The sequence below is a fragment of the Mycolicibacterium grossiae genome (assembly GCF_008329645.1).
Taxonomy (GTDB): Bacteria; Actinomycetota; Actinomycetes; order Mycobacteriales; family Mycobacteriaceae; genus Mycobacterium; species Mycobacterium grossiae.
In genome coordinates, this window is the sequence record NZ_CP043474.1 from 5432071 (window position 1) to 5545045 (window position 112975).

A 112975-nucleotide genomic window follows, 5' to 3' on the forward strand; every position below is an offset into this window, starting at 1 on the left:
TCCAGCAGTAGGCCGGGCAGACGAGGGGCGATGTCGAGGAGCCCGACGTTGCTACGCGTTCCCGAGTTCTGGTCGCTCATGGCCGTCCACCCTATCTGCGCGGGTGGGCGGCATCACGTACCCGGTGCGCACGAGGCGAGGGCCGCATCGACGTCGGTGACGACGACGAGGCGGTCCAAGGCGCCCGGACCCACGTAACCGCTGTCGGCCAGCCCGCGCAACCAGGCCAACAGACCGTCGTAGTGACCGAACGGGTCGAGCATCACCAACGGCTTGTCGTGCATACCCAGGTAGCCCGCCGTCCACGCTTCGAAGAACTCCTCCAGCGTGCCGATGCCGCCGGGCAACACGATGAACGCGTCGGCGCGGTCCTCCATCACCTGCTTGCGTTGCCGCATCGTGTCGGTGACGACGAGTTCGTCGGCGTTCACGTCGGCCACCTCGCGGTGCACCAGCGCCTTGGGGATCACCCCGACCGTGCGCGCTCCCCCGGCCCGCGCCGCGTCCGCGACCGCGCCCATCGCCGAGACGTTGCCGCCGCCGGACACCAGTGTCCAGCCGCGCGCGGCGAGGCCGGCGCCGACGTTCGTCGCCAGCGCGAGCAGTTCGGGGTGCCGCGGACCTGAGGCGCAGTAGACGCACACCGCGAACTCGTCGTGCGTCGCGTCGTCTTCGTCCTCGCGTTCGGCCACGGGAAAAACGTACCGGGCGCCGCGGGCCGGCCCTACACTGCGGCCGTGGTCGAAGCAGTCGCCGCGGCGACGGACGCGCTGGGCCGGGGTGACCTCGAGACCGCCGAACGCCTGAGCCGGGAGGCGCTGAATGCCGCCGGATCCGACGGGAGCCTGGACGCCCGGCTGGTGCTCGCCCAGGCGCTCGCCTGGCAGGGCCGCGGCCGCGATGCCGACGAGGTGCTCGGCGCCGTCGACCCGGCCGCGCTGAGCCAGCAGGACCTGGTGGCGTGGGCGCTGCCGACGGCGGCCAACCAGTTCTGGATGCTCGACGAACCGGAGCGCGCCACCGCGTTCCTGCGCGCCACCCGGGGACGCCTCGCGCCGGGGCCGGCGGTCGCGACCGTCGACGCCCTGCTGGGAACGTTCGCGATGAACGCCGGCAGCCCGGCGCGGGCGCGCGAACTCGCCGGCCAGGTGCTGGCGGACGCCGACGCCGACGCCCAGGCCGTCGGTTGGGCCGCGGCCGCCGCCGCGCTGTGCGGCGCGCGGATGGGTGCCGCCTCCGACGTCGACGACCTCGCGCGCCGAGCGGTCGACGCGGGACATCCGGGCCTGCTCCGCTTCACCAGCGCCTTCGGCCAGACGACGACGCTGGTGCTCGGCGGTCATATCGACCGGGCGCATGCACTGGCCGCGGGACTGCTCGACGCGCCCGGCACCGGGCATCCGGCGCGCGCCGTCGCGCAGCTCCTGGTCGCCGACGTCGCGCTGTGGCGCGGCGACTTGGACGCGGCGGCTCGGCTGCTCGAGGTCGCGGCGGCCGCGCTCGCGCCGACCGGGTACTCCTGGGGCCCGCTGGCGTGGATGCTGTTGGCGCAGACCCTCGGTCAGCAGGGCCGGGTGGCCGACGCCGGCCGGGTGCTGAGCCGGGCCGAGGCGCGGCACGGTCTCAAGTCGATGCTGTTCGCGCCCGAGCTGGCGCTGGCCCGGGCCTGGACGCTACACGCGCGCCGTGACGTCCCCGGCGCGATCGCGGCAGCCCGGGAGGCCGCCCGCGCCGCCGAACGGGGCGGGCAGTCGGCGGTGGCGGTGCGGGCGCTGCTCGACGCGGTGCGCCTCGGCGACGTGCGAGCCGCCGACGGCCTGCGCCGGCTCGACGTCGACTGCCCGGTGGCGCGGCTGGCGGTGGACTACGCGGGGTCGCTGACGGCGCGCGACGCCGCCGGGTTGGCCGCCGCGGCGGAGGCATTCGCCGGCATCGGCATGGCGGGGGTGGCGGCCGACGCGGCGCGGCAGGCCTCCGACGTGCGTGGCTAGTACGGCTGGAACAGCCGGGCGGCGGGCGGCCGAACTGCCGTCGTCCCGGCCTGGCGAGCGGCCATAGAATCGACGCACCAGATCGTGGGCGGGGAGGAATGCATGTCCGACTTCTACCTCGGGGACACCGGGCTGTCCCCGCTGTCGGACGTCCACTCCCGGGTGTCGGAGGGCCTCGGCGCGCTGAGCGGTGCGGGAGCACCGCAGGCGGCCGACGTCGCGCGGTCCTTCGGCACGATCGCCTTCGGCGTCAACACCGCGCTGGACACCGCGGCGCAGAGCCGTCTCGGGACGCTCGACGCGACGAAGACATCCAGCCGGACGATCGCCGATCTGCTCACCAAGGCCCAGGAGATGTACGCCAAGGGCGACATGGCCGGCGCCGACCGGCTGAAGGCCGCCGCCGCGGCGCTCGAGGGCGAGAGCGGCGGCGCGTCCGGTTCCGGCGGCGCGTCGGGTTCTGGCGGCGCCGGTTCTGGCGCGGCGGCGGGCGGCCGGGCATCCGGCGCCGGGAGCAGCGGGTCCGCCGGCGGCGGGGACGTCATGGGGCAGATGGTCGGCCAGATCGGTCAGCAGGTCGGCCAGGCGGCCCAGTCCGTGGGGCAGGCCGCGACCGGGCTCGCCCAGGGTCTGTCGCAGTTCCCGCAGCAGGTGATGCAGGGCGTGGCGCAGATCGTGCAGACCGCGACCGGGGGGCTCGGCAGCGCGGTTGGCGGATCGGCCGCCGGGGCCGCCGACCTCACGGATCGCGGCGAGCGGGCCGAGCGGGCAGGCGAGCACGAGCGCTCCGGCGAGCGCGAGGCGCGTGACGAGGAACGCGCGACCGGGCGCGCGCAGGCGGCCGCCGGCACCGAGCGGCCGACGTCCCCACCTCCCGCGGGTGCCGCGCCGGGCGGCGAGAGCCCCGGCCGCGCGCCGGTCGAGCGGCCGGCGCAGACCCGGCCGCAGCAGTCACCGCTCTGAGTCGAGCCGCCCCTGCGTCAACCGCAGGCGACGGTCGATGCCGATGGCATCGAGGAACGCGTCGTCGTGGCTGACGACGATCAGCGCTCCCCGGTAGGCGTGTAGCGCCGCCTCGAGTTGCTCGACGCTCACCAGGTCGAGGTTGTTGGTCGGCTCGTCGAGCAACAGCAGCTGCGGCGCGGGCTCGGCGTACAGGACGCACAGCAGCGTCGCCCGGAGCCGTTCCCCGCCGGACAGCGCGCCGACGGGAAGGTGGATGCGGTCGCCGCGAAACAGGAACTGGGCCAGCAGGTGCCGGTGGCGGCTGCGCTCGAGGGTCGGCGCGGCCGTCGCGAGGCTCTGCGCCACCGTGGCCGTCTCGTCGAGGACGTCGAGCCGCTGCGAGAGGTACGCGATGCGGCCGCCGGCGCCGGTGACGGTGCCGCGCGAGGGCCGCAGCGTTCCGCTCAGCACGCGGAGCAGCGTCGACTTGCCCGCTCCGTTGGCGCCGGTCAGCGCGATCCGTTCGGGTCCGCGGACGTCGAGGTCGATCCCGTTGTCGGCGAACAGCTCTCGGTCGCCGAGCCGAACGCCCACGTTGCGCGCGGTGAGCACCGTGCGCCCGGCGGGGACCTCGGTGTCGGGCAGGTCGAGGGCGATGACGTCGTCGTCGCGGACCGCGCGTTCGGCGTCGTCGAGTCGCGCACGGGCGGCGTCGACCCGCTTGGCGTGGACGTCGTCGGCACGCCCCGCAGCCTCCTGCGCGCTGCGCTTCCGCGCACCCGCGACGATCTTCGGCAGCCCGGCGTCGGAGACGGTGCGGGCGGCCGTCCCCGCGCGTCGCGCCGCCCGTTCGCGCGCCTCCTGCTTCTCGCGCTTCTCCCGGCGCAGCCGCTGCTCGGCGTTGCGCACGTCGGCGGCCGCCGACGCCCGAGCGGCCTCCACGGCCGCGGCGTACGACGTGTAATCGCCGCCGTGGAAGGCGATCTCGCCGTCGCGCAGCTCGGCGATGCGGTCCATCCGGTCGAGCAGCACGCGGTCGTGGCTGACCACCACGAGCGTGCCGGTGAACTCGTCGAGCGCGTCGTGCAGCCGGGCGCGGGCGTCGCGGTCGAGGTTGTTGGTGGGTTCGTCGAGCAGCAGCACGTCGGGCCGCGCCAGCAGTCGCGACGCGAGCCCGACGCTGATCACCTCGCCGCCGCTCAGCGATCCGAGGCGGCGGTCGAGCGTGACGTGGCCGAGGCCGAGCCGGCCCAGCCGCGCGCGGCAACGCTCCTCGACGTCCCACTCGTCGCCGATCGCGGCGAACACCTCTTCCGAGCCGTCCCCGGCGGCCAGCGCATCGAGGGCGGCGACGACCGGCGCGACGCCCAGCACGTCGGCGACCGTCGCGTCGGCCTCGAAGGGCAGCGTCTGCGGCAGGTAGGCGAGCGTGCCAAGCACGTCGACGGAACCAGAGTCGGGCGTCAGTTCACCGGCGAGCAACCGCAGCAGCGTGCTCTTGCCGGCCCCGTTCGGGGCGACGAGGCCGGTACGGCCGGCGGGCACCGCGACGCTGAGGTCGGTGAACACCGGAGTGTCGTCGGGCCAGGAGAAGGACAGGTGCGACGCGACGAGGGACGCCGACGACGGACGTGCGGACGGAGACATGCGTGAGGTCTTTCGTGCCGGGACCCCGAGGATGGGGCCCTGAATGGGTGGGGACGCCGAAACTCCGGATCACCCGGAGACGTCTTCTCCCAGCACCGTTGCGGCCCACCTCACCTCGATGACACGTACCCGTCCAGGGTAGCGGCGTCACGCAAGCAGATATCGGCGCAGCATCTCCGTGGCGGCCGTGACCTGGCCGACCTCCACGTGTTCGTCGGAGCGGTGGGCCAGGTTCGGGTCACCCGGGCCGTAGTTCACCGCGGGAATGCCGAGCGCCGCGAAACGCGCGACGTCGGTCCAGCCGTACTTGGCGCGCACCCGTCCTCCCGCCGCGGTGACCAACGCCGCGGCGGCCGGTGCCCCGAGCCCGGGCAGCGCGCCGGGTGCGGAGTCGGTCAGTTCGAGGTCGACGGGGAGACCGGCGAACACGCCCGCCACGTGCGCCACGGCGTCGTCGACGCTGCGGTCCGGGGCGAACCGGAAGTTCACCGTCACCGACGCCGCGTCCGGGATGACGTTGCCCGCGATGCCGCCCTCGATGCGGACCGCGGACAGTCCCTCGCGGTAGGTGCAGCCGTCGATGTCGACCGACCGGGCCTCGTACGCCGACAGTCGGGCCAGGACGTCACCCAGATCGTGAATGGCATTGTGGCCCAACCACGATCGCGCCGAGTGCGCCCGGGTGCCCGTCGCGCGGAGGACGACGCGGATGGTGCCCTGGCAGCCGGCCTCGATGACGCCACCGGACGGCTCGCCGAGAATCGCCACGTCGGCACGCAGCCATTCGGGCAGTTCGCGTTCGATGCGCCCGAGGCCGTTCGCGGACGACTCGATCTCCTCGCAGTCGTACATCACCAGCGTGACGTCGTGCGCGGGCTCGTCGAGTGTGGCGGCTAGGTGCAGGAAGACCGCATCGCCCGACTTCATGTCCGAGGTGCCGCAGCCGTACAGCACGTCGCCCTCCCGCCGGCTGGGCACGTTGTCGGCGGCGGGCACCGTGTCGGTGTGCCCGGCGAGCAGGACCCGGGTGGGGCGGCCGAGGTGCGTCCTGGCGAGCACCGCGTCACCTTTGCGAATCACCTCGAAGTGCGGCGCCTGGGCGCGCAGCGCGGCCTCGATCTCGTCGGCGATGCGCTGCTCGTGGCGGGACTCGCTGGGGATGTCCACCAGCGCGGCGGTCAGCGCGACGGGATCGGCTCGCAGATCTAGGCCCACACCCGCTCACGCTAGTCCAGTAGCCTCAACCGACGTGACTAGCGCATCAGGCGTCGGCGTCGCGACCATCGCCGCCGACGGAACGGTTCTCGACACCTGGTTCCCCGAGCCCGAGCTGTCCGGTGACGGCGAGGCCGGCACGGTTCGGCTGTCCACGGCCGAGGTGGGCCCGGAACTGGCCGAACTCGAGGCCCGCGACGACGCCCGCGACGTCGACGTCGTCCTGGTGCGCACCACCATCGCGTCGCTCGACGACGAGCCCGTCGACGCCTATGACGCGTACTTGCGGCTGCACCTGCTGTCGCACCGCCTCATCGTCCCGCACGGCGCCAACCTCACGGGCATCTTCGGCCTGCTGGCCAACGTCGTGTGGACCAGCGCGGGCCCGTGCGCCGTGGACGGCTTCGAGACCACCCGCGCCCGGCTGCGCCGCCGGGGACCGGTGGCCGTGTACGGCGTCGACAAGTTCCCGCGCATGGTCGACTACGTCCTGCCCCGGGGCGTGCGGATCGCCGACGCCGACCGCGTCCGCCTGGGCGCTCACCTCGCCGAGGGCACGACGGTGATGCACGAGGGCTTCGTGAACTTCAATGCCGGCACGCTCGGCACCTCCATGGTCGAGGGCCGCATCTCGGCGGGCGTCGTGGTGGACGACGGCTCCGACGTCGGGGGCGGCGCGTCGATCATGGGCACGTTGTCCGGCGGCGGCAAGGAGGTCATCCGGGTCGGGAAGCGCTGCCTGCTGGGCGCCAACTCCGGGCTGGGCATCTCGCTCGGCGACGACTGCGTCGTCGAAGCCGGCCTCTACGTCACGGGCGGCACCAAGGTGAGCACGGCCGACGGCCAGACCGTCAAGGCCGTCGACCTGTCCGGCTCGAACAACCTGCTGTTCCGACGCAATTCACTGTCCGGGGCGGTCGAGGTGGTCAAGCGCGACGGCACCGGCATCACGCTCAACGAGGCGCTGCACGCCAACTGAGACCGGCGCTTCCATCGGCGGTCGACGATGACGGCAAACGGTTTGCCGACTCGGACGTCTTCTCGGCTCGACGGCGGCGAACACCGTAGCGTGCGCGTTCGAGTTTTCATACCGATGGCACGGATTGCCGTCGCAAAGAACCAGGTCACGAGCCGTACGACGCCGCGTCGTCCGCCGGTCACCGGGAGCAGCGCCTCCAACGCTGAACGACCAAGTGATTGCGTGGGAAACATCTCGATTTTTGCCTGCGCGTGAATTGACCATCACGTAAGTTCTTCTGCATCGCGGAGCCCGTCCGGCCGCGCCGTTGGACCGCACCGTCGGAAAGGCACGTCCGCCATGCACGCAGCGAGGCACCGCAGAATCACCCCCTCGGGCAGACACCGGGCCGACGCGTCGTGCCGACCGGCACTACCTCCGGTCGCGGGGTCGTCGGGCATCGTCGGCCCGGCGCGCTACGTGGGCCGGATCGGTGCGCTGGCCGTGGCGCTCGGTGTGGGCGCCGCCCTCGCCGTTACCCCCGTCGCGTGGGCCGACGACGGCTCCGATGCGTCCTCCGGTCCAGCGGGATCCTCCTCGGCGAGTTCGCCGTCGGGTTCGCCGTCGGGGAGTTCGTCGGCCGGCACGTCGACGGACGCGTCGAGCACCGGGTCTGCGTCGAGCACCGGGTCTGCATCGAGCGCCGGGTCTGCATCGAGCGCGGGGGCCGACCCCACGTCGTCCGCCTCGCCGACGAGCACCGCGCCGACGGCGACCGCCGGCCCGTCGACCACGTCCGCGGGCACGGGATCGCCGCGGCCGCCGGTGATGAACGTCGACAGCAGCGGCGGAGCCATCACCTCCGAACACCGGACCTCCGACGACACGTCCGCCCCGACGACCGTGTCGCAGCCCGCCCCGACGACCGACTCGCAGTCCGTCTCGCCGGCCGTGTCCCCAGCCGTGTCGCAGCCTCAGGACGCGCCCGCCGCACCGGCCTCTGCGCCCGCGAAGAACGACGACCCGGCACCCGCGCCGACCGCCCGCCCCGCGGCGCCCGGCGCGGTCGTGCACGCCGACACGGTGTCCGTCGGGTCGACCGACGCCACCGCAGTCGCCCCTCCCCCGGCAGCGGCCGTCGTCTCCGTGCCGGCCGCATCGCTCGACGCGACGGCCGGCAGCGTGGCTTCGGAGCCGGAATCTGCTGCACTGCAGCAGGAGTCGACCGTGGTGTCGGTCCTCGCGGCGGCCGTCGCGCCCTTCGTCCTGCCCGGTCCGGCGACGCCGGCCGCATCGCCCCTGCTGTGGGCGGTACTCGCCTGGACGCGGCGTGAAGCCGAGGTCGACGGCTCGAGTGAGACGCTGCGGACCACCGCCGCCGCGGCGCCGGCGGACTTCGAGGTCGAGGAGGACCAGCCGCTCTTCGGGAACGTGCTGGACCTCCATCCCGACGTCACGCCGGGCACCGTCACCGTCGGCGACGGCACCGCGCCGGCGCATGGCACGCTCACCCTCGACGGCAGCGGGAACTTCGTCTACACCCCCGACCAGGACTTCTCCGGCGATGACCAATTCGGCTACACGCTGACCGATTTCGACGGCGTCGTCGTCACCGCGACGGCACGCATCACCGTCACCCCGGCACCCGATGTCCCGGTCGGCTCCGACGCCGACGTACGCACCGACGAGGACACTCCGATCACCTCGACGCTTCCCGCCGCCGGCGACGTCGATGGTGACGAACTCGTCTACGCCGTCGCGCAATCGCCGCAGTCCGGCACCGTCGTGGTCGCGGCCGACGGCGCGTACACCTACACCCCCGCGCCCAACTTCTACGGAGTCGACTCCTTCGGCTACACCGTCAGCGACGGCACGTTCACCGTGGGCTACGTCGTCACGGTGACGGTCGCACCGGTCGACGACGCCCCCGTCGCCCTCGACGACAGCGTCTCCGGCCCCGAGGATTCCGAATTCACGGGGGTCGTCCCGGTCACCGAGGTCGACGGCGACGTCCTGACCTACGGCATCGATCGCGGTCCGCAGCACGGCACCGTGACCCTCGGCGCCGACGGCCGTTACGTCTACACGCCGGCCGCCGACTTCCACGGGGCGGACTCCTTCACCTACACCGTCACCGACGGCACGACGGCCCCGAGCACCGGCACCATCGCCTTCACCGTGACACCGGTGAACGACCCGCCGCGCAGCGAGCACCTCGACGTCAGCACCGCCGAGGACACCCCGTACGACGGCGTCCTGCCCACCAGCGACCCCGACGGCGACCCGCTCACCTACGACCTCTTCGGCACACCGGTGCACGGCACCGTGATCATCCGGCCGGACGGGTCCTTCACCTACCGCCCCGACGCGAACTACAACGGGGCCGACGAGTTCACCTACCACGTCATGGACGGCACGACCTACGGGCAGTACGTCGTCAGGATCACGGTGACCGCCGTCAACGACGTCCCCGTGACCACGCCCGCGGCGTTCACCACCGGACCCGGCGTCGCCGTGACCGACACGGTCGCCTGGCACGCCTCCGACGTCGACGTCGCCGACGAACTCACCTTCACCGCCGCAGCACCGACAGCGGGCACGGTGACGATGGGTGCGGACGGCCAGTTCACCTACACCCCACGTCCCGGCTTCTCCGGCACGGACACCTTCGTCTTCACGGTCACCGACACCGCGGGCGCCACCGCGACGGGCGTCGTGTCCGTGACGGTCGCCAACCAGCAGCCGGTCGCCTACGACGACGGGTACCAGGTGACGCCAGGTGCCACGTTGACCGTCGACGCCGCCCACGGACTGCTCGCCAACGACGTCGATCCCGGCGACCCGCTCACCGTGACGTCGGTGACCCAGCCGACCCACGGCACCGTGACCGTCGCCGGCGACGGTTCCTTCACCTACACGCCTACAGCGGGTTTCAGCGGCGACGACTGGTTCAGCTACACGATCACCGATTCGGCCGGCGCCACCGCAACGGCGACCGTCTTCTTCGGTGTCGCCCCGGCGTCGAATCTCCCGCCGATCGCCCCGGACTGGACGTTGACCACCGAAGCCGACGTCGACGTCACCTTCGATCCGCTCGCCGGCGTCACCGATCCCAATGGCGACGTCCTGTGGGTCCGCGACGGGGAGCAACCCGCCCACGGCTTCGTCCAGCAGTACACCAACGGCACCATCGCCTACGTTCCGGACGGCACGTTCGTGGGCACCGACGGCTTCACCTACGAAGTGCACGACGGCACCAACGTCGTCACCGTCAGGGTCACCGTCATCACGAGCCCGTCCACCGCGCCGGTCGCCACCGGCGACGAGGTGAGCATGCCCGAGGGCGGCACGGTGACGATCGACCCGCTGGCCAACGACACCTTCATCGGGACGCCCACCGTCGAGCTGATCAGCACGGCCCAGTACGGGACGGTGACCGTCGACGCGGCGACCGGGAAGCTCACCTACGTCGCGACCGCCGGCACCAACGCCCTGGGCGACTCCTTCGCCTACCAGATCACCGACGAACGCGGCCGCTGGAGCGTCGCGTCGGTCGACATCACCTTCACCGCGGGGAACCGCCCGCCGGTAGCGACCGACGACGTCGCCGCCACGCCGATCGGCACGCCGGTGTCCATCGACGTGCTCGCCAACGACTACGACCGCGACGGCACGACGCTGACCGTCTCGGTGGTGTCGCAGCCGGAGTTCGGCGGAACGGCGATCGCGCGCAAGGACGGCACGATCGACTTCACCCCGACCAAGGGGTACGTCGGCATGGCGTCCTTCAGCTACGAGGTGACCGACGAATCGGGCGCCGTCGCGCGGGCCACCGTCACCGTGACCGTCTACGACCCGACCCCGCCGGACGCGCCGGTCAAGTCGTACACCGTAGGCAAGGGCCGGACGCTGACCGTCTCGCTCGGCGACGGCGTGCTGGCGGGCTCGGGATACCAGGGGTGGCTCACCGGACTCGAGACCGGGCCGGCACACGGCGTGCTGCGCCTCGCCGAGGACGGCTCGTTCACCTACACCCCGCGGGAGGGCTTCGTGGGCACCGACTCGTTCGTCTTCTACGTCCACACCAGAGAACAGGGCGACGGGCCGTTCACCGCGACCATCACCGTGACCGAGGACGGCCCCGGGACACCGCCGAACGACGCAGTCGCCGTGGCTCTTTCGTCGTCGGACACCGCCTACGGCACCTGCGGCGGCGACTGGTTCGCCGGGCGGGACGACCCGGCGAGCACGTGGCCGACGTGCCTGTTCCTCGGTCGGCCCGAGGACGTCTAACCCTTCGCCGCCAGCACGCAGAACTCGTTTCCCTCGGGATCGGCGAGCACCACCCAGGTCTCGTCGCCCTGCCCGACGTCGGCGTGCCGGGCGCCGAGGGCGAGGAGCCGGTCGACCTCGGCCTGCTGGTCGTCCGGCCGGAAGTCCAGGTGCAGTCGGTTCTTCACCGTCTTCTCCTCCGGCACGCCCAGGAACAGCCAGTCCGGACCGGCCGGTGCACGCAGCAGGACGTCGCCGTCGTCATCGGTCTCCAGGGGCCAGCCCAGCGCGGTGGACCACCACTGCGCCAGACCGCGGACGTCGCGGGCGTCGATGCACAGCGCGGTGAACGTCAGACCCATCCCAGCAACTCCTTCTTCATCACCTTGCCCATCGCGTTGCGCGGCAGGGCATCGACGACGCGCACCTCGCGCGGCCGCTTGTGCGCCGAGAGCCGTTCGGCGACATACGGAATGAGCGCATCCGGATCGGCGTCGCCGACGACGAACGCGACGATGCGCTGCCCGAGGTCGGCGTCGGGGGCGCCGATGACGGCCGCCTCCGTCACGCCGGTGTGGCCGAGCAGCACCGTCTCGACCTCGCCGGCACCCACCCGGTACCCACCGGACTTGATCAGGTCGACCGACTCGCGGCCCACGATGCGGTGCATGCCCGCACCGTCGATCACCGCGACGTCGCCGGTGCGGTACCAGCCGTCGGCGGTCAGCACCTCCGCGGTGGCGTCCGGGCGGTTCAGATAGCCGACGAAGAGCGTCGGCCCGCGGACCTCGAGCCGCCCGATGGTCTCGCCGTCGTGGGCGACCTCGGCGCCGTCGTCGTCGACGAGGCGGCTCGAGATCCCGGCGAGCGGGGTGCCCACCCAGCCCGCGCGGCGCTCGCCGTCGGCACGGGTGCTCAGCGTGATCAAGGATTCGGTGGAGCCGTACCGCTCGACCGGCGCGTGCCCGGTGAGGCGGACCAACTCGTCGAACACCGGCACCGGCAGCGGCGCGCTGCCCGAGACCAGCAGCCGCGCCGAGGACAACGCGCGGGCGGCGTCGGGGTCGGCGGCGATCCGCGACCACACGGTGGGAACGCCGAAGTACAGCGACCCGCCCGCGGCGGCGTACGCCTCCGGCGTCGGCTTGCCGGTGTGCACGAAGCGGTTGCCGATCCGCAGCGAGCCGAGCAGGCCGAGCACCAGGCCGTGCACGTGGAACAGCGGCAGACCGTGCACCAGGACGTCGGCGGCGGTCCACTGCCACGCCTCGGCGAGAGCGTCGACGTCGGTGGCGATGGCCCGCCTGCTGATGAGCACGCCCTTCGGGGCGCCGGTGGTTCCGGAGGTGTACATCACCATCGCCGGTGCGTCGGCGGGCGGTTCGGCGTAGCGGTGCCACGACCGGGCGTGTAGCCGAACGGGAATGTGCGGCAATCCTTCCGGCTCGCCGGGCAGCTCCCCCAGCCAGGCGCGGGCACCGGAGTCGGCCAGGATGTGCCTGCGCTCCACGGAGCCGACGTCGTCGGGCACGGGGACGAACGGGACGCCCGCGATGAGGCAGCCCGTCACCGCGAACACCGTCGCCGGGGTGGGAGTCGCCAGGATCGCGACGCGGTGTGCGGCGCCGATCTGCTGGCCGACGCGCTCGGCCACCGAGGTGGCGCCGCCGACGAGGTCACTGCGGCTGAGAACGGTGCCGGCGATCCGGACGGCGTCGGCGACGTCGTCTCCGGCGGCGACGGCTGCGGGGTTCAGCGAGGTGAGCAGCACACGGGCAGGTTACCGCCGGCCCGCAGGACGGATCGACCCCCGGACGCGATACTGATCGGCGTGGATCCCATCGAGCGCGTCGCGTCCCGCGAGGTCTATCGCAATCCGTGGATGGTGCTGCGCGAGGACGACGTGCGCCGCCTCGACGGCTCGCTCGGCATCTACGGCGTGGTGCAGAAGCCGACGTACGCGCTGGTGATCGCCACCGACGGCGAGCGCTACCGGCTCGTCGAGCAGTTCCGCTACCCGATCGGCCTGCGGCGCTGGGAGTTCCCGCAGGGCACCGCGCCGGGGTCGCTCGACGGTGCCGAGCCGCCCGCCGCCGAACTCGCCGCCCAGGAGTTGCGCGAGGAGACCGGGCTGCGCGCCGGCTCGATGCGGCGGCTCGGCCAGCTCGACGTCGCGCCCGGGATGAGCAGCCAGCGCGGGTGGGTGTGGCTGGCCACCGATCTCACCGAGGGCGCGCACGAGCGCGAACACGAGGAGCAGGACATGCGCAGCGCCTGGTTCACCGCCGAACGGATCGAGGAGATGATGCGCTCGGGCGAAATCACCGACGCGCAGACGCTCGCGGCGTGGACGCTGCTCCGGCTCGCGGGTCCCGACGCGGCCCGGTGAACCGGGCGGCCCGTCCTCCGGCGGCGCTGCTGGCGGCGGCGCTGCTGGCGGCGTCGGCCGTCGCAGGTTGCGCCGCTGAACCGGGCCCCGACACCGGCCGCGACGGCACCGTGCGGTTGCCGCCGGAGCGCGGCGCCTTCGACTACCAACTGGGCGGACCGGACGACGTCCCCGGGCTGGCCGTGGTGGTCCGCGACGCCACCGCGTCACCGCTGCCGGGCGCCTACAACGTGTGCTACGTCAACGGCTTTCAGACCCAGCCCGGGTCCGGCGGGAGCTGGCTCGCCGAGCGGCCCTCGGCGGTGCTGCACGACCGCGCCGGCCGGCCCGTCGTCGACCCGGACTGGCCCGACGAGTACGTCCTGGACCCCTCGACCGCCGCGCAGCGCACCCTCATCCTCGACGCGATGACACCCGTCGTGACGGCCTGCGCGGACGCCGGCTACGACGCGGTCGAATACGACAACCTGGACACCTTCACCCGGTTCACCGGGGCGGACGACGGGCGGATCGATCCGGCGGGGGCGATGGACCTCGCCCGCGCCTACGTCACGCTGGCGCACCGACTCAGGCTCGCCGCGGGACAGAAGAACGCGGCGGAGGTCGCGGGCGACGGTCGTGACGCCGGCTTCGACTTCGCCGTCGCCGAGGAGTGCGCGGCGTTCGACGAGTGCGGCGCCTACGCCGACCACTACGGGCCGCACGTGCTGCGCATCGAGTACGTCGACGCGCTGCCGCGACCGTTCGCGGACGTGTGCGCGGACGCCGGACGCGCGCCGCTGGTGATCCTGCGCGACCGCGGGCTGGTCCCGCGCGGCACGGCCGGGCACGTGTACCGGCAGTGCCCCTGAACGCTCGTCAGTCGACGAGCGCGCGGAGGAAGAACGTCAGGTTGGCAGGCCGTTCGGCGAGCCGACGGACGAAGTAGCCGTACCACTGACTGCCGAACGGCACGTACACCCGCACGTGGTGGCCGGCGTCGGCGAGGCGACGCTGCTCGGCGTCGCGGATCCCGTAGAGCATCTGGTACTCGAACTCGTCGCGGCCGCGCCCGTGACTCAGCGCCGGCACCGCGTCGATGACCTCCGGATCGTGCGAGGCGACCATCGGATAGCCGTTGCCCGCCATTAGGATTCGCAGGCACCGCAAATAGGAGTCGGTGACCGCGGCGCAATCCCGGTAGGCGACGGACGCCGGTTCGTCGTAGGCGCCCTTGCACAGCCGGATGCGCGCGCCACTCGCGGCGAACTCCCGGCAGTCACCCTCGGTGCGCCGCAGGTACGCCTGCAGCACGGTGCCGAGGGAGTCGAAGTCGGCGCGCAGGTCCCGGACGATCGACAGCGTCGAGTCGGTCGTCGTGTGGTCCTCCGCGTCGACGGTGACCCAGGCGCCGACGTCGCGCGCCTTCTGGCAGATGAGGTGCGCGTTCTCGTAGGCGATCTTCGCGCCGTCCCGCGGCAGAGCCTGGCCCAGCGCCGACAGCTTCACCGACACCTCGAGTGGTCGCGGACCCTCGACGGTCTCGGTCCGCTCGCCGAAGGCGGTCAGCAGCGCGAGGTAGGCGCGGACGGTGTCGTCGGCCGCCTCGGCGTCGGTCACGTCCTCGCCGAGGTAGTCGACGGAGACGAAGCGCCGTGTCGCCCGCAGACCATCGACGGACGCCAGGGCGTCGGCCGTCGTCTCGCCGGGGACGAACCGGTGTACGACGTCGCGGGTGACGGGCAGCGCCTCCGCCGCGTTCCGCAGGCGGGTCGACCTGCCGGCGGCCAGGATCGCCGGCCGTGCCACGCGCGTGAAGACGCTCACCGGTCGGCCTCCATGTGCGGGTACCGGTGGTCGGTGGCCGGCACGAAGGTCTCCTTGATCGAGCGCGCCGAGGTCCACCGCAGCAGGTTCAGCGCAGAGCCGGCCTTGTCGTTGGTGCCCGAGGCACGCGACCCGCCGAACGGCTGCTGACCCACCACGGCACCGGTCGGCTTGTCGTTGACGTAGAAGTTGCCCGCGGCGTGCCGCAACCGGTGCTGCGCGGTCAGGATGGCGGCGCGGTCGTCGGCGATCACCGCACCGGTCAGGCCGTAGGCCGCGCCGGCGTCGACGAGGTCGAGGACGTCGGGGAAGGCGTCGTCGTCGAAGACGTGCACGGCGAGGATCGGCCCGAAGTACTCGGTGGTGAACGCCTCGTCGGTGGGGTCGTCGGACAGCAGCACCGTGGGCCGGACGAAATACCCCTGCGCGTCGTCGTAGGACCCGCCGACCGCGACCGTCACATGGGCGCTCTTGGCCCGCTCGATGGCGGCGACGCAGCGGTCGTAGGCGCGGCGGTCGATCACCGCGCCGCCATAGTTCGTCAGGTCGGCCACGTCCCCGTACGCGAGAGCGTCGGTGGCGCCGAGGAAGTCGTCGCCCATGCGCGCCCACACCGAGCGCGGAATGAAGGCCCGCGAGGCGGCCGAGCACTTCTGCCCCTGGTAGTCGAAGGCACCACGGATCAGCGCCGTCCGCAGCACGTCCGGGTGCGCGCTGGCGTGCGCCAGCACGAAGTCCTTGCCGCCGGTCTCCCCCACCAGCCGCGGGTAGGTGCGGTAGCGGTCGATGCGGCTGCCGACCTCGCGCCAGAAGTGCTGGAAGGTCCGCGTGGAGCCGGTGAAGTGGATCCCGGCGAGGCGCGGGTCGGCGAGCACCACGTCCGACACCGCGTGTCCGTCGCCCGCGACGAGGTTGATCACGCCGGGCGGTAGGCCCGCGGCCTCGAGCAGCTGCATGGTGAGGTACGCCGAGAGCGTCTGCGTCGGTGAGGGTTTCCACACCACGGTGTTGCCCATCAACGCGGGCGCGGTGGGCAGGTTTCCGGCGATGGCGGTGAAGTTGAACGGGGTCACGGCGTAGACGAAGCCCTCGAGCGGGCGGTAGTCGGTGCGATTCCACACCCCCGGTGCACTCACCGGCTGCTGGGCGAGGATGCGGCGCGCGAAGGCGACGTTGAACCGCCAGAAGTCGACCAGCTCGCACGGCGCGTCGATCTCGGCCTGGTAGGCCGACTTCGACTGCCCGAGCATGGTGGCGGCGGCGATCCGCTCCCGCCAGGGTCCGGCGAGCAGGTCCGCAGCCCGCAGGAAGACCGCGGCGCGCTCGTCGAACGGCGTGTCCTCCCACGCGGCCTTCGCGGCGATGGCGGCGTCCACCGCCGCCGTGGCCTCCTCGGTGCCCGCGTTGGTGAGCGTGCCCAGCACGGCGGCGTGCCGGTGCGGCTGCACGACGTCGATGCGTGCGCCGCCGCCCATGACGTGCCGCCCGCCGATGACGTGCGGCAAATCGAGGCGGTCGCCGGACAGCGCCGTCAGCGCCGCGGTGAGCCTGGCCCGCTCGGGGCTGCCGGGAACATGGTCATTCACCGGCTCGTTGGCCGGTAGCGGTACGTCGGTGATCGCGTCCATGCCGATCAGGATCGCGCGACGGACCCGGCGGCGCCTTTGGCGTTTCGGCCAACGTCGCTGTCGTCGACAGTAGGATCGGCCAACATGACGACGTCCGGGGTGAGCCTGGGCCGACTCCTGCTCGCGCTCGACGCCACGATGGTGACGCTGGTCCAGGCGCCGCGCGGGCTGGACCTGTCGGTGTCGTCGGCCGCGCTGATCGATCCCGACGACGTCCGGCTCGGGCTCGCCGCCGCCTCGGTCTCGGCCGACGTCTTCCTGCTCCTGGGCGTCGGCGACCGGGAGGCGCATCAGCTCGACGTCCTGTCCTGGTTGCTACGGCAGACCGCGCCACGCACGCCGGCGGCGATCCTGGTGAAGGACCCCTCCGATGCGGTCGTCGCGCGCGCCGTCGCCTGCGGCACGGCCGTGGTCGCCGTGGAACCCCGCGCGCGGTGGGAGCGCCTGTACCGCCTCGTCGACCACGTCTTCGACCACCACCGGGCCGCCCCGGTGCACGACTCCGGCACCGACCTGTTCGGGCTCGCGCAGTCGATCGCCGACCGCACGCACGGCATGGTCAGCATCGAGGATGCGCAGTCGCACGTGTTGGCCTATTCGGCGTCCGCCGACGAGGCCGACGAGCTGCGCCGCTCGTCCATCCTGGGCCGCGCCGGTCCGCCGGAGCACCTGGCCTGGATCGCGCAGTGGGGCATCTTCGACGCCGTCCGCGCGGGTGACGTCGTGCGGGTCGACGCCCGGCCCGAACTCGGACTGCGACCGCGCCGCGCCGTCGGCATTCACCAGGCGCCAGTGGCGGCGCGTCGCCCGCCCACGTTCGCCGGGACGATCTGGGTGCAGCAGGGCAAACAGCCGCTCGCCGACGACACCGACGAGATCCTGCGCGGCGCAGCGGTTCTCGCGGCACGCATCCTCACCCGGCTGGCCGCGGCGCCGTCGGCGCACGCCGTGCTCGTCGGTGAACTGCTGGGGTTGCGCGACGGTGACCGGGAGGTGACGGAGCTGGCGCGCGACCTCGGCATCACCGCCGACGGCCGCCCCACGGTGATCGGCTTCGACGGCGGCGGCACCACCCCGGCACGGCTGTCCGACGTCCTGGCGTTGAGCGCCAGCGCATTTCGTCCCGACGCCCAGGTGGCCGCCCGTGGCGACCGGGTGTACGTGCTGCTCCCGGACACCGGGCGCGCGTCGGTGCCGTCGTGGATCCGCGGCACGATCGGCGCGCTGCACGCCGAACTCGGTGTCGCGTTGCACGCCGTGGTCGCTGCTCCCCCGGACGGCCTGTCCGGCGCGGCGACCGCGCGCGCGGAGGTGGACCGCGTCCTCGACTCCGCCGCACGGCATCCCGGTTCGCTCGGTCCGGTGACGTCGCTCGCGGAAGCGCGCACCACGGTCCTGCTCGACGAGATCGTCGCGCTCATCGCCGCCGACGACCGGCTGACCGATCCGCGCATCCGTACGCTGCGCGACCACGAGCCCGTCCTGGCCGACACGCTGCGCGCCTACCTCGACGCGTTCGGGGACGTCGGCGACGCCGCTGACCGGCTGCACGTGCACCCGAACACGGTGCGCTACCGGATCCGCCGCATCGAGGACCGGCTCGGCACGTCGCTCGCCGATCCCGACGCGCGACTGGTGCTGGCCCTGACGTTGCGGGCGACCGGATGACCTAGGCGGCCAGGCGTGCCACGGCGGCGTCGATGCGCTCATCGGTCGCCGTCAGGGCGACGCGGACGTGGTAGTCGCCGCGCGGGCCGTAGAACTCGCCGGGCGCGACGAGGATGCCGCGTTGAGCGAACCATGCGAGGGTGTCGCGGCACGGTTCGCCGCGCGTGGCCCACAGGTAGAGGCCGGCCTCGGAGTGATCGACGGTGAGACCGGCGTCGCGCAATGCGCGCAGCAGCACGTCGCGGCGGCGGGCGTAGCGCGCGCGCTGCTCGGCCTCGTGGGCGTCGTCGTCGAGTGCGGCGACCATCGCGGCCTGCACCGGGGTGGGCACCATCATCCCGGCGTGCTTGCGCACCGCCAGCAGCTCGGCGACCACCGCCGGATCACCGGCGACGAAGCCGGCGCGGTAGCCGGCGAGCGACGACGTCTTGGACAGCGAGTGGACCGCGAGCAGTCCGGTGTGGTCGCCGTCGCTGACCGAGGGGTGCAGCACGGAGACGGGTTCGGCCTCCCAGCTCAGCCCGAGGTAACACTCGTCGGAGGCGACCAGCGCGCCGCGTTCGCGCGCCCAGTCGACGACCTTGCGCAGGTGGTCGACGCCCAGCACCGCGCCGGTCGGGTTGCTCGGCGAGTTCAGGAACACCAGCCGCGGGTTGCGCGGACCGAGTTGGGTGAGCGAGTCCGCCCGCACGACCTGCGCCCCGGCCAGCCGGGCGCCGACGTCGTAGGTCGGGTAGGCCAGCTCGGGGACGACGACGGTGTCATCGGCGCCGAGTGCCAGCAGCGTCGGCAGCCAGGCGATGAGTTCCTTGGTGCCGATCACCGGGAGCACGGCGTCCGGCCCGAGACCGGTGATCCCGTAGCGGCGGTCCAACGCGGCCACCATGGACTCGCGCAGGCGCGCGGTGCCGGCGGTGGTCGGGTACCCGGGGGCCGAGCTGGCGGCGCTCAGGGCCTCGCGAATCACCGGCGCGACCGGATCGACCGGCGTCCCCACCGAGAGGTCGACGATGCCGTCGGGGTGGGCGCGCGCCGTGGCGGTGACGTCGGCCAGGGTGTCCCAGGGGAAGACCGGAAGGGACGCCGAGAGCGGACGCGTCAACGAGAACGGCAGCGTCAGCCTTCGCCCTGCGGTGCCAGTTCCTTGACCGCCGGCGGGTCGTTGTCGGTCTGGCCGACCTTCGAGGCTCCGCCCGGCGAGCCGAGTTCGGTGAAGAAGTCGGCGTTGCTCTGGGTGTAGCCGCTCCACTGGTCGGGGACGTCATCCTCGTAGTAGATGGCCTCGACGGGGCAGACCGGCTCGCAGGCACCACAGTCCACGCACTCGTCGGGGTGGATGTACAGCATGCGTCCGCCCTCGTAGATGCAGTCGACGGGGCACTCCTCGATGCACGCCTTGTCCTTGACGTCGACGCAGGGTTCGGCAATGACGTACGTCACTGATGTCTCTCCTGTCCAGTGGGCTGCTGGTCCGGTTCGTTCTGCTGGGATTCACCAGAAGTCGTCCAAGTATGCGTGGCCGATACTTGGACGTTCGTCTCAGTGTGTCCTAACTTTCACGCGCCGCCCCGGCAGGGACGACGCGCGGTTACTGATACTAGACGTTGCAGATAAAACAGGGCAAGGAATCAGCGAGCGTGTCGCCCGCCTGGCGATTCGTGCACGACGATCCGCGGCTGGCGCGGCCCGTCGTGCACGAATCGCACGGGCGGCGGGGTTCAGGCCTGCTTGAGCGCCTCGATCTCGAGGGTGATGGTCACCTTGTCGCCGACGACCGCGCCGCCGGTCTCGAGCGGCATGTCGATGTCGACGCCGAAGTCCTTGCGGTTGAGCACGACCGACGCCTCGAAGCCGGCGACCTGGCCGTGTCCCATGCCCGGGTTGACGCCACCGAACTCCAGCTTGAGCGCGACGGGCTTCGTGACGCCCTTGAGGGTGAACTCGCCGTCGAGGACGTAGTCGTCGCCGTCGGGGCGGACGCCGGTGGAGACGAAGGTCGCGGTCGGGAAGCGCTCCACGTCGAAGAAGTCGGGGGCCTTGAGGTGGGCGTCGCGCTGCTCGTTGCCGGTGTCGACGGAGCCGACGGCGATCTCGGCGCGCACCGACGGCGTGCCGTCCTCGGCGACGACGATCGCGCCGGAGAAGTCGCGGAAGGCGCCACGCACCTTGCTGACGACGAGGTGGCGCACGGTGAACGCAATGGTGGAGTGGACGGGGTCGATGGCCCACGTGCCGGCGGTCAGGTCGGTGGCTACTGCAGCGGTCATGTCGGATCTCCTCAACGGGGGCGCCGGCCTGCCCGGTGCCCGTAGAAGATCAAAACGGACCGCAGTCCGAAACTATTCCGGACCGCGGTCCGCAGGAGCGGGTCAGACCCGCGCGCTGATCTCCACGAAGGTCCGCTCGACGTGGTTCAGCGCGCGAACGGCGGCACGGACCGGTCCGGGCGGGATGCCGGGGCCACCGACGAAGTCGAGCACCACCGAGCCCGCGGGCTCGTCACCCGGGTCCGTGACCTCTCCGGCCATCATGCGGCGGATGCCGTCCACCATCGCCTTTGCGCAGTCGGCGGCCTGCCGGACCGTCTCGGCCGTCGCGTCCGGCGGCGCCGCAGCGGCGTCCGTCCGGGACGCGGCCACCCCTGCCCGTGCCAGCGCATGCGCCGAGCGGTTGCCGACCTGCAGGCCGCGCAGCAGCCGTCGGACCCCACGCCGGGTGTCGGCGATCGGACCCAGCTGCAGCGGCTTGCCCGCGGTCAGAGCCGCTTGCAGGGCGACGTCCAGCTTGCGGGTGTCGGCGACCAGCTCGGTGTCCGCCCGGGCGTGCACGACGGCGTCCACAGCGGTGTCGATCACGGCGTCCAGCTGGTCGAGATAGTCGGAGACCTTCTCCGCGAAGGTGGCACGCGTCTTGGTCGAGAAGACGAAGTACGCCGAGGCGATGCCGACCAGCGCGCCGACCGCGGTCTCGGCGATCCGCACCTCGAGGACCTGCAGGCTGAACGTTCCCAGCAGGCCGTAGAGCATCGCCAGCAGCACGGTCATGAAGAACGTCAGCCAGACGTAGGACACCACGGCGACGTAGAACGCGACGAACACGCACACCAGCAGCACCGCGATCTGCAGCGGTGGTCGCTGACCGATCAGCGCGGCCAGCACCACGCCGGCGACGACACCGGCGATGGTGCCGACGATCCGGTAGCCGGCGCGCGAGAGGATCTCCCCGCGGGTGGTGACGCCGGTGAACACCAGGAACGCGGTGAGCACGGCCCAGTACCACCGGTTCGGGGAGACGAGTTCGCCCAGCACCGTCGCCGCGCTCGTCGCGATCGTCACCTGGATCGCGGCCTTCGTGCTGGCGTGCAAACCCGTCGAGGCGTCTTCGTCCTGCGCGTCGTCCTCGACCGCGTCCTCCGACTCCGCCGTGTCGTCCTCGGGCGCGCCGAGGGCGTTGGTGGTGATGTGGTGGATCGCCAGGTGTGCCTGCACGGATCGTGCCGCCGCGACGGTCGCGAGGCCCTCGACGGTCGTCAGGTCGGCCCGCTCGAGCACCACGGTGGCCGTGCACCGTGCGGCGCGCAGGTCGTCATCCGACGGGCCGTTGACCAGGCAGCTGCGCAGCGCCGCGAGCACACCGTCGAGGTCGGCGGGCCGCGGTTGGTCGCGCTCGAGCACCCAGAGCAGTCCGGCCAGCTGCTCGAGCATGATCTGCGCCTCGAACACCTGCAGCGCGAGGTCCCTGCTGGTCACGCTCAGCGACTCCGCCGCCTCATGGCGGTCCAGCCAGTCGTCGATCAGGAGCGCCGTCTCCCCCAGCCGCGCCAGCCGTTGCCGCAGGACGTCGATGCCGTCATCGTCCCGGGCGAGCGAGGGGTCGAGCGCGGTGTCGAGCACCGTGCCCGACACCATGCGCAACGCGGACAGTAGGCGACGCGCCTCCGCGCGGGGGCGCTCCGGGAAGACGACGAGATGCACGACGAGCGACGCCGCGACGCCGACCACGACGGCCACCGCGAGCGCCGGGATCTGCTCGAGGGTGGCGTGCAGGAACAGCGAGAAGAAGTACGCGATGAACGCGACCATGCCGAGGGCGTTGCCCCGCGGCCCGTACCGGCGCACCCAGACCGCTGCGAACAGCACGGCGATGAAGCCGACGTCGGCGATCACGCCGTGCGGCGACAACGCGGCGGCCAACGTCGCTGCGCCGATCGCGGGCGCGGCGAGCAGGACGGTGGTGATGACGCGAGCGCGCTGGTCGCGATCCTTGACCGCAGCCGAGGCCTGCATCGCCACCACACCGCCGAGCATCGCCACCGAGACCGCTTCGCCGGTCACGCGCGTGACGCCGAGCATGACGACCAGACCGAGGATCAGCGAGGCCGTGGTGGCCGCCGCCGAACGGAGTCGGACGAGGCCCGGATCCACGACGACGAGGGACCGGCCGACCCGTCGCATCGCCGCCTCCCGCACGGCACGATTGTGCGTCACGATCCTGGACGCCCCGCGCAGAGCCGCTCGAGCGTCAGCCGGGCGTCACCGACGCGCGGTCAAGCGGCGAGCGGGGTGTAGTCCGTGGTGCGCTGGCGCGCCGGCCGACCGATGCCCTCGGCGATCGCGACGAGTTCGGCGACGGTCTTGGCCGAGCCGTTCTCCGAGCCCGCCATCCGCGAGATGGTCTCCTCCATCAGCGTGCCGCCCAGGTCGTTGGCGCCGCCGTTGAGCATCACCTGGGTGCGCTCGGTGCCGAGCTTCACCCAGCTGGTCTGGATGCTCGGGATGCGACCGTGCAGCATGATCCGCGCCAGCGCGTGCACGGCGCGGTTGTCCCGGTGCGTCGGCCCGGGCCGGGCGCCGCCGGCCAGGTAGAGCGGCGAGGACTGGTGCACGAACGGCAGCGGCACGAACTCGGTGAAGCCGCCGGTGCGGTCCTGGATGTCGCGCAGCACGTTGAGGTGCCCGACCCAGTGCCGCGGGGTGTCGACGTGGCCGTACATCATCGTCGAACTCGACCGCAGGCCCACCTCGTGCGCGGTGGTGACGACCTCGATCCACAGCGACGTCGGCAGCTTGCCCTTGGTGAGGACCCAGCGCACCTCGTCGTCGAGGATCTCCGCTGCCGTGCCCGGGATGGTGTCTAGACCGGCCTCGCGCAGCGCCGTCAGCCATTCCCGGATGCTGGTGCCGCTGCGGGTGACGCCGTTGGCGATCTCCATCGGCGAGAACGCGTGCACGTGCATCGACGGGACGCGTGCCTTCACCGCGCGCACCAGATCGGCGTAGCCGGTGACCGGCAGCTCCGGGTCGATGCCGCCCTGCATGCATACCTCGGTGGCGCCGGCGACGTGCGCCTCCCAGGCGCGGTCGGCGACCTCGTCGGTGGACAGCGAGTAGGCGTCGGCGTCGCCCTTGCGCTGCGCGAAGGCGCAGAACCGGCAGCCGGTGTAGCAGATGTTGGTGAAGTTGATGTTCCGGTTGACGACGAACGTGACGTCGTCGCCGACGACGTCGCGGCGCAGCGCGTCGGCGAGCGCCGTCACCGCGTCCAGCGCCGGGCCGTCGGCGGTCGCCAGCGCCAGGTACTCGTCGTCGGAGCAGCCGGCCGGGTCGCGTTCGGCGGACCGCAGGGCGGCGAGCACGTCGGTGTCGACGCGCTCCGGCGCACGGGCGGCGAGTTCGTGCACCTTGGCGCGGATCGACTCCCAGTCGCCGAAGGCGCTGCCCAGGTCGGAGCGGGTCTCGGTGCGCCGGCCCTCGGTGTCGATCGCGGCGTGCAGGTCGGTGCGGCCGAGCGACTCGGTGGCCTCGTCGGGCTCCTGCCAGGGGCGGCCCTCCGGGTTGACGTCGCGGGCCAGTCCGGTCTCCGGGTCGGCGAGCGCGGTGACGTGCCCCATCACCCGCGGGTCGATCCAGGCGGCGCCCGCCTGCACGTACTGCGGTTGCGCGGTGAGGCGCTGCACCAGGTCGTAGCCGGCCTCGGCGGTGACCGCGGCCAGTTCGTCGAGTGCGGGCCACGGCCGCTCCGGGTTGACGTGGTCCGGCGTGAGCGGCGAGACGCCGCCCCAGTCGTCGACGCCGGCGCCGATCAGCGCCAGGCACTCCGACCGCGACACCAGGTTCGGCGGCGCCTGGATGCGCACCTTGGGGCCCATCACCAGCCGCGTCACCGCGATGGTCGCGAGGAAGTCCTCCAGGCCGGCGTCCGGCGTCGCCGCCATCGCGGTGTGGTCCTTGGCCCGGAAGTTCTGCACGATTACTTCCTGGACGTGACCGAACTCCTTGTGCGACTTGCGGATCGCATGCACGGTCTCGGCGCGCTCGGTGAGCGTCTCCCCGATGCCCACCAGCAGGCCGGTGGTGAAGGGGATCGACAGCCGGCCGGCGTCGTCGAGGGTGCGCAGCCGGACCGCGGGGTCCTTGTCGGGGCTGCCGTAGTGCGCCTCGCCCTTGGTCTCGAAGAGACGCCGTGACGTGGTCTCCAGCATCATTCCCATCGACGGCGCCACTGGCTTGAGCCGCGAGAGTTCCGACCAGCTCATCACCCCGGGATTGAGGTGCGGCAGCAACCCGGTCTCCTCGAGGACCCGGATCGCCATCGCGCGCACGTAGTCGAGCGTCGAGTCGTAGCCACGCTCGTCGAGCCACTGCTTGGCCTCGTCCCAGCGGGCCTCCGGCCGGTCGCCGAGGGTGAACAGCGCTTCCTTACAGCCCATCTCGGCACCGCGGCGGGCGACGTCGAGGATCTCGTCGGGCTCCATGAACATGCCCTTGCCCTGGGCGCGCAGCTTGCCGGGGACCGTGACGAACGTGCAGTAGTGGCAGGTGTCGCGGCACAGGTGCGTGACGGGGATGAAGACCTTGCGCGAGTAGCTGACCGGCAGTTTGCCGGTGGCGCCGCGACGCCCGGCGGCCTCCAGTCCGGCGTCGCGCACGCGGGCGGCGCTGGCGCACAGATCGGCGAGATCGTCCCCGCGGGCCGTCATCGCGATGGCGGCTTCGTCGACGTTGAGGGCCACCCCGTCACGCGCGCGGCGCAGCACGCGCCGCAGGGCAGCCGGGCTGGGAGCGTCGTCGAACGTCTTGGGTGGGACCACTGGACTGGGCAGAGCGGTACCGCGCTGGGGGTTCAGAGCCACTCCCGAGTAACCCCGCGATCGTCTGATTTCATCCGCATCTCGCCATTTGGCGTGCATCGCGCGTGCCTTGCCCCGGACATATGGCCACAGTAGTCCGCGCTGCCGGACGGGGGTGGGCGCCATTCTGCTGAGAACCGCCTGTGCGCGTTGACCACGACGTAAGTTGCTTCTCGTCCGCCCAGCGAGAGGTGCGTCCCATGACAGCGTCCGTCCCCCGTCCCCTCGCGGCAGGCGCCGCAGCGCTGCTCGCCTCGGCCGTGGTGCTGACGTCGAGTCCGACCGATCTGGTGCAGGTGGACACCGCGCGCACCGAACGGGTCGACCTTGCCGCGGCGGTCCGGCCACTGGTCACCGAGCCCCCGGTGGTCGAGCCGTTGACCCCTGCGCGGGTCGCCGACGCCCGGGCGCTCATCGCCCGGGTCGATCCCGACGCCGACGTCCCCGCCGCGCTCGCGGTGGCGGCACCGTTGAACGCCGCATCGGATTGGTTCACCGCGGGCTACGAGTGGCTGCAGGGCTGGGTCGACTACGGCGTGGACCTCGCCGACTACGTCCTGCAGTTCGTCCCCTACGGCTACCTGCTCGGCGACCAGATCAGCCTCGTCTACTACACGACCGTCGTTCCGATCGCCGACAGCATCGTCTACGGCCTCATCGATCCGGCGCTCGACGATCCGTTGAACCTCGCCACGTGGGTCAACGGGTTCGCCGTGGTGGCAACGACCACCGTGGCGTCGCTGATCAACCTCGGCATCGCGGAGTTCAACTACTTCTTCGGCTGGCTCATCCCGCCGATCCCGCCGATCGGTCCGCTCGCGGCTCCCGAGGTGCTGGCGGTACCCGAGGCCGCGCTCGTACCGGCGGCGCGCCTGGCGGCTTCCGAGACCGCCGTGGTCGAGGAGGATCTCGGGGACGCCGTCGCTCCGGCAGCAGACGAGGTGACCGCGGGGCCGGTGAACGAGGTGACCAGCGTGCCGGTGGCCGACGAGCCCGAAGCCAGTGCCGTCGAACCGGTTGCGGTGGAGATCGCGGCAGCAGACGTCACGGCGCCGGAGGTGGAGCCCGCGGCCTCGGAGGCGACGGTCGACGCGCCGCGGGAACCGACCACCACGTCCTCTGGCGGCGTGCAGGCGCAGGGCGAGGTACGCGGCAGCGTGACGGCGCCCGATGATACGACGACTGGCGCGGCGGCGGGCGGTACGACGCCTGCTGGTACGACGTCGAGCACCGGCGGTGGGTCTCTGGTCGAGCCGTCGACCACGACTACCGGGTCGTCGAGCACTACCGGTTCGTTCGACACCGCCAGTCCGTTGGGCACTGCCAGTCCCGCGGAGGCGGCGACGCCTCCTGCGAGAGCGACGGACGGCGCGGCGGAGTCCACCGACTGACGCGAAGCCACCGGCTCCGGGCGGTCGAGATTCGCCTCACGGGAGAGTCCGCCCGATCGACGCGGGTTGTTTGTTCGAATTCATCCCCTGGCACCGCCCGGGGCGTAACTTCCGGCTCGACACATCACGCTCAGCTACTGGGAGGGTGCCATGAGCGGTCACTGCGGGAGTTTGCTCACATCGGGTATTGCGCTCGTCGGCGCGATTGCCATCGCCGCGCCGTCCGCGGCGCCGCCGGCGGCCGTGACCCCATCACCCACGGTCACGTTGGTGGCCGACGCCCAGGCGTTGGCCCCACCCGGTGACTACTTCTCGAACCTGGTCGAGTGGTGGCAGCCGATCTTCCTGCCGAGCGCCAGTCGGCCCGTTCCGACCCCACCGAGCGGGATCGGACCGACCCCGCAATCGCTTCCGGACACCCTGGAGTGGGCCTACCACGCGGCCGAACCGTGGGTGCGGTACGGCTTCGAACTGGCCACGTACGCCGCCGGGTGGGTGCCCTACGTCGGCTGGCTGTCCGGCCAGATCATGATCGGCTACAACTTCGGCGAGCGGATCGTGCACGCCGTCGCGCACAACACGCTCGACTGGCTCAACGGCAACGGCAGCTTGCTGCAGAACGTGGCGGATGGCGCCTGGTGGACCGTCGACGCGTTCATCCAGTTGGCGATCGACGAATGGAACTTCTTCCTGCCTCCGCTGCCGCCCTTGCCGCCCCTGCCCTTCGTCGCCGAGGCCGGCGCGGCTCTGGACGCGCTGCGCGCGGCGGTACTCACCGGTGTGGTCGGGTTCCTCGAGTCGGTCGCAGCGAACCTGCCGTCGCGTCCCGACGAATCGCCGGCGGTGGCGATGGTCGCGGACACGAATGCGGCCATGACCGAGGCGACCGATGGAGACGGCGCGCCGCAGCTCGCCATGTCCGTCACGGAGTCGACCACTGACGCCCACACCGTCCCGGCCGGCGCCGAAAGGCTCGGCGATGGTCTGGGCCGTGCCGGAAGCACCGGTAGCGTGCCGGATCCGGCGGCTCCGGAGTTCGACGCGGAGGTTCCGGAGGGCTCCCCGGCGGCCTACTCCGCCGGCGCCACAGCGACGTCGTCCGTCGACGAGGCCGAGCCGACCACCACGTCCTCGGGCGGCGTGCAGGCGCAGGGCGAGGTGCGCGGCAGCGTGACGGCGCCCGCGGTGACGACGCCCGGCGACGCCGGCGACGCCGGCGACGCGAAGGTCGGCGATGCGACGGCGGCTGACGCCACGCCCGTCGGGCACGAGGTCACCACGCCGAGTGGTACCGGATCGGCGGGCGCTGTCGGTTCGGCGGGCGGCGCGGCATCGGCGGGCGCCGCGGCGTCGGACGGCGGCGCGGACTCCAACGACTGACCTCAGGCCAGCCACGCGAGGGCGGCATCGGGCGGTTCGGGTCCGCCTTGGCGGCCGTCATCTCGGTTGTCCGGCGGTGGTTCGGCGGCGGTGTCGGTCGAGGGTGCCGGGTCATCGTCTGGCGGTGGTTCGGCGGCGGTGTCGAACAGCGTTGCCGGGTCCTCGTCTGGTGGGCGGAGGAGGTGTTCGGGGTGGTGGTAGGTGTTGGTGCGGGGTTGGCCGGTGTCGAGTGCTGGGGGTGGGGTCCAGTGGGGTTGGCCGTTGATCATGGTGGTGGTCCAGCGGTGGGGTGCGACCATGCGGTTGTCGGGTCCGCAGGCCAGGGCGAGGTCGTCGACGTTGGTGTTGCCGCCGTGGAACCAGTCGGCGGTGGCGTGGTGGGCTTGGCAGTCGTAGGCGGGGGCGGTGCAGCCGGGTTTGGTGCAGCCGCCGTCGCGGGCGATGAGCATCAGTCGTTGGGCGGGTGAGGCGGTGCGGCGGCTGCGGAACAGGTTGAGTGCGGCGCCGGTGGTGTGGTCGAAGACTGCGAGGTAGTGGTGGGCGTGGCTGGCCAGGCGCAGGACGTCGGCGATGGGCAGGGTGGATCCGCCGGCGGTGACGGCGATCCCGGCGGCGTGGCGCAGGTCTTGCAGGGTGGTGCGCACGATGATGGTGGCGGGTAGCCCGTTGTGCTGCCCGAGTTCGCCGCTGGTCAGGACGGCGCGGCCGATGGCGTGGAGGGCGTCGTGGCGGCGTTGGGAGACGGTGCGGGTGTCGGTGTCGAGGTGGGCTTGGCTGGGGGTGCCGCTGGTGCACGGGTCGGGGTGATCGGGGTGGCACATGCCTGGGGCGGCCCAGCGGGCGAAGACGGCTTCCAGGGTGGCCCAGGCGGTGGGGGTGAGGCAGGCGGTGAGGTCGACCATGCCGTCGGGGCGTTGGCGGTAGGACAGGCGGCGTTGGCGGTGGCGGTCGGTGTCGTCGGGGGCGGCGCCGTCGGGGTCGAGCAGAGCGAGTAGGCGGGCGGCGACGTGGTCGAGTTCGTCGGGGGCGATGCCGGCGGCGATGCGGACCAGGTCGGTTTCGGCGGCGGTGCGGGTGGGGGCGTCGACCGCGGCGGGTAGGCGGGTCATGGTCTTGCGGATGACCTCGACGTGCTCGGGGTTGAGCACACCGTCGGCTTGGGCGGCGGCGGTGCGGGCTAGGACGGGTTCGAGGGGGTCGCCGGTGAGGGCGCGCCGCGGGCCGAGCAGGGCGGCGTCGCGTAGGCGTCGGCCGGCCTCGGGGCGGCTGATCCGCAGCCGAGTGGCCAGCACGTCGCGCCAGGACTTCGCGCCCAGATCGGTCGCGGTGGCCTGGGATTGCAGGGCGGTCAGCAGGCGGTGCTGCTGGGCGGGCAGCCGGCGGGTCAGGTCCTCGAGGTCGTCGAGGACGGTGAGCACTTCGGTCGCGGTCAGCTCCGAGGGGTCGCACGCGGCCAGCGCGGCGTGCGCGGTGCGCAACGCCGTGAGCGCGTCGGTGACGTCCCCCATCCCCATGAGTCGAACATACGTTCGCATCTTAAGGGTTTGGCGACGCCGATCATGAGACGTCTCTGAGAAGTCGAGCGACAATCAGAACGGTTGCGCGACAACGACAACCGCACACGAGAACCACATCCGCATACGACGAAGGGCGCCCGCCGACCGGCGAGCGCCCTTCCGTCGAACTGCGTCAGCGGCCGTTGCCCACGGTCGAGGTGACCGAACCGACGGACGCCTGCTGGTGGATGTCCTGCACCCAATTGTGGTGTGCCACATCCGCATTGGCGGTACCCGCGAGCCCCAGGACGGCGGCGGCGAAACCGGCGGCGATGACGCTGGTGATGGTGGTCTTCTTCATGATCTCTGCCCTCTCCTCGAACCGCTGCTGCGGTGGTCTGCACGGTAGAACCGGCAGGTCAAGGGAAACATTTCCGTTGGCAGTGATTGACCGACGAGTGGCAGGAATCGATCGTCAGGCGCGCTGGGACGTCCTGCGGAGCAGTAGCGCGAGGGGCGGCGCCGCGCCGAGCACCATCAGGACGATCGGCCCGAGCTGCATGACGCCGGGCCCGCCGAACACGATGTCGTCACCCGGTCCACCGACGGTCAGCACCACCACGGTCGCGAGCCACGTCCACAACGGCAGCGCAGCCATCCGGTTCGACGACGCCCACTGCGACGCCGCCCAGACCAGCGCGGCATTCACCAGACCGCTGAGCAACCCGCTGACGGGCAGCGGGATCGACCCGACGTAGAGCGGAAGGAAGAAGGCACCCGCCACTGCGGAGAGCACACCGTCGATCGCGAGCAGGCCGAGGAGGACCGGCCGCTGCCGGCCCGAAGTCGCGGCGGTCAGGTCGGGATGCTGTCGAGCAGCGCGACGAGCGAGCCGGCCACCCACTGGAAGTTGTCCAGACGGTCCTGCCAGTGCTGCAGGTTGGGATCCAGGTCTGGGTCCATCGTCGCCCCTTCCGCGTGCGCGTCGTCCGCAGCTTACCCCCGACGGCTGCGGCTATCCCAGATTCACCCCGGACAGCAGATCGCCTTCCCACCCCCGGTCGTCCCGCTCCCCCGGTGTCCCCGCGGCCAGGACGAAGTGCTCGGTGTGCAGGACGGGCTGTGCGAGGTCGTTGGACAGCGCAAAGGCAGTGCCGTCGGCCGTCACGGTGACCTGCGTGGCGTGCGCGCGCAGCGCGGCGACCTTCGCCGCGCGGGCGTCGGGCGCGTCCACCACTGCGTCGATGTCGGCGTCGTCGTAGGCGAACGGGAAGTCATCCAGCGGGAAGGCCGTCCAGTGCGGCGGCAGGCCGGTCAGGCCGCGCAGGCCCTCGGCCATCGCGGTTCGCGACATCACCGCCCAGTACACCTTCGGCACCTGCCATTGCGGAGCTGCGGCCGCGAGCGCTGCGACCGTCACCTCGTGCGCGCGGATGTGGTCGGGGTGGCCGTACCCGCCGTCGCGGTCGTAGGTGACGACGACGTGCGGCCGCAGCCGGGTGATCTCCTCGGCGAGCGCGGCCGCGGGCTCGGCGACGTCCACGTCGGTGAAGCGCTGCCGTCCCCGCGACGGCGTGCCGGCCATCCCGGAATCGCGCCACCGCCCGGCACCGCCGAGGAACGACGGCTCGGCGACGCCGAGACAGGCTAGCGCCGAGGATAATTCGCCGATCCGGTAGCCGCCGAGCTGATCGGCCGCGTCGACCGCGAGGCCGGCCCAGCGCTCGCCGATGACCTCGCCCTCCTCCCCCAGCGTGCACGTCACCACGCGCACCTCGGCGCCCCGGGCTGCGACGTAGTGCGCGATGGTCGCGCCGGTGGTCAGGGTCTCGTCGTCGGGATGGGCGTGGACGAACAGCAACCTCGGTACGGCCATGGGACACAAGATAGATTCACCCCGTGTCGCGGCGCACCGTCGAGTACCCGTGCGCGGTCGTCCTCGTCGGACTGCTCGCCGGGCTGGCGGGCGCGGCCACCACGTGGCTGCTGCACCTCGTCGAGCACCTGACGTACGCCTACTCGTTCGGCACGCTGCTGACCGGGGTCGGGGACAGTTCGCCCGTGCGCCGGGCGCTGGGACCGATGCTCGGCGGCGCGCTGGCCGGCGCGTGCTGGTGGGCGCTGCGCCGGACCGCCGACGTCCCGAGCCTGTCGACGACCATCACCGAGCACCGGCCGCTGCCCCGGCTCCGCATGTCGCTCGACGCGCTGATCCAGGTCCTGCTGGTGGGGTCGGGTGCCTCCCTCGGCCGCGAGGGCGCCCCGCGGCAGTTGGCGGCGTCCTTCGGCGACCTCGGCATCGCCCGTCTGTCCCTCACGGCGCGCGACCGCGAGATCCTGCTGGCCAGTGCGGCGGGCGCCGGCCTCGGAGCGGTGTACAGCGTCCCACTCGGCGGTGCGTTGTTCGCCACCCAGATCCTGTTGCGCACCTGGCATCCGCGCGCGCTGGGTACCGCGCTGCTCACGTCGGCACTCGCGGTCGCGGTCGCGGCCCCGGTCACCCACCTGGAGCATTCGCTGACCTGGCCCGAGGCGCGGCTGTCGTACCTGTTCGGGGTTCTCGCCGTGGCGATCGCCCCCATTGCCGTCGCGATCGGACTCGGCTTCGACAGGCTGATGGCGTGGGCACGACCGGTGCCGCAGTTCCGTTCCTGGACGCTGGTTCCCGCGATTGGCTGCGCCGGGCTGGTGATGGGCGTCTGCTCCATCTGGTGGCCGGAACTGCCGGGCAACGGACGCAGCATCCTGACCGTCAGCGTCGACGCCGGCCTCACCGTTGGCGGGGCGGCCGCGCTCCTGCTGCTCAAACCGCTCCTGACCGCACTGTTCCTGCGCGCGGGCGCCGTCGGCGGACTCCTCACCCCGGCGCTGGCGACCGGCGCGGCCGCGGGATCGGTTCTCGCGCTGGCCCTCAACGCGTGGGCCGGTACGTACCTGTCGGTGGCGGCGCTGTCACTGACGTGCGCCGCGGGCGTCCTCGCCGTGACGCAACGCGCGCCGCTATGGGCGGCGCTGTTCGTGTGGGAGCTGGCCCGGCCGCCGGTCTCGCTGCTGGTCGTCTTCGCGCTCGCCGCGCTCGCCGCACACGGACTGCGGGTGGCGCACGAGCGCCACACCGCTAGCGCGGCAGCTTGAGCCAGCGGCCCGCGTCGCCGACGATGCCGACGGGCACGGCCCCGGTCAGGCTGACGTTGCGGACGCTGGGGCCGGCCGCCACGATCGTCGTGTCCTGCAGGATCGGCAGCACCGTGGACATGTTCCACAGCCGAGGCTCCACGGCGGTGAGGACGTCGGCGATGTTCTGCGTCCCGTCGAGCGCCGCGGCGATCGACGGCTGGATGCTGCGGTCGCAGATCCCGGTGAGATTCGACGGCGCCTGCACCAGCTGATCGGGCCGCGGCGCGGGCGACGGGCTCGTGGCCGTCGTGATCGTCCCGGTCGACGGCGCCGTGGTGGTGTTCGTCGGGGGGCGTGCGGGCGTCGACGACCTACCCGACGTCGGCGGGGCGGTGGGCGTCGTGCTGCCCGGCGTCGTCTGCGGCGGGACCGGACCCGGCGGCGTGGTCGGCACTGCGGTCGCCTCCAGCGCGGGGCAGCCGTACCGCGATGCGAGCGCCGTCGCGAGATCACCGCCGGCCTGGTGCCAGCCGACGATGGCGTCGACGCGGTCGTCGGCCAGGGCGTCGCCGTAGAGCGTGGGCGGGTCCAGGGACAGCACCGACGCGGCGATCCCGACGCTGCGCAACTGGTCGGCCGCGGTGTTGGCCACCGCCACCGAGGTCGGATCGTTGGCGGCCACGCCGAGGACCAGCGCCAGCGGCTGGCCGTCGCGGGTGATCTGGCCGCGGTCCTCGTCCGGCGCCGGCGTACCCGGCGTCGCGGGGGGCGACGTCGGCACCGGCTCGACGCGGAAGCCTGCCTGCCCCAACAGGTTCAGCGCCTCCTCCCGCGACATCGCCGGCGGCGCCGTCGGCACGTACCCGGGATCCGACGGCGAACGGACCTGCGCCTGGGCGAGCGTCACGGTGTTGTCGCTGCCCGCGCCGACGGCGGCGAGCAGATCGACGTCGAGGAGTCCGAGGATCGCCTTGCGCACCGCGACGTCGGCCAGCATCGGCCGCTGCGCCCGCAGCGTCAGCTGCATGACGCGCGGCGTGACGATGCGCGCGGTCCGGACGTCGGGAATGGCGGACAGCTGCGCGAACGCCGCCTGGCCGCCGTGCACCTGGGCCACCTGGGTGTCGCCGTTGCGGATCGAGTCGGCCAGCGCCGCGGGCGCCCCGCCGCGCCGGAACAGGATGAGGTCGGGCGTGGCGGGTTGGGCCCAGTAGCGGTCGTTGCGCGCCAGCAGGATCTCGTCGCGCTGCGGGTCGATGCTCTCCACGCGGAACTGCCCGCCGGTGACCGGCATCGCGCGGGCCAGGCCCGCGGCGAACCCGCCCGGCACGTCCTTGACGATGTGCGCGGGCAGGATGTCGTTGAACAGCTCGCGCCAGGCCGGGTACGGCTGCGAGAACGTGACGACGGCCGTCTTGCCGCCCTCCACCGACTGCACTCCGGTGATCAGGTCGTAGCCGGCGGGATCCACCACGCCGGGCTCGCTGACCATCTGCCGCCAGAGGTACCAGTAGTCGTCGGCGGCGATGGGCGCGTTGTCGGTCCAGGAGGCCTCCGGGCGGATCCGGTAGGTGACGGTGAACGGGTCCTGGCCGGTGACCTCCGCCGACTCGAGCAGTGAGGTGTCCACCTCCCAGCGCGAGCCGGTCGGCGACGCCGGGTCGGCGATCGGCCGGAACGAACTCGGCAGCACCAGCGACGAGATGGCGGCGTTGACCGGCGACTGGTCGCTCATCAGGTGGGGATTGAACCCGGCCCCGATCGAGTCGATCGCCATGATGATCTGCGTCGCCTTCATCGGTGGCGGCGGCGTCGACTGCGTGGTGTCGGTGCTCTGCGGCGCAGGCGGCGGGCTGACGGTGCACGCCGCGACGAGCAGTCCGCACGCCGCGACCTTGACCGCTCCGACGAGCCGAGCGCTCACGCGGAGGGCGAGGCGTCGGGCAGTCGTCGGCACGCCGTTCAATCTAGCCAAGGGCGCACCACGCGCCCCACACGCGTCAGCCGCGCCTCACGATCATCCTCAGCCGCGCGCCTTGGCCCGCGCCTTCGCCCGCGCCCGCAGGCTCGCCGTCAGCTCGACCTTGCGCACGCGGACCACCTCGGGGGTCACCTCGACGCACTCGTCCTCGGCGCAGAACTCCATCGCCTGCTCCAGGTCGAGCGTCAGCGGACGGGCCAGCGTCTCCATGACGTCGGCCGTCGAGCTGCGCATGTTCGTCAGCTTCTTCTCCCGCGTCACGTTGACGTCGAGGTCCTCGGCGCGCGGATTGATGCCGACCACCTGGCCCTCGTAGGTGTCCTCGCCGGGCTCGACGAAGAACTGGCCGCGGTCGGCGAGCTGGATCATCGCGAACGGCGTGATGCTGCCGGTGCGGTCGCTCACCAGCGAGCCGGTGTGGCGGGCACGGATCTCGCCCGCCCACGGACGGTAGCCGTCGAACACCGCGTTGGCGATGCCGGTGCCGCGGGTCAGCGTGAGGAAGTCGGTGCGGAAGCCGATGAGGCCGCGGCTGGGCACGATGAAGTCCATCCGGACCCAGCCCGCCGCGTGGTTGGCCATCTCCTCCATGCGGCCCTTGCGCGCCGCCATCAGCTGCGTGATGGCGCCGACGAACTCCTCCGGGCAGTCGATGGTGATGGCCTCGAACGGCTCGTGCAGCTTGCCGTCGATGGTCCGGGTGACCACCTGCGGCTTGCCGACGGTCAGCTCGAAGCCCTCGCGACGCATCTGCTCGACGAGCACGGCGAGCGCCAGCTCGCCGCGGCCCTGCACCTCCCAGGAGTCCGGACGGCCGATGTCGACGACGCGGATCGACACGTTGCCGACCAGTTCGCGGTCCAGCCGGTCGCGCACCATGCGGGCGGTCAGCTTGTGGCCGCTGACCTTGCCCGCCAGCGGCGAGGTGTTGGTGCCGATGGTCACCGAGATCGCGGGCTCGTCGACGGTGATGCGCGGTAGTGCGTGCGCGTGGTCCGGGTCGGCGAGCGTGTCGCCGATCATGATCTCCGGCAGGCCCGCCACGGCGACGATGTCGCCGGCGACGGCCTCGTCGGTCGGGTTGCGCTCCACGCCGACGGTCGCGAGCAGCTCGGTGATCTTCGCGTTGGTGACGACGGGTGCGCCGTCGACCTCGCGCATCCACGCCACCTGCTGGCCCTTGCGCAGCTTGCCGTTGTAGATGCGGATCAGGGCGAGACGGCCCAGGAACGCCGACGCATCGAGGTTGGTGACGAGCGCCTGCAGCGGCGCCTCGGGGTCACCGCTCGGCGGCGGAATGTGCTCCATCAGCACGTCGAACAGCGGGTCGAGGTTCTCGCCGTCGGGGTTCTGCCCGTTCTCCGGCTGGGTGGTGCTGGCGATGCCGGCGCGCCCGGAGGCGTACAGCGTCGGCAGGTCCAGCGCCTTCTCCGCGGCGGCCTGGGCTTCCTCGTCCAGATCGGAGGCGACGTCGAGCAGCAGGTCGTGGCTCTCCTCGACCACCTCGGCGATGCGGGCGTCGGGGCGGTCGGTCTTGTTGACCACCAGCAGCACCGGCAGGTGCGCCGCGAGCGCCTTGCGCAGGACGAAGCGGGTCTGCGGCAGCGGCCCCTCGGAGGCGTCGACGAGCAGCACCACGCCGTCGACCATCGACAGGCCGCGCTCGACCTCGCCACCGAAGTCGGCGTGGCCCGGTGTGTCGATCACGTTGATCACCGTCATCGAGCCATCCGGGTGCGTGCGGTGCACCGCGGTGTTCTTGGCGAGGATGGTGATGCCCTTTTCCTTCTCCAGGTCCCCGGAGTCCATCAGGCGCTCGATGGCATCATCACCGCGATGGGTCAGGGCGCCGGACTGCCGCAACATCGCATCGACGAGCGTCGTCTTGCCATGATCGACGTGCGCGACGATGGCTACGTTACGAAAATCCACGTCCAGGATTGTCGCAGCGCAGGCGAGCAATCGCGAAAACGACGGAAGGCAGTCTGAGCGTCACGTGAAGCACCAGAAGTTCGCCACCGCCACGCCGAAGAAGAAGTGTTGCCGCTCGAAGCCGCGGTGCAAGCGCTGCCCGCTGGTGCTGCACAAGGTGCACAAGGCGGAGCTGTCCGGAATCCGGGGCAAGGACCTCGAGAAGGTGTTCCGCCGGGCACGAAAGGCCTGATCACCAGCGGCGACGGGGTGCGCCACGGCGATCGCGGTGCCAGGTCGCAGGGGTCCGCGCGCACCGGCGTCCCGCGGGGGGCGCAGGTCGGTGGCGGCATGTCCGGACGCCGCGATCGTCGCCGCGCCGACGGACGCGGCGTTCGCACGCCGCCACCGTCGTGGTGTGCCGCATGTCACCCCGACGTCGTCAGCGCAGCCCGCAGCGCCGGCACCCAGCCGCGGTCGGCGGGCACCCAGTCGAGGCCGTCGAGATCGTCGCGCGTGACCCAGCGCAGCGCCTGATGGTCGAGCGCGGCGACCTCGCCGGCGCGCAGTGTCACGCGGTAGGCGCGCAGGACGAGGGTGTCGCGCAACGCCACGTCGGCGCCGATCCGCTCCCCCACGTCGACGTGGACGCCGAGTTCCTCCTGCAATTCGCGCGCCAGCGCGACGGCGTCGCTCTCGCCCGGCAGGGCCTTGCCGCCGGGCAGTTCCCACAGGCCGGCCAGTTCGGGTGGGTGGCGGCGCTGCGCGACGAGCAACGCCGCGTCGGCGATGAGCGCGCCGGCGACGACGGTGACGGTGTCCTGGTTGCGCACTTCAGGGTCCTGGTTTTGCACTGCGGGCGACGGTATACCGGAGGGCATGGCCGTACTACCCGACGATCAGGTCGACGCCGCGCTGTCCGATCTCCCCGGCTGGGAACGTGCGGACGGCGCGCTGCGGCGCTCGATCGACTTCCCGGCGTTCCTCGACGGCGTCGAGGCGGTTCGTCGCGTCGCCGAGCAGGCGGAGCAACGTGACCATCACCCCGACATCGACATCCGTTGGCGGACCGTGACGTTCGCACTCGTCACGCACTCCGAGGGCGGCATCACCGAGAAGGACGTCGAGATGGCGCGCGACATCAACCGGATCGTCGCCGGCTGAGCACGATCCACGCCAGCGTCGCCAGGGTGGCGACGACGTAGACCAGTCCGGCCCACGCCAGGTACCACGGCCGGCTGATCTCCCAGATGGTCGGCTGCGCGAAGCTCAGCAGCCACGGCACACCGATCAGCGTCAGCGCCAGCCAGCCCCCGCCGACGATGCGGGCTCCGGGCCGGTTGCGCACCGGCCCGTGCAGCAGCCACAGCATCAGCGGGATGAGCCACACCCAGTGGTGGGTCCACGAGATCGGCGACAGCAGCAGCCCGAACAGCTGCACGATGACGAGGGCGCCGAGCCGGTCGGCTGCCCCGCCGACGGCGCGCCATGCCAGGAACGCCAGCACTGCGGTCGCCGCGACGGCGATCACGACGGCGGGCCCGAAGCCGGCGTCGTGGCCGAGGATGCGCGAGATGCCACCGCGCCAGGACTGGTTGAAGGACGTGCCGACCGGACCGACGCGGTCGGCGTCGCCGAGCAGGTCGGTGAAGTAGAACCGCGCCTGATCGCCGAGCACCAGCAGCGACACGCCGATGGTGGCGAAGAAGACGACGGCCGACCACAGCGCGGTGCCCCAGCGCCGGGCGCCGACGAAGTACAGCCCCGACACGGCGGGGGTGAGCTTGACGCCTGCGGCCAGGCCGACGAGCAGACCCGAGAGCCACCAGCGGCTGCCGTACACCGCCCACAGCACGGCGAGCACCAGGATGACGTTGACCTGGCCGTAGTCGAACGTGCTGCGCAGCGGTTCGGTCCAGATGCCCAGCGCCGTCCACGCCATGGCGAGCCGGCGGTCGTCACGGCCCAGCAGGCGCAGGCTGACCCACACCACGCCGTAGAGCGCGGCGATCACGCCGAGTTGCCATGCGAAGGCCAACACGCCGAAGGGCACCAGGTGCAGCGGTGCGAACACCACCGCGGCGAACGGCGGGTAGGTGAAGGGCAGCGGGAAGTCCGGCGTCTGGTCGGCGTAGACGTAGTCGTAGAGCGCGCCGCCGTTCGCGAGGGTGGCGGCGCCGCCGACGTAGACGTGCAGGTCGACGAAGTTCGCACCGTTGGGCACCAGGTACGTCCACGCCAGCCGCGCGGCGACGCTGAGCGCGAGCAGCCAGGGCGCTGCCGCTCTCAGACGGGCCGCGGCCGCGCTGGGGACCGGCCGGGCCGGTGAGTGAACGTCTATTCGTCCGACTGTAGCGACCGGTCACCGTCTGCAACCGTGTGCGTAACGGTTGCATAAATGCCACTCATGTCACTTGAGTAACTCCCGTAACTCCGTAGCTTCGGTAGCGGACGTGCCGCCAACCGATTGGAAGAACCATGCACTTCGCTCGAAAACTGTTCGCCGCCAGCATGATCGGTGTCGCCGGCACCGTCGGCGCGGCGCTGGCGCTGAGTGCGCCGGCCGCCGCGGAGCCCGCTCCGGCTCCGGCTCCCGCGCCCGCCGCGCCGAGCATCCCCGGCCTGCCGTTCCTGAACCTGGCCAACGCGCCGATGATGCTGCAGGGCCTGGCCTCGACGCTGTCCGGTGCCACCGGGGCCGCCTCCCCGGCCGCCGTGCCCGCGGCGACGCCGACCGCCTCGGCGACGCTGAACCTGCCGCCCGGCCAGGGTCCGCTGGGTCTGGCCCCCGCGGCACCCGCTGCGGCCGCCGCCCCGGCCGCTGCCGCCGCTGCACCGGCGGCCCAGGGCCTGGTGCCGTCGGCCGAGGTGAACCTGCCGCAGGTGCCGGGCACCCCGCTGCCGCAGCAGGTCGACCTGCCCGGTGACCTCTCGTCGCTGATGCCCGCCGGCACGCCGCTGTCCAACCTGCTGCCGAAGCCGGCCGCCCCGGCCGCTCCCGCAGCACCGGGTGCCCCGGCGCCGACCACCGGCGCGCAGAGCTTGCAAAGCCTTGCGCCGCTGGTGTTCCCGGCGTCCGCCCTGCCCTGACCCACGCCGACGACGCAGTAACCGAAACCGATACGGGAGAGTCATGTCATCGATGAGGACACTGGTCGTCGCGCTCGGCGCGTCGGCGGCACTGACCTTCGGCCCGGGCATCGCCCATGCCGAACCGGTGCCGCCGGCGCCCCTACCCATCAGCGACGTGCAGGCGCCCGGCCTGCCCGCCGTGCAGAGCCTCGGCCCCGTCATCCAGCAGGCCGCGGCCGATCCCGGCAACGCCGCGTCCATGCTGATGGCGGCGGCGGCGGCCTTCGCCGGCGACTCCGCCGCGGCACCGGATTCGCGCAACGTCGCGGCGGCGGTCAACAGCTTCGTCACCGATCCGCAGGCCGCCCAGGTGGCGCACGTCCCCGCCGCGGGCGCTGCCCCCGGCGCCGACGCCCACCTGCCGGCCGGTGTGAACCCCGCCCACGCGGTCGGACCGGTCCCCGACGCCGCCCCCGCCGCGGCACCGCAGGCCGCGCCCGCCCCGCAGGCCGCGCCGGCTCCCGCACCCGAGGCGGCCCCGGCCCCCGCACCCGAGGCTGCTCCCGCACCCGCACCCGCTCCTGCACCAGAGGCCCCTCCGGCCCCCGCCCCCGACGCGGTGCCCGCCGCGGCCGCCGCACCCGGGACCGCCCCGGACGCCGTTCCTGCCCCCGCGCCCGATGGCGCCGCGCCCGCCCCCAACGGCGCCAACGCGCCGGGCTTCGGCCCGGACGCGCCGGTCACGCAGGACTTCATGTACCCGTCGATCAGCAACGGGTGCCTCAAGGACGGCGGCAACGTCCTGGCGACCGCGATCTCGGTGGCCGGTCCGGCGAAGATTCCGGCGCCCGGTCCCGCCGCGGGACAGACGGCCTACGTGTTCACCGCGATGGGCACCCCGGGGCCCGCCGCGGAGCAGAAGCTGCCGCTCAACGTCACCTGGGTCAACCTCACCACGGGCAAGTCGGGGTCGGCGACGCTCAAGCCGCAGGCCGACATCAACCCGGCAGGACCCACCACGCTGGTGGCGATCGCCGACACCGGCTCCGGCAGCATCATGTCGACGATCTTCGGTCAGGTGACGACGACCGAGAAGCAGTGCCAGTTCATGCCGACCATCGGCTCGACGGTGGTGCCCTGACCACCACCGTCTCCACCCGCGAGCGTGCGCGTCGACCCCTGACCGCCGGCCTGATTCACCGGCGCGACGCGCACGCTCGCGGCTTCGAGTTCGTGCGGGGTCAGTACGCCATGAAGAGGATCATCTCGCGGTCGTAATCCCGACCGGGATGTGCCTCCGCGAGGTGGGCCTGCGCCTTCTCCACGAGATCGTCCTCGTTGGTGCCGGTGATCGCCTCGCCGCACGGGCAGTTGAGATGTGTCTTCGCCATGTGACCACGATCCCACGAGCGCACCGTGGCGTCGTCACTGCTGCCGAGACTGCGGCCAGAACGCGATGAGGGGGAAAAAGCCGATCTCCCAGCAGGCTCGGCGCACGACGTGACCGCGAAGGTCAGCCCTTCGCCGCGCCGGCGGCCTTCGCGTCCTTCGCCTTCGCCTTGGCGGCCTTCTTGTAGGACCGCACCTTCTCCAGCGAGCCCGCGTCGACGACGTCGGCGATCGACATGTGGGTGCCCGCCGTGCCGTAGTCGCCGGCGGCCTCGCGCCAGCCCTGAGGCGTCACGCCGTACTGCTTGCCCAGCAGCGCGAGGAAGATCTTGGCCTTCTGCTCGCCGAACCCCGGAAGCGCCTTCAGCCGCCGCAGCACCTCGCGGCCGTCGGGGTCGCCCGCGGTCCACAGTGCGGCGGCGTTGCCGTCGTAGTCCTGCACGATGGCCCGCGCGAGGTCCTGGACGCGCTTGCCCATCGAGCCCGGAAAGCGGTGCACCGCGGGGCGTTCCGACACCAGCGCGATGAACGCCTCCGGGTCGTACTCGGCGATGTCGTGGGCGTCGAAGCCGCCCATCCGCTCGGCGATCTTGCGCGGCCCCGCGAACGCGACCTCCATCGGAATCTGCTGGTCGAGCAGCATCCCGACCAGCAGCGCGAACGGGTTCGACTCGAGGAGTTCGTCCGCCGCCGGATCCTGCACGAGCTGCAACTTCGCCATCGGCTCAGTCTATGGTGACCACACCGTGTGAAGATCCCCAACCGGGCACCGGTCGACTGCGAGGTGACATGCCGGGCGAAATCGCGATCGCCCTCGCGGCGGCGCTCATCGTGGCCACCGTCGTCGCCGCCGTGATCGCCGTCCGGACCCGCCGGGTGGTCGCCACACCCACCGAGCGCGCCACGCACGCCGCGCTGCACACCGCCTCGCTCGCCGCGCACGCGCTGCGCAACGGTCTGGGCGCCGAGTCCGCCCGGCAGGCGGCGCCGTTCCTGCGCCGGCTGACCGGGGCCGACGCGGTGGCCCTGTACGACGACACCGGCGAGCGGCTCGCCGAGGACGGCCCCTGGGCGGGCGACGGGCTGACCGACGCCGACGCCGCGACCGCCGCGGCGCTGGCCGGGCAGCGACGCAGCATGGGGCGGCACGCCACCGGCGCACTCGTCGCGCAACCGATGGTCACCGACGGCGGTGACACCCTCGGCGTGCTCGTCGTGGCCACCGCGCGCGACCCCGGCCCCGGCACGCTCGGCGCGATCGGCGAGGTGGCCCGGTACGCCGCCAGCCAGCTCGAACTCGCCGACCTCGACGCGTCGCGCGCCCGGCTCGACCGCGCCGAGGTGCTCGCGCTGCGCGCCCAGATCAGCCCGCACTTCATCTACAACGCGCTCAACACCATCGCGTCGTTCGTGCGCACCGATCCCGACCGCGCGCGCGAGCTGATCCTGGAATTCGCCGACTTCACCCGCTACTCGTTCCGGTCGGCGGGCCAGTTCACGACGCTGGCCGACGAGCTGCGCAACATCGACCGCTACCTGACGCTGGAACGCGCCCGCTTCGGTGACGCCCTGGCCGTGCGGCTGCGGGTGGCGCCGGAGATGCTCGGCGTCGTCGTCCCCTTCCTCGCGCTGCAACCGTTGGTGGAGAACGCCGTTCGGCACGGGCTGGCCGGCCGCGGCGGCGGCATGCTGGAGATCGTCGCCTACGACGACGGCACCGACTGCGTCATCACCGTCGAGGACGACGGCGTCGGCATGGATCCCGACGCGCTGCGCTCGGGTCCCGCCGATGCGCTGGCCGACGGGTCGGCGCCGTCGGCCGGGCACTCCGCCCATGTCGGGCTGACCAATGTCGACCATCGGCTGCGCGCGGCGTTCGGCAACGACTACGGTCTCGTTGTCGAGACGGCGGTCGACGCGGGCACCAAGGTCGTCATGCGGGTGCCCAAGTTCCGGTCCGGCGTCCACGCCGCAGGAGGTTCGCGAGGATGAAGGCGCGAGGATGAAGGCACTGACGGTGCTGGCCGTCGACGACGAGGCGCCCGCCCTCGACGAGCTGGCCTACCTGCTCGGCGAACACCCGTGCATCGGCGAGGTGATCACGGCCGGGGACGCGACCTCGGCGCTGCGCGAACTCAACGCCCGCAGCGTCGACGCGGTGTTCCTCGACATCAACATGCCGGGCCTGTCGGGCCTCGAACTCGCCGCGGTGCTGGCCAACTTCACGTCCCGTCCCGCGGTCGTGTTCGTCACCGCCCACGACGACAAGGCCGTCGAGGCGTTCGACGTCGGCGCCGTCGACTACCTGCTCAAGCCGATCCGTCCCCGCCGCCTCGACGAGGCGGTGCGCCGGGTGCTCGCCACCGACGCCACGAACGCCACCAAGCCGGAGGCCGACGAGGCACCTCGCGAGGAGGCGCGCGACGACCGGCCGACCGACGCTGAGGCCGCGGACCCCGACGCCCGCGCCGACGTCATCCCCGCCGAACTCGGCGGAATCACCCACCTGGTGCCGCGCGACACGATCGGCTGGGTGGAGGCCGAGGGCGACTACGCCCGGCTGCACTCCTCCTCCGGTGCGCACCTGGTCCGCATCCCGCTGAGCACGCTCGAATCCCGTTGGCGCAACCGGGGGTTCCAGCGCATCCACCGGTCCTACCTGGTAGCGCTGCGGCAGGTCACCGGGCTGCGCACCACCGACGGCGCCGTGCTGGTGCGGCTGCGCGCCAACGGCGCCTCCCCCGCCGTCGAGCTGCCCGTGAGCCGGCGGCAGGCGAAGGAACTGCGCGACCGGCTGGTCCGCGACCCGATGCGCCACCTGCGCCCCGCCGCCGATGACTAGGCCGCAGCGCGAACGCGTCGTGCTCTCCCACCGGCGCGGCGCACGCGTGATCCGCACGCGCGTCGAAGTGCAGGAGCAGACACCGGTCGGCGACGCGCTGGTGCGCGGGCTGGTGCGTGCCCAACTCGGGCTGGCGCTGCGCCTGGCCGCGGTGGCCGTCGGCGCGGTGGCCGCGGTCCCGCTGATCATCGTCGCGTTCCCCGACGTGTCCGACGTGCGGGTGCTCGGCATCCGCCTCAACTGGCTCGTCCTCGCCGTGGCGGTCTACCCCGTGCTGTACGGCGTCGGCCGGCTCTACGTGCGGCTCGCCGAGCAGGGCGAGCGCGACTTCGTCCGCGTGGTCGACGGCGAACCGTGACCGCGGCGCCGCTCACCGCCGCCGCGCTGCTGGCCGCCGCCCTGGCGACCGTGGTGATCGGCCTGTACGGAAACCGGTTGTCGCGCACCACCTCCGACTTCCTGGTGGCCTCCCGGAGCATCGGTCCGCAGTGGAACGCCGCCGCCATCTCCGGCGAATACCTCTCGGCTGCCTCGTTTCTCGGCGTGGCCGGGCTCATTGCCAAGTACGGCGCCGACGCGCTGTGGTACCCCGTCGGCTTCACCGCGGGCTACCTCGGGCTGCTGCTCTTCGTCGCCGCCCCGCTGCGCCGGTCGGGCGCCTACACCGTGCCCGACTTCGCCGAGTTCCGGCTCGGTTCGGTACGGCTGCGCAAGGTCGCGATGCTCGTCGTGGTGGTCGTCTGCACGTTCTACCTGGTGCCGCAGTACCAGGGCGCGGGTCTCGCGCTCAAGACGCTGCTCGGCCTGCCGGTGTGGGTGGGCCCGGTGACGGTCGGGGTCATCGTCATCGTCAACGTGGTGGGCGGCGGCATGCGGTCCATCACGTTCGTGCAGGCGTTCCAGTACTGGCTCAAGCTCACCGCGATCGCCGTGCCCGCCTTGGTCCTGCTGGCGCTCGTGCTGCGCGACGGCTCCGACCTCGGCGGCCCGCTGCCGCCGCGCGTCGGGCAGGAGACCACGGTCGCCGTCGAGACCGACGTGGTGGTGGGCGTCGCGGCCCCGGCCGGGATCGTCGTCACCGGCACCGTCGACGGCCGGTCCGTCGCCGACGCCCCGCTGGGCGCACCCGGGGAGTACGCGCTGGCCGCCGGCACCACGTTGCGACTGGCGGCCGGGGCGGTGACGCCGGTGGTCGCCGGGGCGCCGGGCGCGGGCGAGGACCGGCTGGCCTCCGGCGGCGGTCTGGGCGGCGATCACCCGACCTACCAGGTGCTCTCGATCATCATCGCGACGTTCCTCGGCACGATGGGACTGCCGCACGTGCTGGTGCGCTTCTACACCAACCCCGACGGCCGGGCCGCCCGCCGCACGGCGCTCGCGGTCATCGCCCTGCTGTCGCTGTTCTATCTCTTCCCCACGCTGCTCGGCGTCTTCGCCCGGCAATTCGTGCCGCAGTTGCTCATCACCGGCACCGCGGACGCCGCGGTACTCCTGGCGCCCAGCGCGGCGGTCGGTGGTGCCTCCGCCGTCGCCTGGCTCGCCCCGGCACTCGCCGCCCTGGTCGCCGCGGGCGCCATCGCGGCGTTCCTCGCGACGTCGTCCGGGCTGCTGATCAGCATCGCCGGCGCGCTGTCCACCGACGTCCTGGGCGGCCGGGTCCGCGACTTCCGCGTCGCCGCGCTCGTCGGCGGCATCGTCCCCGTTCCGCTTGCCCTGCTCGCGTCGTCGCTGGAACTGTCCCGCAGCGTCGGCCTCGCGTTCGCGGTGGCGGCCTCGACGCTGTGCCCGCTGCTCGTCCTCGGCGTCTGGTGGCGCGGGTTGACGGCGGCCGGTGCGGCCGCCGGCCTGGTGGTCGGCGGCGTCGCGTCCGGGGTGGCGACGACGCTGTCCATCGCCGGCGGCCTGGACGACGATCTGCTCGGCGGTTGGCCCGCCGCAATCGTCGGCTACCCGGCGGCGGTCACCGTGCCGCTCGCGTTCGTCGTGATGGTGGTGGTGAGCAGATGCACCGCAGCGACGCACCCGGCCGACGTGGCGCGCAGCTTCGCCCGGATGCACCTGCCCGAGCACCTGGGCATGGGAGCCGACCGACTCCCGGGTGACTGACCGTTCGTCGCCGCCCGGGGACCGCTCACCGCAGCGGCCCACGAATTCGGCGTCCCACGCCGGGGAAAGCCCCCTGTTGTGACCTGAGTCTCAATAGGCTCGGCCGCAGTCCATCGTCACATGACAGGAGTGCCGCGGTGCCCGAGACCATGCCCACCGATCCCGCCGCCGCGATCAGCGGCGAACGGTACCTGGCAGTACAAGCCAGTCCGGAGTTCCAGGAGTTGCGCCACCGGCTGCGCCGCTTCGTGTTTCCCATGACGGCGTTCTTCCTCGTCTGGTATGGCCTGTACGTCATCCTCGGCGCCTTCGCCCACGACTTCATGGCCACCCCGGTGTGGGGCAACGTCAACGTCGGCCTGCTGATCGGCCTCGGCCAGTTCCTCTCGACCTTCGTGATCACCGGCCTGTACGTCCGGTTCGCCAACCGGGAACTCGACCCCCGCGCCGCCGCGCTGCGCACCGAACTCGAGGCCGAGATCGCGGGCGGTGCCCGGTGACGCACTACCTCGCCGCCGAGACCATCGGCAACCCGGCCGCCAACATCGGCATCTTCTCGCTCTTCGTGGTCGTCACGATGGTCGTGGTGATCCGGGCCAGCAAGCGCAACGCCACGGCCGACGAATTCTTCACCGGCGGCCGCGGCTTCTCTGGACCGCAGAACGGCATCGCCATCGCCGGGGACTACCTGTCTGCCGCCAGCTTCCTCGGCATCGCCGGCGCGATCGCGGTCTACGGCTACGACGGCTTCCTGTACTCGATCGGCTTCCTGGTCGCCTGGCTGGTGGCGCTGCTGCTGGTCGCCGAATTGCTGCGCAACACCGGCCGGTTCACCATGGCCGACGTGCTGAGCTTCCGGCTCAAGCAGCGCCCGGTCCGGTTGGCCGCGGCCACGTCGACCCTCACGGTGTCGCTGTTCTACCTGCTGGCGCAGATGGCCGGCGCCGGTGGCCTCGTCGCGCTGCTGCTCGACGTCACCAGCTCGGCCGGCCAGGCCATCGTCATCGCCGTCGTCGGCGTGCTGATGATCGTCTACGTCCTCGTCGGCGGCATGAAGGGCACCACCTGGGTGCAGATCATCAAGGCCGTGCTGCTGATCGCCGGTGCCGGGTTGATGACGATCATGGTGCTCGCAAAGTTCGGGCTGAACTTCTCCGAGATCCTCGGCGCCGCACAGACGGCCGTGTCCGGCTCGGCGAGCGAGGCCATCGCCAGCCGTGACGTGCTCGCCCCCGGCGCGCAGTACGGCGGGTCGGTCACCTCGCAGATCAACTTCCTCTCGCTGGCGATCGCGCTGGTGCTCGGTACCGCGGGTCTGCCGCACGTGCTGATGCGCTTCTACACGGTGCCGACGGCCAAGGAAGCCCGCCGCTCGGTGGTGTGGGCGATCGCGCTGATCGGCGCCTTCTACCTGTTCACCCTGGCGCTCGGGTACGGCGCAGCGGCCATCGTCGGACCGGACCGCATCATGGCGGCGCCCGGCAAGGTGAACTCGGCGGCGCCGCTGCTGGCCTTCGAACTGGGCGGCGTGGTCCTGCTGGGCATCATCTCCGCGGTCGCCTTCGCGACGATCCTCGCGGTGGTCGCGGGCCTGACCATCACCGCGTCGGCGTCGTTCGCGCACGACATCTACGCATCGGTCCTGAAATCGCACAGGGTGACCGAGGCCGAGCAGGTGCGGGTCTCGCGGATCACCGCGGTGGTGCTCGGCGTGCTGGCGATCGGCCTGGGCATCCTCGCCAACGGGCAGAACGTCGCGTTCCTGGTGGCACTGGCCTTCGCGGTCGCGGCGGCGGCGAACCTGCCGACCATCGTGTACTCGCTGTACTGGCGGCGTTTCAACACCCGCGGCGCGCTGTGGAGCATGTACGGCGGTCTGATCTCGACGATCGTGCTGATCGTGTTCTCACCGGCGGTGTCTGGATCGGCGACCGCGATGATCCCCGGCGCGGACTTCGACTTCTTCCCGCTGGCCAACCCCGGCATCGTGTCGATCCCGCTCGCGTTCATCCTCGGCATCGTCGGCACCCTGACGTCGCCGGACGACGAGGATCGGGCGGTGGCCGCGGAGATGGAGGTCCGATCGCTGACCGGCATCGGCGCGGAGAAGGCCATCTCGCACTAGCAGCCGCGACACCGTCGGCCTCCCGCGCTCACCGGCTCGGGGGGCCGACGGCGTTGCCGGTGCCTCATACGGCGGGAAGTCCGGGTGCCGCCCGTGCGTTGACACCGGGCGTGCTCGACACTCGACCCGTGACACCGAACGAGACGCGCTCGCGCCCGGCGCTCGCCCTGCTGGCCTACGTCTTCGCGGCGGCGATGATGGGCACGACGCTGCCCACGCCCATCTATGCGCTGTACGCCGAGCGCATGCACTTCTCGGTGCTGACGACGACGGTGATCTTCTCGACCTACGCGGTGGGCGTGCTCAGCGCGCTGCTGGTGCTCGGGCGGTGGTCGGACGCGGTGGGCCGCCGACCGATGCTGCTCGCCGCCGTCGCCTTCGCCGCGGCCAGTGCGGCGGTGTTCCTGATCGCCGACAGCGTGCCGGTGCTGCTGCTCGGCCGCCTGCTCTCCGGCTTCTCGGCGGGCATCGCGACGGGCACGGCCACGGCCGCGATCGTCGAGTCGGTCCCCGAGGCCCGCCGCGCCGTGGCCGCCGTGGTGGCGACCATCGCCAACATCGGCGGGCTGAGCCTGGGCCCCATCGTGGCCGGCCTGCTGGTGCAGTACGTGCCGCACCCGCTGCAGGTCCCGTTCGTGCTGCACGTCGGACTGCTGGTGCTCGCGGCCGCCGCGGTGTGGCTGGTGCCGGAGACCTCCGACCGCACGGGCCGAATCGGGTTGCAGCGCCTGTCGATTCCGCCGGAGACCCGTGCCGTCTTCACCACCGCCGCGACCGCCGCCTTCGCCGGCTTCACCGTCACCGGGCTCTTCATGGCCGTCGCGCCGTCGTTCCTGTCGACCGTCATCGGCATCGGAAACCACGCCGTCGCCGGGGCGGTCGCCAGCACGATCTTCATCGCCTCGGCGATCGCCCAGGTCGCCGCCAAGGACATGGACTCCCGGCGCGCGGTCGCCATCGGCTGCGCCATCCTCATCCTCGGCATGGCGACACTGGCGGTGGCGCTGCGGATCTCGTCGCTGCCGACGCTCATCGGTGCGGCCATCGTGGCCGGCATCGGGCAGGGCATCAGCTTTAGCCGCGGCCTGGCGGCCGTGGTGGAGGCGACGCCGACCGCGCGGCGCGCCGAGGTCAGCTCGACCTACTTCGTCGTGGCCTACGTCGCGATCTCGCTGCCGGTCGTCGGCGCGGGCGAGGCGGCCCAGCACTGGGGTCTGCGCACCGCGGGCATCGTGTTCGCGATCGCCGTCGCGGCGCTGTCGGCGGTCTGCCTGGCGGCGATCCTGTGGCAGGAGCGCACGGCGCGATAGGCGTCAGCCGTCCCCGCGTGAGATAGGCGTCAGCCGCTCTTGCGGCGGAACTCCCGGCGGTTCTCCACCGGGCCGTGCGACGTCGGCTGCTTGCGGCCGCCGTCGCGGTGGTCGGCGCCGCGCCCGCCCGCGGCCTTCTTGCGCTCGAGCGCCTCGCGGAACTTGCGCCGGGTGTCGTCGCTCCCGGATGGGGCGTCTGCGGGATTGATGTCTCCGGCGTCCTCGGGCTTCTCGGGCATGCCCGGAAGACTAGCGTGGCGCCGCGGCGGCGTCGCCCCGTTTACCGGGCGTCAGCGGATGCCGGGCGGCAGGCCGTAGAGGTGCGCGATCGGCAGCGTCAGCAGCACCCTGCGGTCGTCGACCATCGCGCGTCGGTAGTCGTCCCAGTCGGGATGCTCGCCGGCGACGTTGCGGTACAGCGCGATCAGCGCCTCCACCGTGTCGTCGTCGGGCGCAGCCGCCGGCGGGGTGAGGACGGCGTCGCCCTCGGCCACCGCGTAGGACCAGCCGTCGTCGGAGCCGACGTGCAGCGACGCGCGCGCATCGCGGCGCAGGTTGCGGGTCTTGGCCCGCGGCTCGGTCACCGACACCTGGATGGCGACCGCACGCGGGTCGAAGTGATACGTGACCGTGGACAGCTGGGGTCTGCCGTCCCGTTTGACGGTGGCGAGCACGCCGAGCGAGTTGCCCTTGATGACGGCCAGCAGCTTGTCGTCGAACACGTGACGGGTCATGGTCGCCAGCCTACGACCGCCACCCCGGACCCGACCCGCAATCGCCCGCGGCTGCCTACCATGACCGGCATGACCCGCTACGCGCTGTTCCTGCGGGGGGTGAACGTCGGCGGCGTCACCCTGAAGATGGCCGACGTCGCCGCGACGCTTGCCGGCGCCGGATTCGGCGCGGTGCGGACCGTCCTCGCGAGCGGCAACGTCCTGGTCGACAGCCCGGACGACGTCGCGGACGTACGGTCCGGAGCCGAAGCGGCGCTGCGGGATTCGTTCGGCTACGAGGCCTGGGTGTTGACGTACCCGGTCGAGGAGGTGCGCGCGGTCTCGCGGGCGTACCCGTTCGAGCGGGAGGTGCAGGGCCACCACTCGTACGTCACCTTCGTCGCCGACGCCGACGTGCTCGACGAACTCGCCGCCCTCGGCGAGGATCCCGGCCCGGGCGAACGCATCGCGCGCGGTGACGGCGTCCTGTACTGGCAGGTGGCCCGCGACCACACGCTGGCGTCGGCGGTCGGCAAGACCATGGGCCGCAAGCGCTACAAGTCCTCGACCACCACCCGCAACCTCCGCACCGTCGACAAGCTGCTGCTATCCGCCGATTCGGTACATTCGCGGTCGTGACGAAGCCCAAGGTCGACGCCCTGCTGACCGGTGTGTCCGAGACCGCGCTGCTGACGCTGCAGGTGCGGGCCAGCGAGGCCCGCAGGCCCGACGCGATCATCGACGACCCGATGGCGATCGAGCTGGTCGACCGGATCGCCTTCGACTTCGCGAAGTTCGGTTACTCCCGCAGGCAGGACATGGCGCTGCGGGCGCTCGCCTTCGACCGTGCCACGCGGGACTACCTGCGCGACCACCCGAAGGCCACCGTCGTGGCCCTCGCCGAGGGGCTGCAGACCAGCTTCCACCGGCTCGCCGCCGGGCCGTACGGCGACCAGTTTCGTTGGCTGACGGTGGATCTCCCGCCGATCGTCGAGCTGCGTTCGACGCTGCTGCCCGCCTCCGACCGCGTCGAGGTGTGCGCGCAGTCGGCCCTGGACTTCAGCTGGATGGACCGCGTCGACCCGGATCACGGCGTGTTCGTCACCGCCGAGGGACTGCTGATGTACCTGCAGCCGACCGAGGCGATGTCGATCATCACCGAATGTGCGCGCCGGTTCCCCGGCGGCCGGATGATGTTCGACCTGCCCCCGTCGTGGTTCGCCGCCTGGGCGCGGCGCGGCATGCGGACGTCGCTGCGCTACCGCGTGCCGCCCATGCCGTTCGCGATGTCGGCGTCCGAGGCCGCGCGCCTGGTGGACGTGGTCCCGGGTGTGCGGGCGGTGCACGACGTGACGCTGCCGGCCGGACGCGGCCGCATCCTCAACACGGTGCTGTGGGCCGCCCAGCGCATCCCGCTGCTGGACCCGGTGCGCCCGGCGTTGACGCTGCTCGAGTTCGGTTAGCCGAACGCGGCTTCGACGTAACCGAGCGCGGCCACCTTGTCGACGCCGAGCGAGCGGGCCGCCGCCGCGTACGCGTGCGCGGCGCTGGCCATCGCCGAGTCGGCCGGATCGGCGCGCGCGACGAAGGTGCCGAACCGTCCCCTGGTCTCCACGATGCCCGCCGCCTCGAGTTCGCGGTAGGCCCGCGCCACGGTGTTCACGGCCATGGACAACTCACCGGACAGTTCGCGGACGGTGGGCAGTCGCGTCCCCGGCGCGAGCCGCCCTTCCCGAATCCCCGCGATGATCTGCATCCGCAATTGATCGAACAGCGGTTTCGCAGCGTGCGGATCGACGCGAACCCATTCCCCCAAATCGGTCACTCGCACAGTATGCCGAAGAAGGTCTACTTTGGTGGGCGTGCAAGTGACCGTGCTCAGCGGAGCCGGTATCTCGGCCGAGAGTGGCGTTCCGACGTTCCGTGACGTCGAGACCGGGCTGTGGGCCAAGGTCGACCCGTACGAGATCTCCAGCAGCGACGGCTGGCGGCGCCACCCGGAGAAGGTGTGGGCCTGGTACCTCTGGCGGCACTACATGATGAAGGCCGTCGAACCGAACGACGGCCACCGTGCGGTCGCGGCCTGGCAGGACTACGCCGAGGTGCACGTCGTCACCCAGAACGTCGACGACCTGCACGAGCGGGCCGGCAGCAACCGCGTCTACCACTTGCACGGCAGCCTGTTCTCGTTCCGGTGCGACCGCTGCGACGCGCCCTTCTCCGGCGACCTGCCCGCGATGCCGGAGCCGGTCGAGACCGTCGAGCCGCCGACCTGCCGCTGCGGCGGCATGGTGCGTCCCGACGTGGTGTGGTTCGGCGAGGCGCTGCCGTCGGACGCGTGGGACCGCGCGGTGGCGGCGGTGAACGCCGCCGACGTCGCGATCGTCGTCGGCACGTCGGCGGTCGTCTACCCGGCGGCGGGCCTGCCCGAGATGGCGGTGGCCCGTGGCATCCCCGTCATCGAGGTGAACCCCGAACCGACGGCCCTCTCGGCCGCCGCGACGCTCAGCCTGCGCGAGACCGCCGCGACGGCGCTGCCGACGCTGCTGCAGCGGTTGCCGGTGCTGCTGGGCTGATCAGGCCGGACGGACCGCGCGCCCGATCGCCGTCTCCGACACCGGCATCGGCAGCCACGTCGGCAGCACCCACTCGTGGCGCGCGCGCAGCACGGCGAACCCGGCGTCGGCGATGGAGCGCTCGGTGTTGCGGTGGGCGTGGCAGTTGCCGAGCAGCCGCGGCCACACCGTCGCATCGGCGAGGCGCTGCAGGCGCCCCCGGGCGCCCTCGCTCGCCACGTGCTCCAGGTAGCGCAGCTCCCCGCCCGGCCGCAGCAATGAGAACAGTTGCCGCAGAACGACATCGGGGTCGTCGACCGAGCACAGCACCAGCGAGCACACCACGGCGTCGAAGCGTCCCGGCGCCGAGGCGGCGAACGCCTCGACGGTGTCGGTCGACACCGTCACCCGCACCGGGACGACCGCGGCGGCGCCCTTGGCCTGGTCGGCGAGCCTCGCTTCGGGTTCGACGGCGACCACCTCGGTGACCGTGGCCGGATAGTGCGCGAAGTTCGTTCCCGTGCCGGCGCCCACCTCGAGGACCCGGCCGGACAGGCCCGCGAGGTTCTCCCGCCGCAGCGCGCGAACCGTCTCGGGCTCGCGCGTCGACATCCGCGACCAGAGGGCGGCGAAGAACGGGTTGTCGACGGTCGGGCCGGCGCCAGGGGTGGTCGGGTCAGCCATCGGTGAGCTCCTTCACGCGGTCGACGATCTGCGCGGGTGACAGGTCGGGGTCCATCGATCCCATCACGATCCTGCCGCAGCACGCGGCCCGCAACACCCGGTCGGCGAAGTCGTCGACGTCGCCGAAGGGCAGGTACGGCCGTGAGATCAGCAGTGCGGCAACGCCGTGCGCGACGGTCAGCAGCTCGAGGCTCATCACGGTGACGTCGCCGGGCGGATAGGTGCCCTCGTCGACGAGCGCCTGCACCGAGTCGCGCAGGTGGGCGAACGCCGAGCTGTTGAGCGTCAGGTCGACGTCGCTGCCGGGGCGGGGCTCCCCCATGGTGGCGATGCGGTACAGCTCCGGGGTCCGCAGCGCGAACTGCACGTAGGCCATGCCCTGGGCCCACAGCCGGTCGACGGTCGCCGTCTGCTCGGCGGCCACCTGCTGCATGACCTCGTCGAGGCGCTCGAAGTACCGGGCGCACACCGCGTCGAGCAGCGCGTCCTTGTCGGCGAAGTGCAGGTAGATCGACGGCGGGGTGACGCCCACGTGGGCGGCCACGGCCCGGATCGAGACGGCCTTGCCGCCTTCGTCAAGTAGCAGCTCGGTGGCGGCGTCCATGATCTCCTCGCGGAGCTGGTCGCCGGAGCCGCGGGCGGCGCGGCGCCGGCGTGCCGGTTCGTCGGCCACCTAGCGGGCCTCGCTGGTCGCCAGCGTCGGCGCGTCGCCGGACGGGTCGACGTCGGATCCGGACTCGCTGATCCCGATGCGTTCGTGCAGCCGGACCAGCGGCGCCGGCGCCCACCAGTTCCAGCCGCCCATGACGTGCATGAACGACGGCACCAGGAGCATCCGAACCAGCGTCGCGTCGACCAGGACGGCGAGCGTCAGCCCGACGCCGAACATCCGCATGAACGAGACCTCGGCGGCGATCAGCGCGGCGAACGAGATCGACATGACGAGCGCCGCCGCGGTGATGACCCGGCCGGTGCGCGCGAGGCCGAGCGCCACCGCCTCGTCGTTGTCCGCGCGTGCCCCCCGGTACCGCGACCCGGCGCCGCGGTCGGCGCGCAGCGTCAGCCAGTTCTCGCGGATGCGGGCGACCAGGAACACCTCGTAGTCCATGGACAGGCCGAAGGCGATGCAGAACAGCAGCACCGGCATGTTGGCGACCAGCGTGCCGGTGGGCGTGGTGCCGAGTGCGCCGAGGTGGCCCTCCTGGAAGATCCACACCAGCGCGCCGAACGCGGCGGTCAGCGACAGCACGTTGAGCACGATGGCCTTCACCGGTAGCACCACCGAACCGGTCAGCAGGAACAGCAGCCCGAACGTGATGACGGCGATCAGCCCGAGGACCAGCGGCAACCGGCTGGTGATGGCGTCGACGCTGTCGCGGTTCACCTGGGCGGTGCCCGCGAACCAGACGGCGCGCCCGTCCGGTCCGGCGACCGCGTGCAGCGCGTCCAGCTGCGCGTCCGAGCGGTCGGAGAACAGCGGCGCGCTGCTGCCGACGGTGAGGAACGCGCGGCCGTCGGTGATCGCCGTCGGCCCGCTCGGCGGACCGACCCGGTCGCCGCCGGCGAACGTGCCCCCGGGCGCCGACACCGAGGTGACGTCGGTGACGCGCGACAGTTCGGCGGCGTAGCGGTCGAACTGGGGCTGGGTCAGTCCGTCGGCGTCGGGGACGACGATGGTGACCGCGGTCGACGAGTCGTCGGCGTAGTCCTCGCGCAGCTGGTCGCCGACCTGGTGCGCCGACGCCGAGGTCGGCAGTACGCGTTCGTCGGGGAAGCCCCACTTCACCGACAGGAACGGCACGCCCAACGCCAGCAGCAGGACGACGACGGCCAGCCCGATGGGCATTGCGCGCCGCGTGACCAGGCGTGTCGAGCGGTACCAGAACAGCTGCTCGACAGGGCGCGCCGCCAGCGGCGGGCGGCGGAACAGCCGCCGCACGGGCGTGCGGACGTCGAGCGCGTCGAGCCGGTCGCCGAGGAGGTAGATGGCGGCCGGAGTGACGAGCACGGCCGCCGCGGCGGCGAAGCCCACCGTCGCGATGCCGGCGTAGGCGAAGGACTTGAGGAAGTACATGGGGAACAGCAGCATCGCGGCCATCGACAGGGCGACGGTGACGGCGGAGAACAGCACGGTGCGCCCGGCGGTGCTCATGGTGCGGACGAGCGCCCGCTCGCGGGGCAGGCCCTCGGCGAGTTCGTCGCGGTAGCGGCTGATGATGAGCAGGGTGTAGTCGATGGCCAGCGCCAGACCCATGGCCGTCGACAGGTTGAGCGCGAAGATCGAGACGTCGGTGCCGAACGTGATGACGCGCAGCACGGCCATCGTGCCGAGGATGGCGAGGCCGCCGATCAGCATGGGCAGGGCGGCGGCGACGAGCCCGCCGAACACCCAGACCAGCACGACGAAGCTGAGCGGGACGGCGATCGACTCCATGAGCAGCAGGTCGCGCTCGGTCTGGGCGTTGATCTGCGCGTACACCATTGCCGCGCCGCCGGCACGGACGGTGACGCCATCGTGGTCGTGCACGACCTCGTCGGCGAGGGCCTTCGCGTACTTCTGAGCGTCGTTCTCGCCGCCGTTCAGCCCGGCGACGATCAGCCCGGAGGTGCGGTCGCGGCTAGTGAGGTCGGCGGCGGCCTGCGGCGGGACGGTCCACGCCGAGGTGAGGCTGGCGACGTGCGGCGACTGGCGGAAGCGGTCGACGATTCCGGTCGCGACCTCGCGTGCGGCGGGGCTGTCGAAGCCCTCCGGCGAGGTGACGGTGACGAGCATCTGCATGTCGCCCTGGTCGAAGGTCTTCACGAGCAATTCGGTCGCCTGGGCGGACTCGCTGGTCGGGTCCTGGAAGCCCCCGGCGGACAAGCTCTTGGTCACCGGGATGCCGAAGACGGCGGTGCCGACCATCACCAGCAGGGCGACGGCGAGGATGCGGCGTGGTGCGGCGATGGCGAGCATGGCGATGCGACGGAGCATGACGGTCCCCTCGTCGTGGGTTATCGTCGGTAACTTATCAACGATAAGTCAGGCGGTCAACGCTTCCCGGCGCGCCGTCGCCGATTGCGTTCCCAGCCGCTGCACAGCGACCTATCGTGTCGGCCATGACGGACACCGACGCGCTGACGGTCGACGTACCCCGCCGCTCGCCCGCCCTGCCCGACCTGGGCCTGCTGCTCCTGCGCCTCGCGGCCGGCGCGACGATGCTGCAGGCCGGGCTGATGAAGGCCGTCGACTTCTCGAACACCGTCGGGTTCATGGAGTCCGGCGGCTGGCGGATGCCCGGCGTCGCCGCGTTCATGGTCACGGCCGCGGAGACCGTGGGGGGCCTCGGGCTCGTCCTGGGCGTGCTGACGCCGCTGGCGGCCTGCGCGGTACTCGCGGCGATGATCGACGCCTGGGCGGTCAACGTGTCGGGTGCCGCGTTCTGGTCCAACCCCTTCAACGTCCCGTTCCTCGTGGCGTTCATGGCGACGGCGCTGCTGTTCATCGGCGCCGGCCGCTTCTCCGTGGACGCGCGCGTCCTCGACCGACCGCGCTGGCCGGCGGCGATCGGCGTCGCGTCGTTCGTGGTCGCCGTCGCGGCGGCGGTCGCCACGTGGGTCCTGCTGAACGGCACCAACCCGCTGCATCTGACCAGCCCGGGTTCCTAACCGACGCGCGACCCTACCCACGGGTAAGAATTGCCACGGTTTTCAGAATCGTGACTCAAAGAACTCTTAGAGGTGATGGTTACTGTTCAGTACATGTGGATCGACGACACCAATGCCGATGTCATCAAGGTCGACTTCGACGCGCTCTACCACGGCGACGTCCTTGTCGAAGGTGACACCTCCGAGCAGTTCCCGGACCTCGCTACCGCCGTCTGATCGCCGGACTCCACGTCCGCGATTCGAGGTAGCTCGGCGCACCCGCGCGCCCGGCCCCGCCGGGTAGCGGTACGCCGCACCACCGTGAGCCACCGACCCGTGGGGGTCGGTGGCTTTCGTGTCGGTGGACTCGGCCGCAGACGTGCGGCGGGGTCGCGATCCGCGAGGGATCACGACCCCGACCACACTCCGTCTGCCGTGTGACCGCCGACCGTGTGTCTAGGCGCTCACCGGCGCGGCGGACACCATGCCGGCCAGCCGCCCGGCGATCAACTCCTCGGCCTCGCCGACGATGCGGGCGATCAGTTCCCCACACGTCGGGATGTCGTGGATCAGGCCCTGCACCGTGCCGACCGTCCAGATGCCCGCCTCCAGGTCACCGTCGTCGAACACCCGGCGGCCACGGACGCCCGCAACGAGGTCCTTGACGTCGGCGAACTCACCGCCGCGGTCGAGGATCTCCACGACTTCCCGTGACACGGTGTTGCTCGCCACCCGCGCGGTGTTGCGCAGCGGCCGGAAGATGAGTTCCGTCCCCCGCTCGTCACCGGCGACGATCGCCTCCTTGACGTTCTGGTGGATGCACGACTCCACCGTGCACATGAAGCGCGTGCCCATGTTGATGCCGTCGGCACCCAACGCCAGCGCGGCCACCAGGCCGCGTGCGTCGCCGAAACCACCCGAGGCGATCATCGGGATCTCGATCTGCCGGGCGGCGGCCGGGATCAGCACCAGGCCGGGCACGTCGTCCTCGCCGGGATGTCCGGCGCACTCGAAGCCGTCGATGCTGATGCCGTCGACGCCCAGGCTCTGCGCCTTCACCGCATGCCGCACCGAGGTGCACTTGTGCAGCACCTTGATGCCGTTGTCGTGGAACATCGGCAGGTGCGGCGCCGGGTTCGAGCCGGCGGTCTCGACGATCTTGACGCCAGAGTCGACGATCACCTGGCGGTACTCGTCGTACGGCGGCGGGTTGATCGACGGCAGGATGGTCAGGTTGACGCCGAAGGGCTTGTCGGTGAGATCGCGGGTCTTGTCGATCTCGCGGGCCAGGTCGGCCGGCGTCGGCTGCGTCAACGCGGTGATGAAGCCGAGACCGCCCGCATTCGCCACGGCGGCAACGAGTTCCGCGCGGCCCACCCACTGCATGCCACCCTGGGCGATCGGCGCCTCGACGCCGAAGACCTCGGTGAACTTCGTCCTGATGGCCATGGCCGCCGCTACCGGGGCGCCATGCGGATCGCGCCGTCGAGGCGGATGACCTCGCCGTTGAGCATCGGGTTCTCCACGATGTGCACGGCCAGCGCGCCGTACTCGTCGGGATCACCCAGCCGTGCCGGGTGCGGCACCTGCTGTCCCAGGGAGCGCTGCGCCTCCTCGGGCAGCGACCCCAGCAGCGGCGTCTTGAACAGACCCGGGGCGATGGTGCAGACGCGGATGAGGCTGCGGGACAGGTCGCGCGCGATCGGAAGCGTCATGCCGACCACGCCGCCCTTGGATGCCGAGTAGGCGGCCTGGCCGATCTGGCCCTCGAACGCCGCGACCGACGCGGTGTTGACGATGACGCCGCGCTCCTCGCCGTTCGGACCGGCGAGCGGTTCGGTCTTCGCGATCCGCTCGGCGGCGAGGCGCAGCACGTTGAACGTGCCGATCAGGTTGACCTCGACCACCTTGCGGAACCCGTCGAGCGGGAACGGCCCGTCCTTGCCGAGCGTCTTGATCGCGTTGCCGATGCCCGCGCAGTTGACGTTTATGCGCACTGGGCCCAGCGACTCGGCGACGTCGAGCGCCGCGGTCACGGCGGCCTCGTCGGTGACGTTCGCCTCGACGAACGTGGCGCGGTCACCGAGTGCCTCGACGGCTTCGGCGCCCTTCAGGTCGATGACCACGACGTTCGCGCCGGCGTCCAGCAGCCGCTTGGTGGTGGCCAGGCCGAGACCCGACGCTCCACCCGTCACGACCGCCACGGCGTCCTTGATCTGCACTGATCGATTCCTCTCTGTCGGTCGGCACCGTTGCCGACCACCGGTTGATTGGGACTACAGCCAGTCGCGCAGGACGGCGTCGGTGTCCGCGCCGGGCACGCCGGGCGGTGTCGGCGTCGCGGGGACGCTGCGCGAGAACCGCGGCGCGGGCGCCGGCTCGAGGTTGTCGCCGTCGCGGAAGAAGGTGTGGCGCTCGGTGATGTGCGGCTCGGTCTCCACCTCGCCGAAGCTGAGCACCGGCGTCACGCACGCATCGGTGCCGTCGAAGACCTTCGCCCAGTGATCGCGGTCCTGAGCGGCGAAGGCCGTGGTGAACACCTCGCGCAGCTCGGGCCACCGGGCGATGTCGTTCTGGTCGGGCAGCGCCGCCGGGTCGAGACCGAGGCCCTGCAGCAGCAACGCGTAGAACTGCGGCTCGATCGCGCCGACCGCCACGTACTTGCCGTCGGAGGTCTCGTAGGTGTCGTAGTACGGCGCACCGGTGTCGAGCATGTTGGTGCCACGGACGTCGCTCCACATCCCGGTGCCGCGGAAGCTCCACATCATCTGCATCAGCACGCTGGACCCGTCGACCATCGCCGCGTCGACCACCTGGCCCACCCCCGAGGTCTGTCGTTCCCACAGCGCCGCGAGGATGCCGACGAGCAGGAACATCGATCCGCCGCCGAAGTCACCGGCGAGGTTGAGCGGTGGCACCGGCTTCTCGTCCTTGCGGCCCACCGCATGCAGCGTGCCGTTGAGCGAGATGTAGTTGATGTCGTGCCCCGCCTGCTGCGCGCGCGGTCCGTCCTGACCCCACCCCGTCATGCGGCCGTAGATCAGGCGCTCGTTGACCTTCGCGCAATCCTCGGGGCCCAGCCCGAGGCGCTCGGTCACGCCGGGCCGGTAACCCTCGATGAGGACGTCGGCCTTGGCGATGAGATCGAGCACCAGCTTTCGGCCGTCCTCGCTCTTGAGATCGGCGGCGACCGAACGGCGGTTGCGCAGCATGGAATCGCGGCTCGGCATCACGCCGGTGCCGGGCTTGCGCGGCCGCTCGATCCGCACCACGTCGGCGCCGAGATCGCCGAGGATCATCGCCGCGTGCGGTCCGGGGCCGATGCCGGCCAGCTCGATGACTCGCAATCCCTGAAGTGGTCCCGCCATGGCCACGCCTCCTCGTCGTAGTTGACCGCCGACAAAGCTTACTTGTATAACCTTCTCGACGGTGTGCGGGCCTCGGCTCGCCCGAGGCGAGGCGAGGCCGATGACCACGACGCAGTCCACTTCCGGCGCCTACCAGGGCATCGACGACCTGATCGTCGAACTCTCCGACGGCGTGCTGGCGGTGACGCTGAACCGGCCCGACAGCCTGAACTCATTGACCGCGCCGATGCTGCACACGATCGGCGACGTGCTCGACCGCGCCGCCGGCGACCCCGCCGTGCGGGTGGTGCGCCTCGGCGGGGCGGGCCGCGGCTTCAGCTCGGGGGCCGGGATCGGCGCCGAGGACCACGCTCCGGGGGCGAGCGGGACGCCGGCCGACGTCCTGGCGGCCGCCAACCGGGCGGTGCGCGCCATCGTCGACCTGCCCAAGCCCGTCGTGTCGGTGGTGCGGGGCCCCGCGGCCGGCGTCGGCGTGTCGCTCGCGATCGCGGCCGACGTCGTCCTCGCCTCCGAGGAGGCCTATTTCCTGTTGGCATTCACGAAGATCGGGCTCATGCCCGACGGCGGCGCGTCGGCCCTCGTCGCCGCGGCGGTCGGTCGCACGCGTGCGATGCGGATGGCACTACTAGCCGAGCGCCTGCCCGCCGGCGAGGCACTGGCCGCCGGGTTGATCAGCGCTGTCTACCCGGCCGCCGACCTCGAGGCCGGGGTCGACGCGGTGCTCGCGACGCTGACGTCCGGTCCCGCGGTGGCGCTACGAAAGACCAAGCAGGCCATCAATGCTGCGACGCTCACCGAGTTGACCGGAGCACTCGACCGGGAGACCGAGGGTCAGCTGGCGCTGCTCGACGCCGATGACTTTCGCGAGGGCACCACGGCGTTCCGGGAGCGGCGCGCCGCCACCTTCACCGACCACTGACCTCGCCAACGGCGGGCAGAAGAGTCAGGCGTGTGCGGCGCTCCAGCCGAAACGGCGGTCGCGCTGATAGCGGTGATACGCGGCGCCGCGCGCGATGCCGATGGCGGCCGCGATCGGTCCCCAGTTGAGCCCGGCGGCGCGCGCACGGTCGACGGCGTGCTGCAACCGCTCCTGCGCGGCCTCGGTCCCGGGCCCGCGCCGTCCGGCCGCGAGGACGTCGGCGTTGGCATCCCGAATCGCTTGCAACATCGTGTCGACCTCGACGTCGTTCATCGCTCGCGTCACCGGTCCTCCTCTGTGCTCGCACTGACCCCGAACCCAAACGCAGTGTGACCAATTCCTCTCGGTGTCAAACAACCCCCGAGGGTCGAACGACTCAGACGCCGAAGATGGGCGGTAGGGCCAGCACCATGACGAGGCCCCAGAAGAAGTGCGTCAGCATCGGCGCCAGGATCCCGCCGGTCATACGGCGTTCGTAGGCGCAGACGTACCCGAGGATGACACCCGCGAAGCCGAGCATCGGGTTGCCGGCGGCCGAGACGGCGATGGCGTAGACGATGGTCGAGATCAGCACCGGGCGGAATCTGCCGAGGGCGCTGAACAGCGCGCCGCGGAAGAACATCTCCTCGGCCAGCCCGTTGATCAGCGTGATGAAGGTGACCAGCGCCAGCGAACCGTAGTCGGTGTACTCGAGCACCTGCACGATGTAGTCGCGGACCGGCGGGATCTCCCGCGCCACCAGGCCGCCGACGATGAAGATGGCCCCCAACCCGATGCCGATCACCGAACCGGTGATCAGCGGGCGGCGGTCGCGCGCACGGAAGCGCACCCGGCCCAGGTGAATCGGGCCCGAGAGCCGCGCACCCAGCGCCCACACCCCGGCGAGCGCCAGCGTCAGCCAGTAGAACGAGGTGTCTCCCGGTGGCCGCGTCAGCGAGTAGCCGAGGAGCACCGCACCGATGACGAGCACCACGACCACCACGGTGCGCCGGTGCCGCACCATGCCTTCGGGCTCCTCGCGCGGCGTCGCGCGCGAGCTGACGATGTTCCCGAACTCGCCGAAGATGCTCATGCGATGAGGCTCTTCGGCACCAGTCCGATCAGATGATCGAGACCTTGACGGACGGCTCCGGCAACGGGTTTCGGCACCACGGCCAGCAGGTCGAGCGCGGGCCGGGCGAAGCTCGGGGTGACCGCCGCGGCGAGGCGCCGGATACGGCGCAGGTCTCCGCCGGCCCACTGCGGGTCGGTGTCGGCGAGGTGATGCACGTCCTCCAGCTCGTTGACCGGACGGGCGCGGCGGGTGGACAGCGAGCGGGCGATCGCGTCCTCGATGCCCACCAGTCCGCCGGGCGGATCGGGCACCAGATCACGCAACCCGTCCTGGGTCGCCCGCATCGGGTAGTCGAGCGATTCGACGAGGTCGCCGGCGAGGCCGCCGGGCACCGGGAGGATCGCACCCGTCAGCCACGACACCACGCGGGTGTCGATGCCGCGCACCGGCAGTGCGGCCCGGCGCTCCCCCGCGATGCGCGCGTAGGCCCGCAGCAGGTCGCCGTAGGTGGTGGTCTCCGGGCCGGTGATGTCGTAGGACCCCGCCGGCACGCGGTCGGCGTCCGCCGCGGCGACGAGGTAGTGCAGGACGTCGGCCACCGAGATCGGATCGAGCGGGTTGTTGGCCCAGGCCGGCATCGGGATCACCAGGAAGCGGTCACCGACGTAGCGCACCATCTCGAACGAGGTGGACCCGGCGCCGATGACGATCGCCGCGCCGAGCCACACCACCTCGGGTCCGTCGTCGATCGTCAGCGCCTCGGCGACCTCCGCGCGGCTGGTGAGGTGTTCGGACAGCTGCCCCTCGGTCGGCACGAAGCCACCCAGGTAGACGATCCGGCGGACGCCCGCCGCGCGTGCGGCGCGGGCGACGTTCGCGGCCGCGGCGTTGTCGGCGTCGCGGAAGCCGGGCTGGCCGATGCCGTGCACCAGGTAGTAGACGACGTCGACGTCACCGGCGACGTGGAACGCACTGTCGACCGACGCCGCGTCGGCGGTGTCGAGGTAGACCGGCGTGACGTCCTCGATCCAGCCGAACCCCCCGAGCTTCTCGAGGTTGCGGCTGCCGACGACGACGTGGTGCCCCTCGTCGAGGAGGGAGCTGACCAACCGCGACCCGATGTACCCGGTGGCGCCGGTGACGAGCACTCGCAAGGGACTCACGCCACGTCCTGTACCCGGCGCCGTCGAATCGGAACCAGGATGTGGCCCGACCCTCAGGCGCCCCGGTGCATGTCGATGAGGTGCTGGTAGAGCAGGGCGTTGTTGCGGTTGTTGGTCACCTCGTCCTCGCTCAGTTCGCGGCGCACCTTGCCCGGTACGCCGGCGACGAGCGAGCCCGGCGGCACCTCGACGCCCTGGGCGACGACGGCGCCCGCGGCGACCAGGGAGCCGCGGCCGATGCGTGCGCCGTTGAGGACGACGGCGCCCATGCCGATGAGGCAGCCGTCCTCGATCGTGCAGCCGTGCAGCACGGCGTTGTGGCCCACGCTGACGTCGGTGCCGATCCGCGCCGGGAAGCCGGGGTCGACGTGGATGGTGACGTTGTCCTGGATGTTGGCGCCGTCGCCGATCTCGATCGGCTCGATCTCGGCGCGCAGCGTGGCGCCGTACCAGACGCTGGCCTTGGCGCCCAGCGAGATGCGGCCGACGAGCGCGGCGTTGGGGGCGACCCAGGCGTCGTCGTGCAGCTGCGGGGTGTGGCCGTTGACGGACAACAGGAGGGGCTCTGCCATGTCGAGCATGGTAGGCACGCCGCCGGTCGCGCGGTCACGCGCCGTGGCCAACGCCTGTGGTGTGGGTCACTGCGATTTTCGCCGGACCTCGCGCGGCACATACGATGCGCGAGGCGACGCGTCGGGGGATGCAACCGTTCGCCCGATGACGCAGAGAAGAGCTGAGGAGCCGATCGTGAAGACCCGTACCAGCAAGACCCTGGGCATGGCCGCGGCCGTCGCGGCGCTCGCGGTGTCGTTGCCCGTGGCGATCACCGCCCAGGCCGAGCCCACGCCGACGACCACCACCGTCAAGCCGCCTGCCGAGCCGCAGGGCAACTGCGACCCGCTGCGCAAGGAGCTGGCCACCGCAGGCACCACGCCCGCCGACCTGGCCCCGCTGCCCGTCGGTCAGGTGCTCGCCAAGATCCCGTCGCTGAGCACCTTCTACTCGGCGATCTCCGGTGGCCTGAACCCGGCCGTCAACGTCGTTCCGGTGCTGGAGAACGGCCCGTACGTCATCTTCGCGCCGAACAACGACGCCTTCGCCAAGCTGGACCCCGCGCAGCTCGAGTCGCTGAAGTCCGACCCGGCCGCGCTGACCAAGCTGGATTACTACCACGTCTTCCTCGGCCTGCTGAACCCCGGCGACGTCGCCGGCCAGCGGCCTACCCAGCAGGGTGAGGAGATCAAGGTGACCGGCAAGGACGGCGACATCAAGGTCAACGACACCGCCAAGGTGATCTGCGGTGGCATCTCGGCCGCCAACGCGCGGGTGTACATCATCGACACCGTGCTCGACCCGGCCGCACCGCCGGAGGCGCTGACCCCGCAGACGTCGTTCAGCAACACCGGCAAGCCGCTCACCCCGACGTCGACGACCAGCTCGTCGCCGTCGCCGGCGCCGACCGCCTGACGCACCACACGCGAAGAAGCGGCTCGGGACCTCGTCGTCCCGAGCCGCTTTTCGTGATTGCGGCGCGCTAGCGTTCGCCTAGCGAACGGCAGCGCGCCGAAATCGCCCTGGAGGGCCGGTCACAGCCCCAGGTCGCGTCCGATGATCTCCTTCATGATCTCGGTCGTGCCGCCGTAGATCGTGGAGATGCGGACGTCGACGTAGTCGCGTGCCACCTTGTACTCATTCATGTAGCCGTAGCCGCCGTGCAGCTGCAGGCACGCGTCGACGACGCGCTTGTGCAGTTCGGTGCACCACCACTTGGCCTTGGAGGCCTGCACGGCGGTCAGCTCGCCGTCGACGACGGCCCGCAGGCAGCGGTCGATGTACTGCTCGCCGATCTCCAGTTCGGTGTCGAGCTCGGCCATGGTGAACCGGCTGTTCTGGAAGCTGCCGATCGGCTGCCCGAAGGCCTTGCGGTCCTTGACGTATTGCAGCGTCTCGTCGAACGTCGCCCGCGCGCCGGCGATCGCGGCGACCGCGATGGACAACCGCTCCGACGGCAGGTTGGTCATGAGGTGGTAGAAGCCCTTGCCCTCCTCGCCGAGCAGATTGGCCCCCGGCACCCGCACGTTGTCGAAGTGCAGCTCGGCGGTGTCGGCGAAGTGCTGACCCATCTTGTCGAGCTTGCGGCCGCGGGTGAAGCCCTCCATCCCGCGCTCGACGACCAGCAGCGAGAAGCCCTTGTGCCCGGCGTCGGGGTTGGTGCGCGCGACGACAACCACCAGGTCGGAGTTGATGCCCGCGGAGATGAACGTTTTGGAGCCGTTGAGGATCCAGTCGTCGCCGTCGCGGACGGCCGAGGTCTTGATGCCCGCGAGGTCGCTGCCCGCGCCCGGCTCGCTCATCGCGACCGCACCGATCAGCTCACCGGTGATGTAGCCCGGCAGCCAGCGCGCCTGCTGCTCCTCGTTGGCGAGGTTCACGAAGTACGGGCCGACGATGTCGTTCTGCAGGCTGACACCCGGGGTGGGGCCGCCGTAGCGGGCGAACTCCTCGACGATCACCGCGTTGAAGCGGAAGTCGTCCACGCCCCCGCCGCCGAACTTCTCCGGCAGGTTGAAGCCGATGAGCCCGTACTTGCCGGCCGCGATGTACGCGTCGCGGTCGACGATCTTCTCGTTGGCCCACTTCTCGGCGTACGGCGCACATTCCTTCTCGAGGAACTGCCGGGCGGTTGCGCGCAGCTGCTCGTGTTCCTCGTCGAAGATGAGTCTCTTCACGTCGTCCTCCTATTCGGCTTTCCAGACCGGCTGGCGCTTCTCGGCGAAGGCCAGCGGTCCCTCCCTGGCGTCCTTCGAACGCAGCACCGCCCCCATCTCGCGGATGGTCCGGTTCCAGCCCGCCTGCTCGTCGGGCACGGTGCCGTCGTCCACGCCGCGGGCCACGCGCTTGCTGGCCCACACCGCCAGCGGCGCGTTGACGGTGATGCGCAAGGCGAGCGCGAGCGCGGCGTCGACCACGGTGCCGTCGGGCACCACCTCGTTGATCAGACCCCAGCGCAGGGCGTCGGCCGCCGACATCGGCTCGCCGGTCAGGACAAGTTCCATCGCGACCTTGCGGGGCAGCTGGTCGACGATGCGGAACACCCCACCGGCGCCGGCGATCAGGCCGCGCTTGACCTCCGGCAGCCCGAACGTGGTGCGCTCCTCGGCGACCACCAGGTCCGACGCCAGCGCGATCTCCGTGCCGCCGCCCAGCGCCGTCCCGTTGACCGCGGCGATGATCGGCTTGTCGATGACGTGCTGCACGTAGCCGGCGAACCCCCATTCGGCGTGGTCGGGGTGAAAGATGTTCTCCCGCCGGGAGATCGCCTTCAGGTCGGCTCCGGCGCAGAACGTCTGTCCCGCTCCGGTGAGCACGACGGCGCGCACCTCGGGATCCTGCTGCGCGGCGTGCAGCGCGTCGCCGAGCGCGGTGCTCACCGCGGCGTTGACGGCGTTGCGCGCCTCCGGGCGGTTGAGCGTGATCAGCAGGACGTTGCCCCGACGCTCGGTCAGAGCGCCCGGGGCCGCGGCATCCTCGCTCACAGCAGCTCGAGGATGGTCGCGTTGGCCTGGCCGCCGCCCTCGCACATGGTCTGCAGGCCGTACTGAATCCCGTTGTCGCGCATGTGGTACAGCATCGTCGTCATGATGCGCGCGCCCGAGCCGCCGAGCGGGTGGCCCAGCGCGATCGCGCCGCCGTTGGGGTTCAGCTTCTTCTCGTCGGCGCCGATGTCGGCGAGCCACGCCATCGGCACGGGCGCGAACGCCTCGTTGACCTCGAAGACGCCGATGTCCTCGAGGCGCAGCCCCGACTTCTTCAGCACTTTCTGGGTCGCCGGGATCGGCGCGGTCAGCATGATGACCGGATCGGAGCCGGCGAGGGTCGCGGTGTGCACCTTGGCGATGGGCTTGAGACCGAGCGACTGCGCCTTCTCCGCGGACATGAACAGCAACGCCGCCGAGCCGTCGGAGATCTGGCTGGAGTTGCCGGCGTGGATCACGCCGTCCTCCTTGAAGGCCGGCTTCAGCTGCGCCAGCTTCTCGATCGGGGTACCGCGGCGGATGCCCTCGTCCTTGAGCACGACGGTCTCGTTGCCGTCGGCGTCGGTGGTCTTGATCCCGACGATCTGGTCGTCGAACGCGCCGGAATCCTGTGCGGCGGCGGCCTTCTCGTGCGAGTCGAGGGAGAACTGGTCGAGCGTGGTGCGGTCCAGGCCCCAGCGCTCGGCAATCATCTCGGCGCCGATGCCCTGGTTGGGCGTCTGGCTGTAGCGGCTGCGGAAGGCCTCCGGGTAGGGGTGGCCGCCGTTGGCCAGCGACGAACCCATGGGGGTGCGCGACATCGACTCGACGCCACCGGCGACGACGACGTCGTAGTGTCCGGCGATGACGCCCGCGGCGGCGAAGTGCACCGACTGCTGGCTCGAGCCGCACTGGCGGTCGACGGTCACGCCCGGCACCGTCTCCGGCCAGCCCGCGGCGAGCACCGCGGTGCGCGCGATGTCGAGGGCCTGCTCCCCGGCCTGCATGACGCAGCCCCAGATGACGTCGTCGACCAGCGCGGGATCGACGCCCGCACGCTCGACGAGTCCGTTGAGGACCTGGGCCGACAGCTCACCGGGGTGGACGCCGGACAGCCCGCCGTTGCGCTTGCCGATCGGCGATCGGACGGCTTCGACGATGACGGCTTCGGCCATGACACTTCTCCTTCGAAGGACGGGCACGCCCCGTGGGCGCGATCACCAACCGAAGGTAGAGGAACTAGGTTTACTAGGTCAACCTACTGGTTGGTAGACGTCGGGCGTCGCGCTCGGGAACGGCCGCGGCCTTCTCGACATGGTTTACTGAGTTGACCAGCTGAGCATGCCCCAGGCCCGGACGAGAGGAGGCGCGATGGTCCGCAACACGCCGCTGGCGCCCATGATCGGGCCGGACAGCGTGACGCCGCTCGGCGGGTCTCCGATCCGCTCGCCGAAGACGGCCGAACTCGTCGCCGGAACGCTACGGCGCATGGTGGTCGACGGCCAACTCTCCGAGGGCGACTTCCTGCCCAACGAGGCGGAGCTGATGGCGCACTTCGGCGTCAGCCGCCCAACGCTGCGCGAGGCCGTGCGGGTGCTCGAGTCCGAGCGCCTGGTCGAGGTGCGGCGCGGGTCGCGCACCGGCGCCCGCGTCCGGGTGCCGGGCCCGGAGATCGTCGCCCGGCCCGCGGGTCTGCTGCTCGAGCTGTCCGGCGCCACGATCGCCGACCTGCTGACCGCCAAGGCGGGCATCGAGCCCCTGGCGGCACGTCTGCTCGCCGAGTCCGGCAGTGCGGAGGCGTTCGACGAACTCGACCGGCTGCTCGCCGAACTCGTCGCCGCCGACCCGCAGTCCAGCCGGCTGGCCGAGAGCACCGGGCTGTTCCACCTGCGGGTGGTGCAGCTGTCGGGCAACGCCACGCTGAGCATCGTGGCCGGCATGCTGCACGAGATCACGGTGCGGCACACGGCGTTCGTGTTCAACGCGCACCGTCCGGTGTCGAAGGCCGACTTCGTCAAGCTGATCCGCTCCTACCGCAAGCTCATGCAGTTCCTGCGCGCCGGCGACGGCGACCGCGCCGAGGCGCATTGGCGCAAGCACCTCGACGTGTCCCGCGAGCTGCTGCTGACCGGCCTGGAGAGCGTGCCGGTCCGCGACGTGATGGGCTGACGGTCTCGCCGAGCCTGCTGCCAGATCGCGTCACTGGGCCGGATCGCGATCTCCCCGCAGTCTCGACGCATCCGACGACGTGACGTGCACCGGCACGGTGTCGTCCCACGGCTGCCGGGTGACCATCTCGGCGACCTCGACGTAGCCGCGCTCGAACTCGCCGGTCGCAGCGTCGACCAGCCGGTACTGCTGCCGCTGCACGTGGATGGGCTGGGCGTCGAGCATCACGATGCGGATCTCGCCCGGCTCGAAGTGGCACCGGGACTGCAGCGCGGCGACCAGCTGCTCGTTGCTCATGTGGCCGTCGCCGAAGTTCCAGCCGATCGCCGTGGAGACGATGCGTTCGCCATCGGTGAGGACGTACTCCGCCTCGTCCTGACCGGTCATCGCCCGGTGCGCGAGGGTGAACAGCGCCCGGCCGTGGGTGTTGAAGGAGCGGAACGCGTATCCCATGTAGAGGTACATCTCGGCGGTCTCGCGGCTGCCGTAGTACCGCTCCATCTGCGCGGCGGGCATGCTGGCGATCGAGACGATGCCCCGCTCGATCTTCTCCGCGGCCGAGGGCTTCACGCACCACAGCGAGGTGTCCCAGTTGCCGGCGTAGTAGCGCATGCCGGGCAGGAACGACACCTTGCGCGGGAACAGGTTGCCCAGCGCGACGGTGCCGGCCACGACGACGAACAGCAGCACCGGCCACGGGCTCTTCAGGTCGGCAAGTCCGACGTTCGCGTGCCCGACGAACAGCGCCACGACGCTTAACATCATGAACACGTTCCACTCCAGCGGCACGCCCATCGGAATGCTCGACAGGATGCCGAAGTGGAAGCACAGCATGACGAAGGCGGCGATCGCGGTGGCCGGGCCGCCGTGGCTGAAGAACAGCACCAGCGGCACCAGCCCTTCGATCACCGTGCTGAAGTGCGCGAGGAACCGGGACGGCCGTCCGGGCCGCAGGTCGTCGGGGAAGTGCTCGAAGAAGCGCCGCTTGATCCACCGCGGCCGGAACACCGGGTTGTTGCTCATCATGGTCGAGATGACGAACGGGAAGTGCTTGTTGAGCTTGCTCGTCGCGGCGCCGAGCCAGATCACCAGGCACACCAGCTTGGCGGCGATGACGATGTCGGCGCCGCTGAACAGGAAGCACGCCGCGAGTGAGGCGTACACCTCGCCGCGCGCCGCCAGGAAGATGACCTTGTCGCGCAGCCCGACGACGGCGAGGACGCCGAGGATCGCGGCGGTCTGCCAGACCGGGAGCACGCCGATCTCCGACCCCAGTTCGGAGATGGGCCCGGTGCCGTCGGTCGCCAACGCGACGACGAGCAGGATCAGCAGCGCGGCGTAGAGCGCGGCATCGAACGGCGTCCGGGCGTCGCCTCTGGTCAGTGGAATGCGGTTCGGCCACGGTGGCAGCCGGATGGTGCCGGGCCGCAGCCAGTACAGGATCGAGCCCATCGGCGGGAAGAACCGGTTGTTCAGCGGGCCGAAGCCGCACCCGAGGCCGACGACCTCGAACAGCATCGTGTAGAGGATGACCTTCTGGTAGACGATCGGCTCGGCGTACCACTGGGCCACGTTGGTGAACCCGTCGACGCCGGCGGTGGTCAGCGCGACGAGCCACGCGCCCAGCACGTACAGCAGGATCTTGACGACGTAGAACAGGTGCAGCACCACCGGCGTGCCGAACCCGACCTCGGCCCAGTGCCGGGCCATCGGTTCGATGCGCTGCGAGCGGGTTCCCTTGCTCCACGTCGCGTAGTCGACGACCGGGGCGTCCTGTTTCAGAAATCCCATGCCGAGAAGACTAGAACGTGTTCTAGTCCGGCGGAATGGGTTCTGCCGACTCCCCGAGCGTCAGCTCGCCTGGTTGGCCGGTGGACGGAAGAAGATCGCCAGCTGGCCGATGCCCCCGGCCAGGCCGAGGACGATCGCGACGGCCAGTCCGCCCCAGCCGTGCACCCAGTCCCACAGGGCGGTGTCGCGCAGCAGCAGGTAGTCCAGGCTGTAACGGCCCGCGCCGACGCCGGCGATCGCCACCGCCGTGACGGCCAGGACGAGGTTGTACTCCCAGCCCTCCTTAACGATGAAGAACCCGTTGCGGCGGTGCACGGTCCACGCCGCGACGAGCATCAGCGCGACGAAGCCGGCGGCGGGAACCGGCGTCAGCAGACCCACCGCCAGGCCGAGGCCGGCGGCGATCTCGGTCGTGGCCGCCACCCGGGCGTGGAACATGCCGGGCTTCATGCCGATGCTGTCGAACCACCCGGCCGTGCCCGGGATCCGGCCACCGCCGAAGAACTTGTTGTACCCGTGCGCGGCCATGGTCAGGCCGAGCACGACGCGCAGCACCAGCAGGGCGACGTCGGTCGCGGAGTCGTAGGCAGTCACGTAACAGAATGTAGGCCATGTGTTAAACGGCCGACCAGCCTCCGTCGACACTGAGCACGGTTCCGCAAATGTTCGCTGCGTCGTCGGACGCGAGGAACACCACCGCAGCGGCCACCTCCTCGGGCGTGCTCATCCGGCGGCTCGGGATTTTGGCCAGCATGGGTGCGACGTGCTCGGCGAACTCGCCGGCGCGCTCGGTGGCGATCGGCCCGGGCGCGACCGCGTTGACCCGGACACCAGCCGGACCGTACTCGTCGGCCCAGGACTTGGTGAACGAGTGCAGCACCGCCTTGGTACCGCTGTAGACCGCGGACCCCGCACTGCCGCGTAGGCCGGTGTTCGAGCCGATGTTGACGATTGCGCCCGAGCCCCGCTCGGCCATCGCCGGGGCGAGCAGGCCGGTCAAGAGGAACGGCGCGAACACGTTGACGTCGAAGACCTCGCGGAGTTCGGCCAGACCGACGTCCGACGTGGGCTTCGGCATCAGCAGCGTCGCAGCGTTGTTGATCAGGACGTCGAGCGTCCCGCCAGCCGCTGCGGTGGCGGCCTCGGGGAGCGCGTGGGCGCCCGCGTCCCCCGCCGCCAAGTCGGCGGGCACGAACGTCGCCCGGCCTCCCCCGGCGCGGATGCCGGCGGCGACGTCGGCACCGCGGGCGGCGTTGCGGCCGGAGACGACCACCGCCGCCCCGGCAGCGGCGAGCGCCCGTGCGATGGCGCCGCCGAGCCCGCCCGTGGATCCGGTGACCAGTGCGGAGCGGCCGTCCAGCCGCATAGTGTGTGGACTCATGAGTCCAAGACTGGCCATCTAAAAATGGACCCGCAAGTCCAGAAATGGACCTCGAAGGGCCGTGCCACCCGCCAGCGGATCATCGACGGGGCCGCTGCGCAGATCCGCACGAACGGTGCGGTGGGCACACGCCTGGAGGACGTGATGGACCGAACCGGCACGTCGAAGAGCCAGCTGTTCCACTACTTCCCGGGCGGCAAGGACGAATTGCTGCTCGCGGTCGCCGAGCAGGAGGCGCGCCGCGTGCTCGACGACCAGCAGCCGCACCTCGGCACGCTGACGTCGTGGGCGGCGTGGCAACGCTGGCGCGACGCGGTGGTGGCACGTTATCGCGGGCAGGGCCAGCAGTGCCCGCTGTCGACGGTGATGTCCGAGATCGGCCGCACGCCGGGCGCGCAGGCGGTGACGCAGGCGCTGATCACGCAGTGGCGCTCGGAGATCGAGGTCGGCGTGCGGGCCATGCAGACGCGCGGCAAGATCGGCGCCGCCGTCGACCCGGTCCGTGCTGCGGCCGCTCTGCTCGCCGGCATTCAGGGCGGTGTCCTGATCATGCTGAACACCGGTGATCTCGGCTACCTCGAGGCGGCCCTGGACACCGGCATCGCCGCCCTGCGCGGTCAGAGCGCCGCATCGAGGCGGTCGACGTAGGCGGCGACCCCGTCGGGACCGCCGAGCACGGCCTCGGTGGAGTGCACGCTGACCGCGACGACGTCGCCCAGTCCGTGCACCCCGTGCGCCAGTGCCATCAGCGGCGACAGGCTCGGAAAGCTCGACGTCAGCAGGACCGGCGCACCACCGAACGCGAGGTCCGCCGGTCCGCGGTGGACGCTGGAGACGACGGCGTTGCCGCTCACCGACACGGGCCGGACGGTCGGGTCGAAGTGGCCGATCCCCCATCGCAGCAGCGGCGCCGGCGTCGCGGCGAACGCGCGGGCGTCCGCCCGATGCGCAGGGTGCTCGGCGCGCACGCGACGGTCGCGCAGGTCGGCGGCGATGCGCTCGGCGCGCGCGGAGGCCGGCAGGTCCGGATGCAGGCCGACGCCGACGTTGCCGTAGTGGTTGTGGGCGCGTCGAGGCGGCGCCGTGGCCATCGGCACCTCGGCACCGAGACCGGCCGGATCGTCGCCGAGCGCGCGCAGGTGCCCGGTGAGCGCCTCGGCGACCGCGGACAGCACGGCGACGGTGACCGTGCCGGCACCGAGGTCGTGCCGCCGCCGGGTGAGCACGCGGAGGATGCGCGGCCCGTCGTCGAGGGCGTTGGAGCGCATCGGCGGGCACGGAATTGCCGGGGGCGGGACGGCACCGGACGCCTCGTCGCGCCGCAGTCGACGGTGGGCGCGCGCGGCCCGTGCGCCGAGCACCGGTAGCAGCAGTGGCCGTGCCGGGTCGGGCCACGACGGCGGCACGGCGGCGTCGCGGCCGAACAGGTGGGCCGCCAGCGCGGCGGAGCGCTGTCCGTCGCCGAGGGCATGCGCGATGCGCACCACCGCGACGGTGCCCTCGCCCGCCGCTCCGGGGATGCCGCGCACGCCGGGCAGGACGTGCAGGTGCCAGGGCGCGACCCCGGCGTCGAGGCGCCGGGCGGTCAACTCGGTCACCGCCCGTAGGCACCCGGTCCAGGTGGGGTCGTCGAGGCGATCGACCGTCGCCCAGCCGCGGTCGACGTCGGCCGGCACCCACGCCGGATACCGCCACCTTCCCCGGTCGGCGACCCGGACCGCGGCGTCCGGGCAGGCGCGGGCGCGGCCGCACACCTCGGCCACGGCACCGTCCACGTCGGCCGGTACGCCGTCGAAGGCGTACAGCAGGTACTGGTCGCTGGGCACCACCGATGAGAGCCACAGCGTCTGGGCGTCCACGGCGGTCAGCGGCCGGGCGTCTCCCCGCGGCGGGCGGGCCGCCGGCACGCTACGCGCCGACGAAGTCGACGATGTGCCGGGCGACCACGTCGGGCTGCTCGAGCTGCAGGAAGTGCCCGGCGGCGCCGACGGTCGTCACCCGGCTGCCCTCGGGCAGCACGCGGGACACCCAGCGGGCGTAATCGGCCGTGGCGCAGCCGTCGTCGGTGCCGTGCAGGTACAGCGTCGGCACCACCGGCGCGTTCAGCCAATGCGCGTGCAGTGCGGCGTAGCGCGGCGGCGGGGTGCTGCCGCGCATGGTTTGCCGGTAGTAACCCAGTGCCGCCCGCCAGTTCGCGGGCGCTCCGATCGCGGCGCGCACCCGCGTGACGTCGTCGGCCGCGTCATAGCCCGGCGACCACTGCCGCCACAGCCACGGGATGAGCCACGACGCCGAACGCTCGGGCAGCCAGGGCACCTGGTTGAAGCCGATGTACCAGCTGCGCAGCAGCTGCAGCGGGATTCGCGCGGCGAGGGCGCCGACGTCGGGCACCCTGCCGCGGAACGCCGCCGCCGGTGGCACCGACATGATGACGGCCTTGGCGAACGGCGCCTCGGGCAGCGCCGCGAGCCCGGCCCCGGCGATGGCCCCCCAGTCGTGGCCGATGAGGACGTCGTCGTCGCTACCGCCCAGGGCGTCGCGCACCGCCAGCGCGTCGGCCATCAGGGCCCCGACGTGGTAGCTGCCATCCGACGACGTCGTCGACGGTGCGTAGCCGCGCATGAAGGGCGCCGCGACGCGGTAGCCGGCGTCGACGAGGGCCGGCGCCACCTTCCGCCAGCCGTGCGCCGTATCCGGGAAACCGTGCAGGCACAGGGCGATCGGGCCGTCGGCGGGCCCCCACACCAGGACGCGGAGCGTGACGTCGTCGCCGGCGACGTCGACGGTGCGTGGTTCGCTCATCGGCACGGGCCTCACACCGGGTCGAAGCCGGAGACGAGCCACCGGCCGCCGACCCGGTCGAGGGTGACGCGCACGCTGGACGCGGTGTCGGTCGGCGCGTCGCTGCCGACCACCACGGTCTGGTTCACGAACACCAGCACCACGGCGCGGTTCGGCTCGGCCGAGACCGACGCCGCCGCGGGGACGGTCGCGACGGCCGAGATCTGCTTCTGCTTGGCGCCGGGGATCACGACGTCGTTGGTGAGCGTCGTGTAGGAATCCCGAAAGTCGCCGGTGAGCAGACTGCGCGCGTTGCCGAGCTGCTGGTCGACCTTGTCCGGGGTGTAGGACAGCAGCGCGATGGTGCTGTCCTTGGCCGCCTGCAGGGTCTCGGCGCGCACCTCGTCGTCGACGCGCACCGACGAGTCGACGTACTTCAGGAACGCCGCGGCGAGGGCGAGGATCAACACCAGGCCGGGCAGGATGCCGTAGGCCAGCACACGTCTCCAATTCACCCCGCGATTCACGGGTGCGGGCTCGGTCGCGTCGAGCCCGGTATCGGGCTCCGTCAGGTCGGGCTCGGCGTCGAGTTCGATTGCCGTGGACGGCGTTTCGGTCGGGCCGGTGTTCGGAGTGGGATCGGTCATGCTACGAAGTCCACCTTCGCCACCTTCGCGTCGTCGCCGGTCTTCTGCACCGACAGCCGCATCCGCCAGGCACGGGGCGCCTGCTCGGGCTGACCCTCGACCGCGGTGGTGACGGTGACGGCGACGAGGACGTCGGCGCCGTCGTCGGTCTCGTCCTCGATGCCCGCCTCGGTGACGGTGCCGACGGACGTCGACTTCACCTGCCGGACCACCTCGGCGAACGGCTGGGCGCGCTGCTGGAACTCGTCGTAGAAGCTTCCGGTCGCCGAGTCGAGGATGCGCTGCACGTCCTGGTCGACGCGGGTGTGGTCGATGCTGGTGAGGTTGACCGCCCCCTGACGTCCGACCGCGAGGAACAGCGCACGCTGCTCGTCGGCGCGGTGCGAGTCGTATGCCCGCACGCCGAGCCAGCCGACCAGTCCGCCGAGGGCGAGGACCAGCACGACCCCGAGGAGGGTCGCGAGGGTGACGTGGGACAGCGGCGCGCGGGGAGCCGCCGCAGCGGCGTCCGGAGCGTCGGGCGCAGCCGTCTCGTCGACGGCCTGGTCGTCCGCGGACGCGCCGGTCACCCCGGCGGCGGGCTCGTCGGCCGTCTCCCCGACGGGGTCGGCAGGGTCGTCTGCCATGTTCGCTCCTCCGTGGCGCTCGGGACCCGGCGGCACCGCGTGCGGCGCTGCCGTCGGTCCAACCTACGTGCCGAGGCGCGATGGTAGGTGGCGCGGCCGGGCGGCGTGGCGTGCGGGTTGCCCCCGCACCCGGACTCACACCCTGGTGACGGCCGCTTCCAGGTCGGCGACGACGATTCGGCGCATCCCGAGCATGGCGGCGGTGGCGGCGGCCGCCCGCGCCGGATCCGGGTCCTCGAGCAGCTCGTACAACCGGCGCGGCACGATCTGCCAGCTCAGGCCGAAGCGGTCGGCCAACCAGCCGCACTGCGACTCGGCGCCGCCCTCGACGAGGGCGTTCCAGTAATGGTCGACCTCGTCCTGATCGGCGCAGAGCACCTCGAAGCTGACGGCCTCGGTGAACGGGAACTGCGGTCCGCCGTTGATGCCGAGGAACCGCTGCCCATCGAGGGTGAACGTCACGTAGGCCACCTCGCCGGCCGGGCCGGGACCCGCGTCGGTGAAGCGGACCGCGGCATCCACCGTCGAGTGGGGGAACACCGAGACGTAGAAGGCAGCGGCCTCCTCGGCGTTCCCGTCGAACCAGAGCGAGGGCGTGATGGTGGGCATGCCGTACCGACCGTCGGGACCGGCGAAACTCATCGATTCGCCCCCGCTACCGTCACGGGGCGCGGTAGACCCGAAACGACGGGGATCGCAGCTGGGCGAGAGGATGGCCGTGACCGAGGTGCAGACCGTGACGTTCCGTGGTGTCGACGACCTCCGGTTGGTCGCCGACGAGTGGAACCGCGGGGCGCCGTCGGCGGCCGAGCGCCCGACCATCCTCCTGCTGCACGGCGGCGGGCAGAACCGGTGGTCGTGGAAGAACACCGGCCAGGTACTCGCCGACCACGGTTTCCATGTCGTCGCGCTCGACAGCCGCGGCCACGGTGACAGTGACCGCTCGCCCACGGCCACCTACACCGTCGAGGCGCTGTGCGACGACACCCTGGCAGTGCTGTACCAGATCGGGCGGCCCGTGGTGGTGATCGGCGCCAGCATGGGCGGGCTCACCGGCATCGCCGCCGCCCACGAGGCCGGACCGGAGGTCGTGGTCAAGCTCGTCCTCGTCGACGTCGTGCCGCGCTTCGAGAAGGAAGGCAGCGCGCGGATCCGGGACTTCATGTTCAGCCACGTCGACGGGTTCGCGACCCTCGACGAGGCCGCCGACGCCGTTGCCGCCTACCTGCCGCACCGGCCGAAGCCGCGCAGCACCGAGGGGCTGAAGAAGAACCTCCGCTGGCGCGACGGCCGCTGGCACTGGCACTGGGATCCGGCGTTCCTCACCAAGCCCGAGGACGATCCCTTCGTCCGCGTCGACAAGCTCGAGCAGGCCGCGATCAACCTCGAGATACCGATCCTGCTCATCCGTGGGAAGCTGTCCGACGTGGTGAGCACGGAAGGCGTCCAGGACTTCCTGGCGAAGGTGCCGGCGGAGTTCGTCGAGTTGTCCGAGGCCGGTCACACGGCGGCCGGGGACGACAACGATGCGTTCAGCGACGTCGTCGTGCGGTTCGTCGCGTCGTGACCACGGGATTCCACTTCCTCGAACAGCCCGAATTGCCGGCGCCGCAGGTCGATTCGGAACAGGCAGCCGCCCTGGCGGCCGGCCACTTCGGGCTCGAGGTGACCGCGGAGTCCCTCGGCAGCCAGCAGGACAGGAACTTCCTGCTGCGCGACCGCGGCGGCGAGATCATTGGCGTGCTGAAGATCGCCAACCCCGCGTTCAGCGTCACCGAGCTGGAGGCGCAGGACGCCGCGGCGGCGCTGATCGCCACCGCCGAACCGACGCTGCGGGTGTCGGTGCCGCGCACCGACACCGAGGGCCGGCGCGGGACGACGGTCACCGGCCTGCTGGACGGCCCGGCCCACGTGCGGCTGCCGCCCTACCTGGAGGGCGGCACGCTGGTCGACGCCGGCTACCTGGCGCCCGAGACCGTCGCCGGCATGGGCGACGTGGCGGGCCGGGTGAGCCGGGCGCTGCGCGGCTTCCGCCATCCCGGCCTGGACCGTGCGCTGCAGTGGGATCCGAGGTTCGGCGGCGACGTCGTCGAGATGCTGGCGCGACACGTCGGGGACACCGCCCTGCGGGACCGACTCACCGCGGCGGCCGCACTGGCCGCCCGGCGCATCGCCGCGGTCGCCGACCAGCTGCCCGTCCAGGCGGTGCACCTCGACCTCACCGACGCGAACCTCGTCGCGGGGCCGGGCGGCCACCCCGACGGCGTCATCGACTTCGGTGACCTGTCCGCCACCTGGGCGGTCTCCGAACTCGCCGTGACGCTGTCCTCGGTGCTCGGCCACCCCGGCACGTCACCGACCGCGATCCTGCCCGGCGTCACGGCTTTCCACGCGATCCGGCCGCTGTCACCGGCGGAGGCCGACGCGCTGTGGCCGATGCTGGTGCTGCGCGCGGCGGTGCTGATCGCCAGCGGGGCGCAGCAGGCCGAACTCGATCCCGACAATGCCTACCTCACCGAGCAGGCCGACGCGGAGCGGCGCATGTTCGAGGTGGCGACGTCGCTGCCGATCGACGTCATGCCCGGCGTCATCCGCGCCGCCGTCGGCCTGGACGTCACGCCGGCTCCGCTCAGCGGCGCGCCACTGCTCGCCGGCGTGGCTGCCGAGGACGTCGCCGTCCTCGACCTGTCCCCCACGTCCGACGTCTACGACGACGCGTTCGTCCCCGGCGCGTGGCTGGCGTCCGGCGTCGAGACCCGTCTGGCCGATGCAACGCTGGCCGCCGGTGCGCGGGTGGCGGTCACGGCGTTCGGGCGGCCGCGGCTCACCCGGGCCCCGGCGCTCAGCCAGGACGGCCCGAAGGTCATCCCGACCGGCATGGCCGCCTACGCGGCGGACGACGTGACCGTCGCCGCGCAGTGGCCCGGCGAGGTCGCCCGCACCGACGCGGGCCTGGTGCTGCGCGGTCGCGACCTCGAGATGGCCGTCGCCGGAGCCGAACTCACTGCGCCGACCGGGGAGGTGGCGGCCGGCACCGCGATCGCCACCGTCGCGTCGCGGCACTGGTTCGCCGTGGCGGTCAAGCCCGTCGGCGCACCTGCGGCCCCCGCGTTCACCAGCGCCGAGTTGGCGCCGGGCTGGCTGGCCCTGGCCCGCGACCCGGCCCCGCTGCTCGGCGTCGCGCCGCCGGTACCCCATGATGCTCCGAAGCTGTTGGCGCGCAGGGATTCCAGCTTCGCGCGCGTGCAGGAGCACTACTACGCCGATCCCCCGCAGATCGAGCGCGGCTGGCGGCACTTCCTGATGTCGACGCGCGGCCGGGTGTACCTCGACATGGTCAACAACGTGACGGTGCTGGGACACGCCCACCCCCGCATCGCCGACGTCGCCAACCGGCAACTGCGCCGGCTGAACACCAACTCGCGGTTCAACTACGAGGCCGTCGTCGAGTACTCCGAGCGGCTCGCGGCCACGCTGCCCGAACCGCTGGACACGGTGTTCCTGGTCAATTCCGGTTCGGAGGCCAGCGATCTCGCGATCCGGCTCGCGACCGCCGCCACCGGCCGCCGCGACGTCGTCGCGGTGGCCGAGGCCTACCACGGCTGGACCTACGGGACCGACGCGGTGTCGACCTCGACGGCCGACAATCCGAATGCCCTGACCACCCGGCCGGACTGGGTGCACACGGTCGAGTCGCCGAACAGCTTCCGCGGCAAGTACCGCGGCGACGACGTCGGCGCCTACGCGGTCGACGCGGTCCGTGAGATCGAGGCGCTGGTCGCGTCCGGCCGTCCGCCGGCGGGATTCATCTGCGAGTCGGTGTACGGCAATGCAGGTGGCATGACGCTGCCCGACGGCTACCTCGACGCGGTGTACGGCGCGGTCCGCCGGGCCGGCGGGCTCGCGATCGCCGACGAGGTGCAGGTCGGGTACGGCCGGCTGGGCACGTGGTTCTGGGGTTTCCACCAGCAGAACGTGGTGCCCGACATCGTGTCGGTGGCCAAGTCGACCGGCAACGGCTACCCCTTGGGTGCGGTGATCACCAGCCGGGCGGTGGCCGAGGCCTTCTCGTCGCAGGGCTACTTCTTCTCCTCGACCGGGGGCAGCCCGCTGTCCTGTGCGATCGGGCTCACGGTGCTCGACGTCCTCGCCGACGAGGATCTGCAGGGCAACGCGCTGCGGGTGGGCACCCACCTGAAGAACCGGCTGCTGGCGCTGCGCGACCGGCACGACGTCATCGGCACGGTGCACGGCATGGGGCTGTACCTCGGCGTCGAGATGGTCCGCGACCGGGACACGTTGACGCCCGCGCCCGAGGAGACCACGGCGATCTGCAACCGGATGCTCGACCTCGGCGTGGTGATCCAGCCGACCGGTGACCACCAGAACATCCTGAAGACCAAGCCGCCGTTGTGCATCGACGTCGCCGGCGCCGACTTCTACGTCGACGCGCTGGACCGGGTGCTCACCGAGGGGTGGTAGCCGGCTGACCAGATCTCGTCGCTCGTTGGCCGAAACGGCTGAGGCGCAGGGGGTCTCGACGGGCTAGCGTCGGTGTCCGTGTCCGCCGTCCTGCTCAGCGCCCACGTCGTCGTCGCGATCCTCGCGATCGGCCCGATCACCGTGGCGGCCAGCATCTTCCCGCGCTACGTCGCGTCACCACCGGTTGGCGCGGCCCTGCACCGCATCTGCGTGACGTATGCCGCCGTGGGCGCCGCCGTGCCGCTGCTCGGGATCGCGACGGCGGCCAGCATGGGCGTGCTCGGTGACACCTGGGTGCTGGTGTCGATCGCGTTGACCATCGCCGCCGCGCTGGTGCTGGCGGCGGCGATCCTGCCGCAGCAGCGGGCGGCCCTCGCCGGCGGCGGAGTGGGCACACTGGCGATGTCGACCGGCGTGTTCAACCTGCTGTGGGTGGTGGTCACGGTGCTGATGATCGTGCGACCAGGATCCTCGACCGGCGTGTGAGCCCGCGCGGGCGCGGCCGCACGGAATACTCGAGCGGTGTCGATGACGATGCTCGCGATCTACGTCCTGCTGGCGGTCGTGGCGGCCGAGGCCGTCGGGCTGCTGGTGCTGGCCCGACGGCTGAAGACCCGCGACGAGGAGATCGCCGCGCTGACGCGGCGTCTGGACACGCGCGCCAATCTGCTGTCCGGGGGACGCGAGGCCGTCAAACAGGTCTGGCAGACGGCGAACATCATCCGCAAGGAGGGCTTCGGCGCCGCGGTGCGATCCTCCATCGAGGACCTGGCCGACTGGGCCGAGGTCGAGCGGCCGGACCTCGCGCGGCTGACGCCCGACGGCCGGGTGTCGATCCTGTTCTCTGACATCGAGGACTCGACGGCGCTCAACGAACGCATCGGTGATCGTGCCTGGGTCCGGCTGATCGCCCGCCACGACAAGATGATCGGCCGCCACGTCAAGCGGTGCGGCGGCCACGTCGTCAAGAGCCAGGGCGACGGCTTCATGATCGCCTTCGCCCAGCCCGAGCAGGCGGTGCGCTGCAGCCTCGCCGTCCAGCGCGACCTGTCGAAGCGGCGGAAGGAGGTTCGCGTGCGGATCGGCATCCACACCGGCAAGTCGGTGCGCCGCGGCGACGACCTGTTCGGCCGCAACGTGGCGATGGCCGCGCGGGTGGCCGCCGCGGCGGACGGCGGCGAGGTGCTCGTCAGCGAGTCGGTCCGCGACGCCGTCGGCGGGCTCGACGACATCGCCTTCGACGACGGACGGGACTACGACCTCAAGGGGTTCAGCGGCAGCCACCGTCTCTACGCACTTCGGCTGACCTGACGGTCAGGCGGACGGATCGGCTTCGGCGAGACGCTGGTGCAGCCGTGCCCGGACGTCGTCGGGCGTGTATGCCCGGCGCTGGCGTTCGTCGCGCGCCACCAGCACGCCGGCGGCGGCGACACCCGCCACGCCGGCCAGACCGACCCACTTCCAGATCCCTCGCATGGTCGGTGATTCTGCCTAAGCTGCCCGGGTGGACGCGAACACGGTGACCCTCGAGCGCGCGCTGGCCGAGACGCGCACGGGCGACGTCTGGCTGTTCCGCGGCGCGTCCGGGCCGGACCGGGCCATCCAGACCATGACGAACGCCCCGGTGAACCACGTCGGCATGACCGTGGCCATCGACGATCTGCCACCCCTCATCTGGCACGCCGAGCTGGGGGCGACGCTGCTCGACGTCTGGACCGGCACGCACCACCGCGGCGTGCAGCTCAACGATGCGCGGCAGGCCGTCGAGCAGTGGCTGCTGAAGTACCACCAGCGGTGCTGGCTGCGACAGCTCGAGCCCTATGCCTCGCGCCGGCAGGAGGATGCACTGCTGCGCGTGATCGCGCGGATGGACGGGACGGCGTTTCCGACGACGGCCCGGCTAACCGGCCGCTGGCTACGGGGCCGGCTGCCGGTGGTGGGTGACTTCACCCGTGGGATTCCCTTCGTGCATGGCAAGGTTCGCGAGTCCGCCGAGCGCCGCAGGGTACGACGACGGGCCGCGGGCCTCCGGACGGCGTACTGCGCGGAGACCGTCGCCATCACCTACGAGGAGATGGGTCTGCTGGTCACCGAGAAGAACGACAACTGGTTCGACCCCGGGTCGTTCTGGAGTGGGGACGACCTGCCGTTGACGGCCGGCTACCGCCTGGGCGACGAGATCGCCGTAACGCTCGGGGAATGATTCGAGCCGACGTATGCGTTATCACGCATGATTCGGTCCGTCGATGTCATCCCCGAGGTCGGCGGACCGAATCACTCGATCGGCACACGCGGTGGACTGCCGGGCGGGGGCACGTACGGCCGGTACTCCGGGCAGGTCGTGACGATCTCGAACGAATGTGCCGCCGTCTCACCGGCATTCGGCGGCATGCGGCCGCGCAACTGGTAGGTGTCATCGGATCTGGTGACGTCCACGTCGGCGCGGTCCGACGTGAAGCCGGCCAACTCGTCGTAGCGCACCGCAACCCGATCGGCCCGCAGCCGTCCGCGGTCGAGGACGACCGCGCGAACCATCTGCTTGCCCGGGCCGTCGACGAAGATGATGAGGACGTCGCCGTCGCGGCTGCACGTCACGTCGGTGGTGGTGATGGTGTGGCGGTCGCCGTCGAAGACCAGTGTCGTCTCGACCGTCGGCGCGTCGTTGGCGCAGCCCGCGAGGATCAGCACCGCGCACCCGAGCGTCGTCGAAGCTGCCGCGGTGACGCGCATCCCTCGAGTATGGGCGCGCCGCGGCCGTTCGTCGACGGCGCCGAACGACCGGGGCGGTCTAACTACTTCGACCTGAAAAACCCTTGATGGGCGTTTCGCGTGGCCGAGTTTGCGTCGATTGGTGTCGCACGCGCCGCTGACGGTGGTGATTTATGCGGCGAGGGTACCGATCTTGACGAGATTGTGGGCGAAGACGCCGTGTCCGCACCAGGTTCGGGCTCCATTGAGGCCGGTGAGTTCGGTGCGGTTCCAGCCGTAGCTGCGTTTGATGTGGTTGATCCGGCCCTCTGATCCGGTCCGCCATTTCACCTTCTCCCGGAAGGCGCGGCGGTGTTCGAACTCGCGGCGTGCCGCGCTGGGTTTACTCGTTCGTGGGATCGCCACGGCTCGGACACCGAGGTCGTGCAGGTCGTGTTCCACCGATGCCTGCCCGTAGCCTCGGTCGGCGGTGACCGCTCGTGGAGCGTGCCCGGTGCGGGCGGCGACTCGGGCGATCGCCGGGGCCAGTTGCGGGGCGTCCGCGGGGTTTCCGACCTCGACGTTGTGATCGAGGATGACCCCGTCGGCGTTGTCGACGATCTGCGCTTTGTAGCCGAACTCGACGGGCTTGCCCAGGCGTCCCTTGCGGATCGGGCGGGCATCGACATCGTGGAAGCTGACCACCCGGGTCGCTGACTCGGGCATCACCCCGGCCAGGCGGCTACGGGTCTGGGCCACAACGCGTTCCGCGGTTACCACGACGGTCTGCAGACGGTTGATCGCCCGGTGCAGTTGCCCTTTGCGGTGCCCCTTCACCGTGCGCAGCGCGCGTCGGGCGTTGCGGATCACCGCGGTGGCTTCGCGCATCGCCTCCTCGGCGATACCCGCGAGTTCCCCGGTGATCCGGCGCACCGCGGCCTGGGCCGCATCGCGTTGCTGTTCACCGCGTAGTTTCAGTTTCGCGGCGATGGAGCGGGCGCGGCGCCCGGCCGAACGTCGCCGATCTCGCGATGCAGTCCGGGTGGCACCGCCAGCGGCCTTGATCCGCGCCACACTGCGGGCCATCGAGCCGATCGCTTTGGCCAGCAGACCCGAGTCGGTCGGATAGGACACCGCGGCCGGGATGACGGTGGTGTCGGCCCGGACCTTGTCGGTGCGCAGCAGCTTGGCGTTGGCCGCTTTGGCCAGCAGTGCTTCGTTGAGCCCGGCGACCGCGTCGTCGCCGCAGCGGGTGGTGATCTTCATCAACGTCGTCGGATGCGGCACCCGGGTACCGAACGGAATCCGGCAAAACCGCTGCCAGGAGATCGAATCCGAGACCTCGCGGCACAGCGACTCATAGCCCAGCCTGTAGCGGAACTTCAGGAACATCAACCGCAGGTAGGTTTCCATCGGGATAGATGGCCGACCGATCCTGGCATCGAAGTAGGTTGCGAATGGTGTGAAGAAGACCGGATCGTCGAGTAGTGCATCGACTCGGCCCAGCTCCACAGGCAACACCAACAGCTCGGCCGGCAGGATTGAATCCCACAACGTCGGCTGATCATTTACAGTACGAAACACAATGTCCTCGAATCCTTCTCGCCAAGGGTTCGAGGACATTGTCCCAGCTCAAGGAGCGACCGGGCCCGTCGCCACGCCCGACTTTTTCAGGTCGAAGTAACTAGGCGACCTCGTCGCGCGTGGCGCCCTCGTCGAGGTCGAAGGCGTCGTAGGCGTCCGCGACCAGCGTGGGCGACGCCTCCGGGTGCTGGTGCACGATCCGCTGGAGGGCATCGCGCGTGCGCGACCCGAATGCGCTGTCGTGCAGAGGAAGTCGACCCTCGGTGAGGGCGAGCAGCAGCGCGTCCTCGAACGTCGCCCGAACATTCCCCAGGGGACCAGATGCCGACATGCCGCCAACGCTATGCCGCGCGCTATGCGTTGACGGGTCCGTCAGGTTGCCGCGCGGTTACGAACGTCCGAACAGCGGTCAGAGACGGTCGAAACAGGGGTTCTCGTCGGCCTTCGGGATCGACGCGTCCTGGCTGGAGAACGTGCCGACCACACCGGCGTCGGTCACCTCGACGCTGTCGGCGTGGATGCCGAGCGGGTAGTTGTCGTTGAGCTTCTTGGTGAGGTCGTCCAGCGCGGACTGCACGGTGTCCTTCGGCAGCGGACCCTTCACGTCGAGCACCTGAAGCTGGAGGTCACCGTTCGCCACGACCGGCTTGGCGGTCACGCCGTTGTCGGCGCCGGCGTCGAGGATGATGGTGCCCGCCGCCGGGTCGGTCCGGACACCGGTGATCAGGTTGCCCACGCCGGGCAGGTTCGCCGCGACGGTGTCCTTGATGCCGGCCGACTTCCACGTGAGGGTCGCCCGCAGCGAGCCGATGGTGCCCTTCGCGTCGTCGGTCTCCCGCAGGCGGACGTCCTCGAGGGTGACGTCGGCGGTCATGCCGTCGGCGCTCTGCACGCGGTCGCCCGCCGTGGTGACGGTGATGTTGGTGTAGTGGCCGGTGACGTGTTGCCACAGAAACGGCGGATTGACGCCGAACGAGATCGTCGCGCCGTCCTCGACGACGCACTCGGCCACGGCGACGAGGATGCCGTCGGCGCGGTGCCGGGCGTACAGCTCGCCGCCGGCCAGCCCGCCCGCCAGCAGCGCGACGACGATCAGCGCGAGCAGCGCGCTGGTCTTCCGGTTGAAGAAGCGGGCCTTCCGGGGACGGTCGCCGGCGCCGTCCCCGTCGGACGGCGGCGGGACGAGGGGTTCCGGGCGCTGCAGCTGCTGCGTGGGCTGCGCGTCGGCCGGCGACGGCGGCTTCGGCAGCTTCTCGGTGCTCGCCGCGTCGACGGGGCGCCGCGGGGCGCGCAGCTGCTCGGTCGGCGGCTCAGGACGCCGGGAAGCCGGCGGGGGCGGTGCCGGCCGGGGGCCGGGCCGCGGCGGCGGCGGTTGGCGCTGCGGCGGGGGTGGCTGGCGTGGGGGCTGGCGCTGCGGCGGCGGGGGTGGCTGGCGCTGCGGCGGGGGCGGTTGGCGCGGCGGCTGGCGTTGCGGCGGAACGGGCGGCCCCGGCGGTCGAGGTGGGCCGGGTGGCTGCGGCGGACGTGCCGGCCCGGGCGGCGGTTGCCGACCCGGCGGAGGAGGTGGCCGTCGACCACGCCAGTCGGGCTCGCCGGGGCGTTGCGGTGGGACGGTCACCCGCGCGATTCTGCCCTTCGCCGCCGGGACCGTCGAGTACGCGCGTCGGCCCAGCCTGCGCCGAGTGTGCATCTCACGACGCTCGACCGGCGTGTCGCGTCGCCAGATGCACACTCGCGTCGAGTGTGTGGCTCGTGAACACCCTCACTCGTCGTTCGCAGTCAGAACCCGCACACTCGGCGCGGAACAGGGCCCACTACACGTTGAAGCGGAACTCCACGACGTCGCCGTCGGCCATCACGTAGTCCTTGCCCTCCATCCGGACCTTGCCGGCGGCCTTGGCGGCGGCCATCGAGCCCGCCTCGACGAGGTCGTCGTAGGAGACGATCTCGGCCTTGATGAAGCCCTTCTCGAAGTCGGTGTGGATGACGCCGGCGGCCTTCGGCGCGGTGTCGCCCTGGTGGATCGTCCAGGCGCGCGACTCCTTCGGCCCCGCCGTGAGGTAGGTCTGCAGCTTCAGCGTGTGGAAGCCGGCGCGGGCCAGCGCATCGAGGCCCCGCTCGGTCTGGCCGATCGACTCCAGCAGCTCGGCGGCCGACTCCTCGTCCAGCTCCTGCAGCTCGGCCTCGATCTTGGCGTCCAAGAACACCGCGTCGGCCGGGGCGACCATCGCCCGCAGCTCGGCCGTGCGCGCATCGTCGGTGAGGATCGACTCGTCGGCGTTGAAGACGTACAGGAACGGCTTGGTGGTCATCAGGTTGAGTTCGCGCAGCGGCGCCGTGTCGACACCGGCGGCGAACAGCGTCGTGCCGGAATCCAGCACCGCCTGCGCCGCGACGGCCGCCTCGAGGACCGGCTTGCGGTCCTTGTTGTTGCGGGCTTCCTTCTCCAGCCGCGGGACCGCCTTCTCGAGGGTCTGCATGTCGGCGAGGATCAGCTCGGTCTCGATGACCTCGATGTCCGACGCCGGGTCCACCTTGCCGTCGACGTGCACGACGTCGTCGTCGGCGAACACCCGGACCACCTGACAGATCGCGTCGCACTCGCGGATGTTGGCGAGGAACTTGTTGCCGAGCCCAGCGCCCTCGGAGGCGCCCTTCACGATGCCGGCGATGTCGACGAACGTCACCGGCGCCGGCACCACCTTCTCCGAGGCGAACATCTCCGCGAGTGTGGCGAGGCGCGGGTCCGGCAGCGGCACCACGCCTTCGTTCGGCTCGATGGTGGCGAACGGATAATTTGCGGCGAGCACGTCGTTGCGTGTCAACGCATTGAACAACGTCGACTTGCCGACGTTCGGCAGTCCGACGATTCCCAGGTTGAGGCCCACGGGTTCGACAGTCTACGGAGGTGCCGCGGCCACGCCGGGACGCGCTGGCAGCACTGTCACGGGGATAGCCGGTACGGTCGACGTGTGTCAGCTCAGCGTGCGCGATCGGCGGTGCCCGCCGCACAGCGTTCCGTGCTGCCCTCGTTGCCGGGAATTCCCTGGTGGGGCGCCATTCTCGTCGCCGTGACGGCCACGGCCATCGGCTTTGCCTTCGACGCCGGCTCGGGCACGAAGGGGCTCTCCACCGCATTCGGCGTGTGTTACGTCACCGGCTGCATCCTCGCCGTGCTGGCAGTGCGGCAGTCCGGCGTCTTCACCACCGTGATCCAGCCCCCGCTGATCCTCTTCGCCGCCGTCCCCGGGGCGTACTTCCTCTTCCATGGCGACGAGATCAAGGGCATCAAGGACATCCTGATCAACTGCGGCTATCCGTTGATCGAGCGCTTCCCGTTGATGTTCTTCACCGCGATCACCGTGCTGGTCATCGGCGTCGCACGGTGGTACCTCGGGCACTCGGCCGGCCGCCGAACCGCCGCGGAGGCCGATTCCGACACCCCCCGCTCGGCCCGCCGCAGCGCCGTGGCCGACAGCGCCGCCGAGACCGCCGCAGAGACGCCCGTCCGACGCAGCCGCCGGCGCGCCGCCGAGGCACCGGAATCCGACGACGAGGCCGACGAGCCCCGGACCGCCCGCCGGTCGCGGGCGGCCGCCGCACGCCCGCGCCGCGACCGCGCCCCCGAGACCGAGGTCATCCCGTCGGTGACGGACCGGCCCCGCCGGTCGCGCCCGCCGACCGACGGCGACGAGCCGCGCCGCCGCTCCCGCGACGAGGTGCGCGAGCGCCGCGCGTCGGCCCCCGCGGAGCGCCGGTCGGCCGCCTCGGCGGAGCGCCGGTCGGCCAACCCGTCGGAGCGCCGGTCGGCCAACCCGTCGGAACGCCGGTCCTCCGAGCGCCGGTCGGCCGCCCCCTCGGAGCGACGCAGCCAGGACCGCCGGGACCGTTCGCAGCGGGGCGACGCCGACCGGCCGGTGCGCCGCGAGCGCCTGGACCGCACGGACCGTCCCGAGCGCGCGGAACGTCCCGACCGCTACGACCGTCCGGAGCGTCGCCGGCGCGCGGCGGAGTACGAGCCGTTCGAGACCTTCGACCGTTACGAGCCCGACGCCGGCCGATCGGGCAACGGGTCGCACCACCCGGTGTCGCGGGTGCGTTACCGCGGCGCCGACGACGGCGAGTCCCGCGTCGAGCAGCGCAGCACGCCGCGCCGTCAGCGCAGCGCGGAGGCGGACGCCTGGGAGTACGACGTCTGAGCGAAGCTCAGCTGAGTGCCGGCGCTGAGCGGAGCTCAGCAACGCGCGGCGCTGAGCGTGCTCAGCTGCGGGCCGGACGAATCTCGCGCGGCAGTGCGAACACCAGCGTCTCGTTGGCCGTGGTGACGGGCTGCACGGTGTCGTAACCGTGTTCGGCGAGCCGTTCGAGCACCCCGCGCACCAGCACCTCCGGAACCGAGGCGCCGGACGTCACGCCGACCGTGGTCACACCGTCGAGCCAGGCCGGGTCGATGTCCTCGGCGTAGTCGACGAGGTGCGCGGCATCGGCGCCGGCGCCGAGAGCCACCTCGACCAGCCGCACCGAGTTCGACGAGTTCTTCGACCCGACGACGATGACGAGGTCGCACTCCGGCGCCATCGCCTTCACTGCGACCTGACGGTTCTGCGTGGCATAGCAGATGTCGTCGCTGGGCGGATCCTGCAGCGTCGGGAACTTCTCCCGTAGGCGCCGCACGGTCTCCATGGTCTCGTCCACGCTCAGCGTGGTCTGCGACAGCCAGATGACCTTGTCGGGGTCGCGGACGGTCACGCCGTCGACGGCGTCCGGGTTGTCCACCACCTGAACGTGGTCGGGCGCCTCCCCCGCGGTCCCGACGACCTCCTCGTGGCCCTCGTGGCCGACGAGGAGGATGTCGTAGTCGTCGCGGGCGAAGCGCTTGGCCTCGTTGTGGACCTTGGTCACCAGGGGGCAGGTCGCGTCGATGGTCTTCAGGTTGCGGGCGGCGGCCTCGACGTGGACCGTCGGGGCGACGCCGTGCGCGGAGAACACCACTATGGCGCCCTCGGGCACCTCGTCGGTCTGCTCGACGAAGACGGCGCCGGCCTTGGCCAGCGTCTCCACGACGTAGCGGTTGTGCACGATCTCGTGCCGCACGTACACCGGGGCGCCGTGCTTCTCCAGGGCGCGCTCCACGGTCTCGACCGCGCGGTCGACGCCTGCGCAGTAGCCGCGCGGCTCGGCGAGCAGAACGCGCTTGCCGGCCGTCCGCTCGACGACCGAGCTGGCGGCACCGGGGATGCCCATGTTGATCGTCGGTGGCATGCCTCCCAGGGTACTGACCTCCGGCCCGCACCTGCCAGCCGTAGGCTGCACCCATGGCTACTGCACCGTATGGGGTCCGTCTGCTGGTTGGCGCGGCGGTGACGGCTCTGGAGGAAACCCGCAAGCTGCCGCAGACCATCCTCACCTACCCGATGACGGTGGCGAGCCAGGTCGCGCACATGGTGATGAAGGTCCAGCAGGACGTCGCCGACCTGGTCATCCGGGGCGACGAGACGCTGGAGAACCTGTTCCCGCCGAAGGACGAGCAGCCCACGTGGGCGACGTTCGACGAGGACACCGGCGAGGACGACGAGGACGACGACGCCGACGCCTCCGACGGCCCGCGCCGCACCGAGGGCCGGTACGCGCTGTACAGCACCGGCGAGCCGGAGGACAAGCCGGCCGAGCCCGCCGCGACGTCGCGGTCCACGCCGTCGGCGGCCCCCGCGATCGTGGCCGAGGTGGACTACGGGTCGCTCACCCTCGCCCAGCTGCGCGCCCGGTTGTCCTCGCTGAAGATCGGCGACCTCGAGGAGCTGCTGGCCTACGAGGAGGCGACGAAGGCGCGCGCTCCGTTCCAGACGCTGCTGGCCAACAGGATCACGCGCGCGTCGGCCAAGTGACCACTCCGGCGGGCCGGGCCGATGACTGACGCCGAGCAGGGCAAGTCCCCGGAGAATCCGTGGCCGGTGCGGGCCGTCGCCACGCGCGTCGCGAAGTACATCGACCGCCTGGGCATGGTCTGGATCGAAGGCCAGCTGACCGAGCTGAAGGTCCGCCAGTCCACGGCGTGGATGGTGCTGCGCGACCCGGCCGCCGACATGTCGCTGTCGGTGAGCTGTCCGCGCGATCTGGTGGTCAATGCGCCCGTGCCGCTGGCCGAGGGCACGCAGGTGATCATGCTCGGCAAGCCGCAGTTCTACACCCGCAACGGCTCGTTCAGCCTGCGCATCAGCGAGATTCGCGCCGTCGGCCTCGGCGAGCTGCTGGCGCGCATCGAGCGGCTGCGCCGGCTGCTGGAGGCCGAGGGACTGTTCGACCCGCGCCGCAAGCGGCCGCTGCCGTTCCTGCCCCGGGCGGTGGGGCTGATCACCGGGCGCGCCAGCCACGCCGAACGCGACGTGCTGACGTGCACCACCGACCGGTGGCCCGCGGTGCGCTTCGAGGTCCGCAACACCGCGGTGCAGGGCACCAACACCGTGCCGCAGGTGGTGGAGGCGCTGCGCGCACTCGACGCCCACCCGGACGTCGACGTCATCGTGCTCGCCCGCGGCGGCGGCAGCGTCGAGGACCTGCTGCCGTTCTCCGACGAGACCCTGTGTCGCGAGATCGCCCGTTGCACGACGCCCGTGGTGAGCGCGATCGGCCACGAGCCGGACAACCCGCTGTGCGACCTCGTCGCAGATCTGCGGGCCGCCACCCCCACCGACGCCGCCAAGCGGATCGTTCCGGACGCGGCCGCCGAGCAGGCACTGATCGACGATCTTCGGCAGCGCAGTGCGCGTGCCCTGCGCAGCTGGGTGCGCCGCGAGCAGCACGCCGTCGCGCAGCTGCGCAGCCGCCCGGTGCTCGCCCGTCCGCTCGAGACGCTCGACGCGCGCACCGCCGAGGTGCACCGCGCGCTGGCCGCGACCCGGCGCGACGTCACCCGTACGATCGCCGCCGAGACCGACCGCATCGGCCACCTGTCGGCACGGCTCGCGACACTGGGTCCGGCGGCGACGCTGGCGCGCGGTTACGCCGTGGTGCAGGCAGTGGCGGCCGACGGTTCCGCCACGGTGCTGCGGTCGACGGCCGACGCCCCGGCGGGCACGCGGCTGCGGGTCCGGGTCGGCGACGGCGCCGTCACGGCGCTCAGCGAGGGAGAAGATGAAGCCCATTAGTCAACTCGGGTACGAAGAGGCCCGCGACGAACTCGTCGACGTGGTGCGCCGCCTCGAGCAGGGCGGACTGAGCCTCGACGAGTCGCTTCAGCTCTGGGAACGCGGCGAAGAGCTGGCCAAATGCTGCGAGCGGCACCTCGAGGGCGCGCGCCAGCGCGTCGAGAAGGCCCTGGCCGCCGCCGACGGCACGGTCGACGACCAGGACGTTGCCGACGGAAGGACCTAGCCACCGGGACTCGAAACTGGAACACGTTTCAGTTACGGTTGTCGGTCATGGGTGATCCGTCGCTGACCACGTCCCTCGGCCGCGTCCTCGTCACCGGTGGCTCCGGCTTCGTCGGTGCCAACCTGGTGAGCGAACTGCTGTCCCGCGGACTGGAGGTCCGCTCCTTCGACCGGGTGCCGTCCAGGCTGCCCGACCACCCGCGGCTGCAGTCCGTCGTCGGCGACATCACCGACCTCGGGGACGTCACGGCGGCCATCGGGACCGGGGCGGACCGTGTCGACACGGTCTTCCATACCGCGGCCGTCATCGACCTGATGGGCGGCGCGTCGGCGACCGCCGAATACCGGCAGCGCAGCTTCGCCGTCAACGTCGGCGGCACCGAGAACCTGGTGCGCGCCGCTCAGGCCGCAGGGGTCGCCCGCTTCGTCTACACCGCGTCCAACAGCGTCGTGATGGGCGGCCAGCCGATCGCGGGCGGCGACGAGACCCTGCCCTACACCGAGCGCTTCAACGACCTCTACACCGAGACCAAGGTCATCGCCGAGAAGTTCGTCCTCGGCGAGAACGGGGCTCACGGCATGCTCACGTGCTCCATCCGGCCGAGCGGCATCTGGGGCCGTGGCGATCAGACGATGTTCCGCAAGGTGTTCGAGAGCGTGCTCGCCGGCCACGTCAAGGTGCTCGTCGGCAGCAAGGACGTCAAGCTCGACAACTCCTACGTGCACAACCTGATCCACGGCTTCATCCTGGCCGCCGAGCACCTGGTGCCCGGCGGCACCGCACCCGGGCAGGCCTACTTCGTCAACGACGGCGAGCCGATCAACATGTTCGAGTTCTCCCGGCCGGTGGTGCTGGCGTGCGGCGAACCGTTTCCCACGCTGCGCATCCCGGGGCGGCTGGTCTGGTTCGCGGTCAGCGTGTGGCAGTACCTGCACTTCCGCTTCGGGCTGCCCAAGCCGCTGCTGGAACCGCTAGCAGTGGAACGCATCACGCTCGACAACTACTTCTCCATCGCCAAGGCGCAGCGCGACCTCGGCTACCAGCCGCTGTTCACCACCGAGCAGGCGCTGGCCGACTGCCTGCCCTACTACGTCGAGCTGTACGCCGAGATGAAGGCCGCGGGCGCCCGGTCCCCCGTCGTGGCGACCGCCACGCCGCCCGCCGGCTGATCACTCGCGCGCGTCGAATGAGCTGACCGCCCAGCGGGTGCTGGACACCCGCGCGTCGGCGGCGAACCGGCCGACCAGCGAATCCAATTGCTGCTCCACGCCTTCGGCGCTCGTGACGTCGACGCGGACGACCACCTCGTCGGAGGTCGACAGGCGTGTCGAACTCGACGAGCGCACCGGAACACCCGCATCGGCCAGTCCTGCCGCCAGGTCGCGACGCACCTCGGCCGCGCCACTGGTCCGGCACACGATCTCGACGACGAAACCCGGTTGGTCCGCGACAATGGTGCCGCGTCCGCTGCGGACGTCCATGCGACGCGCCAACGGCTGCAGGAACAGGTTGCCGAACACCACGATGGCCGCACCGGCGATCGCCTCCCGCCACATCCAGGCGCCCGCGAGCGCACCGACCGCGGCGGTGGCCCAGAGGGTCGCCGCGGTGTTCAGACCGACCACGGACAGGCCGTGCTTGAGGATGACGCCGGCGCCGAGGAAGCCGATGCCCGAGACGATCTGGGCGGCCACCCGGGTCGGGTCGCCGCCGGGAAAGCTGAACGCACCCAGGATGAAGAACAGCGCGGAGCCCATGCTGACGAGCGCCATCGTCTGCAGGCCCGCCATGCGGGCGCGCCACTGCCGCTCGATGCCGATGATGACGCCCAGGACGGTCGCAAGACCGACGCGGGTGATGAGGTCGACGGCCAACATGTCTGCAGATTGTGCGCGTCGCGGCGCGTCCGACGGGTCCGCGACGCGGCGCGTCGTCGTCCGAGACTTCTCGGCGTCCGCTGCATCGTCGCGCCACGAGGCCCCGCTCCGCCGCACGACATCTCACCCGGTGAACGGAAACCTTCTCTAGAGTGCGGAGGCGAAGCCCGCGGCGACGCTGCGTGCGACGCACCCTCGAGGAGGCACATGTCCAACGCGGTACTGGTGACGGGCGCATTCGGTCTGGTGGGCTCGGCCACGGTACGACGACTGGCCGCCGACGGCCGCACCGTCGTCGCCACCGACCTCGACGTGCCGGAGAACCGCAAGGCCGCCGCCGCGCTGCCCGACGGCGTCGAGGTGCGGTGGGCCGACCTCACCGATCCCGACGAGGTGAACGGACTGCTTGCCGCCGTCGCGCCCGCGGCCGTCATTCACCTCGCGGCGATCATCGCGCCGTTCTGCTATTCGCGGGCCAAGCTCGCACGCCGCGTCAACGTCGACGGCACCGCTCACCTCGTCGCCGCCGCCACCGCACAGCCCAACCCGCCGCGGTTCGTCCAGGCGTCCAGCGTCGCGGTGTACGGGGCACGCAACCCGCACCACGTCGACGGGCTGCTGTCGGCCGACGTCCCGATGCACCCGACCGATCTCTACGGCACGCACAAGGCCGAAGCCGAGGAGATCGTGCGCACCTCGAGCCTCGACTGGGTGGTGCTGCGCCTCGGCGGCGTGCTGACCACCGAGATCAGCTTCGACATCAAGCCGGAATTCCTGTTCTTCGAGTCCGCGCTGCCCACCGACGGTCGCATCCAGACCGTCGACGTCCGCGACGTCGCCACCGCGTTCACGCGGGCCACGACCGCGGACTGCGTCGGCGAGATCCTCCTCATCGGCGGCGACGACGCATCGCACCGGCTGACCCAGGGCGACATCGGCCCGGCGACGGCAGCCGCGATGGGTCTGGTCGGCGCGCTGCCCATCGGCAGGCGCGGCAACCCGGACAGCGACGTCGACTGGTTCGCCACCGACTGGATGGACACCGCCCGCGCGCAGGAGGTCCTGGGCTTTCAGACCGTGTCCTTCCCGGACATCCTCACCCAGACCGCGGACAAGGCCGGCTGGAAGCGCTATCCGCTGCGCGCGGCGGCGCCGGTCGTCGGTTTCCTCCTGGCACGGCAGTCGGCCTACCACGGCAAGCCGGGTCAGTGGGCCGACCCGTGGGGAGCGATCCGGGACAAGTGGGGCGATCCGGGGCCCGACCGCCCCGCCACGTGAGGCGAGGCGCCGCACCGCGCGTGCTCCTCTGACAAGATCGGCGCGTGGCCCTGCGCACCGACTTCACCGCGACGCAGAAGCGTGCGCTGGCCGTCGCGACGGTGCTGGCGATCGTGCTCGGCGCCTACTTCCTGCGCAGCTACCTCATGGTCGTCGTGGTGGCCGCCGTCGCGGCCTACCTCTTCAACCCGCTGTACCGGTGGTTCGGTCGGCGGTGCGGCAACGGCCTGTCGCTGACCCTCACCATCCTGTCGGCGCTGGTCGCACTCGTCATCCCTCTCGGCCTGGTGATCCTGCTGGCGGCGGGCCAGATCAACGTGATGATCCGCAGCGTGTCGTATTGGGTCGCTCACACCGACCTCAGCGCGCTGGGACACCGCGCGCTGCGACTGGTCAACGAGGCCGTCGACCGGGTGCCGTTCCTCGCCGGCGTCGACGTCACGCCCGCGATGATCCAGGAGCGCCTGTCGACGGTCGCCCAGCGCGCCGGCGAGTGGGCACTGGGTGTCCTGACGGGCTTCGCCGGCGGAGTGGCGGGCGGGCTAACCGCGGCCGTGCTCTTCGTCTACGTGTTCGCCTCACTGCTGTCCAACCAGGACGGGGTGCGGACGCTCATCCGCAAGCTCAACCCACTCGGCGAGGACGTCACCGATCTCTACCTGGAGAAGATGGCCGCCATGGTGCGCGGCACGGTGTTCGGCCAGTTCGTCATCGCCGTCGCGCAGGGCGTGGCCGGGGCGGTGTCGATCTACCTCGCCGGCTTCCATCAGGGCTTCTTCATCTTCGCGGTCCTGCTGACCGTGCTGTCGGTGATCCCGTTGGGCGGCGGCATCGTCAGCATCCCGTTCGGGATCGGCATGATGCTGTTCGGCAACGTGTGGGGCGGGCTGTTCGTCATCGTCTGGCACGTCCTGGTCGTGACCAACATCGACAACGTGTTGCGCCCGATCCTGGTGCCGCGCCAGGCGCGGCTCGACTCGGCGCTGATGCTGCTGGCGGTCTTCTCCGGCATCGGCGTGTTCGGCTTCTTCGGCATCGTCATCGGCCCGGTGCTGATGATCGTCATCGTCACGACGATCAGCGTCTACCTGGCGGTGTTCAAGGGCATCCCGATCCTCGATCCCGAGGAGGACGACCAACCGGACGCGCCGGGCCGGTTCGCGCGGTTCGCCCGCTGGGTGCGCACCCGCGTGGGCGCCGAGGAGGCGACGGCGCGGCTGCGCGCCAGGCAGGATCGCGTCACCGCGCCGCCCGACGACAGCGCTGACTCGGACGACCCGCCGGGCTAGCTCTCGGGCCGCAGCCGCTCGGTGAGGAACGCGACGACGCGCTTGCGTGCCTCGTAGGCCGGGTGGCCGTCGACCTCGCGCACCTGGTCGGTGAGCACCGAGTGCGCCCCGCGGCTCAGACCGTCGGGATTGCCTTTGCCGGAATCGATCTCGATGACCTCGAAGGCGTCACCGAGCCGTGCCTTGAGCGTCGTGAAGCGGGCGCCCGGCGACATCGCGTCCTCGCTGAAGCGCAGCCCGAGTGCGCACAGCCCGTCCTCGGCGGCGCGGCGTTCGACGACCTTCAGCTCGTCCTCGGACAGGCCGGGGTCGCGACGCTGGCGGGCGGTGAGCGGCAGCGGCAGCGACGGCTGGCTGAGCACCGGCGCCAGCACGCTGTCGTCGACGGCGGCGGCGAGGGCGAAGCCTCCGGTGAAGCACTGCCCGATGACGCCGACGCCCGCGCCGGGGGTGCTCGCGTTCAGATCGCGGGCCAGCGCGCGCAGGTAGTGCGCGACGGGCCGGTCGGCGTTGGTGGCGAACGCGGCGAACTCCTTGGCGATGCAGCCTCGCAGCAGCACCGGTACCGCGCCGGGCCGCAGCGCGGGTGCGCCGGGCGTGCCGAACAGCGACGGCGCCGCGACGGTGAAGCCGTGGTCGACGAGGTGGTTGCCGAGGGCGAGCACGCCGGGATGCAGACCGGGCATCTCGGGGATGAGCACCACGCCCGGTCCCTCGCCCCGGCGGTAGACGTCGTAGGTGAGGCCGGCGGCGGTGTACGGCGCCGCGGCCCATCCGGTGAGGTCCGCCTCGGGTGCGGTCATGGGTCGCTCCTAGCTGAACGGCAGTGGCGTCGACGACTGCGTCGCCTTCGCCAACGTACGGTACTCGGCGGTACCCGCGGCACCCTGCAGGGCGACCTGCGCCGGTCCCGTCGGCCCGGTGAGGCGCGTGGTCCACACCGGCCGCACGTCCTCGTCGCCCTCGTAGACGATCCAGCGGACGCCGTCGACGTCCTGGGTTCCGGTGGGCACCAGGCTGGTGTCGAGCCAGCTGATCAGCTTCTCCTCGGTGGCGTTGCTCTGCACCAGTGCGAGGAACATGCCGGTCGGCGCCAGGTAGCCGACCTTGGAGGTCACCGCGCGCGCCGGGGCGCCACCCGGGTCGGTGCGGCCGCCCTCGATGCTGCCGCGACTGCCGGAGTTGGCGTGCCAGCCGTCGGGCAGCCGCGGGACCCTGATCGGGATCTTCAGGGCGTCGGCATCGGCCTGCAGCGCCGCCGGAGCGTCGTAGGCCGGCGGGGTGCCCTGGCCGGGGCCCTCGGGGGCGAAGGAGCACATGCCCAGCAACCCCGCGACCACGATGCAGACCACCACCAGCGGGGCCATCGACCAGAACATGTCGCGGCCGTCCTGGAGCAGCCGCGACTTCGCCGGCTTGGGTCCCGGCGGCGGCGTGGGTGGGCTGGTCGGGGGCACGGTCACACCGCCAGTATCCCAGCTCCCCATCGCGGAATCGCTAATGGGAGAATCTGGCGCATGACGTCGCCGCGCCGCGAAGCACCGGATCGCAACCTCGCCCTCGAACTGGTCCGAGTCACCGAAGCCGGGGCCATGGCCGCCGGCCGCTGGGTCGGGCGCGGCGACAAGGAGGGTGGCGACGGCGCGGCCGTCGACGCCATGCGCGAGCTGGTCAACTCGGTGTCGATGCGCGGCGTCGTGGTGATCGGCGAGGGCGAGAAGGACAACGCGCCGATGCTCTACAACGGCGAGGAGGTCGGCAACGGCGACGGCCCGGAGTGCGACTTCGCCGTCGACCCGGTGGACGGCACCACGCTGATGAGCAAGGGCATGCCCAACGCCATCTCGGTGCTCGCGGTCGCCGAGCGCGGCGCCATGTTCGACCCGTCGGCGGTGTTCTACATGCACAAGATCGCGGTCGGCCCCGACGCCGCCGACGTCATCGACATCAACGCCCCCATCGCGGAGAACATCCGCAAGGTCGCCAAGGTCAAGAACTCCAGCGTCCGCGACCTCACGGTGTGCATCCTCGACCGGCCGCGGCACGCCCAGCTGATGGCCGACGTCCGGGAGGCCGGGGCCCGCATCCGGTTGATCTCCGACGGCGACGTCGCGGGCGCAATCTCCGCGTGCCGCCCGAACTCCGGCACCGATCTGCTCGTCGGCATCGGCGGCACGCCCGAGGGCATCATCGCCGCCGCGGCGATCCGCTGCATGGGCGGCGCCATCCAGGCCAAGCTCGCCCCGACCGACGACGCCGAGCGGCAGAAGGCGATCGACCGGGGTTACGACCTCGACCAGGTGCTGACCACCGAGGACCTGGTGTCCGGGGAGAACGTCTTCTTCTCGGCCACCGGCGTCACCGACGGCGACCTGCTCAAGGGCGTCCAGTACTCCGGCGGCGGCTGCACCACCCAGTCGATCGTCATGCGTTCGAAGTCGGGCACCGTCCGCATGGTCGAGGCCTACCACCGCCTCTCGAAGCTCAACGAGTACTCGGCGGTCGACTTCACCGGCGACAAGACCGCCGCCTACCCCCTGCCCTGACCACTTCGCCCCGTTGACCTGACACCCCCGACCCGAGAACAGGGAGCCGCATGACCGACAGCGCCGTCGACGCGACCGAGTACCGCATCGAGCACGACACCATGGGCGAGGTGCGCGTCCCGAAGGATGCGCTGTGGCGCGCGCAGACCCAGCGCGCCGTGGAGAACTTCCCCATCTCGTTCCGGCCGTTGGAGCGCACCCAGATCCGCGCGCTGGGGCTGCTCAAGGGCGCGTGCGCGCAGGTGAACAAGGACCTCGGACTGCTCGACGCCGAGAAGGCCGACGCCATCATCGCCGCCGCGGCCGAGATCGCCGACGGCCAACACGACGACCAGTTCCCCATCGACGTGTTCCAGACCGGGTCGGGCACCAGCTCGAACATGAACGCCAACGAGGTCATCGCGTCGATCGCCGCGGCCAACGGCGTGACCGTGCACCCGAACGACCACGTGAACATGTCGCAGAGTTCCAACGACACGTTTCCCACCGCCACCCACATCGCCGCGACGGAAGCCGCGGTGCGCCATCTCATTCCGGCCCTCGAGGTGCTGCATGAGTCGCTGGCCGGCAAGGCCCGGCAGTGGCGCACCACGGTGAAGTCGGGCCGCACGCACCTGATGGACGCCGTCCCGGTGACGCTGGGCCAGGAGTTCAGCGGCTACGCGCGCCAGGTCGAGGCCGGCATCGAGCGGGTCCGCGCGACGCTGCCGCGTCTCGGCGAGCTGGCGATCGGCGGCACCGCCGTCGGCACCGGCCTCAACGCTCCGGACGGGTTCGGCGCCAAGGTCGTCGAGGTCCTCGTCGACCAGACCGGCATCGCCGAATTGCGCACGGCCAAGGACTCGTTCGAGGCGCAGGCCGCCCGCGACGGTCTGGTCGAGGCATCGGGTGCGCTGAAGACGATTGCCGCGTCGCTGACCAAGATCGCCAACGACATCCGCTGGATGGGCTCCGGCCCGCTGACCGGCCTCGGCGAGCTGCAGCTGCCCGACCTGCAGCCGGGCAGCTCCATCATGCCGGGCAAGGTGAATCCCGTGCTGCCCGAGGCGGTCACGCAGGTGGCCGCCCAGGTCATCGGCAACGACGCGGCGGTCACCGTCGGCGGCCTGTCGGGCGCGTTCGAACTCAACGTGTACATCCCGATGATGGCGCGCAACGTGCTGGAGTCCTTCACGCTGCTGGCCAACGTCTCTAAGTTGTTCGCCACCAAGTGCATCGACGGGCTGGTCGCCAACGAGGCGCACCTGCGCGAGCTGGCGGAGTCGTCGCCGTCGATCGTGACGCCGCTCAACTCGGCCATCGGGTACGAGGAGGCCGCCAAGGTCGCCAAGGAAGCCCTCAAGGAACGCAAGACGATTCGCCAGACGGTGATCGACCGCGGGCTGATCGGCGACAAGCTGTCGGAAGCGCAGCTCGACGAGCGCCTCGACGTGCTGGCCATGGCCAAGGTGAAGGACGGCGAGTAGCAGCGGATCTCACGCGCGGGGCGGTACGTCGGACGACGTGCCGCCCCGTTCGCGTTCCGGCGTCGCTCCCAGCCACCTGATGCCCGGCCACGCCGAGGCGCTGTGGATCACCAGGCTCAGCGTCACGGTGACCACGGCGATCTGGGTGATGAGGCCCGCCTGCTCGATCTCGCCGCGCTCGACGACGATCAGTCCCAGCACCAGCGTGCCGATGCCGCGCGGACCGAACCAGCCGAGGAACAGCCGGTGCCGTGCCGGCAGGTCGGTGCGGGTCAGCGCCAGCGACACCGCCACCAGCCGGACGCCCAGCACCACGGCGACGGCGAACACGACGACGCGCCAGTCGGCGTCGCGCCAGCCGACGACCACCGCGTAGGCGCCGAAGAGGGCGAACACCATCAGTTCCAGCAGCTCACCGGCCGCCTCCGAGACGTGCATGTCGATCCGCTGACCGGCCCGGCGCGCGGCGAACGCATACGCGAGGCCGCCGGCGAACGCGGCGACGAAGCCGCTGCCGTGCACGTGCTCGCCAACCTGAAAGCACAGCAGCGCGACGGCGAGGGTGGCCAGCTGCGCCCAGGTGTCGTTCATCCAGCCCCGCCCACGGGAGCGGGTGATCACCCAGCCGCCGGCGACGCCGATGGCCAGGCCCACCCCGACCGACAGCAGCTCGGTCCGCAGCAGGAAGTACCCCCAGCGACCCGCGTCCGGGTCCGTGCGGTCGGACGCCAGGGCCAGTGCGGCGAGCACCGCGGCGAGCGCGAAGCCGTCGTAGAAGCCGCTCTCGGTCGACAGCGCGTGCCGCAGACGCTCGGGGACGCGGCGGTCGTCGAGCAGCGTGTGGATCAGGGCCACCTCGGTGGGCGCGACGATGGCGGCCAGGCACACCGCCTCCCAGACCGGCATGACCGGCAGCACCAGCAGCGCGGTGGCCGTACCGAGCACCAGGGCCAGCGGGATGCCGACGACCAGCAACCGGAAGGTCACCTCGCCGCGATGCCACACGGCGGCCAGATCCAGGTCGACGGCCTGGTTGAACAGGATCAGCGTCAGGGCCAGCTGCGCGACGAGGGTGAAGCTCGATGCATCGTCACCGGCCTCGAGGACCCCGATGCCGAACGGTCCGAGGGCCACGCCGAGCGCGACGAAGACCAGCGCGGGCGCGAAGTACCACCGGGTGACCAGGCCGGACACCACCGCATAGCCGAGCACCAGCAGCGTCAGGACGAACGCGGTCTCGGCGCCCAACGGATCAGGCGCCGTTGTTGGGGCCGCCCGAGTTCTGATTCGGGATGTCGGTGATCGGGAAGTTCGGCATCGGCGCGGGCGACGGCGTGTTCGGCAGTGCGGGTATCTCGCCGGGGGCGATGTCGTGCAGGTCGTTCACCGGCGGCCCGTTCTCCCGGCTGCCGTAGGACGTTCCGGGCGCCAGCGGGCCGAGCATCTGGTTGACCGTCACGGGGAAGTAGCCGTTCGCCCGCAGCACCGGCAGGAACTGCTGGACCAGGTCGACCGTCGAGGAGTAGGTGTCGTGGAACAGCACCACGGAATTCGGCTTGATCTGGCTCATCAGCAGTGCGCGGGTGGCACCGGTGTTGGCGTCGTTGGCCCAGTCGAACGGGATGACGTCCCAGTTGACGTCGGCGAGGCCCTGCCGACCCGCCTCGGCGAGCACCGCGTCGTTGACCAGACCGCCCGCGGTGCGCACCAGCGTCGGCCGCGCTCCGGTGGCCGCCTGGATGGCGTCGGAGGCCTTGCTGAACTGCGCGGGGATGTCCTCCGGCGGAATCGTCGTCATGTTGGGGTGTTCCCAGGTGTGGCTGCCGATCTCCATGCCGGCGTCGGCGATGCGCTTGGCGCCCGCCGGGTTGGCCGCCACCTTGTTGCCGATCAGGAAGAACGTCGCCTTCGCGTTGTCGTTCGCGAGCACCTGCAGCAGCCGGTCGGTGTAGGGGCTGGGCCCGTCGTCGAAGGTGAGCGCGATGCACTTCACCTGGGCGCAGTTGATGTCGTCGGCCTTGGCCACCCGGACGTGGCCGGTGAGCCCGCCGACGAGGATGATCGCGACGCCCGCGCACACCCCGGCGACCATGCGCCAGTACGACCAGGAGGCCGAACGACCGTCGGAGGGGGTGTCGGACCGCTTGCGCACGGGTGGCAGCCTACCGCCCCTGCCGGCAGCGCTCCCCCACCGCCGAGACTGCTGGGAGGTCCGGGTTTCCTGGGAAACGGGGATCTCCCAGCAGGCTCGGCGGGCGGGTGTCACGGCAGCGCGTTGGGGCTGATCTCCTCCAGCATCTCGGTGACCAGCGCGGCGATCGGCGACCGCTCGCTGCGCAGCAGGGTGATGTGGGCGAACAGCGGGTGGCCCTTGAGCTTCTCGATGACCGCCGCGACGCCGTCGTGGCGGCCGACGCGCAGGTTGTCGCGCTGGGCGACGTCGTGGGTCAGCACGACCCGCGACCCGGCGCCCAGGCGCGACAGCACGGTCAGCAGCACGTTGCGCTCCAGCGACTGCGCCTCGTCGACGATGACGAACGAGTCGTGCAGCGAGCGGCCGCGGATGTGGGTCAGCGGGAGCACCTCGAGCATGCCGCGGGAGAGGACCTCCTCGAGCACCGCGGGGCTGGCGAGCCCCTCGAGGGTGTCGAAGACGGCCTGCGCCCAGGGGCCCATCTTCTCGCTCTCGCTGCCGGGCAGGTAGCCGAGATCCTGTCCGCCGACGGCGTACAGCGGCCGGAACACGACCACCTTGCGCTGGGTCCGGCGTTCGAGGACGGCCTCCAGGCCCGCGCACAGCGCGAGCGCCGACTTGCCGGTGCCGGCCTTGCCGCCGAGCGAGACGATGCCGACCGACTCGTCGAGCAGCAGGTCCAGGGCGACGCGCTGTTCGGCTGACCTTCCCCGGAGGCCGAACACCTCCCGATCGCCGCGGACCAGCTGCACGCGCTTGTCGGCGTTGACCCGGCCGAGGGCGTGCGAGTTGCCACCGAGAAGCCGAACGCCCGTGTGGCACGGCATGTTTCGCGCGTCCTCAAGGTCGATCTCGCCTTCGGCGAACAGCGTGTCGATCTCCTCGCCGGTCACGTCCACCTCGGCCATGCCCGTCCACCCCGACGTCACGACGTCCTGGGCGTGGTACTCGTCGGCCGCCAGCCCCACCGCGCCGGCCTTGACGCGCAGCGGGATGTCCTTGCTGACGAGGGTGACGAGCTTGCCCTCGGCGGCGAGATTCGCTGCGCAGGTGAGGATTCGCGCGTCGTTGGTCTCGGTGCGGAACCCGGCGGGCAGGACCGACGGGTCGCTGTGGTTCAACTCGACCTGCAGCGTCCCGCCTTGCGTCCCAACGGGAATCGGCTGGTCCAGCCGTCCGTGCTCGAGGCGGAGGTCGTCGAACATGCGCAGGGCCTGCCGGGCGAACCACCCGAGTTCGTGGTGGTGGCGTTTGGCCTCCAGCTCGCTGATGACCACCAGGGGAACGATGACTTCGTGCTCGGCGAACCGCGTGAATGCCCAGGGATCGGACAGCAACACGGAGGTGTCGAGCACGTAGGTTCGGACGTCGGTCCGACCAGACGATTCAGTCACGTGGCGCTCCTTGAACCGCGCGGTCCCCGCACGGCCACCTCGGTGGACACCGCGGTACGAGGACCGGGGCCGGCCCCCTCGTCTCGACGACGGGTACCGCCCGGACAGCAGAGCATGTCGCTAGCCATCCCCTGCGACGCTACCCCCGGTCGGGCGTGTCCGCCCTCCGGCACGCCGTGGCCGGAACGTGACTACTGCGTTACGAATTCCCGAAGTTCGGGCTCGTCGGCGAGGCCCCATTCGGTGATGCGATCGGAGACGACCCGGCGCAGTGCGGCGGCGTCGAAGATGCCCGCCTCGGCGACCACGGCGACCTTGTCCTGATAGGCGTCGATGTCGGCGCCGACGCCCTCGAGCACGGCGGCCCGGCGGGCGATCGCGGCGACGGTCTCGGCGCGGTCGTAGGTCAGGCAGTGCGCGACGAGGTTGGCGAAGATCACCGTGTGGCGCTCCTCGTCCTTGGCGATCTTGCCCATCATCCGCTTGAGCACCGGCTCGTCGATCCGGTCCTCGAGGTTGCGGCAGAACACGGCGTGCTCGTGCTCGAAGAACGCCATGAACACCAGTGTCTCGATCTGGGTGTAGGTGTGGGCGCGGTAGCCCTTCATCACGTGCTCGACGCGGACGTCCTCGTTGGCCGACGGGTCGATCTCGCGGGTGACGACGAGGTAGTTGCGCAGCGCGACGGCGTGCAGGTGCTCCTCGGCGGTCCACCGGCCCAGGAAGCGGCCCCACTGCTCGTCGAGGATGAAGTGCTCGACGAGTTCGCGGTGGTAGCCGGCGAGGTTGTCCTTGGTGATGAGCAGGATCTCGAGCGCGTCGGTGACGTGCTTGGGCAGCGTCACGTCCGACGGCTCCCAGTCCCGGCCGCCGAGGAAGGCGAAGTTCTCCCCTTTGTCCCACGGCACGTAGTCGTGGGCGAACCAGATCTCCTCGGTGTCGAGGTGGCGTCGCAGGTTCTCGGCGACGACGGGCTCGAGTTCGGCGGTCAGAGCGTTGGCGACGGGCTTGAGTGCCATGAAGTAACTGTAACCCGCCGACACACGTTCATTGAAATCCGGTGCGGTGTGTCCTTCCACCGCACGCGGACTACAGCGTCAGGCCGGGGTACAGCGGGTTTGCGTTCAGCATCTCCGCCGACGCGGCGTGCACGCGCTGCGCCGTGCCGTCGGCGATCGTGTACTTCGCCTTCGACGGTCCGGCGGAGGCCTGCGTAGGGGTGGTGTTGCGCAGCACCTCCACCACCAGCTCGGCCACGCGGTCGAAGTCCTCGGCACCGAAGCCGCGCGTCGTCAGCGCCGGCGTGCCGAACCGGATGCCGCTCGAATACCAGGCGCCGTTCGGGTCGTTCGGGATGGCGTTGCGGTTGGTGACGATGCCGGCGTCGAGCAGCGCCGACTCGGCCTGCCGGCCGGTGAGCCCGTAGGACTGCACGTCGAGCAGCACGATGTGGTTGTCGGTGCCGCCGGTGACCAGGGTCGCGCCGCGCTTGGTGAACCCCTCGGCCAGCGCCTTGGCGTTGTCGGCGACGTTCTGCGCGTAGGTGCGGAACGCGGGCTGACGGGCCTCGGCGAGCGCGACGGCCTTCGCGGCCATCACGTGGCTCAGCGGGCCGCCGAGCACCATCGGGCAGCCCTTGTCGACGGCGGGCGCGTACTCCTCGGTGGCGAGCACCAGGCCGCCGCGCGGACCGCGCAGCGACTTGTGCGTCGTGGTGGTCGTTACGTGCGCGTGCGGCACCGGGTCCTCGTCGCCGGTGAACACCTTGCCCGCGACCAGACCGGCGAAGTGCGCCATGTCGACCAGCAGGGTGGCGCCCACCTCGTCGGCGATCTCGCGCATCTTCGCGAAGTTCACCCGGCGCGGGTAGGCGGAGTAGCCCGCCACCAGGATCAGCGGCTTGAACTCGCGTGCCGCGGCGGCGACGGCGTCGTAGTCGATGAGCCCGCTCACCGGGTCCGTGCCGTAACTGCGCTGGTGGAACATCTTGCCGGAGATGTTCGGCCGGAAGCCGTGCGTGAGGTGACCGCCGGTGTCCAGGCTCATACCCAGCAGTCGCTGGTTGCCCAGCTGGTTGCGCAGCTTCTCCCAGTCGGCCTCGGAGAGGTCATTGACGTGCTTGGCGCCGAGTTCGGCCAGGCCGGGCGCCTCGATGCGGGTGGCGAGGATGGCCCAGAAGGCGACCAGGTTGGCGTCGATGCCGGAGTGCGGCTGCACGTAGGCGTACGGCGCGCCGAACAGCTCGCGGGCGTGCTCGGCCGCGAGTGCCTCGACGGTGTCGACGTTCTGGCAGGCGGCGTAGAACCGGTGCCCGACCGTGCCCTCGGCGTACTTGTCCGAGAACCAGGTGCCCATGGTGAGCAGCACCGCGGGCGACGCGTAGTTCTCGCTGGCGATGAGCTTCAGGGAGTCGCGCTGGTCGGCCAGCTCCTGGCGGGTGGCCGCCGCGATGCGGGGTTCGACCTGTTCGATGACCTCGAGGGCCGAGCGGTAGGCGGCGCTGGCGGTGACGGCGTACTCGGCGCCGAGGCCGTTCGACGGTGCGGTCACGGGTTCTGCGGTCATGGGTACGAGGGTAGTCCGAGGACACCCGCCGACCCATCCCGCCTGCTGGTTCGCCGCCGTCGAGAACTCAGGCGGCGCGCAGGGCCGACGGCATCAGCGGCTCGTCGAGCAGCCGCCGGAACCGCTCGGTCAGCGTGACCTCGGCCGGGCGCGCGTCGAGCCAGGTGCGCAGCAGCCGGTAACCCTCGACGTAGGTCGAGGTGTACGCGCGCCACAGCGGCGAGGACAGGAAGCGCAGGGACTGCCGGGCCCGGGCCTCGGTGGTCAGCGACCAGCGCTGCAGGTACGCCGCCACCTCGTCGACGTCGCGGTGTTCGTCGTGCAGCATCAGCGCGGCGTCCTGGCGGACGTCGGCGAGTGCGGCCGCCGCGGCCGAGATGGCCTCGGCGCGTTCGCCGTCGAAGCGCAGCCCCAGATCGGCGTAGATCTCGGCCGCCCAGGCACCCCACCCCGCGCCGACGACGGCGTAGAGCGCGAGGTCGGCGAGGCCCTCGGCCATCAGGCACTGCGGGGTGTTGACGAGGAAGATCGTCTGTTCGGCCTGCCCGTCGCGCGCCACCAGGCCGGCCTCCTTGCGGCAGTGCTCGGTGTGATGGCCGGGGTAGGACTCGTGGGCGACGAGCCGCGGCAGGTTGGACATCTGCTGCTTGAGGTCGGCGTTGACCGCCACGGTCGACTGGTAGTCGCCGCGGTAGTAGTTGAAGCCCGACCACGGCTTGTCGGTGACGATCTCGTAGTCGATGGTCTCGGTGTCGGGCAGCGGGTACTCCGCGCGCACCCGGTCGCGCAGTGCGCTGGAGAAGGCGTGGATGCATTCCTCGAGGCGCTCCGGCGGGATCTCCTCGCCGGAGCGGTAGGCCTGCATCCGGTCGGCCAGCGGGCCCGATCCGCCGAGCGCCTCGTCGAGCAGGCGGTGTGCGTCGCGGTAGCGGTCGGTGTCGCCCTTGACGATGTCGACGTCGAAGTAGGCGCGCACCTCGTCGACGAAGCCGACGTCCTCCCCGGCGAACTTGCGGCCGGCGCAGTCCAGCGCCCGCAGGTGCGCGGCGAGGTAGTCCACCCGCGCCGCGTCGAGCCCGTCGACCTGGTGCACCTCGGTCAGCAGCCGGCGGGCGTCGCGGGCCAGCGCCGCGGGCTCCGGGGCGGGTTCGTCGGCCACCTGGGCGCGCAGGGCGGGGTCGCCGGTGAACGAGTCGACGTAGCCCTCCTCGATCCGGTCGAACCGCAGGCCGAGCAGGAGGTAGTCGCGGATGACGGTGGTGGCGTCCATGCCCACGAGCGTAGGTGCAAGACTTGCCGGGCGACGGGAATGGTGCCGGGGCGAGCGGAGCGACGGGGATAGTGCCGGGGCGAGCGGAGCGACGGGGATAGTGCCGGGGCGACGGGCGAAATGGAGAGGGATGGCGCGGACGAGCGAGCCGAGTCCATACGTCGAGTTCGACCGCAGTCAGTGGCGGTCGCTGCGCATGTCCACGCCGTTGAAGCTGACCGAGGCCGAGCTGCGGGGCCTGCGGGGCCTCGGCGAGCAGGTCGATCTGCTGGAGGTCGAGGAGGTCTACCTCCCGCTCGCGCGCTTGATCCACCTGCAGGTCGCCGCCCGGCAGCGGCTCTACGCCTCGACCGCGGACTTCCTCGGCGAGCCGCATCAGAACCCGGATCGCCCGGTGCCGTTCATCATCGGCGTCGCCGGCAGCGTGGCGGTGGGCAAGTCGACGACCGCGCGTGTGCTGCAGGCATTGCTGGCGCGCTGGGAGCACCACCCGCGGGTCGACCTGGTGACCACCGATGGCTTCCTCTACCCCAACGCCGAGTTGCGGCGCCGGAACCTGATGCATCGCAAGGGTTTTCCGGAGAGTTATGACCGCCGGACCCTGATGCGCTTCGTCACCGCGGTGAAGGCCGGTTCCGACGAGGTGTTCGCGCCGGTGTACTCGCACCTGCTGTACGACATCGTGCCGGGCGAGAAGATGATCACCCGGCATCCGGACATTCTCATTCTCGAGGGCCTCAACGTGTTGCAGACCGGCCCTGCGCTCATGGTGTCGGATCTCTTCGACTTCTCGGTCTACGTCGACGCGCGCATCGAGGACATCGAGGGCTGGTACGTGTCGCGGTTCCTGGCGATGCGTGCCGGCGCCTTCGCCGATCCGCAGTCGCACTTCCACCACTATTCGACGTTGACCGACGAGCAGGCGATCTTCGCCGCCCGAGACATCTGGAATTCGATCAACCGGCCGAACCTGATCGACAACATCCTGCCGACCCGGCCGCGCGCGACGCTGGTGCTGCGCAAGGACGCCGACCACTCCATCAACCGGCTGCGGCTCCGCAAACTGTGATTTCTGCGCGCTTCCGTTCGGTGAGCGAACGAAAGCGCGCAGAAATCGCATGGGGAATCAGGCGCGGAGGCGGCGCAGGCCGACGTACTGCAGGTCGGCCATGACCAGCGTGTAGACGCCGCTGGCGAGGGTGACGACGACGCCCACGGTGGTCAACGGCATGACGTCGGCGATCACCAGGATCACGGCACCGACGGTGAAGACCAGGTTCGCGGCGATCACCCAGATGCCGGGCACGCGGACGGCGGGACGGCGCGACAGCGCGTAGACGACGATTCCGTAGGCGACCAGGAAGGCGCTGAAGGCGTACTCGAACGCCGGGGTCGTGCCGGACCAGGCCGCGAGTCGCGGCGCGATCGCGAGGCCGGCCAGTCCGACGAGGCCGGAGCAGACGGCGTCGAGTCGCAGCGCGAAGCGCAGGAAGCCGTCCTTGGCAGTGGTGGGGAGCGTGGCGGTCATGGGATGTGCCTTTCTTCTTCGGTGGGGGTTGTGACGGGAAACCGGCGCGGGGTCCGCGAGCCCTGACCTCTCGGGGCGGCGCGGGCCCCGCACCGGTGGTGTGCGAGTCACGCCAGGCGGCGGACTCCGAGGTACTGCAGGCCGGCGAAACCGAGCGTCACCGCGACGGTGCCGAGCAGCAGCCCGACGCCGGTGGCGGTGAGCGGCAGGAGACCCGCGACGAGCACCGCGAGCGCGGCGACGGCGGCGACGACGTTGGCGAGCACGACGCCGATCCCCACCCGGCGCACGTCCGCGACGGCCGCGAGGACGTACAGCGTGGCGCCGTAGCCGACGAGCGCGGCCCCGGAGATCCACTCGGCGACGGCCGACAGCCCGGACATCCGTGAGAGCGGATCGGCGGCGAAGGCGACCAGCAGCCCGGTGCCGGCGCACAGGGTGGCGTCGGCCCGCAGGGCGAAGCGCAGCAGGGAGTCTGCGCTGTCGGTCAGTGGTCTGTGGGTGATGGCGGTCATGGCTGGCTCCTCGACGTTGAGGTGGTCCGGTGGACACCTCGAACCGTGCCTTTCGGAGCACTGCCAAATCGACGCCGGACGCTGCCAGACGCTGCCAACCGCAGGTCAGGGAACCGCGCGGCGGATGGACGTCAGCGGGCGGCGGTCACCGGCGTGCCGCGCAGATCCGCGGCGATGACCTTCGCCGCGGCGTTCTGCCAGTTGTGCAGCGAGCGCTGCGGTACCTCGGTGACGAACCACTGCCAGGCGCGGCGTGCGACCGGGTCCAGACCGGCGGCGGTGGCGTTCTGGGCGTAGGCCCGCACGCCGACGACATAGGGGAAGTACAGCGAGTTGTAGTGCCGCCACTGCTCGGTGGTGCCGAACTCGCCGCCGTCGCGCGGCTTCAGCGCGGCGATCCGGTCGGCGAGCAGGGCCCGCAACTCGTTGGCGCGTTCCAACGGCTGATCCGGGGCACCGCGTTCGGCGAGCCGCGCGTCGACCGCGGGCAGTGCGGTGAGCGGGCTCGCGACGAGCTTGGACAGGTCGCCGTAGTGGCCGAGCGCACGCCGGGTGAGCCGGACGAACGTCTCGTCGTCGACGGCGTCGAGCGGGTTGGCCGCGCGGCGGGGTAGCGCGGTCTCGGTGCGGCGCAACGCGTCGCGGTCGGCGCGCAGGTCCGGAGCGCCGGCGAAGGCGACGCGGTCGAGCAGCCCGGCGAGCGGATCCGCCAGCACGTTGATCGCGATCGCGACGGCGAGGCTGGTGAACAGCAGGACGGTCAGCGCGAGATTCTCCGTGCCGGCGTCGAGGACGGCCATGCCGATCAGGGCCTGCCCGCCGAACAGCGTCGCCACCACGGCGGTCCCGATGACCGAGCGGCGCATGTCGGCCCGCAGCGCCTGCCCCTCGTCGAACGCATCCCACGCCGCGACGGCGATGCCGAGCAGCAGCACGTCGAACCCCGTGGACGCCAGGGCCAGCCAGCTCGGCACCAGCCCCAGCGGAATCACCAGGATGGCGTTGCCGAGTGCGAAGAAGAGCGTCGCGACGACCACCACGCCGGTCACCGAACGCGGCCGCCGCCCGCCGGTCACGGCACGCACCATGGCGCCCAGCGTGGCGAGCGAGACGACGCCGAACATCACCCAGTGCCCCAGCCGCAGCGGCCCGTCGACCCCGCCGGCGAGCGCCGCGCCGGTCCACGCCGCCGCGGCGACGACGGTCACCGTGGCGATCTCCCCGACGCGACCGCGCCAGGTGTCGCCCGGGCGGGTGAACTCCAGTAGCACCGCGAACCACGCGATGCCCGGCACGACGACGAGGTAGACCTCGACGTGGCCCAGCAGCGATGCGTGCGCCGGCACCGTCAGCCGCACCGCGTCGAGCGCCACGACCACGGCGAAGCTGGTGAGACCAAGAGCGGCCAGCGCGAGGACGGGTTTGCGGGGCCCGCGAGCCAGCAGGTACAGCCCGAGCCACCAGCTCAGGGCGAACACCACTGCGGACATCGCAGCCATGCCCTCAGTGTGGCACGGCCCACGCGCGGATCACGCGCCGTACCGGCGGAAGATCAGACGCCGTACCGGCGGACGATCAGACGCCGTACCGGCGGTGCCGCAGGGTGTAATCGCGCAGCGCCCGCAGGAAGTCGACGCGGCGGAACGCCGGCCAGTGCGCATCGGTGAACCACATCTCCGAGTACGCGCTCTGCCACAGCAGGAAGCCCGAGAGCCGCTGCTCCCCCGACGTGCGGATGACGAGGTCCGGGTCGGGCTGACCGGAGGTGTAGAGGTTCTCCGAGATGGCATCCACGGTCACGGCGTCGACCAGCCCGTCGCCGCTGACGCCGTTGGCGAGTTCCTTGCCCAGCAGCGCACGGACGGCGTTGACGATCTCCTGCCGGCCGCCGTACCCGACGGCGACGTTGACGTGGAAGCGCCCGTCGGCGGCGTCGGTGCTCGAGTCGACGGCGTCTCGCAGCCGGCGCGCGGGCTCGGTGCCCAGCAGCTCCAGGTCACCGACGGTCCGCACGCTCCAACGGTTCACCGGGGCACAGATCTGCTCGACGACGTCGGTGATGATGTCGATCAGGTCGGCGAGTTCGCGCGGGTCGCGCTGCAGGTTCTCCGTCGACAGCAGGTACACCGTCGCCATCTGCACGCCGGTCTCCTGGCACCAGCGCAGC

At 71.5% G+C, this 112975-nt stretch carries 112 protein-coding genes and 1 pseudogene (2 of these 113 running past the window's edge); 45 read left to right on the forward strand and 68 right to left on the reverse strand.

Annotation, left to right across the window (positions count from 1 at the left end):
- Both fadD6 and FZ046_RS25945 read right to left on the reverse strand, forming a co-directional pair.
- Positions 1-80: the beginning of a long-chain-acyl-CoA synthetase FadD6 gene (gene fadD6 / locus FZ046_RS25940; protein WP_070354738.1), read on the reverse strand. It extends 1735 nt beyond the left edge of the window; only the first 80 of its 1815 coding nucleotides appear in the window; it begins with the start codon at positions 78-80; its stop codon lies beyond the left edge, outside the window.
- 33 nt (positions 81-113) lie between these two features.
- Positions 114-692, reverse strand: coding sequence for a cytokinin riboside 5'-monophosphate phosphoribohydrolase (locus FZ046_RS25945; RefSeq protein WP_070354737.1), 579 nt, complete (start codon positions 690-692; stop codon positions 114-116).
- A gap of 51 nt (positions 693-743) precedes the next feature.
- On the opposite strand from FZ046_RS25945, the pseudogene FZ046_RS25950 reads away from it, so the two are divergent.
- Both FZ046_RS25950 and FZ046_RS25955 read left to right on the forward strand, forming a co-directional pair.
- Positions 744-1991 (forward strand): annotated as a pseudogene (locus FZ046_RS25950) (AAA family ATPase); the annotation flags it as partial.
- A 102-nt stretch (positions 1992-2093) separates the two neighbouring features.
- The gene (locus FZ046_RS25955) at positions 2094-2954 is read left to right on the forward strand and encodes a type VII secretion target (protein WP_070354735.1); all 861 of its coding nucleotides are present in this window, start codon (positions 2094-2096) and stop codon (positions 2952-2954) included.
- Here the strand turns inward: FZ046_RS25955 and FZ046_RS25960 are convergent.
- Positions 2943-4583 (reverse strand): ABC-F family ATP-binding cassette domain-containing protein, encoded by a 1641-nt coding sequence (locus tag FZ046_RS25960; protein ID WP_070354734.1) that lies wholly within the window; start codon positions 4581-4583, stop codon positions 2943-2945. The genes FZ046_RS25955 and FZ046_RS25960 overlap by 12 nt on opposite strands.
- A 147-nt stretch (positions 4584-4730) precedes the next feature.
- The gene (gene dapE / locus FZ046_RS25965; protein WP_070354733.1) at positions 4731-5798 is read right to left on the reverse strand and encodes a succinyl-diaminopimelate desuccinylase; all 1068 of its coding nucleotides are present in this window, start codon (positions 5796-5798) and stop codon (positions 4731-4733) included.
- A 34-nt stretch (positions 5799-5832) separates the two neighbouring features.
- On the opposite strand from dapE, the gene dapD reads away from it, so the two are divergent.
- The gene (dapD, locus tag FZ046_RS25970; protein ID WP_070354732.1) at positions 5833-6777 is read left to right on the forward strand and encodes a 2,3,4,5-tetrahydropyridine-2,6-dicarboxylate N-succinyltransferase; all 945 of its coding nucleotides are present in this window, start codon (positions 5833-5835) and stop codon (positions 6775-6777) included.
- A gap of 455 nt (positions 6778-7232) precedes the next feature.
- Here the strand turns inward: dapD and FZ046_RS27570 are convergent, their stop codons facing one another.
- The gene (locus FZ046_RS27570) at positions 7233-7643 is read right to left on the reverse strand and encodes a hypothetical protein (RefSeq protein ID WP_170292482.1); all 411 of its coding nucleotides are present in this window, start codon (positions 7641-7643) and stop codon (positions 7233-7235) included.
- Between the two features lie 76 nt (positions 7644-7719).
- Here FZ046_RS27570 and FZ046_RS25975 point away from each other — a divergent pair, with 76 nt between their 5' ends.
- Positions 7720-11049 carry an Ig-like domain-containing protein gene (locus FZ046_RS25975; protein ID WP_170292483.1) on the forward strand — a complete coding sequence of 1110 codons (3330 nt, stop codon included), beginning with the start codon at positions 7720-7722 and terminating at the stop codon, positions 11047-11049.
- On the opposite strand, the gene FZ046_RS25980 is transcribed toward FZ046_RS25975, so the two are convergent.
- Together FZ046_RS25980 and FZ046_RS25985 are read right to left on the reverse strand one after the other, a co-directional pair.
- Complete coding sequence (locus tag FZ046_RS25980; RefSeq protein WP_070354729.1) at positions 11046-11390, reverse strand: VOC family protein; 345 nt, start codon at positions 11388-11390, stop codon at positions 11046-11048. The two genes, FZ046_RS25975 and FZ046_RS25980, sit on opposite strands and share 4 nt — an antisense overlap.
- Complete coding sequence (locus tag FZ046_RS25985; RefSeq protein WP_070354728.1) at positions 11381-12799, reverse strand: acyl-CoA synthetase; 1419 nt, start codon at positions 12797-12799, stop codon at positions 11381-11383. Before FZ046_RS25985 ends, FZ046_RS25980 begins: the two co-directional genes overlap by 10 nt.
- Positions 12800-12859: 60 nt before the next feature.
- Here FZ046_RS25985 and FZ046_RS25990 point away from each other — a divergent pair, with 60 nt between their 5' ends.
- Positions 12860-13417: an NUDIX domain-containing protein gene (locus FZ046_RS25990; protein ID WP_070354727.1), complete on the forward strand. Its 558-nt coding sequence runs from the start codon at positions 12860-12862 to the stop codon at positions 13415-13417.
- The gene (locus tag FZ046_RS25995) at positions 13375-14268 is read left to right on the forward strand and encodes an endo alpha-1,4 polygalactosaminidase (protein WP_246182865.1); all 894 of its coding nucleotides are present in this window, start codon (positions 13375-13377) and stop codon (positions 14266-14268) included. Before FZ046_RS25990 ends, FZ046_RS25995 begins: the two co-directional genes overlap by 43 nt.
- Positions 14269-14275: 7 nt before the next feature.
- On the opposite strand, the gene FZ046_RS26000 is transcribed toward FZ046_RS25995, so the two are convergent.
- Both FZ046_RS26000 and pruA read right to left on the reverse strand, forming a co-directional pair.
- A complete protein-coding gene (locus FZ046_RS26000; protein WP_070354726.1) occupies positions 14276-15223 on the reverse strand; it encodes a proline dehydrogenase family protein in 948 nt (315 codons plus the stop codon).
- Complete coding sequence (gene pruA / locus FZ046_RS26005) at positions 15220-16851, reverse strand: L-glutamate gamma-semialdehyde dehydrogenase (RefSeq protein WP_070354725.1); 1632 nt, start codon at positions 16849-16851, stop codon at positions 15220-15222. The genes FZ046_RS26000 and pruA overlap by 4 nt, the downstream gene beginning before the upstream one ends.
- An 84-nt stretch (positions 16852-16935) precedes the next feature.
- On the opposite strand from pruA, the gene FZ046_RS26010 reads away from it, so the two are divergent.
- The gene (locus FZ046_RS26010) at positions 16936-18519 is read left to right on the forward strand and encodes a PucR family transcriptional regulator (RefSeq protein ID WP_070354724.1); all 1584 of its coding nucleotides are present in this window, start codon (positions 16936-16938) and stop codon (positions 18517-18519) included.
- A gap of 1 nt (position 18520) precedes the next feature.
- On the opposite strand, the gene dapC is transcribed toward FZ046_RS26010, so the two are convergent.
- The 5 genes from dapC to FZ046_RS26035 all read right to left on the reverse strand — a co-directional run bounded on the left by dapC (position 18521) and on the right by FZ046_RS26035 (position 25651).
- Positions 18521-19621 (reverse strand): succinyldiaminopimelate transaminase, encoded by a 1101-nt coding sequence (gene dapC, locus FZ046_RS26015; protein ID WP_070354723.1) that lies wholly within the window; start codon positions 19619-19621, stop codon positions 18521-18523.
- A gap of 14 nt (positions 19622-19635) precedes the next feature.
- A complete protein-coding gene (fdxA, locus tag FZ046_RS26020) occupies positions 19636-19959 on the reverse strand; it encodes a ferredoxin (protein WP_070354722.1) in 324 nt (107 codons plus the stop codon).
- A gap of 278 nt (positions 19960-20237) precedes the next feature.
- Positions 20238-20786: a YceI family protein gene (locus FZ046_RS26025; protein WP_070354721.1), complete on the reverse strand. Its 549-nt coding sequence runs from the start codon at positions 20784-20786 to the stop codon at positions 20238-20240.
- A gap of 102 nt (positions 20787-20888) precedes the next feature.
- Complete coding sequence (locus FZ046_RS26030; protein ID WP_070354752.1) at positions 20889-22973, reverse strand: FUSC family protein; 2085 nt, start codon at positions 22971-22973, stop codon at positions 20889-20891.
- A 92-nt stretch (positions 22974-23065) separates the two neighbouring features.
- Positions 23066-25651 carry a bifunctional FO biosynthesis protein CofGH gene (locus tag FZ046_RS26035; RefSeq protein ID WP_070354720.1) on the reverse strand — a complete coding sequence of 862 codons (2586 nt, stop codon included), beginning with the start codon at positions 25649-25651 and terminating at the stop codon, positions 23066-23068.
- A 197-nt stretch (positions 25652-25848) separates the two neighbouring features.
- Between FZ046_RS26035 and FZ046_RS26040 the strand changes: the two genes are divergently transcribed.
- Positions 25849-27039 carry a hypothetical protein gene (locus FZ046_RS26040; protein ID WP_070354719.1) on the forward strand — a complete coding sequence of 397 codons (1191 nt, stop codon included), beginning with the start codon at positions 25849-25851 and terminating at the stop codon, positions 27037-27039.
- Positions 27040-27309: 270 nt separating this feature from the next.
- Positions 27310-28419 (forward strand): hypothetical protein, encoded by a 1110-nt coding sequence (locus FZ046_RS26045; RefSeq protein WP_125939799.1) that lies wholly within the window; start codon positions 27310-27312, stop codon positions 28417-28419.
- 2 nt (positions 28420-28421) lie between these two features.
- Here FZ046_RS26045 and FZ046_RS26050 read toward each other — a convergent pair whose 3' ends face one another.
- From FZ046_RS26050 to mshB, 4 genes are all read right to left on the reverse strand, one after another.
- Positions 28422-29933, reverse strand: coding sequence for an HNH endonuclease signature motif containing protein (locus FZ046_RS26050; RefSeq protein WP_149484344.1), 1512 nt, complete (start codon positions 29931-29933; stop codon positions 28422-28424).
- Positions 29934-30108: 175 nt separating this feature from the next.
- The gene (locus FZ046_RS27575; protein WP_099045845.1) at positions 30109-30276 is read right to left on the reverse strand and encodes a hypothetical protein; all 168 of its coding nucleotides are present in this window, start codon (positions 30274-30276) and stop codon (positions 30109-30111) included.
- 114 nt (positions 30277-30390) lie between these two features.
- The gene (locus tag FZ046_RS26055; protein ID WP_070352108.1) at positions 30391-30819 is read right to left on the reverse strand and encodes a hypothetical protein; all 429 of its coding nucleotides are present in this window, start codon (positions 30817-30819) and stop codon (positions 30391-30393) included.
- A 111-nt stretch (positions 30820-30930) separates the two neighbouring features.
- The gene (mshB, locus tag FZ046_RS26060) at positions 30931-31791 is read right to left on the reverse strand and encodes an N-acetyl-1-D-myo-inositol-2-amino-2-deoxy-alpha-D-glucopyranoside deacetylase (RefSeq protein ID WP_070352109.1); all 861 of its coding nucleotides are present in this window, start codon (positions 31789-31791) and stop codon (positions 30931-30933) included.
- A 23-nt stretch (positions 31792-31814) separates the two neighbouring features.
- Between mshB and FZ046_RS26065 the strand changes: the two genes are divergently transcribed.
- Complete coding sequence (locus tag FZ046_RS26065) at positions 31815-33050, forward strand: chloride channel protein (protein ID WP_070352110.1); 1236 nt, start codon at positions 31815-31817, stop codon at positions 33048-33050.
- Here the strand turns inward: FZ046_RS26065 and FZ046_RS26070 are convergent.
- Positions 33034-34998, reverse strand: coding sequence for an ABC transporter family substrate-binding protein (locus FZ046_RS26070; RefSeq protein WP_407664489.1), 1965 nt, complete (start codon positions 34996-34998; stop codon positions 33034-33036). The genes FZ046_RS26065 and FZ046_RS26070 overlap by 17 nt on opposite strands.
- Before the next feature lie 57 nt (positions 34999-35055).
- Positions 35056-36945, reverse strand: coding sequence for a translational GTPase TypA (typA, locus tag FZ046_RS26075; protein WP_170292484.1), 1890 nt, complete (start codon positions 36943-36945; stop codon positions 35056-35058).
- A 64-nt stretch (positions 36946-37009) separates the two neighbouring features.
- Here typA and FZ046_RS26080 point away from each other — a divergent pair, with 64 nt between their 5' ends.
- The gene (locus tag FZ046_RS26080) at positions 37010-37177 is read left to right on the forward strand and encodes a hypothetical protein (protein ID WP_099045846.1); all 168 of its coding nucleotides are present in this window, start codon (positions 37010-37012) and stop codon (positions 37175-37177) included.
- 175 nt (positions 37178-37352) lie between these two features.
- On the opposite strand, the gene FZ046_RS26085 is transcribed toward FZ046_RS26080, so the two are convergent.
- Positions 37353-37757 carry a (deoxy)nucleoside triphosphate pyrophosphohydrolase gene (locus tag FZ046_RS26085; RefSeq protein ID WP_070352112.1) on the reverse strand — a complete coding sequence of 135 codons (405 nt, stop codon included), beginning with the start codon at positions 37755-37757 and terminating at the stop codon, positions 37353-37355.
- Between the two features lie 46 nt (positions 37758-37803).
- Here FZ046_RS26085 and FZ046_RS26090 point away from each other — a divergent pair, with 46 nt between their 5' ends.
- Positions 37804-38088, forward strand: a complete 285-nt coding sequence (locus FZ046_RS26090; RefSeq protein ID WP_070352113.1) for a 4a-hydroxytetrahydrobiopterin dehydratase — start codon at positions 37804-37806, stop codon at positions 38086-38088.
- On the opposite strand, the gene FZ046_RS26095 is transcribed toward FZ046_RS26090, so the two are convergent.
- Entirely contained in the window at positions 38066-39265 is a 1200-nt protein-coding gene (locus FZ046_RS26095; protein ID WP_083298085.1) for a mannosyltransferase, read from the reverse strand. The genes FZ046_RS26090 and FZ046_RS26095 overlap by 23 nt on opposite strands.
- A gap of 137 nt (positions 39266-39402) precedes the next feature.
- On the opposite strand from FZ046_RS26095, the gene FZ046_RS26100 reads away from it, so the two are divergent.
- Both FZ046_RS26100 and FZ046_RS26105 read left to right on the forward strand, forming a co-directional pair.
- On the forward strand, positions 39403-40014 hold the full coding sequence (locus FZ046_RS26100) for a hypothetical protein (protein ID WP_070352115.1): 612 nt from the start codon (positions 39403-39405) through the stop codon (positions 40012-40014).
- Between the two features lie 43 nt (positions 40015-40057).
- On the forward strand, positions 40058-41137 hold the full coding sequence (locus FZ046_RS26105; protein ID WP_149484345.1) for an Rv1157c family protein: 1080 nt from the start codon (positions 40058-40060) through the stop codon (positions 41135-41137).
- Positions 41138-41237: 100 nt separating this feature from the next.
- Here the strand turns inward: FZ046_RS26105 and FZ046_RS26110 are convergent, their stop codons facing one another.
- Positions 41238-41387, reverse strand: coding sequence for a DUF1059 domain-containing protein (locus FZ046_RS26110; protein WP_070354788.1), 150 nt, complete (start codon positions 41385-41387; stop codon positions 41238-41240).
- A 122-nt stretch (positions 41388-41509) separates the two neighbouring features.
- Entirely contained in the window at positions 41510-42106 is a 597-nt protein-coding gene (locus tag FZ046_RS26115) for an HhH-GPD-type base excision DNA repair protein (RefSeq protein ID WP_070354789.1), read from the reverse strand.
- A gap of 68 nt (positions 42107-42174) precedes the next feature.
- Here FZ046_RS26115 and FZ046_RS26120 point away from each other — a divergent pair, with 68 nt between their 5' ends.
- From FZ046_RS26120 to FZ046_RS26150, 7 genes are all read left to right on the forward strand, one after another.
- Positions 42175-43377: a sensor histidine kinase gene (locus FZ046_RS26120; protein WP_070354790.1), complete on the forward strand. Its 1203-nt coding sequence runs from the start codon at positions 42175-42177 to the stop codon at positions 43375-43377.
- Positions 43378-43387: 10 nt separating this feature from the next.
- Positions 43388-44227: a LytR/AlgR family response regulator transcription factor gene (locus FZ046_RS26125; protein WP_070354791.1), complete on the forward strand. Its 840-nt coding sequence runs from the start codon at positions 43388-43390 to the stop codon at positions 44225-44227.
- On the forward strand, positions 44220-44585 hold the full coding sequence (locus tag FZ046_RS26130; RefSeq protein WP_070354792.1) for a hypothetical protein: 366 nt from the start codon (positions 44220-44222) through the stop codon (positions 44583-44585). The genes FZ046_RS26125 and FZ046_RS26130 overlap by 8 nt, the downstream gene beginning before the upstream one ends.
- Positions 44582-46333 (forward strand): sodium/solute symporter, encoded by a 1752-nt coding sequence (locus FZ046_RS26135; RefSeq protein WP_070354793.1) that lies wholly within the window; start codon positions 44582-44584, stop codon positions 46331-46333. The genes FZ046_RS26130 and FZ046_RS26135 overlap by 4 nt, the downstream gene beginning before the upstream one ends.
- A gap of 149 nt (positions 46334-46482) precedes the next feature.
- Entirely contained in the window at positions 46483-46833 is a 351-nt protein-coding gene (locus tag FZ046_RS26140) for a DUF485 domain-containing protein (RefSeq protein ID WP_070354825.1), read from the forward strand.
- Positions 46830-48458, forward strand: coding sequence for a monocarboxylic acid transporter (locus tag FZ046_RS26145; RefSeq protein ID WP_070354794.1), 1629 nt, complete (start codon positions 46830-46832; stop codon positions 48456-48458). Before FZ046_RS26140 ends, FZ046_RS26145 begins: the two co-directional genes overlap by 4 nt.
- A 194-nt stretch (positions 48459-48652) precedes the next feature.
- Positions 48653-49768 (forward strand): MFS transporter, encoded by a 1116-nt coding sequence (locus FZ046_RS26150; RefSeq protein ID WP_070354826.1) that lies wholly within the window; start codon positions 48653-48655, stop codon positions 49766-49768.
- A 29-nt stretch (positions 49769-49797) separates the two neighbouring features.
- Here the strand turns inward: FZ046_RS26150 and FZ046_RS26155 are convergent, their stop codons facing one another.
- A complete protein-coding gene (locus FZ046_RS26155; protein ID WP_070354795.1) occupies positions 49798-50007 on the reverse strand; it encodes a DUF5302 domain-containing protein in 210 nt (69 codons plus the stop codon).
- 51 nt (positions 50008-50058) lie between these two features.
- Positions 50059-50502, reverse strand: a complete 444-nt coding sequence (locus tag FZ046_RS26160) for a PPOX class F420-dependent oxidoreductase (protein WP_070354796.1) — start codon at positions 50500-50502, stop codon at positions 50059-50061.
- Between the two features lie 69 nt (positions 50503-50571).
- Between FZ046_RS26160 and FZ046_RS26165 the strand changes: the two genes are divergently transcribed.
- Both FZ046_RS26165 and FZ046_RS26170 read left to right on the forward strand, forming a co-directional pair.
- Positions 50572-51120 carry a DUF1697 domain-containing protein gene (locus FZ046_RS26165; RefSeq protein WP_070354827.1) on the forward strand — a complete coding sequence of 183 codons (549 nt, stop codon included), beginning with the start codon at positions 50572-50574 and terminating at the stop codon, positions 51118-51120.
- Positions 51117-51944, forward strand: a complete 828-nt coding sequence (locus FZ046_RS26170) for a class I SAM-dependent methyltransferase (protein ID WP_211372259.1) — start codon at positions 51117-51119, stop codon at positions 51942-51944. The genes FZ046_RS26165 and FZ046_RS26170 overlap by 4 nt, the downstream gene beginning before the upstream one ends.
- On the opposite strand, the gene FZ046_RS26175 is transcribed toward FZ046_RS26170, so the two are convergent.
- Positions 51941-52306 carry an Rv1152 family transcriptional regulator gene (locus FZ046_RS26175; protein ID WP_070354797.1) on the reverse strand — a complete coding sequence of 122 codons (366 nt, stop codon included), beginning with the start codon at positions 52304-52306 and terminating at the stop codon, positions 51941-51943. The genes FZ046_RS26170 and FZ046_RS26175 overlap by 4 nt on opposite strands.
- Positions 52307-52343: 37 nt before the next feature.
- Between FZ046_RS26175 and FZ046_RS26180 the strand changes: the two genes are divergently transcribed.
- Complete coding sequence (locus FZ046_RS26180) at positions 52344-53057, forward strand: NAD-dependent deacylase (RefSeq protein ID WP_070354829.1); 714 nt, start codon at positions 52344-52346, stop codon at positions 53055-53057.
- Here the strand turns inward: FZ046_RS26180 and FZ046_RS26185 are convergent, their stop codons facing one another.
- Genes FZ046_RS26185 through FZ046_RS26195 form a run of 3 tightly spaced genes read right to left on the reverse strand, consistent with a single transcriptional unit; the run spans position 53058 to position 56694 of the window.
- Positions 53058-53720: a class I SAM-dependent methyltransferase gene (locus FZ046_RS26185; protein WP_070354798.1), complete on the reverse strand. Its 663-nt coding sequence runs from the start codon at positions 53718-53720 to the stop codon at positions 53058-53060. It abuts the gene before it with no gap.
- On the reverse strand, positions 53713-54393 hold the full coding sequence (locus FZ046_RS26190; protein ID WP_070354799.1) for a TetR/AcrR family transcriptional regulator: 681 nt from the start codon (positions 54391-54393) through the stop codon (positions 53713-53715). Before FZ046_RS26190 ends, FZ046_RS26185 begins: the two co-directional genes overlap by 8 nt.
- The gene (locus FZ046_RS26195) at positions 54394-56694 is read right to left on the reverse strand and encodes an MMPL family transporter (RefSeq protein WP_070354800.1); all 2301 of its coding nucleotides are present in this window, start codon (positions 56692-56694) and stop codon (positions 54394-54396) included.
- Positions 56695-56819: 125 nt separating this feature from the next.
- Between FZ046_RS26195 and FZ046_RS26200 the strand changes: the two genes are divergently transcribed.
- Positions 56820-57368 (forward strand): DoxX family protein, encoded by a 549-nt coding sequence (locus FZ046_RS26200; protein WP_070354830.1) that lies wholly within the window; start codon positions 56820-56822, stop codon positions 57366-57368.
- A 93-nt stretch (positions 57369-57461) separates the two neighbouring features.
- Entirely contained in the window at positions 57462-57584 is a 123-nt protein-coding gene (locus tag FZ046_RS28205; protein ID WP_099046010.1) for a hypothetical protein, read from the forward strand.
- Positions 57585-57803: 219 nt separating this feature from the next.
- Here the strand turns inward: FZ046_RS28205 and FZ046_RS26210 are convergent, their stop codons facing one another.
- The 3 genes from FZ046_RS26210 to FZ046_RS26220 are packed head-to-tail and all read right to left on the reverse strand — an operon-like array spanning position 57804 to position 60715.
- Complete coding sequence (locus FZ046_RS26210; protein ID WP_070354801.1) at positions 57804-58796, reverse strand: NAD(P)H-dependent flavin oxidoreductase; 993 nt, start codon at positions 58794-58796, stop codon at positions 57804-57806.
- Between the two features lie 8 nt (positions 58797-58804).
- Complete coding sequence (locus FZ046_RS26215) at positions 58805-59569, reverse strand: 3-hydroxyacyl-CoA dehydrogenase (protein ID WP_070354802.1); 765 nt, start codon at positions 59567-59569, stop codon at positions 58805-58807.
- Positions 59570-59623: 54 nt separating this feature from the next.
- Positions 59624-60715, reverse strand: coding sequence for a CaiB/BaiF CoA transferase family protein (locus FZ046_RS26220; protein WP_070354803.1), 1092 nt, complete (start codon positions 60713-60715; stop codon positions 59624-59626).
- Positions 60716-60815: 100 nt separating this feature from the next.
- Between FZ046_RS26220 and FZ046_RS26225 the strand changes: the two genes are divergently transcribed.
- The gene (locus tag FZ046_RS26225; RefSeq protein ID WP_070354804.1) at positions 60816-61634 is read left to right on the forward strand and encodes an enoyl-CoA hydratase; all 819 of its coding nucleotides are present in this window, start codon (positions 60816-60818) and stop codon (positions 61632-61634) included.
- A gap of 24 nt (positions 61635-61658) precedes the next feature.
- Here FZ046_RS26225 and FZ046_RS26230 read toward each other — a convergent pair whose 3' ends face one another.
- The 4 genes from FZ046_RS26230 to FZ046_RS26245 form a co-directional block, all read right to left on the reverse strand.
- Positions 61659-61919 carry a hypothetical protein gene (locus tag FZ046_RS26230; protein WP_125939808.1) on the reverse strand — a complete coding sequence of 87 codons (261 nt, stop codon included), beginning with the start codon at positions 61917-61919 and terminating at the stop codon, positions 61659-61661.
- Between the two features lie 91 nt (positions 61920-62010).
- Positions 62011-62706: a CPBP family intramembrane glutamic endopeptidase gene (locus FZ046_RS26235; protein WP_070354806.1), complete on the reverse strand. Its 696-nt coding sequence runs from the start codon at positions 62704-62706 to the stop codon at positions 62011-62013.
- Positions 62703-63851 (reverse strand): NAD(P)H-binding protein, encoded by a 1149-nt coding sequence (locus FZ046_RS26240; protein WP_070354807.1) that lies wholly within the window; start codon positions 63849-63851, stop codon positions 62703-62705. Before FZ046_RS26240 ends, FZ046_RS26235 begins: the two co-directional genes overlap by 4 nt.
- 53 nt (positions 63852-63904) lie before the next feature.
- Positions 63905-64423, reverse strand: a complete 519-nt coding sequence (locus FZ046_RS26245) for a gamma carbonic anhydrase family protein (RefSeq protein WP_070354831.1) — start codon at positions 64421-64423, stop codon at positions 63905-63907.
- Positions 64424-64598: 175 nt separating this feature from the next.
- Between FZ046_RS26245 and FZ046_RS26250 the strand changes: the two genes are divergently transcribed.
- Positions 64599-65318, forward strand: coding sequence for a fasciclin domain-containing protein (locus FZ046_RS26250; RefSeq protein ID WP_070354808.1), 720 nt, complete (start codon positions 64599-64601; stop codon positions 65316-65318).
- A 119-nt stretch (positions 65319-65437) separates the two neighbouring features.
- On the opposite strand, the gene FZ046_RS26255 is transcribed toward FZ046_RS26250, so the two are convergent.
- The 3 genes from FZ046_RS26255 to FZ046_RS26265 are packed head-to-tail and all read right to left on the reverse strand — an operon-like array spanning position 65438 to position 68541.
- Positions 65438-66580, reverse strand: a complete 1143-nt coding sequence (locus FZ046_RS26255; protein ID WP_070354809.1) for an acyl-CoA dehydrogenase family protein — start codon at positions 66578-66580, stop codon at positions 65438-65440.
- Positions 66581-66589: 9 nt separating this feature from the next.
- The gene (locus tag FZ046_RS26260; RefSeq protein WP_070354810.1) at positions 66590-67387 is read right to left on the reverse strand and encodes a crotonase/enoyl-CoA hydratase family protein; all 798 of its coding nucleotides are present in this window, start codon (positions 67385-67387) and stop codon (positions 66590-66592) included.
- A complete protein-coding gene (locus tag FZ046_RS26265) occupies positions 67384-68541 on the reverse strand; it encodes a thiolase family protein (protein ID WP_070354811.1) in 1158 nt (385 codons plus the stop codon). The genes FZ046_RS26260 and FZ046_RS26265 overlap by 4 nt, the downstream gene beginning before the upstream one ends.
- A gap of 196 nt (positions 68542-68737) precedes the next feature.
- Between FZ046_RS26265 and FZ046_RS26270 the strand changes: the two genes are divergently transcribed.
- Positions 68738-69535, forward strand: coding sequence for a FadR/GntR family transcriptional regulator (locus FZ046_RS26270; protein WP_070354812.1), 798 nt, complete (start codon positions 68738-68740; stop codon positions 69533-69535).
- Positions 69536-69565: 30 nt separating this feature from the next.
- Here FZ046_RS26270 and FZ046_RS26275 read toward each other — a convergent pair whose 3' ends face one another.
- The 3 genes from FZ046_RS26275 to FZ046_RS26285 form a co-directional block, all read right to left on the reverse strand.
- On the reverse strand, positions 69566-71326 hold the full coding sequence (locus tag FZ046_RS26275; RefSeq protein ID WP_070354813.1) for a DUF3556 domain-containing protein: 1761 nt from the start codon (positions 71324-71326) through the stop codon (positions 69566-69568).
- Between the two features lie 60 nt (positions 71327-71386).
- Positions 71387-71854, reverse strand: coding sequence for a DoxX family protein (locus tag FZ046_RS26280; RefSeq protein ID WP_407664490.1), 468 nt, complete (start codon positions 71852-71854; stop codon positions 71387-71389).
- A gap of 88 nt (positions 71855-71942) precedes the next feature.
- A complete protein-coding gene (locus FZ046_RS26285) occupies positions 71943-72707 on the reverse strand; it encodes an SDR family NAD(P)-dependent oxidoreductase (RefSeq protein WP_070354815.1) in 765 nt (254 codons plus the stop codon).
- Between the two features lie 24 nt (positions 72708-72731).
- On the opposite strand from FZ046_RS26285, the gene FZ046_RS26290 reads away from it, so the two are divergent.
- The gene (locus FZ046_RS26290) at positions 72732-73355 is read left to right on the forward strand and encodes a TetR/AcrR family transcriptional regulator (RefSeq protein WP_070354816.1); all 624 of its coding nucleotides are present in this window, start codon (positions 72732-72734) and stop codon (positions 73353-73355) included.
- On the opposite strand, the gene FZ046_RS26295 is transcribed toward FZ046_RS26290, so the two are convergent.
- The 5 genes from FZ046_RS26295 to FZ046_RS26315 all read right to left on the reverse strand — a co-directional run bounded on the left by FZ046_RS26295 (position 73325) and on the right by FZ046_RS26315 (position 77370).
- Positions 73325-74614: a DUF1298 domain-containing protein gene (locus tag FZ046_RS26295; protein ID WP_070354817.1), complete on the reverse strand. Its 1290-nt coding sequence runs from the start codon at positions 74612-74614 to the stop codon at positions 73325-73327. The genes FZ046_RS26290 and FZ046_RS26295 overlap by 31 nt on opposite strands.
- 1 nt (position 74615) lies before the next feature.
- Positions 74616-75509, reverse strand: coding sequence for an alpha/beta fold hydrolase (locus FZ046_RS26300; protein WP_070354818.1), 894 nt, complete (start codon positions 75507-75509; stop codon positions 74616-74618).
- Between the two features lie 11 nt (positions 75510-75520).
- Positions 75521-76135, reverse strand: coding sequence for an Rv1363c family protein (locus FZ046_RS26305; protein WP_070354819.1), 615 nt, complete (start codon positions 76133-76135; stop codon positions 75521-75523).
- The gene (locus FZ046_RS26310) at positions 76132-76761 is read right to left on the reverse strand and encodes an Rv1363c family protein (protein WP_070354820.1); all 630 of its coding nucleotides are present in this window, start codon (positions 76759-76761) and stop codon (positions 76132-76134) included. The genes FZ046_RS26305 and FZ046_RS26310 overlap by 4 nt, the downstream gene beginning before the upstream one ends.
- Positions 76762-76896: 135 nt before the next feature.
- Entirely contained in the window at positions 76897-77370 is a 474-nt protein-coding gene (locus FZ046_RS26315; protein WP_070354832.1) for a VOC family protein, read from the reverse strand.
- A 103-nt stretch (positions 77371-77473) separates the two neighbouring features.
- On the opposite strand from FZ046_RS26315, the gene FZ046_RS26320 reads away from it, so the two are divergent.
- The 4 genes from FZ046_RS26320 (at position 77474) to FZ046_RS26335 (ending at position 82554) form a co-directional block, all read left to right on the forward strand.
- The gene (locus tag FZ046_RS26320) at positions 77474-78328 is read left to right on the forward strand and encodes an alpha/beta fold hydrolase (RefSeq protein WP_070354821.1); all 855 of its coding nucleotides are present in this window, start codon (positions 77474-77476) and stop codon (positions 78326-78328) included.
- The gene (locus tag FZ046_RS26325) at positions 78325-81243 is read left to right on the forward strand and encodes an aminotransferase (RefSeq protein WP_070354822.1); all 2919 of its coding nucleotides are present in this window, start codon (positions 78325-78327) and stop codon (positions 81241-81243) included. Before FZ046_RS26320 ends, FZ046_RS26325 begins: the two co-directional genes overlap by 4 nt.
- Before the next feature lie 78 nt (positions 81244-81321).
- Positions 81322-81729 carry a hypothetical protein gene (locus tag FZ046_RS26330; protein WP_070354833.1) on the forward strand — a complete coding sequence of 136 codons (408 nt, stop codon included), beginning with the start codon at positions 81322-81324 and terminating at the stop codon, positions 81727-81729.
- A 42-nt stretch (positions 81730-81771) separates the two neighbouring features.
- Complete coding sequence (locus tag FZ046_RS26335) at positions 81772-82554, forward strand: adenylate/guanylate cyclase domain-containing protein (RefSeq protein ID WP_070354834.1); 783 nt, start codon at positions 81772-81774, stop codon at positions 82552-82554.
- Between the two features lie 3 nt (positions 82555-82557).
- On the opposite strand, the gene FZ046_RS26340 is transcribed toward FZ046_RS26335, so the two are convergent.
- A complete protein-coding gene (locus FZ046_RS26340; RefSeq protein WP_099046007.1) occupies positions 82558-82719 on the reverse strand; it encodes a hypothetical protein in 162 nt (53 codons plus the stop codon).
- A 28-nt stretch (positions 82720-82747) separates the two neighbouring features.
- Here FZ046_RS26340 and FZ046_RS26345 point away from each other — a divergent pair, with 28 nt between their 5' ends.
- The gene (locus FZ046_RS26345; protein ID WP_070354823.1) at positions 82748-83446 is read left to right on the forward strand and encodes a guanylate cyclase; all 699 of its coding nucleotides are present in this window, start codon (positions 82748-82750) and stop codon (positions 83444-83446) included.
- Between the two features lie 71 nt (positions 83447-83517).
- Here the strand turns inward: FZ046_RS26345 and FZ046_RS26350 are convergent, their stop codons facing one another.
- From FZ046_RS26350 to ychF, 5 genes are all read right to left on the reverse strand, one after another.
- Positions 83518-83973, reverse strand: coding sequence for a lipoprotein LpqH (locus FZ046_RS26350; protein ID WP_070354824.1), 456 nt, complete (start codon positions 83971-83973; stop codon positions 83518-83520).
- A gap of 150 nt (positions 83974-84123) precedes the next feature.
- Positions 84124-85515, reverse strand: a complete 1392-nt coding sequence (locus tag FZ046_RS26355) for an ISNCY family transposase (protein ID WP_074338281.1) — start codon at positions 85513-85515, stop codon at positions 84124-84126.
- 100 nt (positions 85516-85615) lie between these two features.
- Positions 85616-85846, reverse strand: a complete 231-nt coding sequence (locus tag FZ046_RS26360; protein ID WP_070356447.1) for a hypothetical protein — start codon at positions 85844-85846, stop codon at positions 85616-85618.
- A gap of 78 nt (positions 85847-85924) precedes the next feature.
- Entirely contained in the window at positions 85925-87133 is a 1209-nt protein-coding gene (locus FZ046_RS26365) for an LmeA family phospholipid-binding protein (protein WP_328514928.1), read from the reverse strand.
- A 196-nt stretch (positions 87134-87329) separates the two neighbouring features.
- Entirely contained in the window at positions 87330-88403 is a 1074-nt protein-coding gene (gene ychF / locus FZ046_RS26370; protein WP_070356440.1) for a redox-regulated ATPase YchF, read from the reverse strand.
- Between the two features lie 84 nt (positions 88404-88487).
- Here ychF and FZ046_RS26375 point away from each other — a divergent pair, with 84 nt between their 5' ends.
- Complete coding sequence (locus tag FZ046_RS26375; RefSeq protein ID WP_149484346.1) at positions 88488-89714, forward strand: DUF6542 domain-containing protein; 1227 nt, start codon at positions 88488-88490, stop codon at positions 89712-89714.
- A 61-nt stretch (positions 89715-89775) separates the two neighbouring features.
- Here the strand turns inward: FZ046_RS26375 and FZ046_RS26380 are convergent, their stop codons facing one another.
- A complete protein-coding gene (locus FZ046_RS26380; RefSeq protein WP_070351740.1) occupies positions 89776-90777 on the reverse strand; it encodes a 4-hydroxy-3-methylbut-2-enyl diphosphate reductase in 1002 nt (333 codons plus the stop codon).
- A gap of 53 nt (positions 90778-90830) precedes the next feature.
- Here FZ046_RS26380 and FZ046_RS26385 point away from each other — a divergent pair, with 53 nt between their 5' ends.
- From FZ046_RS26385 to FZ046_RS26400, 4 genes are read left to right on the forward strand one after another with little or no spacing between them, the layout of a single operon-like run.
- On the forward strand, positions 90831-91400 hold the full coding sequence (locus tag FZ046_RS26385; RefSeq protein WP_070351741.1) for a lipid droplet-associated protein: 570 nt from the start codon (positions 90831-90833) through the stop codon (positions 91398-91400).
- A gap of 21 nt (positions 91401-91421) precedes the next feature.
- Entirely contained in the window at positions 91422-92660 is a 1239-nt protein-coding gene (gene xseA, locus FZ046_RS26390) for an exodeoxyribonuclease VII large subunit (RefSeq protein WP_070351742.1), read from the forward strand.
- Positions 92647-92886 carry an exodeoxyribonuclease VII small subunit gene (locus tag FZ046_RS26395; RefSeq protein ID WP_070351743.1) on the forward strand — a complete coding sequence of 80 codons (240 nt, stop codon included), beginning with the start codon at positions 92647-92649 and terminating at the stop codon, positions 92884-92886. Before xseA ends, FZ046_RS26395 begins: the two co-directional genes overlap by 14 nt.
- Before the next feature lie 47 nt (positions 92887-92933).
- Positions 92934-94055, forward strand: a complete 1122-nt coding sequence (locus FZ046_RS26400; protein WP_070351744.1) for a 3-beta-hydroxysteroid dehydrogenase — start codon at positions 92934-92936, stop codon at positions 94053-94055.
- Here the strand turns inward: FZ046_RS26400 and FZ046_RS26405 are convergent, their stop codons facing one another.
- A complete protein-coding gene (locus tag FZ046_RS26405; RefSeq protein WP_070351745.1) occupies positions 94056-94763 on the reverse strand; it encodes an MgtC/SapB family protein in 708 nt (235 codons plus the stop codon).
- A 207-nt stretch (positions 94764-94970) separates the two neighbouring features.
- On the opposite strand from FZ046_RS26405, the gene FZ046_RS26410 reads away from it, so the two are divergent.
- Together FZ046_RS26410 and FZ046_RS26415 are read left to right on the forward strand one after the other, a co-directional pair.
- Positions 94971-96041 (forward strand): NAD-dependent epimerase/dehydratase family protein, encoded by a 1071-nt coding sequence (locus tag FZ046_RS26410; protein WP_070351746.1) that lies wholly within the window; start codon positions 94971-94973, stop codon positions 96039-96041.
- Between the two features lie 50 nt (positions 96042-96091).
- Positions 96092-97330 (forward strand): AI-2E family transporter, encoded by a 1239-nt coding sequence (locus FZ046_RS26415; protein WP_083298024.1) that lies wholly within the window; start codon positions 96092-96094, stop codon positions 97328-97330.
- Here the strand turns inward: FZ046_RS26415 and FZ046_RS26420 are convergent.
- Both FZ046_RS26420 and FZ046_RS26425 read right to left on the reverse strand, forming a co-directional pair.
- A complete protein-coding gene (locus FZ046_RS26420; RefSeq protein WP_070351748.1) occupies positions 97327-98133 on the reverse strand; it encodes a dienelactone hydrolase family protein in 807 nt (268 codons plus the stop codon). The two genes, FZ046_RS26415 and FZ046_RS26420, sit on opposite strands and share 4 nt — an antisense overlap.
- 9 nt (positions 98134-98142) lie before the next feature.
- The gene (locus tag FZ046_RS26425; RefSeq protein ID WP_083298016.1) at positions 98143-98817 is read right to left on the reverse strand and encodes a DUF4245 domain-containing protein; all 675 of its coding nucleotides are present in this window, start codon (positions 98815-98817) and stop codon (positions 98143-98145) included.
- A 30-nt stretch (positions 98818-98847) separates the two neighbouring features.
- Here FZ046_RS26425 and glpX point away from each other — a divergent pair, with 30 nt between their 5' ends.
- The gene (gene glpX, locus FZ046_RS26430) at positions 98848-99876 is read left to right on the forward strand and encodes a class II fructose-bisphosphatase (RefSeq protein WP_070351750.1); all 1029 of its coding nucleotides are present in this window, start codon (positions 98848-98850) and stop codon (positions 99874-99876) included.
- Between the two features lie 50 nt (positions 99877-99926).
- Entirely contained in the window at positions 99927-101342 is a 1416-nt protein-coding gene (locus tag FZ046_RS26435; RefSeq protein WP_070351751.1) for a class II fumarate hydratase, read from the forward strand.
- 9 nt (positions 101343-101351) lie between these two features.
- On the opposite strand, the gene FZ046_RS26440 is transcribed toward FZ046_RS26435, so the two are convergent.
- The 6 genes from FZ046_RS26440 to FZ046_RS26465 form a co-directional block, all read right to left on the reverse strand.
- Positions 101352-102590, reverse strand: coding sequence for a cation:proton antiporter (locus tag FZ046_RS26440; protein WP_070351752.1), 1239 nt, complete (start codon positions 102588-102590; stop codon positions 101352-101354).
- 4 nt (positions 102591-102594) lie between these two features.
- Complete coding sequence (locus tag FZ046_RS26445; RefSeq protein ID WP_407664436.1) at positions 102595-103494, reverse strand: polysaccharide deacetylase family protein; 900 nt, start codon at positions 103492-103494, stop codon at positions 102595-102597.
- A 110-nt stretch (positions 103495-103604) separates the two neighbouring features.
- The gene (locus tag FZ046_RS26450) at positions 103605-104891 is read right to left on the reverse strand and encodes an RNA 5'-3' helicase PhoH2 (protein ID WP_407664491.1); all 1287 of its coding nucleotides are present in this window, start codon (positions 104889-104891) and stop codon (positions 103605-103607) included.
- Between the two features lie 230 nt (positions 104892-105121).
- On the reverse strand, positions 105122-105949 hold the full coding sequence (locus FZ046_RS26455) for an acyl-ACP desaturase (RefSeq protein WP_070351820.1): 828 nt from the start codon (positions 105947-105949) through the stop codon (positions 105122-105124).
- Positions 105950-106019: 70 nt separating this feature from the next.
- Positions 106020-107495, reverse strand: coding sequence for a glycine hydroxymethyltransferase (locus FZ046_RS26460; protein WP_070351755.1), 1476 nt, complete (start codon positions 107493-107495; stop codon positions 106020-106022).
- Between the two features lie 67 nt (positions 107496-107562).
- The gene (locus FZ046_RS26465; protein ID WP_070351756.1) at positions 107563-108765 is read right to left on the reverse strand and encodes a DUF885 domain-containing protein; all 1203 of its coding nucleotides are present in this window, start codon (positions 108763-108765) and stop codon (positions 107563-107565) included.
- 130 nt (positions 108766-108895) lie between these two features.
- Here FZ046_RS26465 and coaA point away from each other — a divergent pair, with 130 nt between their 5' ends.
- Positions 108896-109834, forward strand: a complete 939-nt coding sequence (coaA, locus tag FZ046_RS26470; RefSeq protein ID WP_070351757.1) for a type I pantothenate kinase — start codon at positions 108896-108898, stop codon at positions 109832-109834.
- A 57-nt stretch (positions 109835-109891) separates the two neighbouring features.
- Here coaA and FZ046_RS26475 read toward each other — a convergent pair whose 3' ends face one another.
- From FZ046_RS26475 to FZ046_RS26490, 4 genes are all read right to left on the reverse strand, one after another.
- On the reverse strand, positions 109892-110293 hold the full coding sequence (locus tag FZ046_RS26475; protein ID WP_070351758.1) for a hypothetical protein: 402 nt from the start codon (positions 110291-110293) through the stop codon (positions 109892-109894).
- 107 nt (positions 110294-110400) lie between these two features.
- Entirely contained in the window at positions 110401-110808 is a 408-nt protein-coding gene (locus FZ046_RS26480) for a hypothetical protein (protein ID WP_070351759.1), read from the reverse strand.
- A 131-nt stretch (positions 110809-110939) separates the two neighbouring features.
- On the reverse strand, positions 110940-112307 hold the full coding sequence (locus FZ046_RS26485; protein ID WP_070351760.1) for a hypothetical protein: 1368 nt from the start codon (positions 112305-112307) through the stop codon (positions 110940-110942).
- A 76-nt stretch (positions 112308-112383) separates the two neighbouring features.
- On the reverse strand, positions 112384-112975 hold the 3' portion of the coding sequence (locus FZ046_RS26490; protein ID WP_070351761.1) for a (2Z,6E)-farnesyl diphosphate synthase. It continues 203 nt past the right edge of the window; only the last 592 of its 795 coding nucleotides appear in the window; its start codon lies off the right edge, out of view; it ends in the stop codon at positions 112384-112386.

Excerpts from the sequence above, each read along its gene's own strand:
- FZ046_RS26105 (WP_149484345.1), top strand. The coding sequence starts at position 40,058 with ATGTCATCGATGAGGACACTGGTCGTCGCGCTCGGCGCGTCGGCGGCA.
- FZ046_RS26320 (WP_070354821.1), top strand. The coding sequence starts at position 77,474 with ATGGCCGTGACCGAGGTGCAGACCGTGACGTTCCGTGGTGTCGACGAC.
- FZ046_RS28205 (WP_099046010.1), top strand. The coding sequence starts at position 57,462 with ATGTGGATCGACGACACCAATGCCGATGTCATCAAGGTCGACTTCGAC.
- mshB (WP_070352109.1), bottom strand. The coding sequence starts at position 31,791 with ATGGCCGTACCGAGGTTGCTGTTCGTCCACGCCCATCCCGACGACGAG.
- FZ046_RS26040 (WP_070354719.1), top strand. The coding sequence starts at position 25,849 with ATGACAGCGTCCGTCCCCCGTCCCCTCGCGGCAGGCGCCGCAGCGCTG.
- FZ046_RS26140 (WP_070354825.1), top strand. The coding sequence starts at position 46,483 with ATGCCCACCGATCCCGCCGCCGCGATCAGCGGCGAACGGTACCTGGCA.
- FZ046_RS26090 (WP_070352113.1), top strand. The coding sequence starts at position 37,804 with ATGGCCGTACTACCCGACGATCAGGTCGACGCCGCGCTGTCCGATCTC.
- FZ046_RS26460 (WP_070351755.1), bottom strand. The coding sequence starts at position 107,495 with ATGACCGCAGAACCCGTGACCGCACCGTCGAACGGCCTCGGCGCCGAG.
- FZ046_RS26405 (WP_070351745.1), bottom strand. The coding sequence starts at position 94,763 with ATGTTGGCCGTCGACCTCATCACCCGCGTCGGTCTTGCGACCGTCCTG.
- FZ046_RS26410 (WP_070351746.1), top strand. The coding sequence starts at position 94,971 with ATGTCCAACGCGGTACTGGTGACGGGCGCATTCGGTCTGGTGGGCTCG.
- FZ046_RS26485 (WP_070351760.1), bottom strand. The coding sequence starts at position 112,307 with ATGGCTGCGATGTCCGCAGTGGTGTTCGCCCTGAGCTGGTGGCTCGGG.
- FZ046_RS26480 (WP_070351759.1), bottom strand. The coding sequence starts at position 110,808 with ATGACCGCCATCACCCACAGACCACTGACCGACAGCGCAGACTCCCTG.
- FZ046_RS26220 (WP_070354803.1), bottom strand. The coding sequence starts at position 60,715 with ATGGCGGGACCACTTCAGGGATTGCGAGTCATCGAGCTGGCCGGCATC.
- pruA (WP_070354725.1), bottom strand. The coding sequence starts at position 16,851 with ATGGACGCGATCACCGACGTACCGCTACCGGCCAACGAGCCGGTGAAT.
- FZ046_RS26245 (WP_070354831.1), bottom strand. The coding sequence starts at position 64,423 with ATGGCAGAGCCCCTCCTGTTGTCCGTCAACGGCCACACCCCGCAGCTG.
- FZ046_RS26475 (WP_070351758.1), bottom strand. The coding sequence starts at position 110,293 with ATGACCGCCACGCTCCCCACCACTGCCAAGGACGGCTTCCTGCGCTTC.
- FZ046_RS26195 (WP_070354800.1), bottom strand. The coding sequence starts at position 56,694 with ATGCTCCGTCGCATCGCCATGCTCGCCATCGCCGCACCACGCCGCATC.
- FZ046_RS26165 (WP_070354827.1), top strand. The coding sequence starts at position 50,572 with ATGACCCGCTACGCGCTGTTCCTGCGGGGGGTGAACGTCGGCGGCGTC.
- FZ046_RS26265 (WP_070354811.1), bottom strand. The coding sequence starts at position 68,541 with ATGGCCGAAGCCGTCATCGTCGAAGCCGTCCGATCGCCGATCGGCAAG.
- FZ046_RS26130 (WP_070354792.1), top strand. The coding sequence starts at position 44,220 with ATGACTAGGCCGCAGCGCGAACGCGTCGTGCTCTCCCACCGGCGCGGC.
- FZ046_RS26110 (WP_070354788.1), bottom strand. The coding sequence starts at position 41,387 with ATGGCGAAGACACATCTCAACTGCCCGTGCGGCGAGGCGATCACCGGC.
- FZ046_RS26210 (WP_070354801.1), bottom strand. The coding sequence starts at position 58,796 with ATGGCCATCAGGACGAAGTTCACCGAGGTCTTCGGCGTCGAGGCGCCG.
- FZ046_RS26360 (WP_070356447.1), bottom strand. The coding sequence starts at position 85,846 with ATGTCGGCATCTGGTCCCCTGGGGAATGTTCGGGCGACGTTCGAGGAC.
- FZ046_RS26400 (WP_070351744.1), top strand. The coding sequence starts at position 92,934 with ATGGGTGATCCGTCGCTGACCACGTCCCTCGGCCGCGTCCTCGTCACC.
- FZ046_RS26455 (WP_070351820.1), bottom strand. The coding sequence starts at position 105,949 with ATGGCACTCAAGCCCGTCGCCAACGCTCTGACCGCCGAACTCGAGCCC.
- FZ046_RS26435 (WP_070351751.1), top strand. The coding sequence starts at position 99,927 with ATGACCGACAGCGCCGTCGACGCGACCGAGTACCGCATCGAGCACGAC.
- FZ046_RS26160 (WP_070354796.1), bottom strand. The coding sequence starts at position 50,502 with ATGACCCGTCACGTGTTCGACGACAAGCTGCTGGCCGTCATCAAGGGC.
- FZ046_RS26115 (WP_070354789.1), bottom strand. The coding sequence starts at position 42,106 with ATGGCGAAGTTGCAGCTCGTGCAGGATCCGGCGGCGGACGAACTCCTC.
- FZ046_RS26120 (WP_070354790.1), top strand. The coding sequence starts at position 42,175 with ATGCCGGGCGAAATCGCGATCGCCCTCGCGGCGGCGCTCATCGTGGCC.
- FZ046_RS26385 (WP_070351741.1), top strand. The coding sequence starts at position 90,831 with ATGGCTACTGCACCGTATGGGGTCCGTCTGCTGGTTGGCGCGGCGGTG.
- glpX (WP_070351750.1), top strand. The coding sequence starts at position 98,848 with ATGACGTCGCCGCGCCGCGAAGCACCGGATCGCAACCTCGCCCTCGAA.
- FZ046_RS26225 (WP_070354804.1), top strand. The coding sequence starts at position 60,816 with ATGACCACGACGCAGTCCACTTCCGGCGCCTACCAGGGCATCGACGAC.
- FZ046_RS25960 (WP_070354734.1), bottom strand. The coding sequence starts at position 4,583 with ATGTCTCCGTCCGCACGTCCGTCGTCGGCGTCCCTCGTCGCGTCGCAC.
- FZ046_RS26305 (WP_070354819.1), bottom strand. The coding sequence starts at position 76,135 with ATGACCGATCCCACTCCGAACACCGGCCCGACCGAAACGCCGTCCACG.
- FZ046_RS26125 (WP_070354791.1), top strand. The coding sequence starts at position 43,388 with ATGAAGGCACTGACGGTGCTGGCCGTCGACGACGAGGCGCCCGCCCTC.
- FZ046_RS26290 (WP_070354816.1), top strand. The coding sequence starts at position 72,732 with ATGGACCCGCAAGTCCAGAAATGGACCTCGAAGGGCCGTGCCACCCGC.
- FZ046_RS25955 (WP_070354735.1), top strand. The coding sequence starts at position 2,094 with ATGTCCGACTTCTACCTCGGGGACACCGGGCTGTCCCCGCTGTCGGAC.
- coaA (WP_070351757.1), top strand. The coding sequence starts at position 108,896 with ATGGCGCGGACGAGCGAGCCGAGTCCATACGTCGAGTTCGACCGCAGT.
- xseA (WP_070351742.1), top strand. The coding sequence starts at position 91,422 with ATGACTGACGCCGAGCAGGGCAAGTCCCCGGAGAATCCGTGGCCGGTG.
- FZ046_RS26050 (WP_149484344.1), bottom strand. The coding sequence starts at position 29,933 with ATGGGGATGGGGGACGTCACCGACGCGCTCACGGCGTTGCGCACCGCG.
- FZ046_RS27575 (WP_099045845.1), bottom strand. The coding sequence starts at position 30,276 with ATGAAGAAGACCACCATCACCAGCGTCATCGCCGCCGGTTTCGCCGCC.
- FZ046_RS26025 (WP_070354721.1), bottom strand. The coding sequence starts at position 20,786 with ATGACCGCTGCAGTAGCCACCGACCTGACCGCCGGCACGTGGGCCATC.
- FZ046_RS26185 (WP_070354798.1), bottom strand. The coding sequence starts at position 53,720 with ATGGCTGACCCGACCACCCCTGGCGCCGGCCCGACCGTCGACAACCCG.
- FZ046_RS26425 (WP_083298016.1), bottom strand. The coding sequence starts at position 98,817 with ATGGGGAGCTGGGATACTGGCGGTGTGACCGTGCCCCCGACCAGCCCA.
- FZ046_RS26010 (WP_070354724.1), top strand. The coding sequence starts at position 16,936 with ATGACGACGTCCGGGGTGAGCCTGGGCCGACTCCTGCTCGCGCTCGAC.
- FZ046_RS26340 (WP_099046007.1), bottom strand. The coding sequence starts at position 82,719 with ATGCGAGGGATCTGGAAGTGGGTCGGTCTGGCCGGCGTGGCGGGTGTC.
- FZ046_RS26310 (WP_070354820.1), bottom strand. The coding sequence starts at position 76,761 with ATGGCAGACGACCCTGCCGACCCCGTCGGGGAGACGGCCGACGAGCCC.
- FZ046_RS26380 (WP_070351740.1), bottom strand. The coding sequence starts at position 90,777 with ATGCCACCGACGATCAACATGGGCATCCCCGGTGCCGCCAGCTCGGTC.
- FZ046_RS26350 (WP_070354824.1), bottom strand. The coding sequence starts at position 83,973 with ATGCGCGTCACCGCGGCAGCTTCGACGACGCTCGGGTGCGCGGTGCTG.
- FZ046_RS26155 (WP_070354795.1), bottom strand. The coding sequence starts at position 50,007 with ATGCCCGAGAAGCCCGAGGACGCCGGAGACATCAATCCCGCAGACGCC.
- FZ046_RS26275 (WP_070354813.1), bottom strand. The coding sequence starts at position 71,326 with ATGGGATTTCTGAAACAGGACGCCCCGGTCGTCGACTACGCGACGTGG.
- FZ046_RS26100 (WP_070352115.1), top strand. The coding sequence starts at position 39,403 with ATGCACTTCGCTCGAAAACTGTTCGCCGCCAGCATGATCGGTGTCGCC.
- FZ046_RS26465 (WP_070351756.1), bottom strand. The coding sequence starts at position 108,765 with ATGGACGCCACCACCGTCATCCGCGACTACCTCCTGCTCGGCCTGCGG.
- FZ046_RS26315 (WP_070354832.1), bottom strand. The coding sequence starts at position 77,370 with ATGCCCACCATCACGCCCTCGCTCTGGTTCGACGGGAACGCCGAGGAG.
- FZ046_RS26300 (WP_070354818.1), bottom strand. The coding sequence starts at position 75,509 with ATGAGCGAACCACGCACCGTCGACGTCGCCGGCGACGACGTCACGCTC.
- FZ046_RS26030 (WP_070354752.1), bottom strand. The coding sequence starts at position 22,973 with ATGCGACGGGTCGGCCGGTCCCTCGTCGTCGTGGATCCGGGCCTCGTC.
- FZ046_RS26270 (WP_070354812.1), top strand. The coding sequence starts at position 68,738 with ATGGTCCGCAACACGCCGCTGGCGCCCATGATCGGGCCGGACAGCGTG.
- FZ046_RS26235 (WP_070354806.1), bottom strand. The coding sequence starts at position 62,706 with ATGAGCATCTTCGGCGAGTTCGGGAACATCGTCAGCTCGCGCGCGACG.
- FZ046_RS26280 (WP_407664490.1), bottom strand. The coding sequence starts at position 71,854 with ATGGCCGCGCACGGGTACAACAAGTTCTTCGGCGGTGGCCGGATCCCG.
- FZ046_RS26150 (WP_070354826.1), top strand. The coding sequence starts at position 48,653 with ATGATGGGCACGACGCTGCCCACGCCCATCTATGCGCTGTACGCCGAG.
- FZ046_RS26200 (WP_070354830.1), top strand. The coding sequence starts at position 56,820 with ATGACGGACACCGACGCGCTGACGGTCGACGTACCCCGCCGCTCGCCC.
- FZ046_RS25980 (WP_070354729.1), bottom strand. The coding sequence starts at position 11,390 with ATGGGTCTGACGTTCACCGCGCTGTGCATCGACGCCCGCGACGTCCGC.
- FZ046_RS26420 (WP_070351748.1), bottom strand. The coding sequence starts at position 98,133 with ATGACCGCACCCGAGGCGGACCTCACCGGATGGGCCGCGGCGCCGTAC.
- FZ046_RS26395 (WP_070351743.1), top strand. The coding sequence starts at position 92,647 with ATGAAGCCCATTAGTCAACTCGGGTACGAAGAGGCCCGCGACGAACTC.
- FZ046_RS26335 (WP_070354834.1), top strand. The coding sequence starts at position 81,772 with ATGACGATGCTCGCGATCTACGTCCTGCTGGCGGTCGTGGCGGCCGAG.
- FZ046_RS26285 (WP_070354815.1), bottom strand. The coding sequence starts at position 72,707 with ATGAGTCCACACACTATGCGGCTGGACGGCCGCTCCGCACTGGTCACC.